125 protein-coding genes, 5 tRNA genes, 2 pseudogenes and 1 CRISPR repeat array (2 of these 133 running past the window's edge) are annotated in these 112,749 nt (G+C 43.7%); of the genes and pseudogenes, 83 read left to right on the forward strand and 49 right to left on the reverse strand.

The features are described 5' to 3' along the window. On the reverse strand, positions 1 to 473 hold the start of the coding sequence (locus J2128_RS01485) for a transglutaminase domain-containing protein (protein WP_209689050.1). The gene continues 1,048 nt to the left of window position 1, outside the view; 473 of the gene's 1,521 nt are visible here — the first part of the coding sequence; it begins with the start codon at positions 471 to 473; its stop codon lies off the left edge, out of view. A gap of 219 nt (positions 474 to 692) precedes the next feature. Here J2128_RS01485 and J2128_RS01490 point away from each other — a divergent pair, with 219 nt between their 5' ends. Next, positions 693 to 1,910: a peptidase U32 family protein gene (locus J2128_RS01490; RefSeq protein ID WP_209689051.1), complete on the forward strand. Its 1,218-nt coding sequence runs from the start codon at positions 693 to 695 to the stop codon at positions 1,908 to 1,910. An 18-nt stretch (positions 1,911 to 1,928) separates the two neighbouring features. Here J2128_RS01490 and J2128_RS01495 read toward each other — a convergent pair whose 3' ends face one another. Both J2128_RS01495 and J2128_RS01500 read right to left on the reverse strand, forming a co-directional pair. Further along, positions 1,929 to 2,537, reverse strand: coding sequence for a winged helix-turn-helix transcriptional regulator (locus J2128_RS01495; protein WP_209689052.1), 609 nt, complete (start codon positions 2,535 to 2,537; stop codon positions 1,929 to 1,931). A 162-nt stretch (positions 2,538 to 2,699) separates the two neighbouring features. Continuing rightward, positions 2,700 to 3,167 carry a peptidase domain-containing protein gene (locus tag J2128_RS01500; RefSeq protein WP_209689053.1) on the reverse strand — a complete coding sequence of 156 codons (468 nt, stop codon included), beginning with the start codon at positions 3,165 to 3,167 and terminating at the stop codon, positions 2,700 to 2,702. A gap of 320 nt (positions 3,168 to 3,487) precedes the next feature. On the opposite strand from J2128_RS01500, the gene J2128_RS01505 reads away from it, so the two are divergent. From J2128_RS01505 to J2128_RS12655, 7 genes are all read left to right on the forward strand, one after another. Beyond that, complete coding sequence (locus tag J2128_RS01505) at positions 3,488 to 4,672, forward strand: hypothetical protein (RefSeq protein WP_209689055.1); 1,185 nt, start codon at positions 3,488 to 3,490, stop codon at positions 4,670 to 4,672. A gap of 13 nt (positions 4,673 to 4,685) precedes the next feature. Then, complete coding sequence (locus J2128_RS01510; protein WP_209689056.1) at positions 4,686 to 5,276, forward strand: hypothetical protein; 591 nt, start codon at positions 4,686 to 4,688, stop codon at positions 5,274 to 5,276. A gap of 441 nt (positions 5,277 to 5,717) precedes the next feature. After that, positions 5,718 to 6,758 (forward strand): hypothetical protein, encoded by a 1,041-nt coding sequence (locus J2128_RS01515; protein ID WP_209689058.1) that lies wholly within the window; start codon positions 5,718 to 5,720, stop codon positions 6,756 to 6,758. Positions 6,759 to 6,945: 187 nt separating this feature from the next. After that, positions 6,946 to 7,551 (forward strand): hypothetical protein, encoded by a 606-nt coding sequence (locus J2128_RS01520; protein WP_209689060.1) that lies wholly within the window; start codon positions 6,946 to 6,948, stop codon positions 7,549 to 7,551. Between the two features lie 115 nt (positions 7,552 to 7,666). Beyond that, positions 7,667 to 8,224, forward strand: coding sequence for a hypothetical protein (locus J2128_RS01525; RefSeq protein ID WP_209689061.1), 558 nt, complete (start codon positions 7,667 to 7,669; stop codon positions 8,222 to 8,224). 5 nt (positions 8,225 to 8,229) lie between these two features. Continuing rightward, on the forward strand, positions 8,230 to 8,679 hold the full coding sequence (locus J2128_RS01530; RefSeq protein ID WP_209689062.1) for a hypothetical protein: 450 nt from the start codon (positions 8,230 to 8,232) through the stop codon (positions 8,677 to 8,679). Between the two features lie 240 nt (positions 8,680 to 8,919). Next, a complete protein-coding gene (locus J2128_RS12655; RefSeq protein WP_245323261.1) occupies positions 8,920 to 9,240 on the forward strand; it encodes a hypothetical protein in 321 nt (106 codons plus the stop codon). A gap of 188 nt (positions 9,241 to 9,428) precedes the next feature. Here J2128_RS12655 and J2128_RS01540 read toward each other — a convergent pair whose 3' ends face one another. Beyond that, complete coding sequence (locus tag J2128_RS01540) at positions 9,429 to 10,919, reverse strand: MDR family MFS transporter (protein ID WP_209689063.1); 1,491 nt, start codon at positions 10,917 to 10,919, stop codon at positions 9,429 to 9,431. A gap of 76 nt (positions 10,920 to 10,995) precedes the next feature. Between J2128_RS01540 and J2128_RS01545 the strand changes: the two genes are divergently transcribed. The 3 genes from J2128_RS01545 (at position 10,996) to J2128_RS01555 (ending at position 13,607) form a co-directional block, all read left to right on the forward strand. Further along, a complete protein-coding gene (locus tag J2128_RS01545) occupies positions 10,996 to 11,586 on the forward strand; it encodes a TetR/AcrR family transcriptional regulator (protein WP_209689064.1) in 591 nt (196 codons plus the stop codon). Between the two features lie 103 nt (positions 11,587 to 11,689). Then, positions 11,690 to 12,691: a hypothetical protein gene (locus J2128_RS01550; protein ID WP_209689065.1), complete on the forward strand. Its 1,002-nt coding sequence runs from the start codon at positions 11,690 to 11,692 to the stop codon at positions 12,689 to 12,691. Between the two features lie 277 nt (positions 12,692 to 12,968). Continuing rightward, positions 12,969 to 13,607 (forward strand): type 1 glutamine amidotransferase family protein, encoded by a 639-nt coding sequence (locus J2128_RS01555; protein ID WP_209689066.1) that lies wholly within the window; start codon positions 12,969 to 12,971, stop codon positions 13,605 to 13,607. A gap of 233 nt (positions 13,608 to 13,840) precedes the next feature. Here J2128_RS01555 and J2128_RS12935 read toward each other — a convergent pair whose 3' ends face one another. Both J2128_RS12935 and J2128_RS12940 read right to left on the reverse strand, forming a co-directional pair. Next, positions 13,841 to 14,206 (reverse strand): hypothetical protein, encoded by a 366-nt coding sequence (locus J2128_RS12935; protein WP_348632348.1) that lies wholly within the window; start codon positions 14,204 to 14,206, stop codon positions 13,841 to 13,843. Continuing rightward, the gene (locus J2128_RS12940; protein WP_348632349.1) at positions 14,100 to 14,459 is read right to left on the reverse strand and encodes an HD domain-containing protein; all 360 of its coding nucleotides are present in this window, start codon (positions 14,457 to 14,459) and stop codon (positions 14,100 to 14,102) included. Before J2128_RS12940 ends, J2128_RS12935 begins: the two co-directional genes overlap by 107 nt. A 531-nt stretch (positions 14,460 to 14,990) precedes the next feature. On the opposite strand from J2128_RS12940, the gene J2128_RS01565 reads away from it, so the two are divergent. The 13 genes from J2128_RS01565 (at position 14,991) to J2128_RS01625 (ending at position 27,895) form a co-directional block, all read left to right on the forward strand. Further along, positions 14,991 to 16,292, forward strand: a complete 1,302-nt coding sequence (locus J2128_RS01565) for an ATP-binding protein (RefSeq protein WP_209689067.1) — start codon at positions 14,991 to 14,993, stop codon at positions 16,290 to 16,292. Between the two features lie 182 nt (positions 16,293 to 16,474). Then, complete coding sequence (locus J2128_RS01570) at positions 16,475 to 16,864, forward strand: hypothetical protein (RefSeq protein ID WP_209689068.1); 390 nt, start codon at positions 16,475 to 16,477, stop codon at positions 16,862 to 16,864. An 843-nt stretch (positions 16,865 to 17,707) separates the two neighbouring features. Beyond that, the gene (locus tag J2128_RS01575) at positions 17,708 to 18,832 is read left to right on the forward strand and encodes a hypothetical protein (RefSeq protein ID WP_209689069.1); all 1,125 of its coding nucleotides are present in this window, start codon (positions 17,708 to 17,710) and stop codon (positions 18,830 to 18,832) included. A 15-nt stretch (positions 18,833 to 18,847) separates the two neighbouring features. Then, positions 18,848 to 20,428 (forward strand): hypothetical protein, encoded by a 1,581-nt coding sequence (locus J2128_RS01580; RefSeq protein ID WP_209689071.1) that lies wholly within the window; start codon positions 18,848 to 18,850, stop codon positions 20,426 to 20,428. 62 nt (positions 20,429 to 20,490) lie between these two features. Then, positions 20,491 to 20,682, forward strand: coding sequence for a hypothetical protein (locus J2128_RS01585; protein WP_209689073.1), 192 nt, complete (start codon positions 20,491 to 20,493; stop codon positions 20,680 to 20,682). A 202-nt stretch (positions 20,683 to 20,884) separates the two neighbouring features. Then, on the forward strand, positions 20,885 to 21,469 hold the full coding sequence (locus tag J2128_RS01590) for a YIP1 family protein (RefSeq protein WP_209689075.1): 585 nt from the start codon (positions 20,885 to 20,887) through the stop codon (positions 21,467 to 21,469). A gap of 77 nt (positions 21,470 to 21,546) precedes the next feature. Further along, positions 21,547 to 22,794 carry a hypothetical protein gene (locus tag J2128_RS01595; protein WP_209689077.1) on the forward strand — a complete coding sequence of 416 codons (1,248 nt, stop codon included), beginning with the start codon at positions 21,547 to 21,549 and terminating at the stop codon, positions 22,792 to 22,794. A 63-nt stretch (positions 22,795 to 22,857) separates the two neighbouring features. Then, positions 22,858 to 23,808 carry a calcium-dependent protein kinase gene (locus J2128_RS01600; protein WP_209689079.1) on the forward strand — a complete coding sequence of 317 codons (951 nt, stop codon included), beginning with the start codon at positions 22,858 to 22,860 and terminating at the stop codon, positions 23,806 to 23,808. Between the two features lie 168 nt (positions 23,809 to 23,976). Continuing rightward, positions 23,977 to 24,471 carry a hypothetical protein gene (locus J2128_RS01605; RefSeq protein WP_209689081.1) on the forward strand — a complete coding sequence of 165 codons (495 nt, stop codon included), beginning with the start codon at positions 23,977 to 23,979 and terminating at the stop codon, positions 24,469 to 24,471. Between the two features lie 258 nt (positions 24,472 to 24,729). Further along, positions 24,730 to 24,993, forward strand: a complete 264-nt coding sequence (locus J2128_RS01610) for a hypothetical protein (protein WP_209689083.1) — start codon at positions 24,730 to 24,732, stop codon at positions 24,991 to 24,993. 168 nt (positions 24,994 to 25,161) lie between these two features. Then, positions 25,162 to 26,034, forward strand: coding sequence for a hypothetical protein (locus tag J2128_RS01615; RefSeq protein ID WP_209689085.1), 873 nt, complete (start codon positions 25,162 to 25,164; stop codon positions 26,032 to 26,034). Positions 26,035 to 26,052: 18 nt separating this feature from the next. Further along, entirely contained in the window at positions 26,053 to 26,277 is a 225-nt protein-coding gene (locus J2128_RS01620) for a hypothetical protein (RefSeq protein ID WP_209689088.1), read from the forward strand. 343 nt (positions 26,278 to 26,620) lie between these two features. Beyond that, on the forward strand, positions 26,621 to 27,895 hold the full coding sequence (locus J2128_RS01625) for a hypothetical protein (RefSeq protein ID WP_209689090.1): 1,275 nt from the start codon (positions 26,621 to 26,623) through the stop codon (positions 27,893 to 27,895). A 49-nt stretch (positions 27,896 to 27,944) separates the two neighbouring features. Here the strand turns inward: J2128_RS01625 and J2128_RS01630 are convergent, their stop codons facing one another. From J2128_RS01630 to J2128_RS01645, 4 genes are all read right to left on the reverse strand, one after another. Continuing rightward, the gene (locus J2128_RS01630) at positions 27,945 to 29,486 is read right to left on the reverse strand and encodes a PAS domain S-box protein (protein WP_209689092.1); all 1,542 of its coding nucleotides are present in this window, start codon (positions 29,484 to 29,486) and stop codon (positions 27,945 to 27,947) included. A 241-nt stretch (positions 29,487 to 29,727) separates the two neighbouring features. After that, positions 29,728 to 29,889 (reverse strand): hypothetical protein, encoded by a 162-nt coding sequence (locus J2128_RS01635; RefSeq protein WP_209689093.1) that lies wholly within the window; start codon positions 29,887 to 29,889, stop codon positions 29,728 to 29,730. 246 nt (positions 29,890 to 30,135) lie between these two features. Next, a complete protein-coding gene (gene csx2, locus J2128_RS01640; protein WP_209689095.1) occupies positions 30,136 to 31,392 on the reverse strand; it encodes a TIGR02221 family CRISPR-associated protein in 1,257 nt (418 codons plus the stop codon). Beyond that, entirely contained in the window at positions 31,389 to 32,132 is a 744-nt protein-coding gene (locus tag J2128_RS01645) for a CRISPR-associated protein Csx14 (protein ID WP_209689097.1), read from the reverse strand. The genes csx2 and J2128_RS01645 overlap by 4 nt, the downstream gene beginning before the upstream one ends. 81 nt (positions 32,133 to 32,213) lie before the next feature. Between J2128_RS01645 and cas1 the strand changes: the two genes are divergently transcribed. The 12 genes from cas1 (at position 32,214) to J2128_RS01705 (ending at position 43,978) form a co-directional block, all read left to right on the forward strand. Further along, positions 32,214 to 33,200, forward strand: coding sequence for a CRISPR-associated endonuclease Cas1 (cas1, locus tag J2128_RS01650; RefSeq protein ID WP_209689099.1), 987 nt, complete (start codon positions 32,214 to 32,216; stop codon positions 33,198 to 33,200). Between the two features lie 13 nt (positions 33,201 to 33,213). Next, positions 33,214 to 33,519 carry a CRISPR-associated endonuclease Cas2 gene (gene cas2, locus J2128_RS01655; RefSeq protein WP_209689101.1) on the forward strand — a complete coding sequence of 102 codons (306 nt, stop codon included), beginning with the start codon at positions 33,214 to 33,216 and terminating at the stop codon, positions 33,517 to 33,519. 257 nt (positions 33,520 to 33,776) lie between these two features. Continuing rightward, positions 33,777 to 34,195: direct repeats of the CRISPR family, unit length 37 nt; unit sequence GTTGCAGAATGTATTCCAACAAAACAAGGATTGCAAC. A 578-nt stretch (positions 34,196 to 34,773) separates the two neighbouring features. Beyond that, positions 34,774 to 35,535: a hypothetical protein gene (locus tag J2128_RS01660; RefSeq protein ID WP_209689103.1), complete on the forward strand. Its 762-nt coding sequence runs from the start codon at positions 34,774 to 34,776 to the stop codon at positions 35,533 to 35,535. Positions 35,536 to 35,704: 169 nt separating this feature from the next. Continuing rightward, positions 35,705 to 38,197 carry a type III-A CRISPR-associated protein Cas10/Csm1 gene (cas10, locus tag J2128_RS01665; RefSeq protein WP_209689105.1) on the forward strand — a complete coding sequence of 831 codons (2,493 nt, stop codon included), beginning with the start codon at positions 35,705 to 35,707 and terminating at the stop codon, positions 38,195 to 38,197. Positions 38,198 to 38,201: 4 nt separating this feature from the next. Then, positions 38,202 to 38,690 (forward strand): type III-A CRISPR-associated protein Csm2, encoded by a 489-nt coding sequence (gene csm2 / locus J2128_RS01670; protein ID WP_209689107.1) that lies wholly within the window; start codon positions 38,202 to 38,204, stop codon positions 38,688 to 38,690. A gap of 5 nt (positions 38,691 to 38,695) precedes the next feature. Next, positions 38,696 to 39,424 carry a type III-A CRISPR-associated RAMP protein Csm3 gene (gene csm3, locus J2128_RS01675; protein WP_209689110.1) on the forward strand — a complete coding sequence of 243 codons (729 nt, stop codon included), beginning with the start codon at positions 38,696 to 38,698 and terminating at the stop codon, positions 39,422 to 39,424. A gap of 26 nt (positions 39,425 to 39,450) precedes the next feature. Beyond that, complete coding sequence (gene csm4, locus J2128_RS01680) at positions 39,451 to 40,386, forward strand: type III-A CRISPR-associated RAMP protein Csm4 (protein ID WP_209689112.1); 936 nt, start codon at positions 39,451 to 39,453, stop codon at positions 40,384 to 40,386. Beyond that, on the forward strand, positions 40,386 to 41,564 hold the full coding sequence (gene csm5, locus J2128_RS01685; protein ID WP_209689113.1) for a type III-A CRISPR-associated RAMP protein Csm5: 1,179 nt from the start codon (positions 40,386 to 40,388) through the stop codon (positions 41,562 to 41,564). Before csm4 ends, csm5 begins: the two co-directional genes overlap by 1 nt. 18 nt (positions 41,565 to 41,582) lie before the next feature. Beyond that, positions 41,583 to 42,251 carry a CRISPR-associated endonuclease Cas6 gene (locus J2128_RS01690; RefSeq protein ID WP_209689114.1) on the forward strand — a complete coding sequence of 223 codons (669 nt, stop codon included), beginning with the start codon at positions 41,583 to 41,585 and terminating at the stop codon, positions 42,249 to 42,251. A 269-nt stretch (positions 42,252 to 42,520) separates the two neighbouring features. After that, positions 42,521 to 43,150, forward strand: a complete 630-nt coding sequence (locus J2128_RS01695) for a response regulator (protein WP_209689115.1) — start codon at positions 42,521 to 42,523, stop codon at positions 43,148 to 43,150. Between the two features lie 387 nt (positions 43,151 to 43,537). After that, the gene (locus J2128_RS01700; RefSeq protein WP_013329109.1) at positions 43,538 to 43,750 is read left to right on the forward strand and encodes a type II toxin-antitoxin system HicB family antitoxin; all 213 of its coding nucleotides are present in this window, start codon (positions 43,538 to 43,540) and stop codon (positions 43,748 to 43,750) included. 3 nt (positions 43,751 to 43,753) lie between these two features. Next, entirely contained in the window at positions 43,754 to 43,978 is a 225-nt protein-coding gene (locus tag J2128_RS01705; protein WP_209689116.1) for a type II toxin-antitoxin system HicA family toxin, read from the forward strand. A 161-nt stretch (positions 43,979 to 44,139) separates the two neighbouring features. On the opposite strand, the gene J2128_RS12995 is transcribed toward J2128_RS01705, so the two are convergent. The 9 genes from J2128_RS12995 to J2128_RS01745 form a co-directional block, all read right to left on the reverse strand. Next, positions 44,140 to 44,226, reverse strand: a complete 87-nt coding sequence (locus tag J2128_RS12995) for a hypothetical protein (protein ID WP_394357554.1) — start codon at positions 44,224 to 44,226, stop codon at positions 44,140 to 44,142. 198 nt (positions 44,227 to 44,424) lie between these two features. Beyond that, positions 44,425 to 44,498: transfer RNA gene (locus tag J2128_RS01710), tRNA-Glu, on the reverse strand. Between the two features lie 427 nt (positions 44,499 to 44,925). Next, positions 44,926 to 45,816, reverse strand: a complete 891-nt coding sequence (gene trpA / locus J2128_RS01715; protein WP_209689117.1) for a tryptophan synthase subunit alpha — start codon at positions 45,814 to 45,816, stop codon at positions 44,926 to 44,928. Continuing rightward, positions 45,813 to 46,991, reverse strand: coding sequence for a tryptophan synthase subunit beta (trpB, locus tag J2128_RS01720; protein WP_209689118.1), 1,179 nt, complete (start codon positions 46,989 to 46,991; stop codon positions 45,813 to 45,815). The genes trpA and trpB overlap by 4 nt, the downstream gene beginning before the upstream one ends. A gap of 3 nt (positions 46,992 to 46,994) precedes the next feature. Then, a complete protein-coding gene (locus tag J2128_RS01725; protein WP_348632350.1) occupies positions 46,995 to 47,555 on the reverse strand; it encodes a phosphoribosylanthranilate isomerase in 561 nt (186 codons plus the stop codon). Between the two features lie 2 nt (positions 47,556 to 47,557). Continuing rightward, on the reverse strand, positions 47,558 to 48,325 hold the full coding sequence (locus J2128_RS01730) for an indole-3-glycerol-phosphate synthase (RefSeq protein WP_209689120.1): 768 nt from the start codon (positions 48,323 to 48,325) through the stop codon (positions 47,558 to 47,560). Next, positions 48,322 to 49,341 (reverse strand): anthranilate phosphoribosyltransferase, encoded by a 1,020-nt coding sequence (trpD, locus tag J2128_RS01735; protein WP_209689122.1) that lies wholly within the window; start codon positions 49,339 to 49,341, stop codon positions 48,322 to 48,324. The genes J2128_RS01730 and trpD overlap by 4 nt, the downstream gene beginning before the upstream one ends. Then, on the reverse strand, positions 49,341 to 49,916 hold the full coding sequence (locus tag J2128_RS01740) for an aminodeoxychorismate/anthranilate synthase component II (protein WP_209689124.1): 576 nt from the start codon (positions 49,914 to 49,916) through the stop codon (positions 49,341 to 49,343). Before J2128_RS01740 ends, trpD begins: the two co-directional genes overlap by 1 nt. After that, positions 49,913 to 51,532, reverse strand: a complete 1,620-nt coding sequence (locus J2128_RS01745) for an anthranilate synthase component I family protein (protein ID WP_209689125.1) — start codon at positions 51,530 to 51,532, stop codon at positions 49,913 to 49,915. The genes J2128_RS01740 and J2128_RS01745 overlap by 4 nt, the downstream gene beginning before the upstream one ends. 307 nt (positions 51,533 to 51,839) lie before the next feature. Between J2128_RS01745 and J2128_RS01750 the strand changes: the two genes are divergently transcribed. Further along, complete coding sequence (locus tag J2128_RS01750; RefSeq protein ID WP_209689126.1) at positions 51,840 to 52,952, forward strand: GTP-binding protein; 1,113 nt, start codon at positions 51,840 to 51,842, stop codon at positions 52,950 to 52,952. Positions 52,953 to 53,028: 76 nt separating this feature from the next. On the opposite strand, the gene J2128_RS01755 is transcribed toward J2128_RS01750, so the two are convergent. Continuing rightward, the gene (locus J2128_RS01755; RefSeq protein ID WP_348632351.1) at positions 53,029 to 54,177 is read right to left on the reverse strand and encodes a tRNA (guanine(10)-N(2))-dimethyltransferase; all 1,149 of its coding nucleotides are present in this window, start codon (positions 54,175 to 54,177) and stop codon (positions 53,029 to 53,031) included. Between the two features lie 114 nt (positions 54,178 to 54,291). Between J2128_RS01755 and J2128_RS01760 the strand changes: the two genes are divergently transcribed. The 3 genes from J2128_RS01760 to J2128_RS01770 all read left to right on the forward strand — a co-directional run bounded on the left by J2128_RS01760 (position 54,292) and on the right by J2128_RS01770 (position 56,010). Beyond that, positions 54,292 to 54,366 (forward strand) — tRNA-Arg (locus J2128_RS01760). A gap of 343 nt (positions 54,367 to 54,709) precedes the next feature. Next, positions 54,710 to 55,552 (forward strand): geranylgeranylglycerol-phosphate geranylgeranyltransferase, encoded by an 843-nt coding sequence (locus J2128_RS01765; protein WP_209689127.1) that lies wholly within the window; start codon positions 54,710 to 54,712, stop codon positions 55,550 to 55,552. A gap of 35 nt (positions 55,553 to 55,587) precedes the next feature. Next, a complete protein-coding gene (locus tag J2128_RS01770) occupies positions 55,588 to 56,010 on the forward strand; it encodes a polymer-forming cytoskeletal protein (protein ID WP_209689128.1) in 423 nt (140 codons plus the stop codon). Positions 56,011 to 56,016: 6 nt separating this feature from the next. On the opposite strand, the gene J2128_RS01775 is transcribed toward J2128_RS01770, so the two are convergent. The 5 genes from J2128_RS01775 to J2128_RS01795 form a co-directional block, all read right to left on the reverse strand. Continuing rightward, positions 56,017 to 56,685 carry a DUF116 domain-containing protein gene (locus J2128_RS01775; RefSeq protein ID WP_209689129.1) on the reverse strand — a complete coding sequence of 223 codons (669 nt, stop codon included), beginning with the start codon at positions 56,683 to 56,685 and terminating at the stop codon, positions 56,017 to 56,019. 46 nt (positions 56,686 to 56,731) lie between these two features. Further along, positions 56,732 to 57,766 carry an S-methyl-5-thioribose-1-phosphate isomerase gene (gene mtnA / locus J2128_RS01780; RefSeq protein ID WP_209689130.1) on the reverse strand — a complete coding sequence of 345 codons (1,035 nt, stop codon included), beginning with the start codon at positions 57,764 to 57,766 and terminating at the stop codon, positions 56,732 to 56,734. 35 nt (positions 57,767 to 57,801) lie between these two features. Next, positions 57,802 to 59,082: a CoB--CoM heterodisulfide reductase iron-sulfur subunit A family protein gene (locus tag J2128_RS01785; protein WP_209689131.1), complete on the reverse strand. Its 1,281-nt coding sequence runs from the start codon at positions 59,080 to 59,082 to the stop codon at positions 57,802 to 57,804. After that, entirely contained in the window at positions 59,075 to 59,566 is a 492-nt protein-coding gene (locus J2128_RS01790) for a gamma carbonic anhydrase family protein (RefSeq protein ID WP_209689132.1), read from the reverse strand. The genes J2128_RS01785 and J2128_RS01790 overlap by 8 nt, the downstream gene beginning before the upstream one ends. 303 nt (positions 59,567 to 59,869) lie before the next feature. Then, the gene (locus tag J2128_RS01795) at positions 59,870 to 61,093 is read right to left on the reverse strand and encodes a helix-turn-helix domain-containing protein (RefSeq protein WP_209689133.1); all 1,224 of its coding nucleotides are present in this window, start codon (positions 61,091 to 61,093) and stop codon (positions 59,870 to 59,872) included. Positions 61,094 to 61,313: 220 nt separating this feature from the next. Here J2128_RS01795 and J2128_RS01800 point away from each other — a divergent pair, with 220 nt between their 5' ends. From J2128_RS01800 to J2128_RS01815, 3 genes are all read left to right on the forward strand, one after another. Further along, on the forward strand, positions 61,314 to 61,595 hold the full coding sequence (locus tag J2128_RS01800) for a hypothetical protein (protein WP_209689135.1): 282 nt from the start codon (positions 61,314 to 61,316) through the stop codon (positions 61,593 to 61,595). 718 nt (positions 61,596 to 62,313) lie between these two features. Then, positions 62,314 to 62,523, forward strand: coding sequence for a hypothetical protein (locus J2128_RS01810; protein WP_209689137.1), 210 nt, complete (start codon positions 62,314 to 62,316; stop codon positions 62,521 to 62,523). A gap of 144 nt (positions 62,524 to 62,667) precedes the next feature. Then, positions 62,668 to 63,066 (forward strand): hypothetical protein, encoded by a 399-nt coding sequence (locus tag J2128_RS01815; RefSeq protein ID WP_209689138.1) that lies wholly within the window; start codon positions 62,668 to 62,670, stop codon positions 63,064 to 63,066. A 235-nt stretch (positions 63,067 to 63,301) separates the two neighbouring features. Here J2128_RS01815 and J2128_RS01820 read toward each other — a convergent pair whose 3' ends face one another. Then, complete coding sequence (locus tag J2128_RS01820) at positions 63,302 to 63,901, reverse strand: hypothetical protein (RefSeq protein WP_209689140.1); 600 nt, start codon at positions 63,899 to 63,901, stop codon at positions 63,302 to 63,304. Positions 63,902 to 63,989: 88 nt separating this feature from the next. After that, the gene (locus tag J2128_RS12845; protein WP_281069274.1) at positions 63,990 to 64,124 is read right to left on the reverse strand and encodes a hypothetical protein; all 135 of its coding nucleotides are present in this window, start codon (positions 64,122 to 64,124) and stop codon (positions 63,990 to 63,992) included. A gap of 284 nt (positions 64,125 to 64,408) precedes the next feature. On the opposite strand from J2128_RS12845, the gene J2128_RS01825 reads away from it, so the two are divergent. After that, complete coding sequence (locus tag J2128_RS01825; protein WP_209689142.1) at positions 64,409 to 64,882, forward strand: phosphopantetheine adenylyltransferase; 474 nt, start codon at positions 64,409 to 64,411, stop codon at positions 64,880 to 64,882. Positions 64,883 to 65,105: 223 nt separating this feature from the next. On the opposite strand, the gene pyrI is transcribed toward J2128_RS01825, so the two are convergent. Together pyrI and pyrB are read right to left on the reverse strand one after the other, a co-directional pair. Then, the gene (gene pyrI, locus J2128_RS01830; RefSeq protein WP_209689145.1) at positions 65,106 to 65,582 is read right to left on the reverse strand and encodes an aspartate carbamoyltransferase regulatory subunit; all 477 of its coding nucleotides are present in this window, start codon (positions 65,580 to 65,582) and stop codon (positions 65,106 to 65,108) included. Then, a complete protein-coding gene (gene pyrB / locus J2128_RS01835) occupies positions 65,579 to 66,475 on the reverse strand; it encodes an aspartate carbamoyltransferase (protein WP_209690182.1) in 897 nt (298 codons plus the stop codon). Before pyrB ends, pyrI begins: the two co-directional genes overlap by 4 nt. Positions 66,476 to 66,666: 191 nt before the next feature. Between pyrB and J2128_RS01840 the strand changes: the two genes are divergently transcribed. Continuing rightward, a complete protein-coding gene (locus J2128_RS01840) occupies positions 66,667 to 67,311 on the forward strand; it encodes a TMEM175 family protein (protein ID WP_209689146.1) in 645 nt (214 codons plus the stop codon). A gap of 199 nt (positions 67,312 to 67,510) precedes the next feature. Here J2128_RS01840 and J2128_RS01845 read toward each other — a convergent pair whose 3' ends face one another. Genes J2128_RS01845 through J2128_RS01860 form a run of 4 tightly spaced genes read right to left on the reverse strand, consistent with a single transcriptional unit; the run spans position 67,511 to position 70,420 of the window. Continuing rightward, a complete protein-coding gene (locus J2128_RS01845) occupies positions 67,511 to 68,236 on the reverse strand; it encodes a methyltransferase domain-containing protein (RefSeq protein ID WP_209689148.1) in 726 nt (241 codons plus the stop codon). Between the two features lie 21 nt (positions 68,237 to 68,257). Next, a complete protein-coding gene (locus J2128_RS01850; protein WP_209689150.1) occupies positions 68,258 to 68,593 on the reverse strand; it encodes a nascent polypeptide-associated complex protein in 336 nt (111 codons plus the stop codon). Between the two features lie 8 nt (positions 68,594 to 68,601). Then, positions 68,602 to 69,075, reverse strand: coding sequence for a PUA domain-containing protein (locus J2128_RS01855; protein WP_209689152.1), 474 nt, complete (start codon positions 69,073 to 69,075; stop codon positions 68,602 to 68,604). After that, positions 69,020 to 70,420 (reverse strand): DHHA1 domain-containing protein, encoded by a 1,401-nt coding sequence (locus J2128_RS01860; RefSeq protein ID WP_209689154.1) that lies wholly within the window; start codon positions 70,418 to 70,420, stop codon positions 69,020 to 69,022. Before J2128_RS01860 ends, J2128_RS01855 begins: the two co-directional genes overlap by 56 nt. Positions 70,421 to 70,522: 102 nt before the next feature. Here J2128_RS01860 and J2128_RS01865 point away from each other — a divergent pair, with 102 nt between their 5' ends. The 18 genes from J2128_RS01865 (at position 70,523) to J2128_RS01950 (ending at position 83,582) form a co-directional block, all read left to right on the forward strand. Continuing rightward, complete coding sequence (locus J2128_RS01865) at positions 70,523 to 71,362, forward strand: EFR1 family ferrodoxin (protein WP_209689156.1); 840 nt, start codon at positions 70,523 to 70,525, stop codon at positions 71,360 to 71,362. Next, entirely contained in the window at positions 71,340 to 72,740 is a 1,401-nt protein-coding gene (locus J2128_RS01870; protein WP_209689158.1) for an NAD(P)H-hydrate dehydratase, read from the forward strand. The genes J2128_RS01865 and J2128_RS01870 overlap by 23 nt, the downstream gene beginning before the upstream one ends. Positions 72,741 to 72,742: 2 nt before the next feature. Beyond that, positions 72,743 to 73,216, forward strand: a complete 474-nt coding sequence (moaC, locus tag J2128_RS01875) for a cyclic pyranopterin monophosphate synthase MoaC (RefSeq protein ID WP_209689160.1) — start codon at positions 72,743 to 72,745, stop codon at positions 73,214 to 73,216. Between the two features lie 194 nt (positions 73,217 to 73,410). Next, the gene (locus J2128_RS01880) at positions 73,411 to 74,001 is read left to right on the forward strand and encodes a 50S ribosomal protein L15e (RefSeq protein ID WP_209689161.1); all 591 of its coding nucleotides are present in this window, start codon (positions 73,411 to 73,413) and stop codon (positions 73,999 to 74,001) included. 30 nt (positions 74,002 to 74,031) lie between these two features. Then, entirely contained in the window at positions 74,032 to 74,670 is a 639-nt protein-coding gene (locus J2128_RS01885; protein WP_209689163.1) for an RNase P subunit p30 family protein, read from the forward strand. 1 nt (position 74,671) lies between these two features. Beyond that, positions 74,672 to 75,154, forward strand: a complete 483-nt coding sequence (locus J2128_RS01890) for an Rpp14/Pop5 family protein (RefSeq protein WP_209689165.1) — start codon at positions 74,672 to 74,674, stop codon at positions 75,152 to 75,154. Beyond that, complete coding sequence (psmA, locus tag J2128_RS01895; protein ID WP_209689167.1) at positions 75,154 to 75,924, forward strand: archaeal proteasome endopeptidase complex subunit alpha; 771 nt, start codon at positions 75,154 to 75,156, stop codon at positions 75,922 to 75,924. Before J2128_RS01890 ends, psmA begins: the two co-directional genes overlap by 1 nt. Before the next feature lie 18 nt (positions 75,925 to 75,942). Next, positions 75,943 to 76,644, forward strand: coding sequence for a ribosome assembly factor SBDS (locus J2128_RS01900; RefSeq protein ID WP_209689169.1), 702 nt, complete (start codon positions 75,943 to 75,945; stop codon positions 76,642 to 76,644). 61 nt (positions 76,645 to 76,705) lie between these two features. Continuing rightward, a complete protein-coding gene (locus J2128_RS01905; protein WP_209689172.1) occupies positions 76,706 to 76,996 on the forward strand; it encodes a 50S ribosomal protein L37ae in 291 nt (96 codons plus the stop codon). A gap of 15 nt (positions 76,997 to 77,011) precedes the next feature. Further along, the gene (locus tag J2128_RS01910; RefSeq protein WP_209689175.1) at positions 77,012 to 77,143 is read left to right on the forward strand and encodes a DNA-directed RNA polymerase subunit P; all 132 of its coding nucleotides are present in this window, start codon (positions 77,012 to 77,014) and stop codon (positions 77,141 to 77,143) included. Beyond that, positions 77,140 to 77,544 (forward strand): hypothetical protein, encoded by a 405-nt coding sequence (locus J2128_RS01915; protein WP_209689177.1) that lies wholly within the window; start codon positions 77,140 to 77,142, stop codon positions 77,542 to 77,544. Before J2128_RS01910 ends, J2128_RS01915 begins: the two co-directional genes overlap by 4 nt. Then, positions 77,516 to 77,773 carry a KEOPS complex subunit Pcc1 gene (locus tag J2128_RS01920; RefSeq protein ID WP_209689180.1) on the forward strand — a complete coding sequence of 86 codons (258 nt, stop codon included), beginning with the start codon at positions 77,516 to 77,518 and terminating at the stop codon, positions 77,771 to 77,773. Before J2128_RS01915 ends, J2128_RS01920 begins: the two co-directional genes overlap by 29 nt. Next, a complete protein-coding gene (locus J2128_RS01925; protein ID WP_209689182.1) occupies positions 77,766 to 78,140 on the forward strand; it encodes a prefoldin subunit beta in 375 nt (124 codons plus the stop codon). Before J2128_RS01920 ends, J2128_RS01925 begins: the two co-directional genes overlap by 8 nt. Before the next feature lie 345 nt (positions 78,141 to 78,485). Next, positions 78,486 to 78,598 (forward strand) — tRNA-Tyr (locus tag J2128_RS01930). A gap of 42 nt (positions 78,599 to 78,640) precedes the next feature. Further along, positions 78,641 to 78,713, forward strand: a tRNA-Asp gene (locus J2128_RS01935). A gap of 316 nt (positions 78,714 to 79,029) precedes the next feature. Then, entirely contained in the window at positions 79,030 to 81,471 is a 2,442-nt protein-coding gene (locus J2128_RS01940; protein WP_209689184.1) for an excinuclease ABC subunit UvrA, read from the forward strand. Further along, a complete protein-coding gene (locus tag J2128_RS01945) occupies positions 81,459 to 82,511 on the forward strand; it encodes a serine hydrolase (protein WP_209689186.1) in 1,053 nt (350 codons plus the stop codon). The genes J2128_RS01940 and J2128_RS01945 overlap by 13 nt, the downstream gene beginning before the upstream one ends. Before the next feature lie 114 nt (positions 82,512 to 82,625). After that, positions 82,626 to 83,582: a radical SAM protein gene (locus J2128_RS01950; protein WP_209689188.1), complete on the forward strand. Its 957-nt coding sequence runs from the start codon at positions 82,626 to 82,628 to the stop codon at positions 83,580 to 83,582. A gap of 322 nt (positions 83,583 to 83,904) precedes the next feature. On the opposite strand, the gene J2128_RS01955 is transcribed toward J2128_RS01950, so the two are convergent. Further along, positions 83,905 to 84,180, reverse strand: coding sequence for a 2TM domain-containing protein (locus J2128_RS01955; RefSeq protein WP_209689190.1), 276 nt, complete (start codon positions 84,178 to 84,180; stop codon positions 83,905 to 83,907). A gap of 271 nt (positions 84,181 to 84,451) precedes the next feature. Between J2128_RS01955 and J2128_RS01960 the strand changes: the two genes are divergently transcribed. The 8 genes from J2128_RS01960 to J2128_RS12660 all read left to right on the forward strand — a co-directional run bounded on the left by J2128_RS01960 (position 84,452) and on the right by J2128_RS12660 (position 92,163). Then, on the forward strand, positions 84,452 to 84,613 hold the full coding sequence (locus J2128_RS01960; RefSeq protein WP_209689192.1) for a hypothetical protein: 162 nt from the start codon (positions 84,452 to 84,454) through the stop codon (positions 84,611 to 84,613). A 3-nt stretch (positions 84,614 to 84,616) separates the two neighbouring features. Beyond that, positions 84,617 to 85,018, forward strand: coding sequence for an HNH endonuclease (locus J2128_RS01965; RefSeq protein WP_209689194.1), 402 nt, complete (start codon positions 84,617 to 84,619; stop codon positions 85,016 to 85,018). Positions 85,019 to 85,905: 887 nt separating this feature from the next. Then, positions 85,906 to 87,189, forward strand: coding sequence for a PKD domain-containing protein (locus J2128_RS01970; protein WP_209689196.1), 1,284 nt, complete (start codon positions 85,906 to 85,908; stop codon positions 87,187 to 87,189). Positions 87,190 to 87,194: 5 nt separating this feature from the next. Continuing rightward, positions 87,195 to 88,163 carry a hypothetical protein gene (locus J2128_RS01975; protein WP_209689198.1) on the forward strand — a complete coding sequence of 323 codons (969 nt, stop codon included), beginning with the start codon at positions 87,195 to 87,197 and terminating at the stop codon, positions 88,161 to 88,163. A 16-nt stretch (positions 88,164 to 88,179) separates the two neighbouring features. Continuing rightward, entirely contained in the window at positions 88,180 to 89,157 is a 978-nt protein-coding gene (locus tag J2128_RS01980; RefSeq protein WP_209689199.1) for a hypothetical protein, read from the forward strand. Positions 89,158 to 89,173: 16 nt separating this feature from the next. Beyond that, positions 89,174 to 90,157, forward strand: coding sequence for a hypothetical protein (locus J2128_RS01985; protein WP_209689200.1), 984 nt, complete (start codon positions 89,174 to 89,176; stop codon positions 90,155 to 90,157). Between the two features lie 34 nt (positions 90,158 to 90,191). Continuing rightward, on the forward strand, positions 90,192 to 91,160 hold the full coding sequence (locus J2128_RS01990; protein ID WP_209689201.1) for a hypothetical protein: 969 nt from the start codon (positions 90,192 to 90,194) through the stop codon (positions 91,158 to 91,160). Positions 91,161 to 91,176: 16 nt separating this feature from the next. Then, positions 91,177 to 92,163, forward strand: a complete 987-nt coding sequence (locus J2128_RS12660; protein ID WP_245323264.1) for a hypothetical protein — start codon at positions 91,177 to 91,179, stop codon at positions 92,161 to 92,163. Positions 92,164 to 92,309: 146 nt separating this feature from the next. Here J2128_RS12660 and J2128_RS12665 read toward each other — a convergent pair. Further along, a pseudogene (locus J2128_RS12665) lies at positions 92,310 to 92,417 on the reverse strand (2TM domain-containing protein); the annotation flags it as partial. 237 nt (positions 92,418 to 92,654) lie between these two features. Here J2128_RS12665 and J2128_RS02000 point away from each other — a divergent pair. From J2128_RS02000 to pscS, 3 genes are all read left to right on the forward strand, one after another. Beyond that, positions 92,655 to 92,727: transfer RNA gene (locus J2128_RS02000), tRNA-Asp, on the forward strand. Positions 92,728 to 92,845: 118 nt separating this feature from the next. Then, positions 92,846 to 93,025 carry a hypothetical protein gene (locus J2128_RS02005; RefSeq protein WP_209689202.1) on the forward strand — a complete coding sequence of 60 codons (180 nt, stop codon included), beginning with the start codon at positions 92,846 to 92,848 and terminating at the stop codon, positions 93,023 to 93,025. Further along, positions 93,026 to 94,207, forward strand: a complete 1,182-nt coding sequence (gene pscS / locus J2128_RS02010; protein WP_209689203.1) for an O-phospho-L-seryl-tRNA:Cys-tRNA synthase — start codon at positions 93,026 to 93,028, stop codon at positions 94,205 to 94,207. 5 nt (positions 94,208 to 94,212) lie between these two features. On the opposite strand, the gene thiI is transcribed toward pscS, so the two are convergent. After that, positions 94,213 to 95,394 (reverse strand): tRNA uracil 4-sulfurtransferase ThiI, encoded by a 1,182-nt coding sequence (gene thiI, locus J2128_RS02015; RefSeq protein WP_209689204.1) that lies wholly within the window; start codon positions 95,392 to 95,394, stop codon positions 94,213 to 94,215. A 144-nt stretch (positions 95,395 to 95,538) separates the two neighbouring features. Here thiI and J2128_RS02020 point away from each other — a divergent pair, with 144 nt between their 5' ends. Together J2128_RS02020 and J2128_RS02025 are read left to right on the forward strand one after the other, a co-directional pair. Further along, entirely contained in the window at positions 95,539 to 96,180 is a 642-nt protein-coding gene (locus J2128_RS02020) for a DUF2150 family protein (protein ID WP_209689206.1), read from the forward strand. Continuing rightward, positions 96,177 to 96,629, forward strand: a complete 453-nt coding sequence (locus J2128_RS02025; RefSeq protein ID WP_209689208.1) for a DUF5814 domain-containing protein — start codon at positions 96,177 to 96,179, stop codon at positions 96,627 to 96,629. The genes J2128_RS02020 and J2128_RS02025 overlap by 4 nt, the downstream gene beginning before the upstream one ends. A gap of 119 nt (positions 96,630 to 96,748) precedes the next feature. On the opposite strand, the gene J2128_RS02030 is transcribed toward J2128_RS02025, so the two are convergent. Together J2128_RS02030 and J2128_RS02035 are read right to left on the reverse strand one after the other, a co-directional pair. Further along, entirely contained in the window at positions 96,749 to 98,071 is a 1,323-nt protein-coding gene (locus tag J2128_RS02030; protein WP_209689210.1) for an endonuclease/exonuclease/phosphatase family protein, read from the reverse strand. 117 nt (positions 98,072 to 98,188) lie between these two features. Then, positions 98,189 to 98,935 (reverse strand): YkgJ family cysteine cluster protein, encoded by a 747-nt coding sequence (locus J2128_RS02035; protein ID WP_348632352.1) that lies wholly within the window; start codon positions 98,933 to 98,935, stop codon positions 98,189 to 98,191. Between the two features lie 128 nt (positions 98,936 to 99,063). On the opposite strand from J2128_RS02035, the gene J2128_RS02040 reads away from it, so the two are divergent. The 3 genes from J2128_RS02040 to J2128_RS02050 all read left to right on the forward strand — a co-directional run bounded on the left by J2128_RS02040 (position 99,064) and on the right by J2128_RS02050 (position 101,285). Then, on the forward strand, positions 99,064 to 99,399 hold the full coding sequence (locus J2128_RS02040) for an STAS domain-containing protein (protein WP_209689212.1): 336 nt from the start codon (positions 99,064 to 99,066) through the stop codon (positions 99,397 to 99,399). Positions 99,400 to 99,495: 96 nt separating this feature from the next. Then, positions 99,496 to 100,848: a SpoIIE family protein phosphatase gene (locus J2128_RS02045; RefSeq protein ID WP_209689214.1), complete on the forward strand. Its 1,353-nt coding sequence runs from the start codon at positions 99,496 to 99,498 to the stop codon at positions 100,846 to 100,848. Between the two features lie 2 nt (positions 100,849 to 100,850). After that, the gene (locus J2128_RS02050) at positions 100,851 to 101,285 is read left to right on the forward strand and encodes an ATP-binding protein (protein WP_209689216.1); all 435 of its coding nucleotides are present in this window, start codon (positions 100,851 to 100,853) and stop codon (positions 101,283 to 101,285) included. 83 nt (positions 101,286 to 101,368) lie between these two features. Here J2128_RS02050 and J2128_RS02055 read toward each other — a convergent pair whose 3' ends face one another. The 5 genes from J2128_RS02055 to J2128_RS02075 all read right to left on the reverse strand — a co-directional run bounded on the left by J2128_RS02055 (position 101,369) and on the right by J2128_RS02075 (position 105,537). After that, a complete protein-coding gene (locus J2128_RS02055) occupies positions 101,369 to 101,866 on the reverse strand; it encodes a hypothetical protein (RefSeq protein WP_209689218.1) in 498 nt (165 codons plus the stop codon). A 76-nt stretch (positions 101,867 to 101,942) separates the two neighbouring features. After that, positions 101,943 to 103,697 carry a hypothetical protein gene (locus J2128_RS02060; RefSeq protein ID WP_209689220.1) on the reverse strand — a complete coding sequence of 585 codons (1,755 nt, stop codon included), beginning with the start codon at positions 103,695 to 103,697 and terminating at the stop codon, positions 101,943 to 101,945. After that, on the reverse strand, positions 103,697 to 104,506 hold the full coding sequence (locus J2128_RS02065; RefSeq protein ID WP_209689222.1) for a PP2C family serine/threonine-protein phosphatase: 810 nt from the start codon (positions 104,504 to 104,506) through the stop codon (positions 103,697 to 103,699). Before J2128_RS02065 ends, J2128_RS02060 begins: the two co-directional genes overlap by 1 nt. A 62-nt stretch (positions 104,507 to 104,568) precedes the next feature. Then, positions 104,569 to 105,267 (reverse strand): VWA domain-containing protein, encoded by a 699-nt coding sequence (locus J2128_RS02070; protein ID WP_209689224.1) that lies wholly within the window; start codon positions 105,265 to 105,267, stop codon positions 104,569 to 104,571. A 90-nt stretch (positions 105,268 to 105,357) separates the two neighbouring features. Then, the gene (locus J2128_RS02075) at positions 105,358 to 105,537 is read right to left on the reverse strand and encodes a hypothetical protein (protein WP_209689226.1); all 180 of its coding nucleotides are present in this window, start codon (positions 105,535 to 105,537) and stop codon (positions 105,358 to 105,360) included. Positions 105,538 to 105,692: 155 nt separating this feature from the next. Here J2128_RS02075 and J2128_RS02080 point away from each other — a divergent pair, with 155 nt between their 5' ends. From J2128_RS02080 to J2128_RS02090, 3 genes are all read left to right on the forward strand, one after another. Next, positions 105,693 to 106,964, forward strand: coding sequence for a UDP-glucose/GDP-mannose dehydrogenase family protein (locus J2128_RS02080; protein WP_209689228.1), 1,272 nt, complete (start codon positions 105,693 to 105,695; stop codon positions 106,962 to 106,964). After that, a complete protein-coding gene (locus J2128_RS02085; protein WP_209689230.1) occupies positions 106,955 to 107,713 on the forward strand; it encodes a sugar phosphate nucleotidyltransferase in 759 nt (252 codons plus the stop codon). Before J2128_RS02080 ends, J2128_RS02085 begins: the two co-directional genes overlap by 10 nt. A 189-nt stretch (positions 107,714 to 107,902) precedes the next feature. Next, positions 107,903 to 108,505 carry a hypothetical protein gene (locus J2128_RS02090; RefSeq protein ID WP_209689232.1) on the forward strand — a complete coding sequence of 201 codons (603 nt, stop codon included), beginning with the start codon at positions 107,903 to 107,905 and terminating at the stop codon, positions 108,503 to 108,505. Here the strand turns inward: J2128_RS02090 and J2128_RS02095 are convergent. The 3 genes and pseudogenes from J2128_RS02095 to J2128_RS12945 all read right to left on the reverse strand — a co-directional run bounded on the left by J2128_RS02095 (position 108,502) and on the right by J2128_RS12945 (position 110,633). Further along, on the reverse strand, positions 108,502 to 109,677 hold the full coding sequence (locus tag J2128_RS02095) for a class I SAM-dependent methyltransferase (protein ID WP_209689233.1): 1,176 nt from the start codon (positions 109,675 to 109,677) through the stop codon (positions 108,502 to 108,504). The genes J2128_RS02090 and J2128_RS02095 overlap by 4 nt on opposite strands. Before the next feature lie 170 nt (positions 109,678 to 109,847). Next, positions 109,848 to 110,198, reverse strand: a pseudogene (locus J2128_RS12670) (MMPL family transporter); the annotation flags it as partial. Positions 110,199 to 110,231: 33 nt separating this feature from the next. Continuing rightward, complete coding sequence (locus J2128_RS12945) at positions 110,232 to 110,633, reverse strand: hypothetical protein (RefSeq protein ID WP_348632353.1); 402 nt, start codon at positions 110,631 to 110,633, stop codon at positions 110,232 to 110,234. Between the two features lie 27 nt (positions 110,634 to 110,660). Here J2128_RS12945 and J2128_RS02105 point away from each other — a divergent pair, with 27 nt between their 5' ends. Next, complete coding sequence (locus J2128_RS02105) at positions 110,661 to 110,816, forward strand: hypothetical protein (RefSeq protein WP_209689235.1); 156 nt, start codon at positions 110,661 to 110,663, stop codon at positions 110,814 to 110,816. Between the two features lie 65 nt (positions 110,817 to 110,881). On the opposite strand, the gene J2128_RS12850 is transcribed toward J2128_RS02105, so the two are convergent. The 3 genes from J2128_RS12850 to J2128_RS02115 form a co-directional block, all read right to left on the reverse strand. After that, positions 110,882 to 111,013, reverse strand: coding sequence for a hypothetical protein (locus tag J2128_RS12850; RefSeq protein ID WP_281069275.1), 132 nt, complete (start codon positions 111,011 to 111,013; stop codon positions 110,882 to 110,884). Positions 111,014 to 111,035: 22 nt separating this feature from the next. Beyond that, entirely contained in the window at positions 111,036 to 111,440 is a 405-nt protein-coding gene (locus tag J2128_RS02110; protein WP_209689237.1) for a methyltransferase domain-containing protein, read from the reverse strand. Between the two features lie 177 nt (positions 111,441 to 111,617). Then, positions 111,618 to 112,749, reverse strand: the 3' portion of a protein-coding gene (locus J2128_RS02115) for an MFS transporter (RefSeq protein ID WP_209689239.1). 350 nt of this gene lie beyond the right edge of the window; 1,132 of the gene's 1,482 nt are visible here — the last part of the coding sequence; its start codon lies beyond the right edge, outside the window; the stop codon is at positions 111,618 to 111,620.

Genomic DNA, 112,749 nt, shown 5'->3' on the forward strand with positions numbered 1-112,749 from the left:
TCCAGAATGTCCATGTTCTGAAGGATTTTGAAGTTTTTATACAGGTAGTACTGTGATATCCCGGCGAAGTATAGTGTTTCACCACCGGATTTTATTTTTTGGGCGGAATTTTCAAGCCAGTCGCCAATTTCGGAATCGGTTATGCCGGGGATTTTACTCTTCATATTTTCAGCGGCCTCCGTTCTGTTGAACGGGAATTCTACTGCCGCCCTTTCGGCCAGAAACATCCCGTTTCGTGCGGCAAGAGCTTTTTTTGAATCGTTATGTTTTTTATAGGCGTTCCATGCCTCTTCATAGAGTGAGGACGCCGTTTTGTAATTGTCATTCTTCATCTCATACTGTGCCTGTGAGTATAAGTTGTCCGCATTACCCGTGGAAGCTTTTGAATCATATTCTGTTCCAGTGCACCCGGCAGTGAGGATGAGTGCGGCAATTGCTAAAAAAAGAAGGACTCCGTGAACCTGTATTTTCATTTTCTTTTTTTTATGGTATTAGTATAAATTATGATAGGACCTGTGTGTTCCCGTTTGACCACTAAAACGGTCTGTATGTTTCTTTTTGTCTTTAAAATAAGTTTAATGCCCAAAAAAGTCAGGGAATAGATAAAAATGTATGATTTCCTTTTTTTGAAACCGGGATCTGCCGTGCAGTAAACAGGTTTAAACTGCCTGAAGGCAAAATAATGACAGTCAATGAAGATGCCTGAACTCCTGGCCCCCGCCGGCAACTGGTCCTGCCTTAAAACTGCCGTAATTAACGGTGCAGATGCTGTTTACTTTGGCGTCAAGGGCATGAATATGCGGGACAGTGCCGACAATTTTGAGGTGAGCGAAATTCCCGTCGTCATGCGTTATCTTCATGAAAACGGCAGAAAAGGCTACCTGACCCTTAATACCGTCTATTACAACAGGGAACTGAAAAAACTGGAAAAGGTGGTATCGGCGGCGAAAAATGCAGGTGTCGATGCTGTAATCTGCTGGGATATGGCTGTTATGAATCTGGCGGAAAAGGCCGGTCTCTGCGTCCATATTTCAACGCAGGCCGGAGTCTCAAACTACGGGGCGTTCAAATTCTATGCAAAACTCGGAGCAAAGAGGATAATTCTTGCGAGGGAATGCTCTTTGTCCGACATTAATGAAATTCATCTGATGGCTGGGGCTGACGGCCTTGACTGCGAGATTGAAGCTTTTATACACGGTGCCATGTGCGTAAGCGTTTCCGGAAGGTGTTTTCTTTCGGCTTCAACTTTTAAAAAGTCCGCAAACCGGGGCCAATGCGTCCAGCCGTGCAGGAGGCTTTACAGGATAACCGATGTCGAGGACGACGAAAATTCGTATGTCCTCGGAAAAGACTTCGTCCTAAGCCCTAAGGACTTATGCACGATAGAAATTCTTCCCGAACTTGTCGGCGCCGGAATAAATTCATTCAAGATTGAGGGGAGGAGCAGGCCGCCTGAATACGTGAAGACGGCGGTTTCGTGCTACAGGTCGGCACTTAATGCAATAAAAGACGGAAGTTTCACTCCCGAGTATGCAAAAAAGCTTAAGTCTGAGCTTTCAAAAGCCTACAACCGCGGGTTTTCGACAGGGTTTTACGAAGGTATGGACGACGACTGGATAAGCACGGGGCCAAAGTCAAAGGAGTTGAAGGTCTACTGCGGGGACGTCGTAAACTACTACAAAAAAATAAATGTGGCCGAATTTTTTATCAGATCGGAAAAAATTTGTGTCGGAGACAAAATTCTTGTCTATGGGAAAACGACTCCTGCCGGGTACAGCGCTGTGGAAGAAATTCAAATTGAGCACAACCCGGTTGACTTTGCAGACAAAGGGCAGAGGTGCGGCATAAAGCTCCCGTTTTTTGCAAGGCCGGGGGACAAACTGTTTCTGGTCAGGGATTCAGGAAGATAATTTTTTTTATCGATATTTTTATGAATTTTCGTTTTTCAGGAATTCCGCAAGTTCTTCTTTAATATCGGGGTTTATGGACCATTTTTTGTACCTTCCGTCCGTAAGGGATGTAGCAATGTCAAAACGCTGAAATCTGTCAAGGTACCAGTGGACTGTACTTCTGCTCATGTTGAATTTGTCTGAAATTTCACCGTTTGTCGTTCCCGGATTGTCCAGAATATTCTTGAGCAGCATTCTGTTGGTCTCATTCCTTGCGATGGAGGCAATCGTTTTTTCATTTTCGCTGTATGTGTTTGAGTTGACAAAAAGACGTGTGAACTTGCCGTTTTTGAACAGTACTATTTTATTGTCCGAACAGAGTCTGTGAATATAATATTTTGCTGTTCCTCTGTTGAGACCGAGATTTTTTGATATTTCGGTTAGGTTGCTGCCGGGATTTTTCAGGATGTATTGATATATGTTGTTTATAGTGCCATTTTCATGGTTTCCTTTAATTTTCCCGAAAACAAACGGCAGTATTTTAAAAATTCCAAAGGCAGCCGTACATAAACCTGCGATATAAAATACCTGGATTTTCAAAGGCAGTTCCCAGAATGTAATCGTCGAATCCGCACCGTCTGAGTCCATGAGCCCCTGTTCTGTTAGTTCAGGGTCGTCTGTATGTGGTAATATTGTATAGTCTGTTTGTGCAGCCGAAACATTTGTTCCGGTAAATATCAGAAAAAAAAGAATCAGTAAAAAAATAATTTTTTTAGGGTTCATAGTCCGAATTTTAAAAGGAATTATAAATTATATGGTGTAATCTTCAGCTCCGTCCACCCTGTAGCCGTAAACCTCATAATGCCAGGTACCCGTTTCTATTCCTGTTGACCTTTTTATGTCAATGTTTATTCTGCCGTCCGTTTTTTCGTCTGCATTGTCATAATATTCACCGAGGCACTGCCAGTCGGGAGTGTATATTTTCAGTCTCAGTGAATCGGATTTGTCGCCCCAGTTAAGGTCTACGTTTAGGACAGTTGTATGAGAATTCACGTTTTTGGTATGCCAGTTTGTTTCACCCTGTGAAATTGTATCCGAGACATATTTTGGATTATAATAGTTGTTCCCCGGATTTTCGGCAGGTGTTATAGAGTAATTTTCGTAATTGAGTGCGGATGATGCAAAATTGATGCCTGCTTTGTCTTCGTTTGCCGCGCCGGATACAAAAGATACGCAAAACAGTAGTATAACTGCCAATAATGCAATATTTTTCAGCATATGTCCTCATCAGATCTAATATAATTATACAATATATATTTGCCATATTTACAGTTTATGTCCAAATCGTCGAAATGTAAAATTTTTCAGTTTCATGATTTGGACATAATGTACTAATAAAAACAGTTACAAAAGGCATCATTGTGACATCGAAAATATGAATGATGTTGCAGGGGATTTTTGCCCGGACCTTATCGAAATACGTGCAATAATCCCTGCATGCCCGGGGGCATAACTGAAAGTTATAGGCTTGCAACTACTTGAAACCTTTGTCAATTTTGTCTTCTGAGGCATGAGCATGAAATGTGGAGACGAAATTTATGAAAACGAAAAAAGGAATGTGGGCTTTGAGCCTGCTGTTTGTTTTAGCATTGATTGGAACAATGTTTGTCCCTGTCGTCAGTGCTGAGGAAGTCAAAAATTCTAAGGTTATAAATACAACTATTTTGGATCTTAATAAGATTGAACTGCCTGTTTTGCAATTTGATACTCAACAAGAGAAAAAAATTATAACCAACGAATTAAGTCTGACTGAATCTAATGGTGTTTCTTCCAAAGGTATTTCTTCCATTCCGAGTGGTTCAATTATTTATCATTCAAAAGATGGAATAACTACTGTTTTTAGTTCATCTGGAAAACAAATTCTTGCAGCGGAGGATAAACAGTCAGGCATTATTCAGACGCCTGCAGGAATTGATAAACCTGCAACATATATCTGTCAGGTTCCTGGTGAATCTCATGTATATTCCAAAGAAAATGTCATATATGTAGCAAATCAAAAAAATGAGCTCATTTTGACTATAATAAATAATAATGTAAACACTAATTTATCTAATGAAATTAATTCAAAAAGTGTTCGGTCATTATATAGAGGCTGGTTAGAATATGCTGAAGATGTTGTATCTGGGGGTTTAACTCAATTTGATGCTTACTGGCATGTACCTTCAAAACCTCCAGATATGGATTATGGGAAGGCAATTTTTATATTTAATGGTGTAGAACCTCCAGATGAAACATATGGACTTCTTCAACCGGTTTTGGCTTTTTACCCTTATGAAAACGGTCAGGAATGGTATGGAGAGGCATGGTGCTATGCAATGAACCCCTATGATCCTGATAATGATTGTATAGTAGGGCCTCGTATCAGTGTAAATGAAGGAGACAGGATTAAAGGAAGGATTCTGTGGAGTAGCACATATAATCAGTGGTATGTCCAGTTCACCGATCTGACTACAGGGGATCTAAGTACTATTTGGTCTTCTCTGGTTCATCGTCATAACAATCTTGATGTATCAGTTGTTTTAGAGGGAAAGGTTGTTGATGACAATAATGACATGCCAGGAGATATTGAGTTCTATAATATGGAATTTAAGAACAACGGTGCTGCTGTAAACGGAGTCTACTTTGAAGGTTACGTTGATTCAAACAAACCTTCTGGAATAACTGGTCTTTGGCCTCAAATAATTTCAAATCCTTCGGATGTTAAGCTGAATACCTATAATTAAATAGAGAAGATCCATGATGAAAAAAAATAAAAAATTTATTTTTTTAGTCGTTCTGGCTATAGTTGCCGTATCAGGATGCGTTAGCGATAGAACTAACAGTTTTTTAAACCAGAGCAATGACATCACCAATAACACTCAAGAATTATCGTTATCCATAGAGGAGCAGTATGGAATTAATCTGTCGGATATACCTGTTGATACCCCTGATCTTCTGAAGACAAACGGATCATATATCGCGGGTATTGCCTTAAAGGACGAACGTGCGCAGGAATTGCTCAGGAGTGGAGCAAAACCTGTATCAATTGCAGTAGTTTTTCATTCCTGTCCTTTAAATGATCCATATTGCGATGAGAACCCTAAATTAATCCTGGATTACTATGGTATAAGGTTTGCATTTACTGTTGATGAAGATACAGGAAAACTGCTCGGCGGTACCGCAATGGTGCCTTCTGTCCAGGATTCCGCAACCAGAACTGAAATACCATACTCCAAGGAAAGAGACCTCTCAAATCATCTGGACTACGTATATAACGGCAGTAACCTGATGATGATATACAATGACACTTCATTCATGTATTTCAATGAATCCTGGAATTCAAAATAGTTATAGGGGGTTTTAGGACAGAGATAATGACCTCAAAAAAATTGTGAAGATCAGTTAATGAGTGACGTATAAACTAAGTTGTGGACTGGTAGCGTTACGGTTTCATGCTAAATTTTATCATTTTGCAGGGAGTTGCACTGATTGTTTTACCGGGTGTGAAATTAATTTATCTGGGGCTCTCTTTTTTAGATTAATAATCTAAAATTTTTCAGTTTCATGATTTGGACAGAAGGCACTAATAAAAACAGTTACAAAAGGCATCATTGTGACATCGAAAATATGAATGATATTGCAGGGGGTTTTGCCCGGAACTTATCGAAATACGTGCAATAATCCCTGCATGCCCGGGGGCATAACTGAAAGTTATAGGCTTGCAACTACTTGAAACCTTTGTCAATTTTGTCTCCTGCGGCATGAGCATGAAATGTGGAGACGAAATTTATGAAAACGAAAAAAGGAATGCGGGCGATTTACCTTATTTTTATGGTAATTATGTTATGTATTATCTTTATACAATCTGTAAATGCGACCTCTGTTGCAAATAACGAGAAAGCATTATCTACGTATAAAGTTACTGATTTGTCAAATCCGATCTCTATACAGGATTTAGAAGAAATGAGAGCCAGCGTTGTTGAAAATTACCAAAGTGAAAAAAACAGTCAGACCTCATTTGCATATGCAGATCCTGAAGTGCCAGATGGTGCAGAAATTGTTGCCTATGGTTTTGCTATAGATTCTCAGGGAGTTCCTATACAGTATGTTGGAATAGCAGGTGATGAAAAATCTGTTGAGATTATCCATAAAAAAGCGCAAGAATGGAGAGACAAAAGCACCCTTGAGGAAAATAGTGAATCGTCTAATAAGCAGAATACCTTAAGTTCAAATTGGATAGTAGTTGGCCGTAATACTGGAGATTGCTATCAGGACCCTTATGGAGGAGTAACTAATAATTTTGAACTTCGAAAGTTATCAAATGACAGAGATTCAACAAAAGACTGGTTTGCAATCAGACAAGTTTTCTCTATGGAACCAGGAATAAGAGCTTATCAATCGTCTTATTTAAATCATGTTGGATCTATGACAAACAATTGGTCGGCAAGTACTGCAGGAAATCCACAGTTATATGAGTGGGATCCACTTGGAACTATTACTGGGACTCATACAGTTTCAGTCTCAATTACAGGCGGAACAGGGGGTGCCTCCACATCTTGGAGTTGGAGTTATACCCAACCGGATGTTAAAACAGTTGATCTAAGCAGTTCTAACACTGAAAGAGCAAAATGGAGTATGTCGTTTAACAGCGATGATTCTAAAGAAACTACTGGAGGAATGAAACCTGGAAGTACTTGTTCAATGAATCAACTTAGTAGTGGAAGTGGTATTTGTAAAATATTAGACCTTAAAGCTGAAGGGAAATTTTACGATCAATTGATTCTCTATCATACATTAAGTGATGTATGGAATATATACTACACATATTAAACATAGTGAATATACTAATATAAATATTTTATAGTATATATAATTGAAGAATATGAGGCAAACTGAAATGTCTGATGAAGATAAATCTAACATTAAAATCTGTTTTATTACGCTGGTTGCAGTGGGAACTTTTTTATTGGGATGCATTTTTTACTTATATAATGACTCCTCCTTAGAATCAGGAAATTTGTATGACCGCCTTAGTGTTTTTTCCACAGATTCAGCATGGAATACCATCCTGAATCTGACAGGAACTGATAATTCATCAGCTGTTCTTGATCAGGTATACATCAAAACCTTCAGTAACGGGACTATTGACTCGTTTAACCTGTATTTCTATGGACAAAACGGAACCCAGAATAAGTGGTACAGAATTGAAGGCGGCTGCGGCAGAAGTCTGGATTGGGATTCTGCAAATATAAGTGATAGTCCCGAAGGTGTTCATCCGCTTACTTTGCTTAATGAGATAGGCAGGATTCATGAGATAGGCAGGATTCCGTATGACCGGCTGGCATGTAAAGATAAAGGAATTGTAATCTCTGTTGACTCACAGTCAGGAAATATGGAGTATGATTCGGCATATGAAAGAATTTTTCTTGTTGATGAAGGGAATCTTACACCTGTTAAAAAAGTAATATTTCATACCGCTGAACCTGTCTACGTGATCTCGGTATGCTGCAGGTATAACAGTTCAAGTCCAGAACGTTCCGAGATTTTACCGGATATAGAGAATTCATGCATTGCACTATTCACAAATACTGATCTTGGCAAAGCGGAAGTTGTGGAATATTAATTATTTTCAGTTTTATTATTTGTGTCAGGGGAAGAAGAATGAAAAAAAGGCTGAGTGTTTTATTAATAAAATCACCAGATTTTTAAAAATTCGGTAGGAAGTGAAAAATATGTCAATGCCTGAAAGAAAAAGATTTTTCCTGAGAATCCCGGACCCGCTCTTTCTAAAAGCTGGGAAAAATAAAATATCCTATGAAAAAAGATTTTTGACCGTATCACTGCTAATCTGTTGCAGTCTATTTATACTTTCAGGTCAGGGCTTTGCATCCGCACTTTCTTTTACGGATGAGGACATCAATGAGAACATAAATAACCCGGATACGGATTACTTTCTGTCCTGTACAAATTTTTCATCAGACGAAATCACCGACTGGAGAAACACAGAGCCCAGCGTTTATTTTGGATCTGAGATTCACGTCAGCCGTTATAATTACAGTGTCGTTTTTTTCCCCGACATCTCCGGTGACGAAAAACTCGCCGGGTATTATATGAAAGTCCTCCCGGACGGGGTTTCGACGTCATACGCCGAAATTATAGATGCCAGTGCAGCGCCTCCCTCACCTGAAGCTTTTCTCTCACGTGCAGAAGTGCGGGCGGACAACATGTCGGATTCTCTTACAAAAGCCATGAATTCTCTGCTAACTATAATTTTGCCGCAGGGTATGACTCGCTGAAATCTTTGGACGCTCCTGCCGCACGTTCACACCCGCAGACATCGTCGAAGTACATGCAGTCGGGAGATCCGTTAGGGGGGTTTCTGAATGCATTTGATAAGTTCGGTCTTTTTGCAGGGCTTTTCGGTCATTCCGTAAGACTTCATTCAGAGAATTTCAATAACCTCACATGGACTGCCCGGTGCGGTTATTTCACCGAAAGTGCATCCGGTTCACTTGACCTCAGCCCGGTAATAGAGACTATGCCGAAGCAGACTTCTGTGGACGATTCCGACTGGCATGTCCTTGCAGGAGTAGGAATTGGTGCTGATTCGGGGTGGTCACGCCTTGGAGGATTAGTCCGTGAGCCTTCGGATTCCCCGGAATGCATAAGTTATATCCTTGTACATAAAGTGCCCGACGGGAATTATTCCGGCAACAAGTTGAAAGGGAGAGAGAATTCTGATTTTTCCTGAGCTGAGTATGATAAAAAAACAACTGTGAACTGATAATTATGAAAATCGTTTTCATTTTTTTACTTCTGGTGATGCTTCTGACAGTTAATGCTTCATGTTGTGTCAGCCACGACGCTGATGCACAAAAACAGCTGCCTTCTGAGATAAATAACACAACAAAATGCAATTTTTCTGATGAACGGATTTTTGGGATTAACGTTTCAGATGTACCATATCCTGGTTCTGAATCGATTCAGACAAATGAATCTTTTTGTAGCACGAATTGCCTTATGCAATAAAAACGTTGGGGAGATTCTTCGTCACGGGGGCGGCGTAAAAGGAGTTATTGATTTCACGCCGTCAAGACCAAAAGGATGGAATCTCAGCACCGGACCAACGCTTTGGGTTGTCTACCAGGGCATAGATGTCTATTTCTACGTTAATGAAACGAAAAAAATTGTTGTACCCGGGTATCTTTACGGAAAGAAAAAAATGGAAAATGGCACCTTTATTGTTGACGGTAACGGCACATGTGTCATTGCATTTAATGGAAGTGACATCTGGTTTTCAGGGGGCATGTGAATATATTGCCGGTTATGGTGTTAGTTTATCAGTGACTTACTTTTTTTTATATCAATAGCCCAGACAATTTTAGTAATAATGTTACGCCAGCTCTGATAGTACTTGGGAATTGTCTTATCTGTTCTATGCTCTTTATCCCCCTTTCAGCGTTTTCTGGTTGTCGCCCGGCTGCTCCCGGTGTCAGGTCTTCAGCATCCTTTTGATTTAAGCGGGACGTCTTCCAGCCTGAGCATCAGGACCATCGCTGCCGCCGCGAGCAGGATACAGGATATGAAAACCAGCTGTATCGCGTGGGACATGATCTCCGGCGGCAGGAGCGACAGGCTGTTTTTGTCCGGCTGTGGCCCCAGTCCTTCATACATTATGAACCCGAATACCGGAGTGAGAAGGGTTGACCCCATATTCCTGAAGAACTGCTGTAAGGATATGACGGCGCCGATATCCGTTACGGAGACGGTAGTCTGGGCGGCGATTACAAGGGCCGGATACATTGTGCCGATACCTAAACCAAGGAGAATCGAGGCGGCGACGATGAAGGCGAGGGGCGAAGCCGGGTTAAGGGTTGAAAGCATCAGGGCGCCGGCCCCTACAGTCGCAAAACCGCCGACTGCAACAGGCTTGTAGCGCCTGGTCGAGGAGATTAACCTTCCCGCCGCAGTCGATGCTGCGACAAGGGCGAGGACCATCGGTGTGATGACAAGGCCGCTTGCCCCTGCACCAATCTTCTGAACGTCCTGCATAAACAGCGGGAGATAGATGGTTCCGGCGCTCATAATTGCACTGACCGTGAAGGCTGCTGCGGCGGTATAGGTGAATACGGATTTCCTAAAAAAATGCAGCGGGATTATCGGGTTTGCTGCACGCCGTTCTATACGGATAAAGAGGGCAATCAGGATCAATGAAATTGCCAGCATCCCGGTGACCTGAACGGAAGTCCAGTCGAAGACCGTCCCCCCGCATGATACGGCGATGAAAAGAGGGACCATTCCCCCGGTAAAGCATGCAATACCTTTGCAGTCTACCTCATGACTGCTTTTGGCGTCAGTCGTTTCAGGAAGCGCTGAATGGATGATTAGTGCGGCAGCCAGCCCCAAAGGCAGGTTGATGAAGAAAGTCCAGCGCCATCCCAGGGCTTCCGCGATAAATCCTCCCATTACAGGTCCGGCGACACTCGCGACACCGAATACGGATGCAAGAATTCCCATGTACTTCCCGCGTTCGTAAATCGGGAACAACCCCGCAACTATAATAAAAGCAAGGGATGTGAGGATACCGCCGCCGATTCCCTGAAGGCCGCGGGCAAGTATGAGCCATATAATTCCCGTTGAAATTCCGCAGAGAACTGATCCTGCAATGAATACCCCTATGCCGAAGATGAAGATTCCTTTTCTTCCGAACTGGTCCGAGCATTTCCCGAAGATGACGACTGAGACGGTCGAGGTCAGCATGTATACGGCGAAAGGCCAGGTATAATACTGCATCCCGTTTAGGTCTGATGCGATTATCGGCATTACCGTGCTTACGATAGTCCCGTCAAGTGCGGCCAGAAAGAGGCCCAGCATGACGCCGGCCATTATGATCATAATCTGTTTTGAGTTTTTAATCGTCTGGTTTTTACCGTCCATGATATGTCCTTCGGTTTTTCCTGTTGGTGTGAATATAAAATACGCATCGGTCATTATTAAAACTGTCTGGTCAGCCAGTTTTATTACCTGAAGGTCAATCTTATTGGTGAAGAGGTTCAATAATTTCTTTATGCCGAAAGTAGTGCCGGAGTACAAGGAAGAGGCCAGAAAAAAAATAATCGATGCAGGTCTTGAAGTGATGAGTAAAAAGGGTTATTGCAGTACTACTATGGATGACATCGCTTCTCATCTCGGTGTGAGCAAGGGGGCTTTATACCTGTATTTTAAAAATAAGGACGAGCTCGTGGCCGCCATCGTGGAAAATTTTCATATAAAAAACCATGATCTGGCCAGGGAGACCTTCCCCACCGAAAAACCGCTGAAGGCATGGTATGATTTCTTCGATCGCATAGTGACCTTCGACCCTGAGTATAGTGCATTCATCTTTGAAATTGCTGCGATGGCCGTAAGAAACGACGTCATCAGGGAGAGTTATTCGGACGATCTGAAGCAGAGTCTTGAAATGGCTTCGAACGGGATTGCCTGCCAGCAGCGCAATGGTCTTGTCAGGTCGGATATTGAACCGCGTACTCTTGCAGTCGCTATTATTGCAATATTTTCCGGAATCAGGACTCTTGCCATAGCGGGAGTCGAGCCGGATGAACTGCGTGAACGCTGGATTACTATAGGAAAGGTAATTTTGGGGATCTCTGAAGAATGATTATCCGGTTGCAGGTATTACAGCAATTTGTTACAACAATGTGGTCTGACCTGAATGCAGCTGAATAAATCCGGCCGTTCTTATTTGCGGGGGGATGTCAACATTGAAAGAAATGAATTTAATAAAAATCCTGTGGGCACTGATTCTTTTTAATGCACTGTTCTCTGTAGTCTCGGCGGACCCGTCCGTTTATCTCGGCATGACCTGCGTCCCGGATGAATACGCAACGCACCTTCCAGTATATCCGTACAAAGAGGAGGTTATGGTAAATGTCACGCTTTTTAATGACGGCCCCGGACCTGTAACCATAATGGGTGCACCACCGTTAATGAAGATAATAAAAAACGATGACGGGTCTGATGTCCGCAGGTACCAGCGTTCGGATGAAGTTTTGGTCCTTTCGGAGGGAAAGTCCTATGAAACGCTGTTGACATGGGACCAGAAAAATGATTCAGGAAATCAGGTCGGACCGGGTGTTTATACCATCGGTGTCTATTTCCTTTATTCTCCAGAAGACAACGGGGGAATATGGGATACGTCTAATCTTCGCCGTAAAAACGGGATAAAAGAGATCATCGTCAGTTCTCCCGAAGGTGTCCTGACGGGTAATTTCACGTTTGATGACGTGAAAAAAGACAGCGGGGTAACTTCCTCTCTTGTATCACTTAACTGCACCCAGAAAAGAGGGGTAGTGTCCTTTAACGTTGAAATTCCCGAGAAAAAAGTTGATGCTACACCAAGGCCCGAAGGCCTGGTGCCCTGTGACGTCAGTGCATACCCGGAAGGTATGTACAGGATAAACGGCGGGGAATGGAAAAATTTTCTGGATATTAACTGGTTCTGTGACACCGGTCCTTCACAGGTGCACCGAATCCATATGATATCAGGGCCGGTTTTTGCAGATACGGAAACGATGGATATCAAAATTACGCAGTTCGGACACCACAAGGGAAAATGGGATTATCATATCAGGTTTTCATCCGAAAACGGTTCAACGACCGCCGTATCCGCCCCGTCCGAGCCTGCACCTCTGCCAGCTGCGGTTTCCTTAACGGGAATTTTCATATCGGGAATAATTGTTGTTCTGAGACGCAGGGGTCTTTAGGTCTTCTTTAAAGCACCGGCTTTTTGCGTGCCGCAAACTCTAGAGAAATTTTTAAAAACTGTATAATATTTATTCAGAGATTTTCAAAACCCCGTCTCTGAGATCTTCAGGTTTATTCTGAAGATATCCCTGAGGATATAATTATCAGTTCTAAAACAGGCATGGATGAGAACATCACTGATTCCTGCAAGATTCTTCCGGCCGCCTGCAGGGACGAGAATATAAATGCATTGAAAATTAACGGGTGTATTATTAAAAAATCAAGTGGAGGAAACTTATGTTTACAGTCTATGTTTACGTTCTTGACACTTTAGCCGACTGGGAACCGGGGCATGTCATTTCGGAGCTGAATTCCGGCCGGTTTTTCAAAAAGGGCGAGCCACGTGTTACGCTTAAAACGGTCAGTTATTCTAAAGAGCCGGTCAGTACAATGGGCGGGATGACAATATTGCCCGATTGCTTAATTGATGATATTGTTGTTAGTGAAACAAGCGTGTTGATATTACCTGGCGCAGATACATGGAACGACCAGAAGCACGGCGCGATTGTTGAAAAAGCAGGCGAATTTCTCTCTTCAGGCGCTACGGTGTGTGCAATCTGCGGGGCTACCGTTGCGCTTGCCGGCTCTGGGCTTTTGGATAATCGTTTCCATACCAGTAACGGACCGGGATTTCTTGAAATGTTTTCTCCTGAATATAAAGGGCAGAGTTTTTATGTAGACAAGCCGTCTGTAGCGGATAACAACCTTATTACTGCAGGTTCCACCGGGGCTTTGTTGTGGGCGAAACAAATTATTGAGCATCTGGGTGTTTTTCAGTCAGACACGCTGGAATCCTGGTATGAATTTTTTAGGACCGGTGAGCCAGAACATTTCTTTGCCCTCATGCAGACTTTGCCGTCCGGCAATGAAAGCTGATTCCACTTTTGTCATAAACAAAAAGGGGACATCGCACACAGGAAGGCAGAACCCTCCACCGTCCCGTTTACTGTTCACCCTGAAAATGGAACAGTAAATTCCTGTGGACGTAATACAAACCAACTCAAACGGAGAAGACAAACAAGGTACTTCCGACATTAAGTTAGAGAAATGTGTTCATCATCCACAAAATAAGTTGCAATAATGTGTTACTGGACATACATAATTGAGATTTAAAGTTGCAAAGGCCACTCCAACGATTCTCGCCCGGCACTTTTAATCTCATCCTCCAGTGCGTCGGCAAACTTTTGCAGTAGTTCATGCCTTTCTTCGGCGAACCCTTTCGCGGTATCAGTGTACATCAGTTCTTTGAGTTTTAGCAGTTTTTCATGGAAATGAGCACCGGTATCTTCAATACCGTTCCCGTGTTCTCCGGCCTGCATAAAAGCCCGTGCAATCCCGATTGCTCCCATAGAATCGAGTTTGTCGGCGTCAGACAGGACCTTTGCCTCCAGAGTTTCGGGTTTTGTATCCCCTGCTGAAACGGTGGGAACGTATTGCATGAACGATTGCCTGGATTTGACTTTCATCGCAGCCATTCGACCTGAGATATTCCTCTGCAATCCGTGCTCCTTCCTCCTCGTGTGGAATTCCGGTTTCTTTCTCCAGCGGACGGGCAACATCCTGAAAGAGAGCCGCAGGAATGAGGATCTGCATATCTGCAGCTTCTGCTTTTCCGATCTCTGCACAGAGACGAGTAACACGGAGTGTGTGATCAAGACCATGTGCTCCTGACTGTCTGAAGAAGGTTTCGACAAAGACCAGTATCCTCTCAATCCCGGTGTTTTCCATGTTAAGAGAGATTGTCGCTGAGCGGAAATAAGGGGTTTGTCATTTACAGGCGACAGTTGCAGGACAAATACAACCACAAGGGAATGAATATTTATCATTTTACATAAGCTCCTCTCCAAAACAGTTCCCTCAAAACCACATCTCTTTCAACGTTAAGTTAGAATAAAGTGTACATCTCCCACAAAATAAGTTGTAAAAATGTGTGCCTGGTACACATAATACAAATTTAAGGCTATTTTATGAAGCTATTTCATAAATAGAAGATTTCTCAGAAAAAATAGGTTTCACAGATGAATTAAAAAGTCACCCGCCTGAAATGGGGCACAGGGGACCCCCCCCTTCCCCCCATATTTAATTCATCAATGCAGTTACTGTCCCGGCAAAGACAGTGAATTACTATCACCGTATGAAACAGATGAAATGATCCTTATCCTACATGCACCGTTCTTCATAAGTGAACCACCCAATATAAAGAACCGTTCTGTGTGAGAGAACAGTTATATAAAGTGAGACCTAATAGGAACTTACGACATGGACAAAGACCAGTTATTGGATGTAATCTTACAGCAGCAGGAGATCTTCAGAACAATACCTGGAGATATTATCGAGCGTGAGATTGATCCAGAAAAATACATGCACGGAAAAGAGATAGTAGTCATAACCGGAATAAGAAGGTCGGGTAAAAGTACTGTCTTAAAACTCATCGCAGAAAAGTACCTGAATACGGGCGAAAATATCCTGTTCATAAATTTCGAGGATATAAGGCTTGCAGATATTAATATAGAAAATTACAATGATATTGAAAATATTGCAATAGAACTGTTCTCTGCCGAAAAAAAGACAGTATTTTTCTTTGATGAGATCCAGTACGCCCCGTCATGGGAAAGATGGCTCAACAACCTTCATTTCAAAGGGCACAAAGTCTTTGTTACAGGTTCGAATGCGAAAATACTTGGCAGTGAGATTGCAACAGCACTTACGGGAAGAAATGTCGTACTTGATCTCTATCCATTTAATTTCAGGGAATATCTCAAATTAAAGGGAGTTGAAATTCCGCCGGAAAATATGCTCACCTCAAAAAAATCAGCAGAGATTCTGCATTTCTTTAAATCATATCTTGAAAAAGGAGGATTTCCCGAAGTTCTAAAAGAAGACAACATTGAACTTTCAGGCTACTACTTCAACGATATTCTGAAGAGAGATATCGAGAACCGCAACAACATTAAGGACAGCACGGGCTTATCGAGGCTTGCTACTTACCTCGCAACAAATTCCTCTTCGATATTTACATATTCAACACTCCGGCAGATTACAGGAATAAAGAGCAATAATACTATCAGCCAATATATAGATTATTTCAGGGATTCATACCTGTTCTATACCCTGCCGGCTTTTTACTATTCTCTTAAAAAACAGGTTCAGGCATCATCGAAGATCTACTCGGGAGACAACAGTTTCCTGAGAACTGTATCATTCAGCTTTTCAGAAAATACCGGGCAGAAACTTGAAAATCTTGTGTTCTTATATCTACTTCAATCAAAAACCGACAATAAATTATTCTATCATTCCGACAGGAGAAACAGTAATGAATGTGATTTCATAATAATGAAAGGTACATTCATCGTATCTGCCATTCAGGTTTCATCCGACATCAGGAACAATAAAACAAGGAAAAGAGAGACAGACGGATTAATCGATGCTTTAAATGAATATAATTTGAAAAAGGGTTTCATACTGACTATGGGAACCGAAGCCAAAGAAGAAATTTCAGGAAAAGAGATCATAATACTTCCTGCATGGAAATATATGCTCTATCCTGATTCATATTACTAATACATCTTCGAAAGGACGACAGCCTTTCTGTTGCTCCCGGCCGGCCAAAAAGTAAGACAATAACATTAATGCTTATTATGCAGATAAAAGGAGTTTACAATAGGAGACGGGTTGAAGGGTTTCGGGTTAATTTATATCCCGTGTGCATTTTAATCCGCTTAAACGGGGTGTGAAGGAATACAATGGAAAAAACAGTCAGAAATATCTTAACCGCCGTCATTCTCATTTTTGTTGTACTTGGCTGCGTTTACGTGGCGCCATACGTCCTCAGTCTGTTTGTAGGCGATCCGTACCAGCTGGACTTGGTGGAGATGAACAGCAACCTGACTGATGTGGAGAACAGGACGCTGGTTTATTTGTCTGAAGCTGATTTCGGCAAATACCCTGAACTGAGAGAGCTTTTCAAAGACGTTGCTCCGATATCTGAAGAGACTTTTGCAGGGAGCAATATGAAAATCGTCAGTCATGCGAATACAAATGGCAAAAGGGCCGGTGAAATACGAAATGAGTACTCAAATAAACTCATCTGCCGGAATGGGGGTTATTACGGAATCCTGGTTCAGCAGCCGTAAGGTCCGGGTAACACACAAAAGGCATGGGTCGCAGGTTCTGGTTCTGTTTTAAAGACCTGTTCAAATTTTTTTTGAGTATAAAGAACTTTATTGAAGGGCAGGGACTGTGTCTATACAGACTGAATTTTTTTTTAGGAAAAGTCCGGGGAGTCGAATCGGAAATTACGTAAAATCTCCTTATTAGCTATCTTAAAAAAAATGTACATACGAGTGACATTTTTATGAATACATAAATTTTTATACAATTTAAAGAATTTCATTAGTATTTGCTTTTACTATCTCTGGTACGAATATAAAAATATAAAACAAGTCTTTTTCTATCTCTGCTATGAATCTATTAATTATGTGCAACTAATATAAACAGTCTTTGGATATTTTTAATTTTGGTATAAAATCAATGGAAAAGGATTTTTAAGCATGACATATATCCGCGCATAGAAAAATACATAAAAGATCGGCAGATCATCATGCATATATTAAGTATAACGCCGGATTTCTATATAATTCCTGAATTAATTGGTTTTATTTGTATTTATGAAAGATTTTTTCTTATTTTTTAAGTATTAGTTCAAGTACATGGTGAGAAGACGTATAAAGTATTTTTTTCAAATTACAAATTGGGGAGATCTAAGTATAAACTGCTTTGATTGAACCTATAAAAAAGCCAAAGGTAATTCAGGGGGAAGAAAAGGAAATGAATTGTATGTCATCTTTCCTTTTTATCCCCGGTCATTTACCGGCTTAGAATACCGGTAATTAAATTACTGCACTTAAGTAGTATATTAATATTTGCAAGTTTAATATTTGCAATCCGGTACTCCATGAAATGTGGAGACGAAATTTATGAAAACGAAAAAAGGAATGTGGGCTTTGAGCCTGCTGTTTGTTTTGGCACTGATTGGAACAATGTTTGTCCCTGTCGTTAGTGCTGAAAACAATACATTACAGCCTGATCAAGAAAACCAATATAACGAAGAAAAATACACGGTACGCCTTGTTGGTTCAGGGATCTCTCAAGATCAAATTGATGCTCAGGATCAGGAAGTACTAAATTCTTTTGAAAAAGAATTTAAATCGCTTCCATCACAGTATATTGGTTTTGCTGAACCTGATATTTCTAAAGATGAAAAAATCGTTGGATATGCATTTAGGGTACTCCCCAGTGGGGAAAGTTTATCCTATGCTGAGGTGGTTCCATCCAATGAAACTTATTCATCTAAGAAAGCATCAACAAACATAGATAATTGGATTAACGGTCCATTAAATGTTAAAACGCTTGAGTCTTTTAAGGAGTTAAAAACTAGTTCTAGTTCTGGACCCCATCAAATTCATACATCTAGGATCTCCCGTAATTATCCTGGTGTTGGAAATGCGCAACTTATATCCTCATGGTATTGGGATAATCTAGAAACAAATTCCGATCAGGATTATTTCTTTACAAAGACTATTTTGAGAACCGATCCAGGTATCATAGTTTCAGGGTATGAACCGTACAAAAATTTTCAATTTAATGTAGAAATAAACTCTGATTATTCGTTGGGTTCATATCAGCATTTGCCAAGTGTGTTTGTAAGTCAGAATAATCCGCAAACAACAACAGGGTATACTAATATGGGTCTATCTCTTAATTCTGGAGGCTGTAGCCTTGAATGGACAACAGAAATTCCAGATAGATGTGTTGAATTCAACCATTTATCCGGAAATAAATTTAGTTGGGATGAAGAATTTAGATCAGGAACGGATTGTGCAGAACATTCATTTGAATTTTCACCAGGTCAGGAGTCTGTGTGTTCACAAGCACCTGCGCGTGATGGTAATACTTACATAATCTCACGGGTAAAAGCCGATGTTTCAAATGGATGGACAATATTTAAAAATGGAGTTCCAGGTTATGCACCTTCAGGAACAAATGCATGGGGGCATTATTGTAAAGTCCGTTGGACCGGAAATGGTTATGTCCACGTCTGAAAGGAGACAACTGCATTGAAAACCATAAATCCATTTTTTTTTGAGGTGAATAAAATATTCCTTGCGAAAAGATTTTTGTCCGTATCACTGCTCATCTTTTTCAGTCTTTTCATACTTTCAGGTCAGGTTTGTGCATCCGCCATTCCCCTGCCGGATGAAAACATAAATAACCCGGATACGGATTACTTTTTGTCCTGTACAAATTTCTCATCAGACGAAATCACCGACTGGAGAAACACAGAGCCCAACGTTTATTTTGGATCTGAGATTCACGTCAGCCGTTATAATTACAGTGTCGTTTTTTTCCCCGGCATCTCCGGTGACGAAAAACTCGCCGGTTATTATATGAAAGTCCTTCCTAACGGAGTTTCGACGTCATACGCCGAAATTATTGATGCCGGTGCAGCGCCCCCTTCACCTGACACTTTTCTTTCACGTGCAGAAGTGCAGGCGGACAATATGTCGGATTCTCTTACAGAAGCCATGAATTCTCTGTTCGGGCATGAAATTTTGTTTTTTGACGGGTATTCCGAAATTGCCCGGCACACAACTGTCAGGGACTATCTCGATATCGGAAAGGTGACCGTTACGACCGTCCTTTATCAGTACCTAAATGACGGAGACCCTGACAGGGATTATTTCTGCATAGGTTCCCACGTCGAAATGAAAGCCGAAAACGAATCAGGGAACATGACAGGCTGGAAGAATTCGGAATTCTCCGCAAACTATAATTTTGCCACAGGTTATGACTCGCTGAAATCTTTGGACGCTCCTGCCGCATGGTCACACCCGCAGACATCGTCGAAGTATATGCAGTCACGTGGAGATCCGTTAGGGGGGTTTCTGAATGCATTTGATAGGCTGGGTCTTTTTGCAGGGCTTTTCGGTCATTCTGTGGTTTTCAATGCAGAGAATTTCAATAACCTCACATGGACTGCCCGGTGCGGTTATTTCACCGAAAGTGCATCCGGTTCACTTGGCCTCAGCCCGGTAATAGAGACTATGCCGAAGCAGACTTATGTGGACGATTCCGACTGGCATGTCCTTGCAGGAGTAGGAATTGGTGCTGATTCAGGATGGTCACGCCTTGGAGGATTAGTCCGTGAGCCTTCGGATTCCCCGGAATGCATAAGTTATATCCTTGTACATAAAGTGCCCGACGGGAATTATTCCGGCAACAAAGTCACGCCGACTCTTATAGTCCCCGGAAAGTCTCATTTCGGTGCCTCTGAGGAGTACCTGAACCCGAATTCCGGTGAAATAAGAGCCGGAGAAAACATGACTTTCGTATTGAGGATTGAGAAAAACAAGGAACTGACCGGAAATGAGACAATTAATGTTACCGGAGTGAGTGAGTACTATTCAGAAAATCAGGTGCCGTTGCCTCAGGGTATCAATGTTACATGCATTCCGTCAGAATTTGTTTCATATCCAAAAAATAATTACAGCGTTAATGTCAATATCACGACAACAAAGGACGTTCCTGAAAACTTATATCATTTTCTGCTTAAAAGGTATTTCAGGCTCAGGCATCCCAATTCCAGTGCAGGTATTACAACAATGTGGTTTGACCTGAATGTAACCAAATCAAAATGATTATTCTCATTTTAATGGAAAAATAGTGCTGAATAAATTAAGTCCTCTAAAATTTTTCATTATTGTCCGGCACTCTCAAAAAAAGTTATGAAACAGCGCCCGACGATATAAATTTCAGTATCCTTTTAAGAGTGTCCACTGGAAAGACCGGATTTATGACGACTTCAAACGACTACAGGTTTACGGTTGAAAAGTCGTTGAGCATAAACAGTTCAGGCTTCACGCCTGTAAACGTGAGTGTTCACGTTTCGTGATTTTCGCAGTTTTTTCGCTAAGAAAAAAATCAGGCAAAAAAAATTTTGAAAACTTTTTTTTAAACGAAATCATTTAGTGATTTTGAAACGTCTGAGTCCTGACCGCTTTTCTGACAGTTCGATGATTCAAAGAGAATTTATTTAAATCATAACCATAATATTATTCTTTGAAAATCCGGGGTTTGATAAAGGGGTAAAACAGTTGCACGAAATCATCAAAAACGCATTTTATGTTTTGGCCAGTCCTTCTCATGCAATACAAAAAGTTAGAAAAAGTGACTACAGGGAAGACCTTCTCTTTTTTGTTTTCATTACACTGGCCGGGTCTGTACTTTACCTGCTTGCGTCTCTTCTTTACAGGTACAGTTCTGTAGGTACCTCCGGGAACTGGGGCATTGCCTGGCTTTTTGTCGTATTCGTGGTCAATTATATTTCATTTATTGCATCCGGCATATTTCTTGTCCTTGCCATAAGTCTGATAATTCATTTTTTCCTTCTCTTTACAAAAGGCGGGGCGGGAAAATATAATGAGACATTTAAGGGAGTCATCTATTCCGGGACGCCGGTAGTGTTGTTTTTGTGGTTAACAAAATTTTTCGGAGCATTTTATGTTTTACTGCCTCTTTTGGTCTGGTTTGGTGTAATTACTTACATAAGCATCAGAATACTGAAAGAAAAAACCAATATGCAGTCAACACTTGTAACGCTTTTTATTTCTGCCGTTCTTTTGGCAATTATTTATTTTAATTACGGGACCGGGGCGGTGCCGGTATTGTCTGGAGCCTGAATAAAAAAAACTGTTGAGCATGTTATCTGAAAAATACTTTAAAATTAAAAATCCGGTGGGAAGTGAAAAATATGCGGGTGCCTGAAAGAAAAAGAATTTTTCTGAAAATTCCAAACCCATTCTTCTTAAAATCTGAAAAGAATAAATTATCCAGTACGAAAATATTTTTTTCCGCATCACTGCTTCTCTTTTGTAGTGTTGCTATACTTTCAGGTCAGGTATGTGCATCCGCACTCTCTCTTCCGGGTGAAAACACAAGCGGGAGCAACGGGAGCATCAGCAGTGCAGGTGCGGATTACTTTTTGTCATATACAAATTTCACTTCAGATGAAATTCTGGGCTGGAGAAATACAAAACCGAATGTTTCCTATGAATTTGAATACCCCGGCACCCGCTGCAATTACCGTGCGGTGTTTTTCCCCGACATCTCCGGTGATGAAAAACTCGCCGGTTATTATATGAAAGTCCTTTCAAACGGAGTTTCTACTTCATACACCGAAATTGTAGATGCCGACGCAACTCCCCCTTCACCGGAAGATTTTCTTTCGCGTGCAGAAGACTGGGGGAAATTCAGGACGGATTCGGTTATAGTCTCGGGGGATAACCCTCCACAGTGCAGACCGCTGTTATACGACGACTATTATCAGATAGCCCGGCATACGACAGTCAGGGAATATCAGGGAAAAGGAAAGGTGACAGCCACGACGGTCTTCTCCCAGAGTCCGGGCGACCTTGACCCCGAAAGGGATTATTTCTGCATAGGCTCCCATGTCGAGATGAAAGCCGAAAACGAATCAGGTAATCCGACAGGCTGGAAGAATTCCGAATTCTATGTGAACTATAATTTTGCCGCAGGGTATGACTCAATGAAGTCCTGGGACGCTCCTGCCATGCGGTCACATCCGCAGACATCGTCAAAGTACATGCAGTCGTGTGAAGATACATCCGGGGGTTTTCTGAATACATTTGATAAGCTTGGTCTCTTTTCAGGACTTTTCGGTCATTCCGTGAGACTTCATTCAGATAATTTCAGTAACCTCACGTGGACTGCACGGTGCGGTTATTTCACCGAAAGTGCATCGGTTTCGCTCAGTCTTAACCCGGTATCGGAGACTGCGCCGAAGCAGTATTATCTGGACGATTACGACTGGCATGTCCTTGCCGGAGTGGGAACAAATGCCAATTCGGGGTGGTCACGCCTTGGAGGATTAATCCGCGAACCTTCAGATTCCCCGGAATGCACCGGTTATATCCTTGTACAGAAAGTGCCCGACGGAAACTATTCCGGTGACGGGTCAGTCGGAAGATATATATTTGTACCGTAAAGCCGTATAAATAAACCTTAAACCGCCCGTTACCTGCGGGACTGCCCGGACAAGGATGATAAAATGGAAGAAAGAAAGAGAAGAAGGATAATTCTTGGGATAATACTGGTGATTGCTGTATCTGCATGTATTGCGTTCTCTGCCGAAATAATCGGAAATATTTCCGGGCAGGCATACATTTCGGAAAATCCGGGAAATAGTTCCGGGAAGTACCTGATTATATTGAACACACAGTTGCCGGATGAAAAAGATGCTGTGACGCTATACAAAATAAATAACACAAAAGCGGACCCGGAGGAAATAGATGACATCGCCGCATTTTTTGGTCTTAAAGGAGAACTAAAGGATTATATTGAAAATACCGGCGAGTTCATAATGACTGACGGTTCCGACCAGAAAAGACAGGTGTCGTATTATTCACGGTCGGGTGCGGTGGTCTATTCCGTTCCGGACCTGGAATTTCCGAATACGGTTGAAGAGCAGCCGAATCTCCCTTATGGCGATGAAGCGGTTGATATTGCGGATTCGTTTCTGAAGAAGACAGGGATGTACGAAGAGGAAAGTTTCGTCAAAACCGCCGGAGTGAACCAGAAGCAGCAGGTCTGGAGTGGCGGCTCATGCCCGAAAGAGTCATACAATGTAACTGTCGCCGTTTCATATGCCAGAGAACTTGACGGAATGCCGGTTTACGGGGACGAATTTTCGGTCGTCATAGGTGACGGCGGCGAAGTTGTCGGGATGACAAAAAACTGGAGAGAGGCTGAGCCTTTTGGAGATGTGGCCATTAAAACCGCTGAAGACGCATACGATGACCTGTGCAGCCGCAGGACTGTCAGTAATTTAAGCATCGCCGGGTATGACAAAATCATAGTGGACAACATTTCCCTCGGATACCTGATGGAACCGAGGATTTATCAGCAGGACGAGCTGAAGCCCGTATATTTATTCAGCGGGACAGCCTTTTCGAAAGGAGAGGAAAGACCCTATGCCGAATATGTGTATGCTTCAAAGTGAAACCCAAAATTTTTGGAAGAGGGCAAAATTTTTCAGTTGCCGGGTCTTAAAGAGACCTGTCCCTGAAAGTTTTTCAAAATTTCATGCAGTTTCACATGTACCTGTTAAACTGTTGACTTTCGGTGTTAGTCCAAAACAGTAAAATAAATTTCTGTGGATGTGTCCGATATGATGTTATCAAAGACTCAGAAAGGCCGTCTGGCACTTGTTTTATGTATTGTAATCGCGGCAGCTGTATCGTACTTTTTTTGTTCTTCTTTCATTCAGCCTGAAAAATCACCGCAGGACTCTTATTTGTCCGGGGACGCCAATAAGACCGCCGGCTATTGCACGGTTCAGGAAGTGCACCCGGATTATATCACAAATGAAACTATTGTTCACTTAAAAGACGACGACTTTATCAGTTTTCCCAGGGTCGGGGAAGGTTTAAAAAACCGTACGGATGATTTGGGGAAATGGTATAACGGCCACAGGTTTGTCTATGACTTCAAGGGCCCGGTAGATAACATTACAAAGTTGCGCAATTTATCGTGCAGAGATACGGCCGGTCAGAAATGCACACCGTTCGAATTCCCGGTAGTCTATGAATATAACGGACGGTATTTTGAAATAGGGTGCCTTGCGGGTTTCGGTCACCCCTCACATTTGCTGTCGGCGGAATAATTCCCTGGTTTTCTGTGTAATTTGCGATTAGTGGCGGACTGAACGAGTTTAGTTTAGATTATAATCAGTACAAACCTGAATATTCATTGGATTATAATCCTGAGAAAATGACTTTAACGGGAAGATGAAAAAAATTATTCAGGTTTTGTACTGAAGGACCACCTCGCTGGTATTGCTTTAAAAGACGAACGTGCACAGGAACTGCTCAGGCACGGGGGAAAACCTGTTTCGGTTGCGGTGGTCTTTCATTCCTGCCCTTTGAACAGACCATACTGCGACGAAGACCCGGAATTAATTATGGACTATAAAGGCATCAGGTTCGCATTCACCGTTGACGAGGGTGCAGGTGAACTGCTCGGAGGCAACGCAAAGTTCCCTTTTGTTCAGGACTCAGGGACAAGAGCCGGAATACCGTACTCCAGGGAAAGAGACTTTTCAAATCATCTGGACTACGTATATAACGGCAGCAGCCTGGTGATGATATACAATGAAACTTCATTCCTGTACTTCAATGAGTCCTGAAATGAAAAAAACGGCAATAATATTTTTGCGGTCGGCATTCAGGAAAAAAAGTCAGTTACTCCGATGATTTTTTTTAACCGGAGTCTGGCGTTTTATGGCTGGCAGGCAGGATTCAATACAGCAGTTGTTTATATTTTAAAATCAATATACCCCGTTGCCGGAGAAAAAATGAATTATACAAATATATTTATTGACGGGTCACTGGACTGTATACTAGACTCTCTCATACTTACCTGCATTGTCTTTGCAGCGTTTTCAGTCCTGGTTTACCTGGTCCTGACAAGGATAAAAGATGAAAAAATACAGCTTGTCTCAGGGGTTGTCGCCGGATTCGTTCTTATTGCACTGTCCGCATTTACAGGCCGTGGGATTTTAGGCCCGGCGCTTGCTGCGGTCGGAACTTCCCTTGTAATGGTCTCGCCTGTTGTCGCCTTCCGGGACTACCTGAACAAAAAATTTGTTCTGCCTGCGGTATTTCTGGTTGCCCTGACTTATCCGGTCTACTTCATAACAACACAGTACCTGTGTGACTTTTATTACCCGTATCTCCGTGTCCTGGGAGATTTTATCGGGCCGTTAATCCTTTCGACTTCGGCGACGTCACTATTAGTGTTCGTTCAGAGGTTCTATGACAGTTTCAAAACGGATAAGCGGGCCCTTTTTCTCCTGCTCCTTTTAATCCCCGGAATCATCCTGTTTCTTCTTCCCGTTGCAGCGGCGTCGCTTTCGGTGATGGTCCTTATGACAGTGAATGAAATAAATAAAGGCGCCCGGAAAATTTCAGGCCCGAAGGTTTTTGCAGTCATGATAGCTGCGGCTTTTTTTGTTTTTCTGCCCCTGCCTTTTCTTGCAGCCATCCCCTGCATCACGAGTCTTTTTCCGCTGTGGATTCTTACGGCTATCGCGGTCTCTCTGGTTTCGGCAGCAGTTATATACATCCTGAAACCAAAAATATCAGAAAAGTATGCCGAAGGAAGTGTGTTCGTTTTGGGCTTTTTCATTTCGGCGGCGCTTGTGTATTTGACTATGGTTCTTTCATAAAAGGGGTGAATGGAAAAAATGCATCAGAATATATCGGCAGACAATATCCTGACCGGAATTTTTCTTTTGATGTTGTTCCTTCTGGTCTTTTACAGCAATATTATCGGGATGTATCCCGGACTTGAACCTGTACTGATGCTCTTCGGCCAGTTTACCGGATTTATTTTCTATGTACTGTCTTTGTTCTGCTTTGCCGGGGTTGTTCTTATGGGCCTCAGGCGTATGTCCAGAATGCAAAGGTAGACAACTGTAGTATTACGAAATCATTTTGCACATATTAAATTCCCTAACTTTCCGCATCCATCCATAACCGGGCAACAGCCCGGAATCTTTTCCGGAAGATAACCTGTTTTCTATGTGGCTTATCACAAAAAGAGGCCCAAGGACGGGGCCGGCGGCGGGTTTTTGTCAAATATGTTACCCAAAGATAATCTGTTTCAGGACAGCAAATTTGAAAAATCCGGGAGTGGTGAAGGGCAAAAAGAATATAGGGGCTCAGGCTGATATAGTCAGATTGTGTGAGCATAATATGCCTGACAATTATAATTCATATAAAATTCGGAGAACTATCTTCGCCCTTTTAATTTTGTTTTTTGTATTCTGTTTCGTCTCGGGGTGTACTGATAATCAAAAAATCGTTGCAGCAGGTGGTGCCGCAGATAACGGTCATGAAGTCCTAAGTTATGAAAATTTTTCTGTCACGGTTATAAATGCATCCGAAATGCCGAAAGCTGGTGATTTCGTAAGAGAGCACCAAAATGTTTTACGCGGCGGACCGCTCTTTGTTTCAGGAAACGTCAGTGGTCATGATATAAACATTGTCAGGGTGTGGTTTTTCAACGACAGCATCACTTTCTATGATGTTCCGGTGGGTTCAGACGGTTTATTTTCTATAAACTTCAGCCCAGAGTGGACTGACCTGCTGCCTGACAACCTGTCGACAGTCATCCTGATAGAATACCCTGTGTCTCAGAAAGGTTTTTCGTTTGAAAAAGACCCCGTTTCCGGGAATGTCACAGGTGCAGGCGAAAAAATTTCCCGGAATCTCGTTGATAAAATCAACGGCGGCAGATATTCCCCGCTTAGTCTTACGGACTTCTTTGAGGACGGAATAAAGTCTTACGGCAACCTGTGCAGGGTGTATATTTTAAGTGGGGTCGACAACCGGATTTGGCTGGACCCGGTTGAGATAACAGGCTCGAAGACAGCGGTCGTATCAGGAATTACAGACCTTCCTCTGGGAGCGAATTTGTCCATTACGTTTCTTACGGTAAGTTCGCACCCTACGCCACGCATTTATAATTTTTCACATGAGATTGCAGACGGAAACGCTGTAGTCGTCAGGGGTGAGGACGGCATCAACAGTTTTTCAGGCACTGTCGACATCTCGCTTCTGAACTCCGGAAAGTACATTGTGTCTGTTGATTCGGCTGACGGTCAATTCAATGCCAATGCCGCGACTTCTACAACGGTCCTGAACCTTCGGGAAAATACATCAGAAGAAAACAGTTTTATCGACACTGATGCCCTTTCACTCCCAAAACTGGTTGCAAACGAAAGCATAAAACCTGAGATCCCGGACGGATATGAAATTCAGATTGTCCCGCCGGGAAATTCCACTCTGAACAGTGATCTTGAGTACGGCTGGATAATGGACTTTGGCGCCGACGGGATAGTAAGGGTTTACGACAGTTCAGGCATTCAGGTCCGCTCCCTTTATTATTCAAACGAGGTCCGCCTGATTCAGGTGCCTAACGGCGCTTCGGTTGACCACGGAAGTTGTGGCAATGTCACGCTTATAAAACTTAACGGAGAAGTGATTTTAACGAAAATTGACAGGATGAACCAGCAGAATCATTAATTTTTTCAGAGTTAAACCATGAAAAATCAAAGGTAATTTTTTTTTACGGTTAAGTATCTCCGGAATTTTTTCTGTCGGTTATGTCCCTTGCGAAGCCGCATTCATAGTCCTGCCCTTCAAAATTCAGAAATACTATGTTTAGTTCAACGGTTCTGACTGTCCTGTCCTCTTTTAAAACGTCTGCCTCAAATTTGAGGCAGCCGTTGTCCTTTGCCTTTTCCCAGAACTCACTGAAGCGGTCTTCCGGGAAATCCGGGGCGAAATCCGTGATTTTCAACCCAGTCAGCTCTTCTTCGGGATAGCCGTACATCCTGACCGCACTCTGGTTTGCCGCGAAAATCCTCCCGTTTTCATCGGCCCATAATATGCCGTCCGGGGCATTGTCAACGCTGAACTTTGTAAACCTCAGCAGTTTTTCCGCTTTTTTTTGTTCGGTAATATCTATAAGGGAGATTATGGTTTTGTTTGTCCCCGGAATAATTGCTCCGTTTAAAAGAGTCGTTTTGATGCTGCCGTCTTTATGGACTACCCTGCATTCATAGTTTTCCGGGACCTTTTCAGGTTCGTTTTTTAAAAGACTGTGGTACTTAAGAAGTTTTTCCCTGTCTTCTTCTGTGATGCATGGTTGCAGGTCATCGGGTTTTTTGCTTTCGTTCTTTGAAAGTCCCAAAAGATGTCTCATTTTTTCATTGGCGTTGAGGATTTGAATGTTGTCGTCGACGATCATCATTGCGGTGCCGGTATCTTCAAAGATTGTAGTGTAAAGACCTTCGGTCATTTTGAATTCTGTGACGTCACGTATTGATTCTATCGCCCCTGAGACGTTTCCTTCGGTGTCATAAAGAGGTGACGCCGTGAACCAGAAATATGTTCCGTCTCCTCCTTTGAAGTCCGGCAGAAATATTTCCGCACTTATCCTGTCTTCGCCTTCAAATTTCAGTGAGTCGTAAGAGACTTCTTTTGCGAGTTCCCTGTTGAGGACGATATCGATTAGTAAAGGGCGTTGTTTTTTGTAAAACGGAACTGAATACCTATATTCGTTTTTGCCAGTTATGTCGGATGCCATAATTCCGGTCAGGTTCTCAAGTGCTTTGTTCCATGCAATCACTTTCCCGTCTGTGTCTATTGCAAATGTTGCGTCAGGCAGAAAATCGATGATTTCAGCCATCCTTCTTTCATGTTCGAGGATGGCTTTTTCCGCCCTTCTTTTTTTGACGGCGTGGGTGATGAAATTCTGGAGTTCTCCGAACTGGACTTTCGGCATCCCGCCTTTCTGCAGGTAATAGTCGGCGCCTGCGTTTAGTGCTTCGATTGCCACCTCTTCTCTTCCTTTGCCGGTAAAGATGATGAACGGGATGTTGTTTCCTGTACTGCGCAGGCTTCTCAGAAATTCCAGGCCGTCTGTTTCGGGCATCTGGTAATCGGATATGACTGCGTCATATTTGTTGCCGCTGATGAGTTTAAGCGCTTCTTTTGCGGATGTTACGGTATCTATGATAAAATCCCCGGTCCGTTCGAGATATGCTTTCGCCAAATCCAGAAGCAGCTGTTCGTCGTCGACGTATAAAAGAAAAATTTTGCTCTCTGACATGTTAATCCGGTGTGACTGGCAAGGCTGTTATTCTGATAATTGACTTTAAGACAGATAAAATTTTAGTTTCGTTTAATTTATTTTATAACTGAATTTCTGCTGCAACTGTTTATCTCATATTTACCCGTTGATATTTTTCATGATTTTGCATAAAATTTATCATAACCCTGGGAAAGGATGTGGAGGTCTGGTTTGAGAGGAACAAAACGAAAATGCCCTGCATAAATCATGTTCACGTCTATCACCTCCCCCACCCGCCAAGTGCGAATATGGCGTCGTGGTCTCCCAAGGACGAAAAGAAAAGAGAGGCTTTGGAGGAGACGATAACGGATTTGGTTTTGGAATGCTTGGCCTTGTAGAGAGACTCTGAAAAAGTAGTGATTAAAGGATTTCTTGTACACAAGTTACTGCAAAAATGGGACTGACAGATCTACTCAGGTGAATGCAGGTTTAAGATGAATAAGAACATTAGCAAAAATATGACCCGTAGAATTTTGTAAACTGCGTTTTTATAAATAATTAAATAAAAATTTGAGAATCTATTGAGTCTGAAAAAATATTCTTATCCGGTTAAGGAAATTAAAGTCAGAATTATTCTTTACAATCCGGTTTTTGAAAAAAATAATCGTTTTTTATAGATCACTTTTTTTTAAGTGACAGGTCTGATTGAAAAAAAGAAAGCCCTGAGATCGGAATAGATTTTTAAACTTCTTACAGGAATTTTTTCTATGGGGGAAGGCTGAATTTTCATCCCACAATGGGCAATATTGTTCCTGAGATCCGTAATTGTGCCCCAAAGTCTGCAGAATGACTCTTTTTCATTATGGTGCATATTCAGAAACTCTGAAAATTCAGGAATGCTGTCAAAATTTCCATTCCTTTTTTCACGTATCAATGCACCCATTGCTCTCTCCGAATTCCTGCGGATACCTTCATCAAGCCATTCTTTGCAGTATTTACCGTGCCAAAGAATAAGGAGAGTGACCATGAATTCACGTGCAAGGGTCATGGACTGCATAAAAAGGTTCTTTTCGTTCATCAGTCCGATTAGTTCCAGTTGTTTTTCTGCATAATCCCATGTGATATTTCCATCAGGCGGTTTTTCTGTTATATATTTCTGCAACCCTGAGATCCTGTTTTCTATCGGGTCTATAAACGGGACAAAGAATTCCAGTTCAGCTTTGACCTGATCATAATCCCGGAATACTGCATTAGCTCTTTCAAGAGAGTCGGCCGGTCTTGAAAGCCGCACGGCGATTGTGAACTTATTCAGGTTATCAGACCATTTCTGGAGTTTTTTAGGGCCCTCATTGGGATTTGCCATTTCAAGGTGTACATTTTTGTTAATTTCCTGTATAAGACCTGAAATTTTACCGGCATCAAGAGACTCGGTAAAACTGTAAGCACCTGCTATCCAGTCTGATATCGAGACAAACAAGGTAAGATCCAGAATCGGACTTGACTTGACTCCTTTCTGGTAAGTACCATAAAGCACTTTTTCTATTTCCACTTTCCCGGTTGACCGGAGGTACGATGCGATTAGGTAACTTACAAATGGAATGGACCTGAATCCGTGAGTTATATCGAAAATTATCTTATCTTCGTCATTGACTTCACCTGAAATTATTCTGAATATTTCCCAGAGTTCTTCCTCGTTCATGCAATTTGGTATCATTACATTATTTGCAATGAACTTTTTTTCAGAGCATGAAGACTCAAGATTCTCTTTTATCTGGGGGTATGCACATTTATATGCCTCTTCAGTGGTGAATAGAACAGCCTCGTCAATTCCGGGGAAAAAATTGCATATTGCTTCTTGAATGCAGTCTGTGTTACAGGATTTGCCGTTTAATGTATATTCCGTTTTTTCATAATTCCCTGATCCGATAAATGAAAAAAGTTTCATTTTCCAATAAGCACCTCCAGAAGAGCCTGCCCGTGAGGAGTTACCTCATAATTATTTCCGATTTTATCAAAGATTCCATGACTTACCATCAGTTCAAGGTCGGATTTTTCCATACCTGCCCCGGAATTTGAGATTGAATGAATGAGGTAAACCAGATAATCGTCGGGAAACGGAAGAGTGGGTATACGGATTATCTCATATCCTGAACGGAGGGGAAAAAGTAGTGCATCATATTCAGATTTTTTCTTTTCATAAAGACGGTCACGTGCTTCTTCATTGAGACCGAAAAATTCAAGTATGTCCTTTCTAAGGTATTCTAACCGCTCGTTTAATACACTGACGTTTTTATTCACAATATGGAATACGCCGTCAACCTGTAGTATCTGACCGAGCAGAGCAAGGGTAACGCATTCATTTTTTCTTCCTCCGGCACAGTTCAGGAAGATTCTGTCGCAGTTGAAGTCTTCCCGCTCCCTGCGTATATTATGGGCTGCAAGAGACATGAAGGTAAAATTTTCTTCATTGTTTGATATATCATCAAATGAAAGTACCTCAGTATGGATTCTAAGCCAGGGATACTTTGAGGAAAGGCCTGCCGAGAGAAAATCTGCACCTGCAAGTACCATGTTGTTGTCGGTGGCTATTATGACCAGATCTGATACTGGAGCCCCGATACCGTCTATGAATGACGTTATCGCAGGCGGACTTAGTCCTAGTGGTGCTATCACTGCTGTTTTCATAGAATATTCATTCACCTGTATTGTGAATTGTAGGGTTTTTTAATTGATAAATTTATATTGCTGATCAAAACAGGTGACAGAATGGACTTAGTTATCAACGGTTACGGGGCTGTTCTCATGAAAAAAAGCAACAGATTTGTTGTAGAATGCAATGGAGAGAAAGAAGAGATTTCAACAGAGGATGTGGATCAGATTGTTATCTGCGATAGCGCAGTGGTGAGTACAGCGGCCCTTGCATGTGCTTCAGAAAGAGGTATAGATCTGGTTGTTATGAAAAAATCCGGACTTCCTGAATGCAGAGTTATTCCTGCGGATTTTGGAAAAATCGCCCGAATAAGGCGTTGTCAACTTCTGGCGTCTGAATCGGAGAATGGGTTTCTGATTATGAGGTCTATCATCAGTGCAAAGATCGTTAATATGTCAAATCTTATCCTGACCCTCTCTAAAACGAGGGATAATGTGAAACTCAGACGCCAGAAACTGAAACTGGACTCTTTTGCAGCCAAGGCAGAGAAAATTTCATTCGAGGACGGTTATAATGCGTTGAGAGGAGCGGAAGGCGCGGCATCATCGCTTTATTTTTCAGTTCTTGGTGAAGTGATTCCAAAGACCTTTTATTCCGGGAAGAGAAGTCAGCATCCTGCGGCTGATATCTTTAATTCGTATCTCAATTACTGTTACGGTGTTCTCTATAATGAAGTCGAAAGGGCCTGCATTTATTCCGGACTTGATCCCTGGACCGGCTTTATGCATGCTGACCGGTCCAAAAACAAGTCCTTTATATATGATTGCGTTGAGCAGTTCAGGCAACCGGTCGCAGACAGGCTTATCATCACGATGGCAGTCAGAAACCGCTTTTCTGCCGGAGATGTAGACAATTCATTTTTCCTTACCAACATTGGGAGAAGAAAGGCTATCGGTGAAATTATTGCCCGTCTTGACGATGAAAGAACAATTCTGGGTAAAAAAACAACTTTTCGAAAAGTTATAAGGGAGAACATCAGGTTACTTGCGGGTTGCCTTGCAGAAGGTACGGAATATGTGCCTTTTACTTATAAATGGAATTAAAGGAGCAGTTATAATGTTTATCTGGGTTATGTATGATATTGGCGATACTCATGTGAGGACAAAAATTAGCGAAGATTGCAGGGATTTTGGTCTTGAGCGTTTTCAGAAAAGTGTGTTTTTCGGTGAGGCGACGGACGGATTAATGCAAAGACTTGCAGAAACACTGAAATCCAGAATGAAGGAAAGGGATGAGGAAAGAAAATCAGACAGTATTCTTGTATTTACTATGTGTAAATCCTGCCTTGAGAAGAAGATCGTTATCGGAAAGAGGTTCAACGAGGACGATTACAGAAAGAAAAACTGCCTTATCATTGGGTAATTGCCGCAAAAACCCTCAGGTAGATTTGGACGAAGAAATAGTTGGTGAAATATTTCCGGTTACTAAAGGAAATACAGAAAAATACAATGGACTGGTTCATAAATCGGTTTTTTTGTATCTCTCAAAGACGATATATTGAAATATGAAAAGTATGTCTTTAAATACCCGGTTCTGAAAAACCAACATGCCTTTTATATATGTCTGAGTTGATCTCTTAACTGCAAAGGTATTTGCCAGATCAGGACAGATTTGATGCCGTTGCAGAATGTATTCCAACAAAACAAGGATTGCAACTACATAATAACCGTTGTGTGTATTTGTATCGTTATGCTCCCAGTTGCAGAATGTATTCCAACAAAACAAGGATTGCAACGGCACTATTGCAGCCTTTCCATCCCGGATTGATTCAGTTGCAGAATGTATTCCAACAAAACAAGGATTGCAACAACTCATTTTTCCGGGGATCATAACGTACAGGGATATAGTCGTGTTGCAGAATGTATTCCAACAAAACAAGGATTGCAACTTTATGTTCTGATTGTTATTCCGGATAGTATAATCAGGAAGTTGCAGAATGTATTCCAACAAAACAAGGATTGCAACAATATCCTCTCTGTTTCAGCCATGTGCAAATTTCAAGTTGCAGAATGTATTCCAACAAAACAAGGATTGCAACAACTTGGCCTCGTTAGCCTTGAATGCCTGACTGAACGTTAAATAAGTATAGAATATATCCCAATGAAAATAAAAATTGAAATCCCCTGGGCTACATCTTTAATTATTCATTTTCTGTGGTATGATAGATTCTACTAAACTAAGGTTCTATGAATAATGCAGTCAGGAGAATGGGGTGCAGAAAAATTATGAAGCGGACTCCTGGCGCCGTGCAGGTATTCCTGTTTCGGTTATAATACTGAATTGCTGTTCTTTTGTATGGCCCGCATGGTATTATCCAAAATCTTTATATCTTCAAAAATCAAAACAGATTTTATACCATAGCTTGTGCTGTGGGACTATGCTTTTTACAGACTGTTTTCTGACCGTATAACCGACAATTCTGATATTTTTTCAGGACACGGCAGAGGATTAAAATGTTTACTTTAGTTACGCTTTTCAATAAAGTGTAACTGCAAAATTCTGACTGCATAGCCGGAAAAATATTAAATCCGCATTTTTATTCTGACTAGATTCTGAAAATCAATTATTCAGATTTCTTCGTTTTATGGCGGAAATTAGGGTATAACAGGTGAGACCATGGAAAAATTTGTAAATTGTGATATTGAAAAAAAGGGACCTGTTAAAAAAGCAGGCAGAATATTAAAAAAACGTCTGTTTGTTTTTGCTATGGCAGCAGTCCTTCTGATGACTGTTATTATGACATCAGGCTGCGTTCAAATGACTGAAAATGTCAGAGTATCATCAGATGCAACGATAAATTACATAAAACTGACAATAACAACAAATCCGGCAATATATAGTCTGATTTCCGAGAATTGCAAAAAAGAGGGCTATTCAAATCTTCAGGAATATATTAAAGCGAAGAACCCCGACATATCGTATTCTGAAGACTGGAGCGGCGATGAAGTGACAATAACAACGGAACTAAAGAACGGAACGTGGACTCCTTTACCCGACAGTAAACGCATTATTACTGATGACGGAAGTACTATCACGTACATTGACAATACTTTCGTAAGTGAAAACAATGAGTTGGAAAAATACAGCTCTTCACAGTATTTCTTACTATACAATGCCATGATGGATTCAGTCAAAATTGATTTATATCTTGAAATGCCCGCCGAAATAATAGATTCAAATGCTCAGTACGTCGACGACAACAAGGCGGAGTGGCACCTTGGCGGAACGACATTCTCAAGTACGCCGATATATGCTAAAAGCAAAAAAGGCTTTGTACTGTCGCCTGAGACAATAATTATCGCAGGATGCATTATCTTCATCATTGCAGTGGCGGCGGTTGTGTTGAGGAGAAGGTATAGAAAAAGAGAATATTATTAAAATCAGGTCGATAAGACCACTTGAAATTTTTTTCCGGTTGTATGAAAAAGCCAAAAACCGGAGTAAGAATACAAATTAAAAAAATCTCTTAAAATTACTTTTGATAGCTCGTAAAATGATGGAATTATGTACATTTTCATAAAAAAAGACAAATAGTTAGGTTTAAGGTATGAAAAAAAGATTATCAACTGTGGACGAGACAGAGATTAACAGGATAGTAACTGCAGCTCTGTTCCATGATATTGGTAAGTTCAGCCAGCGGGCCGGAGAAGGACTGACCGGCAAATACGAAGCCTTTAACGAGGAAAAGTATGGCAAAAACGGGGCGCACGCCAAATGGAGCGCTCAGTTCATTAATCAATACTTCCCTGATGTTATAGTTGAAGACCTCGTCCTTTGTCATCATAATCCTGCCGCATCTGCTTCAAAGAACTATGCAAAGATCATTCAGGATGCAGACCGTCTCTCTTCGGCAATGGACCGAAGAGAGAGGAAAGATAAAGAAAAGGGCGATGTCAGGAAAGAACCGTTAAAAAGCATTTTTCCATCCATCGGAAAAAAGAATGAGACTGGGACTGACAATGCGATGTACTACCCGGTTTCAGAACTTGATCTTAGTGAGAATATATTTCCAAAAAGTCTGGATGAAATTAAAAGGTATAACTATACATTCAGAGAACAGTATAAAAGGCTCTGGAAAGGATTTACGGAACAATGCAGAAATCTGGACAAAAAACCCGATGTCGGGACAACCCTTGCTCTTCTGAAGAGATATACTTCCAAGATTCCATCCGCAGTATATGTCAATGATCCGGATATCCCGTTGTTTGACCATTCAAAGACAACCGCCGCTATTGCACATGCACTTGCAGCGTCCAGCGATAAAACCCGGCCGTACCTCCTTATTCAGGGGGACATCTCCGGGATTCAGGACTTCATATTTAATGTGGTCACACCCGAGGATGCACGGAAAAAAATGGCGAAAAGGCTTAGGGGAAGATCCTTCTGGCTTGTATTGTTTTCAGATGCCATAGTCACAGAAATTTGCAGAGAACTGACACTGACGCCGGTATCGGTGCTATGGGACACTGGCGGAAAATTTGTAATCCTAGCACCGAACACCCCTGAAAATCGTGACATGGTTGAAAAGCTTGCGGCAAAAGTCAACAGGGAGCTCCTTCAGAAATTCGGAGGAAGGATATATCTTGCAACAGGACTTGTCGATGCCGGAAAGGACGATATACGTGAATTCCAAACAACACTTAGAAGACTTACTGAAGAAGTGGCAAAAAAGAAGTCACAAAAATTTCTTGACTGCGGAATAAGATTTGAACCTGTCGGGCAGAACGCGTCAATTAAAAAGTTTTGTCCTGTCTGCGGAAGCTTACTTGACGATCAAGATCACTGCCGGTCCTGTCTGGTTCATGATTATATCGGGACAAAAATTGCAGGGTCTGAATATCTAGTCAGGAGAAGGGATGCATCTCTGCCGGTTTCATATAGAGACTACGGTCTGAATGTTTCTTATGATCTCATAAAAGCAGAAAAAAAAGTTTATGACAGCAATACAGATGTTTTTTCGTTAAACAGTACTGATTTCACAGTGAAAGGTAAAGGAGAGAGAGGATTCAGGTTTATCGGAAATACTGTCCCGAAGTACAATAAGGAGATCCTTACTTTCAGTGATATAGCAAAGCTTTCAAAAGGGGCACCAAAACTGGGAATTCTGAAAGCAGATGTAGACAACCTGGGGAAACTTTTTGCATTTGGAATTCCTGAAAATGACAGAAGTATTTCAAGAATTCATACATTCAGCGATCAGCTCCAGCTTTTCTTTGCAGGATACCTGAACAGAATCTGTGAAGAGTTCTGTGTTTATCATGATCTTTGTTCCGAATGCGCTGAAAAGTTCAGAAACGATATTATAAAGATAACCCGTGAGAGAGAAGACGGCGGAAAACCCCAGAAATTTGAATTTTACAGGCTTTCAAAAGATGAAAAACCCTGTGAGAAATGTTTGGGTAAAAAGATTCCTGCCGTATATATCACATATTCTGGCGGGGACGATCTCCTGATAATTGCACCGTGGGACATCGCATTAGAGCTTGCCGGAAAAATATATTCTGAATTCAGGCGTTTTACATGTGAAAATCCTGTGATTACACTTTCTGCGGGAGTTGAGATAACTTCTCCCAGACTGCCGATCTCCCGTGGGGTTGCATATGCCGACATGCGTCTTGAGAATGCTAAAGAGAATGGAAAAAACAGGATTTCAGTCTTCGACGAATGCCTGATCTGGAAAGATGAAGAACTGACTTCCCATGAAAAGAGCTATTTCAGGGTTATTGAGACTGCAAGAGATCTTGAAGATGCAGTTTGCCTAAATAAGGTGTCCAGAGGGATGATCTATTCCTTCCTGAGGCTGTGGAATCAGACATGGGGTGATACTACTAAAACCGGGTGCACCTTTGAGAATGCGATGAATGCAAGAGTGAACAGGAAACGGTTCGTGCCTCACCTGAAGTATATGATGAAACGCAATATCAGGGACACTGCGGTAAGAAGTGAAGTCGAAAAATTGATCTCGCCTGATATGTTTGGGTGGATCAAACTGCCTGTCTACTGGACAAGCCTTAGAATGAGAAAGAGAGAGGAGATGTGAAGAGATGAGTTATGAAAGATCGAGATATAAAAATGAGTATGAACCAAAACAAAATTCCAGACGTGGGAATAGTGAATTTGAGGATATTCTTAAGCCGCTTAAAGAAGCTCCTGATCTGGGTTCCATCTCGATTGAGGATATTGCAAAGCCGGACGGGATTGCTGAAAAAGTTGCAAAACAGCTTAAATCCAACAGATCAGAGCTGAATCCAACGCAGCTCCGAAAATATTTTGACAGTATCATTAAGATTCAGGAAAAGATCTCAGAATCCGGCTGGGAGTCTGCAAAATCCGGCTACTATATGCTCTATCCCACACTTGCGTATGCAAAAGGAAGAAAGACGATTCCCGGAGATTTCTATAATTTCTGTACTTTATGTCTCGATAAAATCCCTTCTAAAACTGGAGATCAGGCTTCTGCAGAAAATTTCAAAAAATTCGTATCGGTTATGGAATCGCTGGTTGCATACTCCAAGTATTATGAGAAGGAGTGAATGAAATGGATTTTAAGAGAAACTATCTGATAAAAGGAAAGATTAACTGCAAAACAGGCATTCATATCGGAGGGATAGCCGAATCCATAAAGATCGGCGGTACTGATTCTCCGGTTGTAATTGACAGGATATCAGGACTGCCCTATATTCCCGGTTCATCCATAAAAGGAAAGATGAGATCTCTTCTTGAACAGAGAAACATGGATAAATGGGGAGGAAAAAACGGAGGGGTTCATAATTGTGATAAGGAAGACTGTGACCTCTGTGTAACCTTCGGGCGTGGAGCAAAGGACGGGTTTTTGTCAGGTCCGACCAGGCTTATAGTGAGGGATTCTTTCCCTGACGTTGCCACTAAGGATCTATGGGAATCCAAAGAGGATATCATGCACGGGACAGAAGTGAAAGGAGAAAATTTCCTGAATCGGATTTCTTCAGCGGCAACTCCAAGATTTATCGAGCGTGTGCCCGCCGGTTCAAAATTTGATTTTGAAATGATCTTTTCAGAGTATGAAGAGAAGGATAAGGAAAGACTGAAGATCATCTTTGAAGCGATGGACATGCTTGAGGACAACTATCTGGGAGCGTCCGGTTCAAGGGGGTATGGGAAGATAAGTTTTGAAGATGTGGAACTTCTCGAAAAGACTAAGGACTCATATATAGAAGGCAGGGACTGGACAACAGTCAAGTCAGCAGAAGGAAAGAGCAGAGTGCGTGAGATCAGGCAGGCGCTTTAAATTCCGATAATTTTGGAAGTGGCGCAATGTATGCAGTATACATATATCCTGAATCGCTTTTTCCGTCAAGCATCCCGTCTAATACAATATTCGGAGCACTATGCAGTGCATTTTCAGAGTTAGGCTTTGATGTGGATGGATTGCTGAGTTGTTATCCTGACAATCCGCCGTTTCTTATGTCTTCTGGCATACCGTGTGAGAAGAGAGACAACGGGTCAGTTGTGCACTTCTTCCCTATGCCGAAAATTCCATCTGCGAAGATACCTGATGAAAGTAATTTCGACGCATTCAAAAAGTTCAAAAAAGTGAGGTTCCTCCACGAGGATATTTTTCTGAAGCTTTCGAAAGGCGAACTGAAGTCCGCCGGAATCATGAACTTTGAAAAGGAATACTGTATTAAATCCTCAGGGATTCTTATCCCTAAAGGTGATGATTTCCATCGGGAGCAGTTAGCGGCAGATGTGCCGCATAATCAGATCAACAGGATGTCTTCTGAATCTGAACAGTTCTTCTATTCAGAGGGCTGTTTTTACAAAGAAGGAAGCGGCTTTTGTATATTGGTTGATCTCATTGATGATTCATGGAAGGATAAAATAAATGCCGGGTTTTCTTTCCTGAAAGACAGGGGAATAGGAAAAGAGATCTCAGTTGGAGGAGGATCTTTTGAGATTGAATTCGGTGAATACACACTCCCTGAGGTTGAAACAGAGTATCTGACATCAATATCACGTTATCTGCCCGAGGATATTGAACAGTTCAATGGCGGGATATGGTATGATCCTGTAACTATTCATGGCAGAAGTACGGACGGTTTTATGAAAAAACAGGTTATAATGCTAAAAGAAGGTTCTGTATTCAGGAATACAGGGAAAAAGTATTATGGATCTGTTGCAATGGTAAGGGAAAACCCACCGGTTGTTGAATACGGTATGGCCTTTACAGTTCCATGGGGAGGGATTTAATGACGGAACTAATGGTCAGGACATTAACACCTGTACACATCGGGACAGGACAGGTTTATACGCCTTACGAATTTGTCTTTCATAAAGGTACAAAATCAGGTAAAAATTTTGTTGCAAGGGTTGATATGGATAAGTTTTACCGCTCGCTCAGTGAAGATAAAAAATCCGTATATATCAACAGGGTGAGATCAGATAATGATTTCACCCTTGAAAGATTTTTCAGGGACGAGCGGATAGATAATCTAAAAGATGTTTTCAGGTATCTTGCCGAGAGAACGGGTGCAATACTGCCGAACAATATTAAAGATATTCGTGAATGTATAAAAACAGCAGATATTGCATATATTCCCGGATCCAGCATCAAAGGTGCGGTCAGGACGGCACTTCTGTGGAAGTATTTCTCCAGAAGATCTGATGAATTGGTTCAAAAACTCAGTTCTGAAATTAGTGACCGGACTAATAGGAAACGAATCGGAAAGAATCTGACTGATAATGTATTTTCGTATCAACACGAAAGGAGATACGACCCTAGAAATGATATAATGAAATTTTTGCTGGTGTCGGATTTTATGCCCGAAAAAAATAATCGCATCTCAGTTCAGAGTATCAAAACGTGGTCGCTTGGTAGGCAGGGTATGGCTCAAAAAGATTTTCCTGTTTATGCTGAATGCATAAAAAAAGGTTCCGCTTTCAGTGGAAGTATATCCGTTTCGGACCAGTTCAATGCTGTAAAAGCTGATGATAGAAAACAAATTGAAGAGAAATTTGAATCTTTCGGGCTTCAGGATTTTTATGATGGGGAAAATCTGGTTTCAGAAATAAAAAATGTTGTATCTGAGTTCAACAGGGCCGCTTTTGAAAAGGAGTCTCACCTGCTGGAAAAGATTCGGATAAAAGAATCAGAGTATGATATGATCCTCAGAAAAAATCTGAATACTATCAAAAGCCGGATGGATAATGGAAATCTGATCCGGGTCGGTTTTGGGACAGGTACTCTTTATCAGACAATAATGGGGATTGTGGAGGATAATGACCCTGATCTGTTTGCAAAAATTGTAACTGATCTGAAACTTGGAAAATATCCCCGGCAATATGATGGTTTGGAAATTTCCCCTCCTTATCCCAAGAGTGTAGAGATTACAATGTCATACACACCTGCGGGGTGGATGGAATGGTAAACAGAACCCGGAGATCCGATGAAATATAAGACGCTTTATCTGGTCCTTAAAACCGACAGACCTGTGAAGGAGGAGGCTACTCAGCTTAGAGGTTATATAGGGAATGTCTTCTCCGAATACCCGGTACTTCATAACCATATGGGTTCTCCTGTCCTGACCTACCCGCGTGTGCAGTATAAGATGGTAGGAAAAACTCCTTCCATTTTTGGTATAGAAGAAGGTGCGGATGTCATAAAGAAAATATCCGGGGAGATAAATGAGCTTGATCTGCTGGGGAGCAGATATGAGGTTACTAAAAGAACAATTCATGAAAGATCGGTTGATATAGATATCACCCCCAAGCCTGTCAGCTACAGGTTTCTTTCTCCATGGCTTGCACTTAACTCAAAGAATTATGAGAGTTATAATAAGATTTCCGACTGGAAGAAGAGAAAGGAATTTCTAAACAAAATCCTGACGGGCAATATACTCTCGATGGCAAAAGGGCTTGGCATTGTTGTCGAGAACCGACTGTATGTTCATTCGAAAATCGATTCTGTTCAGACACGCTACAAAAGTGTAGGTATGACTGGATTTACGGGGGAGTTCAGAGTAAATTTCTCCCTTCCTGAATACTGTGGTCTTGGAAAAGGAGTATCACAGGGTTTTGGTGCTCTCCGCGTGGAAAATCACAACCTTTTGGAATGAGGAAAGGAGCAACTTTTTTATACAGAAAGTATGCCCTTATAAACAGAGATCTGAGATCCTGTCATTCCCTTTATATATCACTGAAAAAAGCACGAAGGTAAATGACCATTTGTCTTATTCAGGCAAATTTGATGCGGTTGCAGAATTAATTCCATTAAAACAAGGATTTCAACGGAACCCCCCCCAAGAAATGGTAGATCAATCTGATGGAGTTGCAGAATTAATTCCATTAAAACAAGGATTTCAACAACAAATGGAATTACTGATAGATGGTCGAGATTACTATACTTCTTGGAGTAATTGGTATACTACTTACCATAATTGTCACATTTACCTTTTATGAGATACAGAGACGACAGAGTATAAAACAACTCAACTATCAAAAAGAACAATTTGAGGCAATTCTTTTAATAATCAGAGCGACGTTAGAAAAAATGAGCATTGTGGAAATGAATTCACAAAGAACCGAATATATTGAAAAAAGTGTTGCAGGAGTCTCTGAAACGTTCAGAAGCTTAAATCAGATCGACCAGTTGACTGGAAAAAAAGTATTATGGGTCGATGATCATCCCGAATGGAATCATTATGAAAGAATTGCATTCGAGGTTCTAGGCATTGGGATCACGTGTAGTTTAAGTACAGATGACGCCTTAGCCCAATTAAAAACAGGAAACATTGATTTAATAATCTCAGATGTCTTTTCAGATGTAGGAATAGCAAAAGGTTTTGAATTATTGCATAAAGTAAAAGCGATTAATTCACAAATACCAGTTGTGTTTTATACAGGACATGTCACCGACGAATTGGCGGACGAAGCAAAAAAATTAGGTGCGTATGGAATCGAGGATATACCTGCCAGATTATCCGGTACCGTTCTTAAAGTTCTACTAAAAATTTAATTTATGAGGGAATCGATGAAATTGAGTCTTCTCGTGGGATTTAAATGAGAAATATCGCACGACGGGGTCGATAGCAACCGCGAGAGCTACACAGTAAAGATCGTCTTCGAAGACGATACGGCAGAACAGGCCGGAATGCTTTCCGTCAAGTGCTCCAGTGTTTCTTCAATGAGCAGTGCTGCCGTCGCAATCCTGGCCGCTTTTGAGACTTGGGCCGACACCGTGACTGACCCCCCAACTGAAAAAAACGGGCCAGTCAGAAATTTAACACAGACCCTTTGTGCCCGCATAACAGATTTATTATTGCAGAAATCGTAATAGTACATTACCGGAAAAAAGTTTAACATATAATAAGTTATAACCTCAAAAGAGGTGAAATCAGGTTTTATGAAATTCAGAGTCATCATAGAAATGGACGAAGACGGAATTTTTGTCGCCGAATGCCCGTCCCTTCCGGGCTGCATATCCCAAGGAAAAACCAGGGCCGAAGCACTTGAAAACATAAAAGACGCTGCAAAAGGGTACCTGGAAAGCCTGAAGAAACACAATGAACCTATTCCCCCGTCAATATATGAAGAAACCGTAGAAATAAGCGCCTGATATATGCCAAAATTACCTGTACTATCCTACATTGAAGTAATAAAGGCACTAAATAAAATCGGTTACGAAATCGACCATCAGACCGGCAGCCATATAATTCTGAGGCAGGATACAGAACCTTATCGAAGGCTTACCATTCCAAACCACAAGGAAATTTCAAAAGGAACGATAAACAGCATCATCAGACAGGCAGGGCTAACAAGAGACGAATTTATAAAACTATTATAGCCTTCATAAGATATTTCGAGCCTTGTATATTCGTTGCAAAAACTGGTATGATTGGCGCAGCCAATCATGCCTGGTTCCTGAAAATTCCAACGTGATTTTCATGGTAAGAACCTGGGAAAAAAGTTATTTCACTATTCATCCCGGGATACGCCCTGTCTTTTTCAGTCAGGCGGTACTTTTGTTTCGGGCCGCTGGGCTTTTTCCGGAATTGTCATCTCAATCAGACCTTCTTCAAGAGCGGGATGCATATAATTGTCCCTGAATGTCTTTCAGTGCTTAATATCCGGGACTATTTTGTAAATTCAAGTGTAATTATTTAGTAAAAATCAATCATGAAATCTTAATTTTTTATGATTAAATAGAGAAAAATTATTCCCTTGACAGGAACAATAGCAGAGTATAGTTTTTAAGAAAACTCAAAAGAGAACAGATACCATCTGTAAATATGCTGATATGGGGATTCGAACCCCAGTCGCAGGAGTGAGAGTCCTGCATGATTGGCCGACTACACTATATCAGCTTAAAATTGTGTATATTAAGTTGTCAGAATTACTACTTAAAGTTTGATAATCGGGTTTAATAGTCCCTCAGTTTAAAAATCCGAAAAATATTCTCTTTTTTAGCATTTCTTTTGGCATCTTTGCATGCTTACATCTTTTTGGCAAATGTAACCTTCATAAATCTATATCATCCCGCCGCCGTAAAAGACCTTTAAAAAAAGTGGAAAAAGTGAACCTAAAAAGAAGTAAAAAAAGTGAACCCTTTATTTTTTATTTTTACCGGCATAATTTCCAGTTAATTCCCGGTATTACCTGCCTGACTTTGCCGGGGCACACAAATCATAAATTAATCATATATTAATCATAAACAGTTGCCAGGATACCCCGCATACCAGTTGTCTGTCCGCGTCCGCCGGTTCACTATTGTTCACTGAATGTTGTTCACTGTCATCTCATTACGTTTTTCATTGCGTCCTTCATCGATTTTACGTACTCCGAAAGCTCATTGCACATTTCTTCCGTCTCTTTGTCTTTTTCCTTCCCGTCTGTGACTGTCATTTCGTTGCCGTTTGCACCGTCTTTGGATTCCCCGTTGCATTTCCCGCTGAACTTCTCTATTATTGAAACGATTGCACTCCCTACGATGACTCCGTCCGCACCGTGTCCGACAATCTCCTCTGCATGCTCAGGCTTTGATATACCGAAACCGACGGCTACAGGGACACTCGTCTTCGCTTCGACTTTTTCAAGAAGCGGGAAAGCCTTCTCTGACACTTCCGCCCTCTGGCCCGTAACGCCGAGAGTGGACACAAGGTACACAAAACCCGACGCCATTTCAACGATTTTGTCAAGCCTCTCATCAGAAGTCGTCTGCGTCACAAGAAATATCTGGGCAATCCCCGTCCTTTTCGAAGCCTTCAGAGCAGGCCCCGATTCCTCCGGAGGCATGTCGACGATAAGTATCCCGTCAACACCCGCCTCCTTTGCCTCGTCGTAGAACCTGTCGACACCTCTCCTGAAGACAATGTTGCAGTAGACCAGAAACACCAGCGGGACATCGGAAAACTTTCTTATCTCCCTTACGACCTCGAAAACTCCGTCAACTGTAATTCCCGCATCAAGGGCCCTTTTGTCGGCCTTCTGTATTACCGGTCCGTCCGCGACCGGGTCTGAAAAGGGGACGCCAAGTTCAAGGACATCGCAGCCGCCTCTGACCAAGGCCTTCGCGGCAATAACCGACTCCTTTACAGACGGGTCTCCCGCAACGGTGTACGCAACAAAGCCCTTATTTTCAAAAGCCTTCGCAAGTCTTGTTTTTCCGCACAGATCAGCCTTCATAGGTTTCCTCCCGTCATCTCTGAGACCTGGGATACGTCCTTGTCCCCTCTTCCCGAAAGGCATATCACCACGATATCGTCTTTGTCGAACTCGTCCCTGTTCTTGAGGACATAGGACACAGCATGCGAAGACTCAAGAGCGGGGATAATCCCTTCTGTCCTTGAAAGATACGAAAACGCCTCCAGGACTTCCGGGTCCATCGCGTATGAGTACTCCACCCTTTTCAGCTCTTTCAACATACTGTGCTCAGGCCCGACTCCGGGGTAGTCAAGCCCCGCCGAAACAGAGTGCGTCCCCTGGACCTGACCGTCATTGTCCTGGATTAAGTAAGACAGGGCGCCGTGCAGAACACCCGGGGCTCCAGTGTTGAGCGTTGCACCGTTTTCCCCCGGCTTCATACTTTTTCCTCCCGCCTCGACGCCTATCATCCTGACGTCGTCGTTTATCATCGGGTAGAACATCCCGATTGCATTTGAGCCGCCGCCGACGCATGCGACAAGTGCGTCAGGAAGTCTTCCCTCCTTTTCAAGACACTGCCTCCTCGTCTCCTTTCCGATTACAGACTGAAAGTCCCTGACGATTTCGGGGAACGGGTGCGGGCCGACTACTGATCCTATCAGGTAGTGGGTGTATTCGACAGTCTTTGACCATTCCCTCAAAGCCTCGTTCGTCGCGTCCTTGAGAGTCTTCGTCCCCGACGACACAGGGTGCACCTTTGCGCCCATAAGCTCCATCCTGAAAACGTTGAGTTTCTGCCTCTCGCAGTCCTCCTCGCCCATGAACACTTCAACGGGAAGACCGAGGACGGCGCCCGCGATTGCTGTTGCAACACCGTGCTGCCCTGCGCCGGTCTCAGCGATAAGGCGCTTTTTTCCCATAGCCTTTGCAAGAATCGCCTGGCCCAGAGTGTTGTTCAGCTTGTGGGCGCCTCCGTGGACAAGGTCTTCACGTTTCAGGTAGACTTTGCATCCACAGTCGTCCGACATGTTTTTGCAGAAAGTAAGAGGTGTCTCTCTTCCCGCGTAGTCAGTAAGATAATAATTAAGTTCGGACTTGAATTTCTCATCGTCTTTCAGCCGTCCGTATTCCGATTCAAGTTCGTATAAAGCCGCCATTAAAGTTTCGGGGACGAACCTCCCGCCGAACTTTCCGTAGTAACCTGTTTTTTCCGCCAAGGTTCAGACCTCCCTGCATATTTTGATAAATTGTCTTATTTTTTCCCTGTCCTTGATGCCCTTTGACTTCTCGACGCCTGAAGAGACGTCGACCGCACACGGCGAGACGTCTTTTATCGCCTCTCTCACGTTTTCAGGCGTAAGTCCGCCTGCAAGGATGACCGGCACCTGTGAATTCCTGGATACTTCCGCCGCGAAATTTTTGTCGTAGGCTATCCCCTTACCGCTGCTCTTATCGATTACGACCGCATCGCAGGGCATGTCCCTGAAGCTTTCATCCGACACCGCCCTGTAGACCTTCGTTTTAATGTCTTTGGAAACTTTGAGCCCTTCCGGGACCTGGACCGCCGAAGGCTTGAGTGAGAGTATGATGCCGATGTCTTCGGGGTTTTTTGTATCAGTGACACAAATCTTTTCGGTGTTCGGGCCAAGTGCATCGAATATTTCCCTTGCATGCTTTATGGAGACGTTTCTGGGGGATTCGGAGCAGACGATGACTCCAACGGCATCGGCCCCTTCCTCCTCGGCGATAAGAGCGTCTCTGACCGTCGTTATTCCGCACACCTTTACGCGAATACAACCCCCTCCAGTGTTTTCTGCGGGTCCTTTGATTTCATAAGGGCTGTCCCGATGAGAAACCCGTCGCAGAAACTTTTCAGCTCCCCGATGTCGGCGGGTGTTTTTATTCCGCTCTCTGAAATTACGGTTACGCCCGCGTTTTGAAGCGTCTCCGAAATCTTTTTTGTCGCGTCTGTGTCGACTGTCATATCCTTCAGGTTGCGGTTGTTTATCCCGCAGAGTTCTGCACCGCACCGCAGTGCGAATTCAGCCTCGTCAGTTGTTCTCGTCTCGACCAGGGGCTCGACTGAAAGCGTTTTGCAGACCTCGATAAAGTCCGCAAGTTTATTTTTGAGGACACCTGATATCAGGAGGACCGAGTCGGCCTTAAGGGAGTACGCCTCGTAGATCTGCTTTTCGTCGACGATGAAGTCCTTTCTCAATACCGGAAGACCTGTTTTTGATTTGACCAGCGCAATGTTTTCGTTTCCGCCTTTGAAGAAGAACGGCTCGGTCAGGACAGAGACTGCACATGCACCGCCTTTTTCGTAGGCTGCGGCAATTTCTGCGGGTGTTTTGGCTGAGCCCAGCGAATCGTCCGAAGGTGTCCTGTACTTTATTTCGGCGATTACTGCGTTTTTTATGCCTTTGCAGTTTCTGACTGCATCACACAGGTTTTTCGCCGAGTATTTCTCCTCCTGCGAGGATTTGATTATATCAGCAGGAATTTCAGCCGCCCTTTTTCTGGAAAGTGCACAGATATCGTCGAGGATCATTTCCTGCCTCCTGAAAGAAGGATGAGGTTGTCAAGTTTTTCAAGTGCGTTGCCTGAGTCGATGGACTTCTCTGCCAGTTTTATGCCTGCCTCTATATTTCCGGCCTTTTCGCCGAGGTAGACCGCTGCACCTGCGTTTAAAATTACGATGTCCCTTTTCGGCCCGTCGTCCTCACCTTTGAGGACGGACTTTATTATTTCCGCGTTTTTGGCAGGGTCTGCTCCTTTAATCTGTTCCGGTGAAGCCGGACTGAAGCCAAAGGATTCCGGGTCAAGCTGATATGTTTTTATCTCTCCGTTTCTTAGTTCCGAGACAGTAGTATGCCCTGTCGTCGTTATCTCGTCGTAGCCGTCGCCGTTGACAACCATCGCCCTTTTTGTACCGAGGATGTTCAGAACTTCAGCGATTTTTCCGGTGAGAGTTTCGTCGTAGACTCCAAGGAGCTGTGCGTCTGCACCGGCGGGGTTTGAAAGGGGGCCGATTACGTTGAAAAAACTTCTTATCCCGATTTCCTTTCTTGCCCTGCCTGCGTATTTCATCGCAGGATGGTGTGCCTGTGCGAACAGAAATCCAATCCCGTTCTTCTCGAGAATTTCCGGGACTTTTGAGGGGGCGATGTCAATTCTGACGCCCAGAGCCTCCAGAACGTCGGCCGAGCCGCATTTGCTGCTGACACCCCTGTTACCGTGCTTTACGACGGTGGCACCTGCACCTGCTGCAACGAAGGCTGTGGCAGTGCTGATGTTGAAAGTGTCTTTTCCGTCTCCGCCGGTCCCGCATGTGTCGACAAGCGCTCCCTTGACATTCGGTTTTATATTGACAGCGTTGTCTCTCATAACGTGCGCAAACGCCGCAATTTCGGTGCTTGTCTCGCCCTTCATTCTGAGTGCTGTAAGAAACGCTCCTATCTGACTGTCTGATGCGTTTCCGGTCATTATTTCAGTCATGGCCTCTTCAGCCTCTTCGAAGCTGAGGTCATTTCTGAAGACGGCCTTTCTGATGTATTCTGATATCATCAGAACGCCTCCGGTTCAAGAAAATTTTTCATGATTTTGTCCCCTGATTTCGTCATGACGCTTTCAGGGTGAAACTGAAGCCCTAATACCGGGTATTTCGTGTGCGATACCGCCATTATCATGTTGTCGTCGCAGCTCCTCGCCGTAACGCGGAGGCAGTCGGGAAGTGAACTTTCGTCCGCTGCAAGGGAATGGTATCTCGTTGCGGTAAACGGCCCTGTTATCCCTTTGAAGATTCCTGCATCCTCGTGTTTTATCTCCGACGTCATCCCGTGAACGGGTCTTCCCGTCCTCACGACCTTTCCGCCGAAGAAATGACATATCGCCTGGTGCCCCAGGCATATCCCAAGTGTCGGGATGTCCTTTGAATATTCCTTAAGCACTTCAAGACACAGCTTAGAATTTTCAGGCTTTCCCGGTCCGGGCGAAAGGACAATCCTTTCGAATTCGTAAATGTCGGGCAAATCCTCTCTGCGGTCGTTTTTGACGACAAAAGGTTCTGCACCAAGGTGTCCTATCTGCTGGCAGAGGTTGTACGTGAAGCTGTCGTAGCAGTCGACTACAAGGACTTTCATAAGAGGTCTCCTGCCGACTCGATTGCGCTTCTCATGCTTGCGGCCTTGTTTTCGGCCTCCTGAAATTCCGATTCGGGCACCGAGCCTGCGACGATTCCTGCCCCTGACTGGAAGTACGCTTTTTTGTCTTTTACCACGACCGTCCTTATCGTGATTGCAAAGTCTATGTTCTCGTTGAGCCCGATGTAGCCTGCCGCACCTGCGTAAAGACCTCTTCTTTTGTGTTCGAGTTCCTCTATTATCTGCATGGCACGGATTTTCGGAGCGCCTGAGACCGTCCCTGCCGGAAAGCATGACATGAAAGCGTCTATCGAGTTTTTTTTGTCCAACAGGACGCCTTCGACTGTTGAAACCATATGCTGGACGTGGGAGAACTTTTCGACCGACATAAAGTCCGTGACCCTGACACTCCCGTATTTTGAGACTCTCCCGATGTCGTTTCTTGAGAGGTCGACTAACATCAGGTGTTCGGCACGCTCTTTTTTGTCGGTTACAAGGTCTTTTTCAAGCTGGATGTCCTCTTCTTCTGTCCTGCCGCGTTTTCTTGTGCCGGCGATGGGGACTGACGAGATGTTTCTGCCCTTGACTCTTACAAGCATCTCCGGGCTTGCCCCTACGACCTGCCTTTCGGAAAAGTCCATGAAGTACATGTAAGGGCTGGGGTTGATTCTTCTCATCTGCCTGTAGATAAGGTACGGGTCGCCGGGAAAGTCACATTCGCACCCTCTTGACACGACCACCTGAAATATGTCGCCGTCGAGGATGTACTCGCGGGCCTTTCTGACCATCTCCTCATACTGCTTTTCTGATACATCCGAGCTGTAGGTGATTTTTTTCTGCCCCCCTCCACCTAAAAGACCATTTTCATTTTCTTTTTTTGATAAACCCAAAGCCGCACCGAGAATTTTTTTCTCTGTCGACTCAATCACAGCGACTGCTTTTTCGTACTCCGGGTCCGGGTCTTTTTTGCCGTCACCGGTAACGAATGTGAGAAATGTCAGGTTTTTCCTGATGTGGTCGAAGATGACGAAGACCTTCGGCATCATGAATTCTGCAAGAGGAAAGCCGGCTTGTGTGTCCGGGTTCACCGGGATATCGTTTGCCTTCAGTGCAAAGTCGTACGAAAAATATCCGGTGAAACCTCCCGAATATCCGGGGATGTCAGGGACTTCGTATTCAAACGATTTTAAAATCCCGTATATTGAATCTGCACAGAGTTTTGAGCCCTCAAATTTGTCTGCCGGGTTGAACTCTCCTGTCATTTTTATTTCCGGGCCGGCTGTTATATGAAGCAGAACGCCTGTCCCTATGACCGAGTATCCGGCATTTTTATGTGTCCCTTCAATCGACTCAAGAAGAAATCCATATTTCTCCCTGACCGCTTCATACGCAGAAGCGGGGTCCGTTCCGGGGTCTTTGATTGTCCTGTAGACCGGGACCAGGGAATTTTCTTTGAGGTTTTTCTTTATAGTCCGGAACTTTTCAAAGGAAGGTTTTGCGTAAGAACATCTCTTATGGTCTATGCCAGTCTCCATTCCACCGGCATCACCGTCCGTTTTTTTGTAATAATTATCATAGTATACAATACTTGTTGCATTTTGTACATATATATACATTATTGTACAAGATTAATTAAAATGGCTGGCCGGACCTGAACCGGCTTGTTCTTTAGCGCCCGCCTGCATGTTTTTGTACTGTGTTTTTACGGGGCAGAATACCACAGCGGGCAGGTTGCACTTTTTAAATAAAAGTCGCTCATACGCGCATATTTTGGCTGGTCTCTGGTGCCCAAAGACTGGCATATGCAGTTTTTACCCTGCCAAATCACTATTTTTTCCGGATTTCATGTGTTTTTTTTACGTTTGCATAAAATTTCTGCATTACCAATAAGTACCAGTTAAACTCCATCTATAACAGCACAATATGACTTCCATTGAAGAAGAAATTAAAGCAATTGAAGACGAGATCTCGAAAACAAAATACAATAAAGCCACTTCACATCATATTGGAAGACTTAAGGCCAAACTTGCGAAGATAAAGGATGATGCGGTAGCAAGGGCCATGGCCTCAGCCGGGGGAGGAGAAGGATATTCGGTCAAAAAGTCCGGCGACGGGACTGTCGTCCTTGTAGGATTCCCGTCTGTCGGTAAGTCAACACTTTTAAACAGGCTTACGGGAGCCGAGAGCGAGACCGCAGGATATGCATTTACGACCCTGACCGTAGTCCCCGGTGCTATGGAGCATAAGGGTGCAAACATCCAGATCCTCGATATACCCGGTCTTATTGCAGGAGCCGCCATGGGCAAGGGGCGTGGAAAGGAGGTAATAGGTGTCGTCAGAAATGCAGACCTCATTCTTCTTCTCGGAGACGTCTACAACGAGAAGCATATAAATGTCCTTATACACGAGCTTTACGACGCCGGAATAAGGCTCAACAAAGAAAAACCTGATATAACGATAAAAAAATCATCAAACGGCGGGATAAGGTTTAACACTGTAGGCAAAGCAGGGCTTGACCTTGAGGAAATCCGTGCGATACTTGGTGAAAACAGAATCGTAAACGCCGACGTCCTGACACGCGGTGAAGTTACACAGGACGACTTTATAGACGCGATGCTTGGAAACAGGGTGTATATCCCTGCATTCTTCGCAGTCAACAAAGTGGACCTTGTAGACGAGGAGAGAAGGCAGGAAATAATTGTAAGTGTCACCGAAAGGTTCGGGAACCCTCCGATTATGCTTTCTGCACACAGCGGCTACAATATAGAACTTTTAAAGGACGAAATCTACGACGAACTCGGCTTCATCAGAATTTATCTGAAACCTTTCGGCGGAAAGGCCGACATGGAAGAGCCTCTCATCATAAGGAAACCTGCAACTGTCGAGTCCGTGTGCAACAAGCTCCACCGTGACTTTGTCGAAAAATTCAGGTATGCCAAAGTGTGGGGTGACTCCGTAAAGCATGACGCACAGCGTGTAGGTCTTTCGCACACTCTTGAAGACGAGGACATCCTGACGATTGTTACTAGAGCATGATTTTATCTAAACAGGGATCGGAAATTCTGTTCTCTGGTTAAAGATTAAAAAATGTTTTTTTCGATAATTTTATTTTTCAGGTGAGGACTTTTCTTATCTCTTTTAAGGGTGCGTCGGTTTTTAGTCCTGTCCCCGCGTAGTGGACTCTCGACGCCTTATAGCCGGCATCTTTCAGGCGTTGTATGACGGTTTCTATTGCTACAGGGGAAACGCCCCAGAACTTGCTTAACACATGGTAATCATAGAATGTCGGTGTTGAAAGCTCGTTTTTGCAGGTATCGAGAAGTTTTTCTATTTTTTTTTCTGTCCCAAGCTCAGAGTCCTTAATTTTTTCCTGCATGGACTCAATTGTCTCTCTACTGCTTACGGGCCCAAGCCACATGGGTCCTGCGGCCGTCATTCTTGCACCGCATTCAGGGCATATGTGTGTTTTTGGGACAAGGCCCGCCTCTTCAGTCCTGAAGGGGCACTTCGGACACTGGTGAATAAATCCTATGTTTTCCATAGTTTTGTCGGCTTTTCCTGCACCGTAGGAAAGTTTCAGGTAAAGCCTTACGAAGTGTTCCCGTGCAAATGAAAAGAGTGGTTCAACTCCCCTGTCGTATTTTACTATCTCTCTTACTGCATAGCCGAGAAGTATCCTCAGTCCCGTCTCGCTGTGGTACTCGTTGTTAAGTGGCCTTGCAAAGTATCTTCTCATGCCCGCCTTTAAGTGCGAACCACAAAGAGGAGCCGTGTCGGTTGCGGTTATAAAAAGATATTTTTTTGCACACCCTGCTGCAGCATTCAGAAAAGGCGCCGGTGAACCGAAGGGGTCGATGTCGACCGCGTCGAACCTCCTTTCGTGCATGATTACGTTGGCGTCGCAGTTCGTGACTTCTATGTCCGGAGCATAGGTCTCTTTGTTGTATTCCAGAAGAGGTATTGCATCGGGGCTTTTATCGTTTACCGTCGCGTGTATCCCGCATTCGTTTGACACCCTGACGCCGCGTGAACCGGTTGCGCTCATTGCGTCAAGATAGGTCTGCGCATCCAGACATTTTAACACCAGAATAGTCGTATCCCTGTTTATTTCCATTCTTTTGTTGAAGAACACAGGAGCACTTGCCGGAGGAAAATTCTGTTTTTCATCAAGTACCGGAACCAGAAACCTGGTTTTGCCTTCTTTTACTTCGACAAGTTCCATCAATACAATTGTGCTTTCCATTAAAATGATATTTGTCATTTTTAAGCGGACACCCACCGTCCGCGTTAAAAATTGTCGCAGTTATCTCAGGCATTTTTAGGAAATATTATAGCTTATACTGCACAACTCATATAGGCGCAAAACCGCACCCGTGGGCTTGTGGCCTAGCCTGGATATGGCGTTAGCCTCCTAAGCTAAAAGTCGGGGGTCCGAATCCCCCCAAGCCCGTTTTTCGTTTTTTAAAATGATTTTTTTCTGAATAAGTTCCTAAAAGATTGCAGTATCCCGATTCATTTGAAGCATTATATGCCCGGAGAGCTTTATTAAATGGACCGGAACAGTTCTGTATGGGATAACACATTTGACAACCCCCCGCCGCCGGGCGGTGAGGCCCCGGCCTGGGGGGCTTCTTATTGTGATAAGCCGCTCAGGGGATAGTTTATCTTCCGGAACAGATTCTGAACTGTTGCCCGGTTATGGATGGATGCAGAAAGTTAATCTGTGCAAAATAATTTTGGGATAGCACACTTAAAAGATTATTTCCCATTTAAGAGAGAAAACTGTTGCAGGAATGCTGAAAGGGTATATTGACATAACACGTCCGGGAAACTCTGTAGTTGCCGGTTTTGCGGTTTTACTCGGAGTAATTATTGCAACGGGGACAATCTCTTATAAATCTCTAATTCTTATTCCCATAGTTGCCCTGATAACCGCAGCTGGAAATACCATAAACGATTACTGCGACAGGGATATCGATGCTGTCAACAGGCCGAAGAGACCTATCCCTTCGGGAACTGTTTCGCCTCACGGAGCACTTGTTTTCAGTGCTGTACTGTTTCTGGCTGGGATTTTCATCTCATTTTTTGCAAACCTTATCTGTTTTTTGATTGCGGTCTTCAACTCGTTTCTCCTAGTGGTATATGCGAAGAAACTTAAATCTCTCCCGCTTGTCGGAAACGTTGCGGTGTCCTACCTTTCAGCGAGCATATTTCTTTTCGGCGGTGCTATTTTTGGTATCGCAGGTCTTTTGCAGAATGCTGTGGTCTTTTCGATAACGTTTTTTGCAATGCTTTCGCGTGAACTCCTAAAGGACGCAGAGGACATAGAAGGGGACAAAAAGGGAGGTGCAAAGACACTTCCTATGTATATCGGCGTCAAAAAAACCGGAGGATTAAGTCTTATACTTGTTCTGACTGGAGTTTGTATTAGTCTTCTTCCGCTTTTCAGGTTCTGGGGGCCGTACTACCTTGTGATGATAATAATAGCGGATGCGGTTATCGTTGCAGCAGCATTCAAAGGTTTCATGTCTGATGATTCGGTCTCACTGGTGCGCTCAGGTTCGACGTCCCTTCTGAAGAAAGGTATGTTTCTTGCACTGCTCATATTTCTGGTTTCAGCTGTACTATTTGGATAAAAATTATATTCTATTGGCCAGAATCTCATTTAGCAATGAAAATCTACAGGGATGGGGACACATTCATCGCCCCCAAGGGTTCCTACTTTGATGGTAATGTTAAGATATGCGGCAATTTTATTGTCCCGCCCCGCACTCATTTCTGGGGCCAGCTTGCAGTCGACGGAATGCTTGAGTTGGGTCCGTATTCTTCGGTCAGGTCGAAAGTCACATGCAGGAGTGCCGTCATTGGCTCAAATGTAAACATAGGTGGTCCGGTAAACGTTGAAGGGGACATAACGGTGTGTGATAATGCGGTTCTTCCCCTGATAAATGCAGGTGGTGACGTAATGATACGCCCCGGCGTTGAAACGGGTGACGTGAAAAGCGGAGGGACCATCTATATTTACGGCAAAGTGAAGTCAGGCAAACTTCTGGGAAAACAGGTCAAAGTTTTAAGAGACCCGAATATGGAGTAAGACTGACTAATTTTCTGAGCCGCAGCCAAGGGTTGCAACGTCCATCAGGTCGTTCCAGTTGAGTATTGTCTCGACACACCCGTCTTTTAGTGTAACAACACCCATACCTGTCAGATTTATTTTATCAAGAAGTTCCAGGCCTTCTCTTACTTCTATTATGCAACCTACTCCTATAACCGCCTCCGGCCTGTACTTTTTAACCATCCGCTTAATCAGGGTGGAACCCGGAGCAATCCATACTTTATACCCCATTCTCTCAAGAATGTCGATATGTGCACCGATTTCGCACCTCCCGCACCTCCTGCAGATAAGACCTTCGGGGGTGAGGTTTGCAGGGCATGATGCACTCCTGAGGCACTGGGGGAGAAAAACTGCTCTTTTTTCAGGAGGGATTTCCGAAAAGGCTGTCAGGTTCATCGCATTATGAAGCCTTATCGAAAACGCCGTAAGTTCCTTGTCATCAAGTCCGAAGAACTTGCACAGTCCTTTTGCCATACCCTCGCTTATGGTAATGCCGGATTTTACAAGTCGCGGGAAATAGAAATGCCCCTTTTTAATTGAATAGAATGAGAGTGCCACGACAATCGTGGAAAAAATTAAAAAGCCTGCAATCAGGATTACAGCTATCTCTCCTATTGTAAACATCAGCTGTTCCCAGAGTGTTGCAGATATCATTTTGTTTGACGTTATCCTATGAACTCAATATTTAAAAATCTCTTGGTTACGGCACCAACTCCCCTTTTAGAAAAGGGGGAGTCAATACCCCTTTTTCCGTGAATAAAGCCGTTACAAGACTCATGGGTGTCGGGTCAAACGCATAGTTGACTGCATCTACAGAGTCGGGCATAAGCTGTTTTTTGCCGCAGAAAGCAAGCTCATCCCTGTCTCTTTTTTCTATTACGATGTCTGAAGCTGAATGGACGTTGTCAAACGTCGAAGACGGTGCTGCGACATAAAAAGGAATTTCATGATATTTCGCGCAGACGGCATGCATGTAAGTCCCGATTTTGTTGAATACGGCATCGTGCGTTATCCTGTCGGCGCCGACTATAACCGCGTCAATCTCTCCTCTCTGCATGAGGTATGCGGCCGTTGAATCGGTGATTGTCTTAACCGGGATTTTATCCCTTGAAAGCTCCCATGCCGTGAGGCGTGACCCCTGGAAGAGAGGTCTTGTCTCGCAGGATACAACGGAGATATCCTTTCCGGCGGCTACAGCCGACCTTATCACACCGAGAGCCGTCCCCCAGGTGTAGCACGCAAGTGCTCCGGCGTTGCAGTGGGTTAATACGGTGCATTTGTCAGGCAGGTATTTTGCTCCGAATTCACCAATGGCCCTGCACATCTTCTCGTCCTCTTCGGCGATGCCAACAGCCTCGCTGAGTGCCTTCACCCTTGCCTCTTCCGGCGTCTGTGCGTCTGAAACTGCATTCAGAACACGTTTTATTCCCCACGACAGGTTGACCGCTGTAGGTCTTGTAGCCATGAGGTAGTATGCGTCGTCTGTTACGAGCTTTAGGTAGCCGTCCATATTCTCATCGTCATGGCAGTATGTCGAAAGAGCGACACCGAATCCTCCCGCAATGCCAAGCGCCGGAGCCCCGCGTATTTCCAGGTTTTTTATGGCTTTTGCAAGCCTTTCAACGTTTTCGCATGGTATCAGCCTGTAATCGGCGGGAAGCAGAGTTTGCTCTACAAACATTATGCAGTTGTTTTCAAAGTCCCAGTATACCGTTTTGCCGTCTTTGTCGTTCATAGTCATGGAATTCTCAAAAATTTTCCTGATTTTCCTTAGTATTTAATAGCGTCCGTGAATGCCTTCATTGCGGCCGCCTCTCCCTGCGTGACGCTGTCAGGAATGTCTTTGGGTGAAACCGCCGTTCCTGCAATGTATATTCCGGGCTTAACCGTACCCACAGGGTTTCCCTTCATATTCTCCTGGCTGAAAAAGCCTGAGTCATCCTTTGGTATACCAAGAGCATATGCGATATCGGACGACCCCTTCGCAGGTTCCATTCCTACGGATAATACGACAATATCAGGTTTAAGTGCCAGGACTTCCGAAGTTTCCGTATTTTCGACAACTATTTCTGGTCTTTTGTCAGGGGTTTCGGATATCTCTCCCGGAATTCCGCGGATGAACTTTATACCAAGCTCCTTTGCTCTCTGGTAGTATTCCTCGTATCCTTTGCCGTATGAGCGTATATCCATGTAAAGAATGGAAATATCAATGTCTTTGTTTTTCTCCTTTAACAGAATCGCGTTTTTTATCGCGTACATGCAGCAGACACACGAACAGTATGGCTTCTGGAGCCTCATGTCACGCGAACCTACACACTGGATAAAAACAATGGACTTTGGATTTTTGCCGCCGGATATCGTCTTCAGTGTCCCTTCAGTTGGCCCGCTTGCACAGATAAGCCTTTCAAATTCAAGACTTGTGATTACGTCAGGCATTTTCAGGTACCTGTATACGTTTTTTTTCCTGGCGTCAAAAATATCGAACCCGGTTGCAACAACGATACTTGCAACTTTGAGCGTGAAATCACGTTCAAAGTCTTCTTCGTTGTGAAGGACAGCCTTAGGGCCGCAGGCGTCATAGCAAAGTCCGCAGTCTATGCAGTGTTCACTGTCGCGTATTGCAACGTTTGGGACGACCTGGGGATGCGGCTTGTATATCGCTTTTCTTACACCGACCCCTGCATCGTATTTGTTGTAGACTTCAACCGGGCAGACATCCGAGCAGTCCCCGCACCCGTTGCATTTAAACTCGCTTACGTATCTCGGGTGCCTTGTCAGCCTGAGTTCAAAATTTCCAAGTTCTCCTGATACATCGGTAACCTCGGTCAGGGTGTACAGGGTTATATTGGGATTTCTTTGTGCGTCCACCATTTTAGGGGACAGTATACACATGGAGCAGTCATTTGTCGGGAAGGTTTTGTCAAGCTGCGACATATGACCGCCCACCGAAGGCTCCCTTTCGATAAGATGGACTTTGACACCGTGATTCGCGATGTCAAGTGCTGCCTGGATTCCTGCAACCCCGGCACCTATTACTGCGACTTCACCCATTTGAATTCTCCTTTGCAAGGTCTATGTAGACTTCGGCATTTTTTACAATGCTTTTTTTCTGGTCCCCGTCAAGTTCACGCACTACTTTTCCGGGGACTCCCATTACAAGAGACCCCGGAGGAATGGTTTTGTTTTCAGTTACAACCGCTCCTGCCGCAATTATTGTGTCTTCTCCTATAACAGCACCGTTGAGGATAATTGCACCCATTCCAACAAGGACCCTGTCTTTGATTGTACACCCGTGAACAATCGCCCCATGCCCTATTGTTACGTATCTTCCTATATTTACAGGTCTTTGTTTTGAAACGTGGATGACGCAGTTGTCCTGTACATTTGACCCGTCACCCACAGTTATTGAGTCTTTGTCAGCCCTTAATACCGCGCCGTACCAGATTCCTGTATTTTTCCCCAGATTTACATTGCCGACAATCGTTGCATTTTCGGCTATGAATGGAGTGTTGCCGGCAGAGGTATCATTACTCATAATACTTTACATATTGCACTTATTCTTCAAAAGAACTTTGTGAACCTTTATTTATTCTGTAGTTTTCCGGCTTTTTAGTGAATCCTCTTGTAAAATAGTGACAGAGAGATCGATTATTCTGGAGTTATAACGTTATTTAGCTACAAATGAGCGAGAAACTCAAAATAAATGTTACAGAACACATCTATCAATCACGTGAAAGTATTTCAGGAGATTAAAAAAAGTCAGGGGGTGTCATGAATATAGCGGGCATCAAAAAAAGCAGAGAATTTTATCCGGGAAGACGTCGGTGACTAAAAAAAGTTAATATCTGCCTGTGTAATTTCCTGTATCATCATAACTTTCAGACCTTGGCAGCCCTACCATATTTGCGAGCACGTCAAAGCAAGGCTTAAGAGCTTTTTTTATATCCTGCGAATAATCCCCGATGTAGATTTCCGGCAACTGAGCGATTTCTTTGTGTATTTTGACACGCCGGATAAGTTCGGGATTTCCGTTAAGGTCTTCCCATCCTGACCTGATGCTTAAACAGTAACCTTTCACGTCGATTAATGAAATAAATATAATAAAAGGGGAATTTACGCCAACGGTCTCCAAATCATTTTTATATCCGTTTATGCCTTCCAGGATATACTTTTCAATAGCACCGGGATATAGCAGTTTTTCTGTTCCGTCTATACCTGAAATCTTTGTGCAGGCAGTTTCTATAATTCCGTTCCTGAAGTATTGAAGATAAGACGATGAATATACATTTTGAGGATATTTCAGATATTTCAAAAGTCCGTCTATATTATATGTGGGATCATAGCTGTTAGAGCCTAACGGAAAACTTGCAGGCCTGATATTCTCCAGCAGTGAGAGGTCATAATTCGAGTTGACGTCAAAAGCGGATATCGGTATTATATGAAGGCAAAGCTTTGGTGAATCCCCCATCGGAAATTGTATATTATCAGAGAAAATATCAGATATCCTTTCCTGGACAAAAGATCTTATCTTTTCAGTTCTCGTCTCTGAAAGATTAAACGCGGTCCTCAGTTCATTTATGTCCATCAAATATTTCCCGTTCGGAGACCTCGTGTAAAATCTGTGGGACTCTCTGTATTTTATCCGGTACGGGCCGTCCCATCCTTTTTTGATCCTTATTATTACTGCATATTCATCCCTTGAGGTTTCGGAAATATATACGGCCTTAATTTCTACCGGAAGCCGCGGCTCTATTCCGTTGTAAATACAGTTGGTCAGTCTCTGGATGTCTTTGTCTTCACCTTCCTGAGATACGCTATATAGTGATTTCGGAAATTTTGTCCGGGAATCGCATTCGATGCCGATAATGAGGTCTCCGCCGTTTGAATTTGCGAAGGATGAAACGTCAGCCAGAAATTCTTTTTTTTCGCCCTGGGTGTTGAGGTGGACTTCTCTTTTATACTCCAGTGATCTGTTTTCAGCAATTTTTTCGTCAATCAAAGACTGAAGGTCCTCTCTTGTTACTTCTTCCAAAGGGATTTCGGAGATGAGGCGTGTTGGCATTGTGAGTAGATATGATTAAGATACGATAAAATTTTGTAAGAGCCAAAACCATTATCTCAGAAATGAAAAAATCCGTAGGACTGAGATGTTTTTCTGTCAGGTCTCTTCTGCATTATGTTTTTTTTCGAATGAAGTCATCCTTTATCTAAACCTGATTCATGTATTGTGTTGCATGTGCTACTAAAGAATTATATAATGTTATATAATAAAGTGTATGCCAATGCCTGCTGAAGCTGAGAAGAGGACCGGATACCATTCCCCGACACTGGACAGCATAAAAATGGTGGAAAATTTTATCAGAGAAAACAGCGGTGAGTTCAAAAAAACCGCTCTCTGCAAAGAACTTCCAAAACAGATGATGTACCAGACATTCATGCAGATTATTGATTACCTTCATGAATCAGACAAAATTGCGTTTGACAGCGAAGACCATGTATGCTGGATCTATAATCCTGAGGTTGTTAAGTATTACAACAACCGTGAGGACCTCAGAATAAAATGACAGTACGTATTTTTTTTTAATGATGCAGATGTATCAGAAAAATACAAAAAGCTTCAATGTTCATCAAATGCTGAGGATATCCGGATTTTAAAGGATCTAAATAAAGCAATTGATATTCTTGAAAAAAACCCGTTTTCCGGAATTCAAATTCCAAAACGCCTTATACCAAAAGAGTATACCAAAATATTCAGACCGGATAATCTCTGGAAATATAACATTAACAAAGCGTGGCGACTCATATACCGGGTCTCATCTGACGATGAAGGACAGATTACTCTTTTAATAGACTGGATGAATCACAAACGGTACAATAAATTATTTGGGTACAGTACATCATGAAAGTCGTAAAACTGTTGTCTGTTTTTTTCAGTGGCAGACCTGAAAAGTAATCCCGTGCTGTTTGGATATGGGGGAACAGAAAAACGGTTTTAAAAAGATAAAGAATAATTTCAAAAAAAGAGGGAGTCAGTCGTCACCTGCAATGAAATTCGTGGAAGACATCATTTTGTTGACCATCGTCTTAAGGTTCTCCAGCTCCTTTTGATTTTCGCTGTCGGCCGGTGTTTATGTTTATCTTCCCTTTCAGTTTTTTTCAGTCTGTTTTGTCACTTTCTAACTGGAAGTTAGGACAACCGGGTATGGCTAGTCAAAAGAACAATCGTGCATAAGGAAAAAGAATTTTAGAATTATAAAAAATCAATTCAGTAGGATTTTAATTATGAGAATATATGCACAGGTTTCTGGGGAAGAAAGTTGTTTGGTCTGGTTGGCTGACATTTTAAAAGATAAGGACCCCAAAATTGTCAGAGAATATGATGGAAGCTATGGATTTCGTTCATCATTACTCGATAAATTTGAAAAAGATACCGATATTGCTGATGCAGCTTACGAATTAGTAAGCCGAATTAATGTTCTTCTCTCTCTATAAAAAAGATTTAATAGAGGAATTAAATTTGAAACTCTTTATTTTTTTGATGAACATCATGTCAAGCATAACATTGTATTACTCGCTGCAACAATAGATTCAACAGGATCAGTTTCTGCAACACTCTCTGGAGGAAAAAGTATTGATTTGGAAGCTGAAAAAATAAGAAAATATTGGCATCTCATAAATTCAGATGACGAATTTGTTCTGAAAGCATTTTACTATTATAATTTAGATCACAAATCACCATTTGGGTTGTATAATATATATGAGATAATCAAAGACGATCTTAAAGACAAAGGTTATGCCGAACTCTACGATAAGAAATTAAATCTGAGATATTGTACTAAAAGAGAATGTAAGAGTTTTACAAACTCAGTAAACAGTCCCGAAGGAGTAGGTCTAGGAAATTCAAGACATGCTTCCAAGTCTAAAAAAATGTCACCCAAACTTAAAAAAATGACCGTAGAGGAGGCCGGATCTTTTCTAAACAAAATCTTTTGGAAATGGCTTGAGGATAAATCTGAAAGTATAAAAGAAAATTAAAACCCTAAAAGCCCATAAATAATAACGTCTGCGGGACTGAGATGTTTTTCTGTCAGGTCTCTTCTGCATTATGTTTTTTATCGGACAAAGTCGTGGCATTTTTTTGGATTTTTTTGTGTTGGCAGTAGTGTCAGTCCGTTTTTTTGTTTTGGGAAAATACATAATAAAATCTATACGGGTTAAAAAAGGGAAAATAAAATAACCGGCGTTTATCATTACTTCAAAAACAGAAATGTTATTGTTTATTTGTCTGCAAATCAAGAATCTCTTTCGGGACTTTTGCTTCTTTTAATAAAAGCAGTGCTTTATCCAGTCTTTTAATGTCTTCCATCTCAAAAGGCTTCTCAGGGCCTCTTTTATCCGGAGGACTTTCCGCCACGCTCATAGAAAATAGCTTTATCTTTTCACTTACTTTCTCTATTAAATCAGAGGACTCATTAATTTTTTTCTGGGCATCATTTACGTAAGTGCTTAGAACTTTGTTTTCAGAATTCAGTAATTCCGCTCTGCCTTTATCTATAGCACTAAAGCTTTTTTGGGATATCAGTTCGTCCACAGTTCTGGATAACTTATTTTCAGTGTCTGCCTTACCTGATGAGCCTGATTTTTCACCAAAGAAATAACCCGTAAGAGTCATTGTAAGTCCTGTAAAAACTGCAATAACCGACACCAGATCGCTTGCTGCTCTGATGTCTGCCAGTATCATGGCTATAGCGACAACACCTGAGATCAGCAGGCCGGTCATTGCAATATACAGACCGTAAACAGCTTTAATTCCACACTCAGAGTCATTAACCGAGTTCTGGCCCTGACCCGGATCTTTACCGTCTGTCATTCATTAATCCCCCGGAATACGTATTGCAGAGGATTTGTTTGTATAAATACCTTTTTGCAGATAAATTTCAGGACGTAGTATCCCGGATTCATTTTACACATATTAACTTCCCGCATCCATTCATAATCTGGCACAGCTCAGAATATTTTCCAAAGTAACCTGTCACCTGAAGCGGGCTTATCACAATAAGAGGCCCCGAGGCCGGGGCCGGTGTGGTTGCCAAAGATGTTACCTGGAGATTTCCGCTTAATAAAGCCATCCTGGTATAGAATGATGATGTCAAATGATTTTGGGACAGCACAAAAGAAACCTCAGGCGTAAATTTTATCCCGGCAAATCCCTGGGTCCGAAAGAATTAAGCATCACAAAGTCTCCTTTCAGCCTAAAGAAAAGTTTTTTGTAAATCTTTTTCACAGTGAATTTTTGCATCAGACAGCTGCCTTTGCAGTAAATCAGTGAAAAAGAAACAAAACCAATAATAGCAGTCCTGAAAAGAGGTATACTCGAATGAAAGTTATGGTCGGCGGGACGTTTGATCCCCTGCATGACGGTCACAAAAAGCTTATTGACAGGTCATTTGATATAGCGGGAGAAAAAGGATGTGTAATAATAGGTCTTTCCGGCGACGAATTTGCGCACAGGAAGTCGCATCCAATAAGGCCTTTTGAGGAGAGGAAAAAAGACCTTCTTGATTTCTTATATTCTAAAAATTATCCTGCTAAATGGAGCATAGAGGGGTTGGAGGACAGGTTCGGTTCGACTCTCAATGCTGATTTTGATGCAATAGTCGTAAGCGAGGAGACGTTTCCGACCGCTGTTGAGATAAATAAACTCAGGAAAGAGAAAAAGATGAAAAAGGTAGATATTCACCAGATTACATGTGTTCTTGCAGAAGATGGCAGGTGGATTTCAAGCACAAGAATCTGGAAAGGTGAGATAGACTCGCACGGAAGCCTTATAGGTAGCTCCGGGGAAGATTAAATTTCTGAGCCTGCGGTCTTTTTTTGTTGCCGGCTTTTTTAAATCGCAATTGTCAGGCAGAAATACCAAAAAAAGACTCTACAGATACATTTTTCCCGTATATTTCTCTTATGGCCTCAAAAGAATAACGTTATATATAATTTATCCTGTAAATCAGGTCACATACTTTTTGCGGCAGGCGTTTCTGGGATAAAAACCTGAAAAATGTTTAGATTATTTTAGATTATATAATGTAGTCTGCGATGTCTGACGTGATTATGTTGTCACAGTACACGCAGTGAAGTGTCCCGTTGACGACTTCAAACTTCGTTTCTATAGGCTCGTCCGAGTTTGTGATGCAACCAGGGTTGGGGCACTTCACAACACCAACAAGCACCTTCGGTACTTCTACACCTACCTTTTCGACAACTTTGTAGTCCCTGATTATGTTTATCGTAGCGTTTGGAGAAATAAGCGCAATCCTGTTTACTTCTTCTTTTGATAGCTCCCGGTCAGAAATTTTAACAATGTCCTTTTTCTTAAGTGAAAGGTTTGACCTGACATTTGTCGCTATAGAGAGGGCTTCCTTCGTAAACCCGGTGACACCCAGAATTCTGAGGACTTTGAGTGCCTCTCCAGCATTTATATGATCGATTACAGTTCCGTTCTCTATCGGGCTTATAAGAAGCCCTTTTTCAGGCTTCTGTTCGTTTTTTGTCATAGCATAACCTCCTCAAGCATAGCCATCCTGACAGGAATTCCGTTTTCGGCCTGCCTGAAGTATTTTGCATAGGGAAGACTGTCGACACGCGGGTCTATTTCTCCTGCACGGGGGAGCGGGTGAAGGAGGATAAGATTTTCACGAACGCCGTCTAGCGTTTTGGGAGTTATCCTGTATGAATGGGCAATCCTTGAGTAACTTGCGGAATCGGGAAATCTTTCGCGCTGAATCCTTGTCGCGTACAGCACGTCAAGGTCTTTTATTGCGTCTTCAACACTATGGTGCTCAATTATTTTCATTCCTCTTTCACTGAGCTCTTTTGAAAGCCACTGCGGAATTTCAAGTCCTTTCGGGGCTATAGTGTGAAGCCTTACGTCGTAGTTTGAAAGGGCGTATGACAGAGAGTGTGCCGTTCTGCCGTACCTCAAATCCCCTAAAAGACCTACATCGATATTGTCAAGTGGCATATTCTCCTTTATTGTATAGAGGTCAAGAAGCGTCTGCGAGGGGTGCTGTCCCGCGCCGTCTCCGGCGTTAATTACCGGAACAGAGGAAAATTCCGACGCAAGCCTTGCCGCTCCCTCTTTAGGGTGCCTTAAGACAATCGCGTCCACATAGCTGCTTACTACGCGCACCGTATCAGCAAGGGTCTCACCTTTTGAGATGGAGCTTCCCTCGATGCTGTCAACGGTTATGGCGTCTCCTCCAAGGCGTGAAAGGGCTGAGGCAAAAGACATTCTTGTTCTGGTACTTGGTTCAAAAAAGAGAAGTGCAACGAGTTTTCCGGTCAGGGTGCGTTTGTAGCTGCCCATACTTTGGATATTATGAGCTTTTTTGAGCAAAGCGTCAATCTCATCACGTCCAAAGTCTTTGATGGATATTATATGATGCATATGACTGTCTAAACTTATCTGTGTTCTTCCGTGAAAAAACTGATCTGAAAAATTCATTTTTGTAAAATCTTACAGAATAATCAAATTATATTTAACTGAAAAAAGAGCATACATTCTCATCCGGTGGGGGTATTTGCTGAAAATATACATTCCAATCATATATTAAAGAATTAAAGGGATTTATGTAGAAAATGTTTATGCCAGGCCAGGGAGTACTCGGGAAAAACAGAATTGAGGCTTTAACGGACGGAGTATATGCTATAGCTCTGACTCTTGGAGTCCTTACGATAGACATATCGGAAATTCCTTCACCTGATACCCTGGACAACGGAATCTACGGTTCGCTTTCAGTCGTGTTCCCGCAGGTCTTTTACTACGCCATAGCATTTTTTGTTCTTGTCTCGTTCTGGATGGCCCACCACAGGATGATGGATTCGATAAAATATGTGGACAATATCTTTAACTGGATGAATATGATTGTGCTGTTTTTTGTGGCACTTGTGCCCTTTACGACTGATTTTATGGGTTATTATGATGATTATGCTCTTGCAGTCGAGGTCTATGCCCTCAACCTTCTTATAATCGGACTTATCCAGACAGCTTCCTGGCATTACATCTCTTCAAAAAAAGATTATCTCAAAGACAACATTTCCTGTGATTCTCTCCTCGGCTTTAAGCTGCGTGGACTTGTATGCCCGGCGGCGTCTCTGGTTGTCATTGCGTATGCATGGCTTTTTTCACCGCAGTATGCTACATTGCTGTTTCTCCTGATACCTGTCTTTGATGTCTTTGTAAGCAGGCACATAAAATCAGTGTGTTTTGAAAACAATGCCTGAATATTGTTTTTGGGCGTTATGATAAACCGGGTAATTTTTTGGTTTCGGGTTAAATTCAGGAAAGTTCATTTACTTAAATTCATTTAATCTCTGCAAGTCCTGTGGAATTATAACTGTTCTAAATTAGTATAATTTATGAAGAAACATTTAAAAAAGAATTGATACGAAAATCCGCAGGTTTTGTTTTTAAAAAAATATTCTATTTCCTGCACACAGTTATGTATCCGGTATGGCACACGCGGGTTGACGGGCGTGTCCCCCTTTCCGTGCGCGAAAGCTCTCTTCCGATGAGTTCGTGGCAGACGACCTCGGAAAAAACCGGCTTCGCCGCGTCCATGACGTTGAAAGTCTGTTCCAGAAAAGGCGTGTAGGTTGCGAGATATCCGCCGTTTTTAAGAAGTTTATGGGCGTGCTCCACATGCTCTTTTTCGATCTGCATGTCCAGGTGAACGATGTCGTATTCGCCGTCCGATAAAAGCACGTCTTCGGCCCTTACCTTGACATTGTCAAGTCCTGCGTCGTCAATGTTTTTCCTGCACACTTCCGCAAACTCAGGGCGTTTTTCGTATGTCACGACCATTTTCGCGATTCCACCGAAAAATATCGCCGCAACACCGCTACCCGTCCCGGCGTCAAGGACAGTGTCCTTCTTGTTCATCCCGGTATACGCGATGACTGTTCCGATGTCTTTTGGCAACATCGGTGCCCCTGTTCTTTTGGCGTATGAAAAATAGTCAACCGGTCTTGGAACAATCACCTTAAACGGCTTTTGAAGGTGCGTATATATTAAGTCCCCTGAATTAAGGCCTATCAGGTCTGAAAGATTTAAAATCCCCTTGTCGGTCGAAAATTCCTTGTCGCATGCACGGACAAAAAACTCCCGTTTCTGCCCTGACAAAAGCACCCTGTCGTTTTCCTGTATCATAAAAGGTTTTATTTGATATTTTTATTCCGACAGTTTCAGAATTGCTTCTGCAATATCGCCTTTCGTCTCTTTAAGAGCATTAAGGGCCTCTTCGTCGGAGACGTTCGCCTGCTCCGAGACCATTTTTACATCGTCATCAGGGATTTCCGGTTCGGCCTCGACAAACTCAGGCGTCCCCTGAATCTGGTATGTGGTTGCTCCCTGCATCGTAGTTGTAACTACCTCGGCACCTTCGAAGACGTAGTTGCCCTTTTTGGTATAGACTACGACACGCTCGACATCCTCAAGCTCTTCCATCTTCATGCCGAGCTTTTTCATCATCTGTTTCATCTGTTTTGGGTTAACTCCCGGAATCATTGCTTGTTTCAACTCCCTTTTCTAATTTGTACCGCTACACCATAATTAAATGCAGCCATTTCTTCTCCGCTCAGAAGAGCGTTTCCTGTTGCAAGAAGAAGGCCCTCTTCGTCACACACGATGACTTCGTCGCCCGACCTTATCTGTCCGTCTGCACTGACGACATGCTTTGCCATAGCGTTTTTTCCCTGTGCGATGAATTCACGTACCTCGTCTTTTATTATTACCCTGTAGTCCGGTGCCCCGAGACAGTCAAAAAGCCTCTTTGCCCCGTTCAGACTGAGGGTAAGGCGTCCGTCGCCCGCCCGAAGCGTTGCAAGCCTGTCTTCCCCCAAAAGGACGTACCTTATTCTTTTCGTAGATGACAGTTTGAAATCGCATTCTTCGGGAAAAAGGCCTTCTCCGACACCTTTCCCGAACTGGTAGTCAGCAATTGTCCTGACGCGCTTCAGATAACTGCTCTTTAAGGATTCTGTTGACACTTTCTGCAAACCCCTCTTCTGCACTCCTGGATATATATGCACCCGCAGCTATTTTATGTCCTCCGCCTGCGCCGCCTATTTTCTCTGATGCTTCTATAAGTGCGGCCTGAAGGTCGATACCCGCCGCGATCATTCTTTCGTTTGTGCGCATGGAAATTTTGACGAGTTCGGGGTCGTCGGGAAGGTAGCACATAATCATTATCGGAAGTCTCCAGTTCAGTTTTGATAAAGCCATCCCCGCACCGATACCTACGATTGTGTCAGGGAACCTGTCTCCTACATGAAGATACTGGAGATTTGAAAGCTCAGTAACCCCCGTGTCAAGGATGTACTCCATCATCTCTCTTATTACTGACCTGTGGTGCCTGAGCATATCGCCGGCCTCCCTGTATGCTTCTCCCCTGTCTCCGCAGCAGACAAGGCTTCCTGTCTTTGGTTTTACCCATCTGCCACATGCGTTGAGCATTGTTGCGTATTCGGATGCATTTCTCAGGGGAGTGTACTGGATTTCGTCAGGGAATATGTAGTGCTCTGCTTTCAGTCTTTCCGTGGGTTCCCCCGCGTCATGGAGGCGCAGGGCGAGTCTTCCTATAATGCTTCTCTTCTCCTCGGGCGATAAGTCCTCCCAGACACGCCATTTTCCGTTTACCTTTTTCAGGCTTATTCCTGCGTCGCACTCTATAAGTTTTCTGGCATTGTACTGGTTGTTTGTAATTCCGGGGATGTAGGGGTCGTCTGAGTACGAGAGGCAGAGGTGAAGCGGTCTCGTCGAAATTCCGTAGCAGTTGAGGTCGTCTTTTATGACCTCGATATTTCCGTATTTTACACCGTCTTCGACAATGTCCCTTGCAGGGCCTGTCAGGGCTCGGTTCTCCCTTGCCATCATATCCCCGACGTTTCCTATTACCGCAAGCTTTGCAAGGTCGGTATTGTAGTCGTCCGTCTCTTTTGCGACAAGATATCCTGTACCTGCGGCCGAGAGTTTTTCGTATCCGTATTTCAGGCCGTTGACCTGCATATATGGAGTACCGGTGTCCTGCGATACGTGGTGATCGATTATCAGGACGTCTTTTTCCGGGATTTTTTTCTCATCCAGCAGGTTCTGCTGTCCTGCGCCGAGGTCGATAAAAATTTTCAGGCTGTCGTCGTCGGGAACGTTCTTCATCGTGAGAGGTTCTAGCTGCCTTACGAAAACCGATTTAAGACTTATTGCGCACCGTGAGACCGCCTGGCGCATAATGGCCTCACTAGTTATGCCGTCAGCATCAATATGGGAAATTATTGTAACCGATTCGGCATCCTTTATAATCTCTGCGGCTTCTTTTATGTCGCTTTCAAAAGACATCGGTATAAATGTTGGACTTGTTTGCAGATAGTAGCATCCCTAAAACCCGGTACAGTCCTGCGGCAAACATCTTAATCCCTTAAGAGCAGAATTAAGTCTCATATGGAATCCGATGAAAAGACTGTCCTTTATTATTTCACGGGAACCGGAAATTCCCTGTGGGCGGCAAGGGAGCTTTCCAAAAATATGGATGACTGTGAAATAATCTCAATTGCGAATATCATGAAAAACAGTCCGGAATCAATAAAGCCAGATGCGACAAGGGTAGGAATCGTATGCCCCGTATATGCAGGAGGTTTTCCGGAAATAGTTGCGGGATTTGCCGAAAAACTTGATCTTTCCGACAGCAGGTACACCTTTCTTCTGGCGACGTTTGCGGGTGCGGGCGAGAGCATATTTGCGCAGTACAGCAAAATTCTGAAGAAAAAATCGAAAAAACTTGATGGCGGTTTTTACGTTGTTATGCCGAACAACTACGTCTGCCTGTTCGATGTCCTTCCTGAAGACAAGGAAACAGGAACGATTGAGGCTGCCAAATCGAAAATCGAGTCTGTGGCTTCTGCGGTCCTTCTTGAAAAGAAGGAAATCCAGAAAGGGCATTATATAACCAATTTTTTCAACCATAAATTCTATAAGAGGATGATAAAAAACCTGCACAGCATGGACTCCTCATTTTTTGCAGATGAAAGGTGCAACGGGTGCAGGACCTGCGAGGCGGTATGCCCCGTCGGAAACATCACCGTTGAAAACGGCAATCCGGTATGGCACCACAACTGCCAGTACTGTTACGGCTGCATAAATTTCTGTCCGCGTGAGGCTATCCAGGCAGGTAAAGGTACGCAGAAAAAAGGAAGGTATCATAATCGGGAAATAACCGTCCAGGATATGATAGACCAGAGAGAAACGGCAGTGGCTGATAATGGAAGACGAGGACCTGAGTAAATTCCCGAAGACCGGCATTATCAGCCCTGAAAGGATGAGGGCTGTTGACAAGAACGCAGCGGACCTGGGAGTGTCCGCACTTCAGCTTATGGAAAGCGCCGGAAAATCACTTGCGGGATGTGCCGGAGAAGGCGGACCGTCATCTGTTCTTGTACTGTGCGGCGGCGGGAACAACGGGGGAGACGGGTTTGTTGCCGCAAGGTACCTTTCGAAGATTACAGACGTCCATGTAATCTATCCGCGTGATGCGGGTTACAGCGATGAAAGTGCAAAAAATCTGAATGTCCTTGACTACTGCAAAGTGGTTATGCATCCTGTCCGCTGCCGTTCCTGGGTCCTGGAGCTGTCGCACCTGTTCAGTTCCGCCGACTGTATCGTCGACGCGATACTCGGGACGGGAGGTCACGGTGATTTAAGAGAGCCCTTTAAGACGATGGTATATCTTGCGAACTCATCGGGAGCAAAAATAATCTCGGCTGATATGCCTACACCCGGTATTCATGCCGATACCGTCTGTGCATTTCACCGCCCCAAGCAGGCAGGAAGCAAAATCTGCGATATAGGAATCCCTGTTGAAGCCGAGATTTACACCGGTTCCGGTGACCTGACTTTAATCCCTAAAAAGAAGAGCGGTTCGCACAAGGGTGAAGGAGGGAGTGTCCTTGTAATCGGCGGAGGGCCGTACCAGGGTGCGCCTTATCTTGCTGCACTTGCGGCTTTAAGGGGCGGTGCCGATATTGTGCGGGTCGCAACTCCGAACCTTCTCCAGTACCCTGACCTGATTGTCGAAAAACTCGAAGGGGAATATATCTCCGGAAAAAGTACTGAAAAACTCATAAAACTTGCGGAAACTTCGGATTCTGTTGTGCTTGGAAACGGTCTCGGAGATAAAAGCCATAATGTTGTGCAGGAGGTATCAGGATACTGCAAAAAGGCCGTTTTTGATGCCGATTCACTGCGGCTTCCGCTTCCGTTTGCGGGTGAATCCATATACACTCCGCATTCCGGTGAGTTTGAAAGAATATCGGGTGTTAAGCCGCCTGCAAAAATTTTGGAAAGAGCAGATGCCCTGAGAACATTTGCGCTTGACAATGGCGGTGTTTTTCTTCTTAAGGGTAAGACAGATATCGTAACAGACGGGGATAATGTGCGCTTCAACAGGAGCGGGTGCAGTGCGATGACAAAAGGAGGGACCGGGGATGTCCTTGCAGGTCTTTGCGGGGCATTATTGTGCCGGCTCGGTGCTTTTGACTCCGCATGTATTGCTGCGTATGTCAACGGGTGTGCAGGCGAGAAAGCGGCAGAAATTTATGGTGACGGTCTTAAGGCGTTAGACATAATTGATAAAATTCCGGGGATAATGTATAGTGAGGATTGAGTATGGCTGAATTCACACACATCAGGGACGATAAAGCGTATATGGTTGACGTCACAGGAAAACCTGACGTCGGAAGAAGTGCTGTTGCAAGCGGAAGGATATACCTTCGCGAGGAGACCATGGATGCTATAAGAAAAGGCGAAGTAATAAAGGGCAATGTCCTTGCAACGGCAAGGGTTGCAGGAATTATGGGCGTTAAAAGGACATCTGATCTTATTCCTATGTGTCACCCTCTTCCAATCGGGGGTATCTCAATAGATTTCGAAGACGGCGGTGACGAAAACTTCATCGAAGCCATATGCACGGTGAAGACATACGGCAAAACAGGAGTCGAAATGGAGGCCCTGACCGGAATCTCTGTAGCGCTTCTTGCAGTGTGGGACATGGTGAAGTCCGCGGAAAAGGATGAAAACGGCCAGTATCCCGAGACCGCAATAGAAGATATACATGTTGTAAAAAAGGAAAAAACTGCCTAAAACACAAATTAACCCTGACCTTTCGCAAATATTGTGTTTGTGTGCGGCCTGCCGGGCGCATCCATAAAAACCTTTTTTTCCAGTGACAGCCAATAGATAAAGAACCTTAGTGGTAATGCTTTCGGGTATGCCCTGTGGTTATAAAAGGAATGTGGCCCCAAGAAACCGGGCTGAACCTTTCAGGTGAAAAACCAATGTCAAAATCAATGTACAGCTATGTCCGCGACGCATGGAAATGCCCGGACAAAAGTGATGTTAAAGTCCTTCTCTGGCACCGTATGCAGGAATGGCGCAAGGAAGGAAGCGTTGTACGCGTAGAAAGACCGACAAGAATTGACCGTGCAAGAAACCTCGGTTACCGTGCGAAGCAGGGTATAATCGTTGTGCGTGTGAAGGTCCGCCGCGGAGGACGCAGAAAGTCGCGTTATATAAGAGGACGCCGTACAGCCCGCATGGGGATGCGCCGCGCCACAATGGGCAAGAGCATCCAGAGAATTGCAGAAGAGCGTGCGACACGCAGATATGTGAACATGGAAGTCCTGAACTCCTACTGGGTAGGTGAAGACGGAAGATCGAAGTGGTATGAGGTAATTCTCGTTGACGGGAACCACCCCGTAATCAAAAACGATTCACATCTCTGCTGGATGTCAGACAGCAAACACCGCGGCCGTGCAGAACGCGGACTTACAAGTGCCGGTGTAAAAGGCCGTGGTATGAGCAAAAAGGGCAAGGGAACAGAACATACCCGTCCAAGCATACGCTCAAACCAGAACAGAGGAAAATAATTTTCTTCTTTTTTTATAGATATTATTACAATGGTATTATCCGACGCCTGCGTATTTGTATATCCTGACGGCGATACTTCAGTCAGGAGAATGGCTCTTGAATCCAGGTACCTTGGCATAGAGAGAATTTTATGCGCAGGTTACAGTGGCTGTAACAGCTATTCCGGGGTTTTTGTTGTCGGAGCAGTATGTCTGCGCCCGAAGGACTTCAGAAATTTTATGAGTTCTTTGAAAAAAACCGGAAGTTATGATATCATAACGGTTGCCGCAGGAGATGCCGGGCTAAACCGTTCACTTATCTCATCAGGAAGAATACATATTCTGCGCGGAATAGAGTATGCGCCAAAAAAGGCTTTTGATGATGTATGTGCCCTTAACGCAGCCGAAAAAGGTACTGCGATAGACATCAACCTGTCGTCACTTACCCGGAAAAAAGGTATTTTAAGGCAAAAGGCACTGGATTCCTTCTCTGAAATCCTTAAATTCCAAAGAAAGTTCGGGTTTTCACTGACTCTCTCTTCAGGTGCACGTTCATGCACTGAGCTCCTTTCAGTCCGTGATATGGAAAATCTCTGTGGCCTTTTCGGGATGACGGATGATGAGGTGAAGTCCGCGCTGAATTCGGTTGACAGTCTTCTTTCTCCATGCGGTCCTGTGGAGGTTATCTGAAATGAAGCCGCTTCCGCCGACTCTCAGGGTTTCGAAGAGGTATGTCCTTGGCCTGTTGGTCCCTTTCGGGACCCGTCCCAACGGAAAAGACCTTTATTATGCTTTGTATGACGCTGTTGCGTCTCTTTACGGGGATAAAGGGGCATATGAAATAAGCATGAGCGTAGTCTTTACTGATGGTGACTGGTTTGTCATGAGGTGCAGGCGGGGTCAGGAGAGAAGGCTTGAAACAGCCGCTGCAACCGTTACACGTGTTGGATCTGCAGACTGCAAAATCCGCTGTACTGCAACTTCGGGAACCATTGCAACGCTAAAAAAGAAAATTCCCAAAAAATCAGCTTTTGATGCGATGCCTGATGTAAGAATTAATGAATCTGTGTATTCTGTGTGCCGGTTATCGCAGGAAAAGGTTGATTTATATAGAGAGGGAATAAAACACCAAGATATATTGTATTTTACAAGAGAAGATATTGAGGAACTATAATGCAGCCAATGAATGCTCAAATGGGTGGATATGACAGGGCTATTACTGTTTTCAGTCCTGATGGCCGTCTTTACCAGGTCGAATATGCACGAGAGGCGGTGAAAAGAGGAACGACTGCTGTAGGTATAAAATGTACTGACGGGGTTGTCCTGATAGTTGACAAGCGTGTAAATTCAAGACTTCTTGAGCAGTCTTCGATAGAGAAGATCTTCAAGATAGACGACCATATAGCAGTTGCGTCATCGGGTCTTGTAGGCGATGCACGTGCTCTTGTCGACAGGGCAAGAGTTGAATGCCAGGTAAACCGTGTGTCCTACAATGAAGCTATTGATATTGAGACTCTCTCCAAAAAGCTCTGCGACCATATGCAGACCCTGACCCAGTACGGCGGTGCAAGGCCATACGGGACCGCACTTCTGATAGCCGGGATAAGCGACGACCAGCCGCGTCTTTTTGAAACAGATCCTTCAGGGACTCTTCTTGAGTATAAGGCGACTTCAATCGGGACAGGACGTCCTGCTGTCATGAAGGTCTTTGAAGAGGATTACAAGGAGGATATGAAGGTTTCAGACGCAATCCCTATGGGACTCAAGGCGCTTCATGCCGCAACTGAAGGCAAGTTTGACGTGAATACCGTTGAAATCGGAATTGTATCTCTTGAAAATGCAGTTTTCAGCAGAATGAAACAGGAAGACGTCAGGGAATACGTCGACAAATTTGAAGCAGAATATTCTTCCGAAAAAACGGAAGAAAAGAATGAAGAAGAGTAAATTAAAGGTGACATATCAATGATATCTCTTGAGCAGGCAGTGGTTGCAAGGCTTGAGAGCCATGGCGAAAGGTTCGAAATCCTTGTTGACCCGGATAAGGCTGCTCTTATACGCCAGGGAGAAAATGTAAATCTCGAAGACGCTGTAGCAGCACTTTTTGTGTTTGAAAATGCCTCCAAAACTGACAAGGCATCAGATGAATCCCTGAAAAAAGCTTTTGAGACTACCGACTTTGCGACTATTGCGGAGAAGATAATAAAAAAAGGAGAGATTCACCTTACTTCCGAGCAAAGAAAGGAAATGATTGAGAAAAAGCGCAGCCAGGTGATTACGTTTATCTCAAGAAATTCCATAAACCCGCAGACAAAACTCCCGCACCCGCCGAAAAGAATCGAGATGGCTATGGAAGAGGCCAGGGTGAGCATAGACCCGTTCAAGCATGTAGATGAACAGGTTAAGGATGTTATAAAGGCTTTAAGGCCTATTCTGCCTATAAAATTTGCCGAAATGAGGTTTGCAGTCAGAATCCCTGCAAATTATGCGCCAAAGGCATACGGTGAAATTGCCTCCTCCACAACCCTTGAGAAGGAAGAGTGGCAGAGAGACGGGTCTTGGATATGCGTGTGCAGAATCCCTGCCGGAATTCAGGAGGAGTTCTACGATATGATAAACCGTCTTAGCAAAGGTGACGGAGAAGTGAAAATCCTCGGTCAGGATTAGTCATCATTAATAAGGTAGTAGAAATAATATATACAGACCTAAATTTTGGGGCTTAGCAATTATGGCAAATTCCAGTAAACAGAGAGCAAAAGGAAGAACAGTCGGCAGCGCAGGAAGATTTGGTCCAAGATACGGACGTTTCCTCAGAAAGCGTGTCAACGAAGTTGAAACGGTAGCAAAAGCAAAACACGTATGTCCTAACTGCGCAACAGAAGCGGTTACAAGAAAGGGCACAGGCATATGGGAATGCAAGAAATGCGGATACAAGTATGCAGGCGGTGCGTATGTCCCGCAGACGCCAAATCTTAAAGTTGCCCTTCGTACAATTGAGCGCTCGTTAATCAAAGAGTAACTGAGGTTTTAATCTATGTCAGGTTATAAGTGCGCAAGGTGTAAACAGAAGGTGGATATAGACATAAATGTCCGCTGTCCATATTGCGGCCACCGTATCCTTTTCAAGGAGCGCGGCGCAGGTATAAAAACTGTTAAAGCCAGATGATGGAAGTCACAACTTCGCGCAAACCTGCACCACCCCTGAGAACTTTTTCAAAGGATCTCGCCTTTTCTTTTGGGGGTCATTATTTTCCAAGAGGCAAGGCCGGAATAGAGGAAATTACGGGTGTACATGAGGATGTTCTGATAGTGTCCCGTGAAGGCCGGGATTACTCTGTTGAAATCTACCGGAACAGCTGCCCTGTTTACAGATTCCTGTTTTCTTCATATTCCGTAAAGAAAAGGGATGATAATATTCTCAGGGGTCTTGTAACCGGCAGTCAGGACGTTTTTGAAGATCTTAAAGATTATCTTAACATTTCAAAGGCTGACTGTGAGAGTTGCCTTATGAAATTTGACGGGGCGCAGGGGCGAAGATATGTCCTCAGACTTAAAAAGGAAGGATAAGGCTGTTTTTGAATTTGAAACGCCTTATGCAAAACAGATTTACAATTCCGTGAAACCTGAAGACGACGATATGGGCCGTTCGTCATCAGGTGTTTTTCTGACAGAAAAAAACACTCTTGTCCTTTGTATTGATGCAGAGGACCTGTCTGCACTTCGTGCAGCATTAAATACATGGTTAAGACTTATTATTATTGCAGAAGAGATGCAGGAGGTAATAATAAATGAATAATATTCCACCGAAAGTTCAGAATCAGCTGGCAATGCTTCAGCAGGTACAGCAGCAGCTGCAGACTATTATGCAGCAGAAGGCAAGTTTCGAGATGGCGGCAAAAGAGGCAAAAAGGGCCCAGGAAGAGCTTGCCAATGCAAAGGAAGACTCAGAGGTGTACGTTACCATAGGTTCTGTTATGATGCAGAAAGACAAGGAAAGCGTTTCTACAGACCTGACTGAAAAAATCGAGACACTTGAGCTCCGTGTAAAGTCGCTTGAAAAACAGGAAAAGGCTCTTCAGACAAAGTTTGAACAGCTCCAGCAGCAGATACAGAGTGCAATGCAGGGCCAGCAGGGTGCAGGAGCACCCCCGTCTGCTAATTGAACCTTTGTCAACATTTTTTTATTAAATTCATTTTCTGTTGGGAGAATTAATATATAAGCTAAGGCTCTATGTTTTTTCATAGTGTTTCTTTGACGTTTCAAATGGCGCCGCATGACGTTTTTTTCTGGTTTATTATATGTTTTTGAAAAGAATGTGCCTGAATAAATATGCGATGTCCTGAAAAACAGGCAAAAACATCAGTTATGGTTTCAAAGTATGTCTGAAGGATATTTGCCGACAAATCATTGATTAAAACCATAATATCTGTTTGAATTTAATATTATCTCTCCCGTCTCAAAAGAAAATCTTTAAAAGATTGTCCGTCCAATATAGTAGAGCACCAGACCCGCCTTAACTCAGACTGGTAGAGTGCGCGGCTGTAGTTTGGTTTGCCCGGCAATCTGTCGAGTAACTGCGCGGCTACCGCGATGTCCCCGGTTCGAATCCGGGAGGCGGGATCTGTTTGAAACAGCTGCGGGCTGGTGTAACCAACTGTAATTGCCCAGTTAGTGTAGTGGCCTATCATGCAGCCCTGTCACGGCTGCGACACGGATTCGAATTCCGTACTGGGCGTATCTTTTTGTTTTTTCTTTGTAATTTTTCAGTATTTTTTGTGAATTATTAATCCTTACAGTATTCTGGATCGGTTCCGGGGTACCGGTGCACGGGTTTCGAACATGAATAACGATTCATTGAAAACAGGATGATCTGTTTCTATGGCCGGTTTTCCTGTGCGGACGTCAATTATATCTAGAATAATTTTATAAAAAATTTTAATTAGCGAATATTTTTTAATTCCTGGCTGTAAAACCCGTTATACGGAATAAATAATTATTCAGGCCGGTGAAAAATCCATGAAAAAATTATTATCCTGCAATTTCGGGGGAATATGAAGAATATAACGATAAAGGGTGCACGCTTACACAACCTCCGCGATGTGGACATATCCATTCCTAAGAACATGTTTGTAGTTGCGACCGGAGTCAGCGGGTCCGGAAAGTCCAGTCTTATGTTCGATATCATATTCGAGGAAGGGAGAAAGCAATATCTCCGGTCTCTGGGCATCCTTACAGGAATCGACGAAGAGGACAAGTTCGACAACATATTGGGCATCGGACCGGCGATAGCGGTTCAGCAGAATATAATCCGCCAGAGCAATCCCCGTTCGACCGTGGGCACAAGAACCGGCATTTTGAATTTGCTCGGTGTCCTTTTTGCAGGCGAAGGCAGGATCATGTGTTCTTTCTGCGGGAAACCTGTCGGAGGGGATCTGATCTGTGGAAATTGCGGCAACAGGGAAGAACGCATTCCGGCAGGCTATTTTTCATATAACGCTCCCGAAGGAATGTGCACGAGATGCTCGGGCAGGGGAGCGTATCATGAGATAAATATGGAAAAACTGGTCCCGGACAACTCGACAACACTCCTGGAGGTTTTCGATGCGGCAGGAGTGACACCCGGTTATGCAAAAATCCTGCATAAGAAATTCGGTCCTTACCTGGAAGTCCCGTTTTCACAACTTCCCGATGAAGTGAAGGCGGAAGTGATCTACGGCCATCACGTAAGCGGGAACTCCGAAAAACGGAGTTATTGCCTGACAAGACTTTTCCAGGGCCGTCTCTACCGTGAAGGTGACGATTCGGGCGGAATTTATACGTTTTCTGAATGTCCTGAATGTCACGGGTTCCGTGTAGGAGAAGAGGCCCGGAGGGTGCTTTTAAATGGCAGGCATATAGGAGAGCTCGGTAAGATGACGATATCCGAACTGCACGAATTCCTCGAAATCCTTTCGAACGGGAATTTTTTGACGCCGTTCGGGAAGAAAATCGTTAAGGAAATACTGGGTAAAACGGATAGTCTCATCAAATCCCGCCTCGGCCATCTTTCTCTTTACAGGGAAATGCCTACACTTTCAGGGGGGGAGATACAGCGGCTCTTCCTTAACCTGCATCTTGACTCGGGGATGGATTCGCTGATCTATATTCTCGACGAACCGACGGCGGGACTGCATGAATGCGAAAAGGCCTGGCTCCTTGAGTCGATAAATTCTCTTAAGGAACTGGGGAACTCGGTTATTGTAGTGGAACATGACAGAAATACCATCGAAATGGCCGAACATATCATCGATATGGGACCAAAGGCGGGTACGGAAGGGGGCCGGGTCGTATACCAGGGCGATCCGGCGGGTCTGCTCCGGTGCACGGAATCCATAACTGGCCGTTATCTTTCCGGTGAAATCGCAATGCCCGCCAGAAAATCCGGCCGGAATATTCATGACGGCGAACCGGTGCCCTGCCTGACAGTAAGTCATGCCGGAACAAATAATCTTAAGGATGTGACCGTTTCGTTTCCCCTGGGAGTTCTTGTCGGAATTGCAGGCTTATCGGGAAGCGGGAAGAGTTCGCTTGTCTCCGACACCCTGATCTCTCTACTGAAAGATTATTTCCATGATGAAAGGGATAACGTGGAAATCTGCATCGATGGGGATGAAAGGGACGATGACGAATTGCCTGCTGTTGAAACGATTGCTGAAAGAATAGGAGGTGCGGGGCAGATCTCCGGGTATGCAGAGGTCTCGCAGGCCCCGATCGGCAGGAACACGAATTCGAATCCCGCATCATATACGGGCATATGGGATAAAATTCGCAGGCTGTTTGCCGAACAGCCGGAAGCTAAAAGGCAAAATCTCACAGCGGGCCATTTTTCGTTCAATTCCAAAGGCGCCTGTCCCGTCTGTGGAGGGAGCGGCCGCGAGAAGATCTGGCTGGGGGGCGATTTTTTTATCTACAAAACATGCAGCGGCTGCCACGGGAAAAGGTACAATGATGATGCCCTTTCCGTTAAATACAGGAATAAAAACATCTCGGACGTTCTCGATTTGACCGTTTCGGAAGCTACGGGCATCTTTGAAGATCAGAAAGGGATCGTCTCCATCCTGAAGTTAATGGAGCGGATCGGCATGGGGTACATAAAACTGGGCCAGCCCACTCCCACTCTCAGCGGCGGTGAAGCCCAGAGGATCAAGCTTGCGAAAGAGATCGGCAGGCGAAGAAAGGGCAATATCCTTTATGTGCTTGATGAACCTACTACAGGCCTTAGTTCTTACGATACCGCAGGACTCATCCGGCTACTGGACGAACTTGTGGCGAAGGGGAATTCCGTCATTGTTATCGAGCACGATCCTGCGATTCTATCCGTCTGTGACTGGATTATCGAACTCGGGCCGGGGGGAGGAGCGGAAGGGGGAAAGATTATCGCTGAGGGTTCACCTGTGTCATTGAAGAAGAATCCGGGCTCGGTGACAGGCAGGTATCTCTTATGCGACGGGTGAGGATGGAGGACCTGAAAAGAGATTACTGGCCGACTGAAGAATGGCGGACGGCGGACCCGGAGTCCGCAGGGATGGATCCCGGCAAACTTTTCAAACTGGATAAGGAACTGAGCTCACGTTATTCGGGCATCAAAGGGATGGTTGTGGTCAGTAAAGGCTGCATCGTCTTTGAGAGGTATAATAGAGATTTTGGCCCCGGCGATTCTCATAATGTAGCCTCGGTGACCAAAAGCGTGATCTCGGCCCTGATCGGTATAGCTATAGACCTGGGTTATATTGAAAGCGTGAACCAGAAAGTGCTGGACTTTTTCCCTGATTACATTCCGGCGAAGAACGATTTTTTAAAACGCACGGTTACAATAAAAGACCTCCTCACCATGACGGCCCCGTTTGCATGGAAAACGAGGAATATGAGGTATGAGCCGCTGGACAAACTTCGAAGGCAAAGGGACTGGGTCACGTTCATCCTTGACCTGATGGGCCGGGGCGGGCAGCCGGGGGAATTTCAGTATTGTATGGCAGGCCCTCATCTGCTTTCGGCAATAATTTCAGGTGCTACGGGTAAATGTGCCCGGGAGTTTGCAAACGAATATTTATTCCGGCCGGCCGGCATGAGAGAGATCCCGGATCGTTCAATGAAATCATTCGGACCGGATGATGTTTTCGGGAAGAATGTGGAGGGCTGGATTAAAGATCCGAACGGTATCACAACAGGGGGATGGGGGCTGACACTGACTCCACGTGATATGGCCCGTTTCGGATTTTTGTACCTGAATGGCGGTTTTTGGAATGATAAACAGGTTATTTCGAAGGAGTGGGTCGATGAGTCGACGGCTATGAATTCCAACGGGTACGGCTACCTGTGGTGGCTTGGTGAAGAGAACGATCTGTTTTCATTCTCGGCTCTGGGCGCCGGCGGCAATGTTATCAGCTGTATCCCGGAAAAAGATCTCGTGGTGGCAATCGCATCCGAAATAGTAAGAAAACCGCGTGATCCCCGGTGGCTTATTGAGAACTATATTTTGTCCGCTGTTCAGTAATGCCGACTCCGGCGACTAAATTTTGTACCTTTGGCATTCGCGTCGACGTCTCCTGTATGAATCCCTACGCTTTAATTATCCCGGCGGTGCATAATTATCCCAACGGTGTGAATAGTGGCGTGCGGAAAAAGAATATACAAACATCTCTTCGGTCCCGTTCCTTCGAGGAGGCTCGGGGTCTCACTCGGGATCGATCTCATTCCTCATAAGACGTGCAGCTACAACTGCATATACTGCGAGTGCGGGAGGACGACGAATCTCACCGTTGAACGCCGCGAGTATGTTCCGACTGCGGAGGTCATCGAAGAGCTGGATTCTTTCCTTTCGGAGTCTCCGCGGCTCGATTATATCACGTTCTCCGGTTCGGGCGAGCCGACACTTCACAATGGAATCGGGGAGATCACCCGTTTTATCAAGAGTAATTACCCGGGATACAGGGTCGCACTTCTCACGAACGGGAGCCTCTTTTTTGACAAGGGCGTCCGTGATGAGATGAAGGATATCGATGTGATTATCCCATCGCTGGATTCAGCCACCGAAAGTGGGTTCATGAAGATCGATCGCCCGTGCAGCTCGCTGAAGGCCGGAGACATGATCTCAGGTCTCGTGGAGCTGAAAAAGGAGTTCCCCGGCGAATTCTGGCTCGAAATCTTCGTGGTTCCGGGCCTGAACGATACGGAGGAGGAGCTTGCTGCCCTATTGGAAGCGGTGCACAGGATTTCGCCCGACAAGGTTCAGCTGAATACGCTCGACCGTCCTGGTGTCGTCGAATGGATCAGGGCGGCGACTCACGAGGAACTGGAGAGGTTCGCAGAAGGTCTTGGTTATGAGGCGACGGAGATCACCGGGAAGCCGTCGTCGAGATCGGAGATCGAGAGTTTTTCAGGTGATGCAATGGAGTGCATTATTCAGACTATATCCCGCCGGCCCTGCACTGTCGAGGACCTCTCGTCTATTCTCGGGATGCACCAAAACGAGATCAACAAATATATCCAGCTTTTGATCGAGGAAGGACGGGTCGCGGAGAAGAGGGAGGAGCGGGGAATCTTTTTCGTTAGTGTTGAGGAATAAGATCCCTAAAGATCTGTTTCAGTTCATTGACTCTCTATTAAACAATATCAGAGAAGGGAGAGGGATTCTCCCCCTCCCTTCAACCCTCCCCCTGTGGCGATAGGTCGCCTTCGGGATGGGCAAGCATCCCTCCGGCTCCGGTTCAACAACTTATTTTTGTCTTCCCGGCTGAGGCTACCCGGGAGGGTAGCGTCCAAGCCGGGCTATCGTAATTGCGAAGGTTTGCGAAGCGAAGAAAACCTGAGCTAGGGCTGCCTCGTAGGGGCTTATGCCCATCTTCGAATCTCTGGAGAGTCTTAATAAAAAAAAGGAAAACCAAATTTTATTTCTTGTCTTTTTCCATGTATTCCCTGATCTTCTTCTCTTCCCATTCGTCATCCATTATTTTGGAGTGCCCGAAGACATGCCATGCATGCATCAGGACAGCAAATCCCCACAAGATAGTTACCCAGAAGAACCAGTAGTCTCCGGGAGATGTTATGTAGTTGATTACAGCAAGTATTACATTTACAAAAATATACGCGGAAAGGTGAGAGTAAAACCCTTTCAGTTCTTTGACTCTTCTCTTTGCTTTCCTGTATGATTTATCATCGTCCATCGTTTGAAATCACTCCTTCCCTTTTTATTCCCTGTACCATGTAGATGAAACTGTTAATTATTAGATTTTTCCATGAACCAGACAGCTTTTTCCGGTTAAAATCGAAGTATTAAAAAGTTAGTGATTACAATACTGTATGTTAATTTTACAGCATGCCCAGTTAGTGTAGTGGTGTATCTTTTTGTTTTTGCTGACTTTTGTCAACTGTTTTGCATTGATTTTTCGTTTAAAATAAAATTTTTTTCGGCTGTAAAGTTTTATCAGAGCTATTATGGCGAAAAATACAGGAAAGAGTTTCAGAAGCGGCCCTGTTAAGAGTAGGTCGCAGGTCGAAAACCCGAAGACCGGGCTGTACACCAAGAGGGGGCCTGACGGCAGGTTTCAGAGCGTTAAGAAGAGCGGCGGGAAATACAAGGGTGTCAGGAGAGAATAAAGGTTGGCGTATGATTTTTTCGGGTTTGACCAGCGTACAAAGGCTAAAAAAACCCGACAGTCGCTGACTTACGCCATGAAGAAAGCCCTTAAAGAGGCCGTCGGCTACAGGTGCGAAATCTGTAAGAAGAAATATCCTGAGAGAAATTTAAAAGTTCATCATATTAATGAGACCCATAATGCGGATAATTCCAAAAACGATCTGAATACTCCGGGAAATTTACTGATAATCTGTTTGAATTGTCATGACGATGTCCGTCATAAGCTTTTCACAAAAACGGATCAGAAGAAGGTTGTCCAAAAGAGGTCAGCAGGTGCAAAAAAGAAGATTTTCAGTGCATTGAGAAAAATGACAAAGGTATACTCAGGCCCAAATGATGATAACTTATTTGACTTTGGATTTTAGGAAAAGTCCTTCTTTTTCCATAATCAATGAAAGTCAAACCGGATTTCTGTTTTACATTGAGGAGACATGAAAAATGTCCCCGGGTAAACATTCACCCCTTATGAACACAAGTTTTGTATTAATTTTTCACAACCAAATTAAAAATAGTAATATTTATCTGATCTCCTGTGAAGTTTAATTTATTAATCTCATCTGTTAACGGCCGTTATCTGCGGTCCTGATAATGTGTATGATATTATTCGTGAAGTCTTGTTTTCCTTAACCGGAGCATGCAAATCTTTTTCGGGGCAGACCTGTTATCCTGATAATTTTTCCCGGAAGTCTTTTGCGGTCTTTTGCAGGTGGGGGGAGAAAAGTTTGTCACGATAAATACCTGTCTCTTTGAAGACCAAAGCTGTGGCCTGATGATAGTAATTGGAGGGGTTATTATCTGTAAGAAATGGAAGAAAATTTTTATTTTGTGTCTGGTCCTGAGTTTTTTCTTGGTCGGTGTAGTTTCGGCTGCTCGCGGGGACGGTAACGGTTCTGGATTCGGTCAGAAATTTATATCTCAAGTGATGAATGCTAATACTAATACTAAATTAGTTTCTCCTACAGGCACCGGCACCGCTGAAGATCCATATGTTTTTCATACTGGTGTTACCTATCGTGCTCCGGGTGGCTGGGCGGATGCGGCATTTGAGTTAGATGATTATGAAAGAGAAGAAATCTCTTTCCTTTTCGATTGTCCAATGGCGAGTTGGTCTAAAGTTCAGACAACTATTTCACCATATTATATTCATAAATGTGATTGTGTAGAACAAGAAACACATTGGTGGGGTGGGTATTATGAAGGTTCATTTAATTCTTCTATGCCGTTGTCAACGGGTAAATGTTATATTTGTCCATTGATAGGTGATACTACTTTTTATTACGTCGTAACCGGACAAAGCAGCCCTGAAGCTTCTTTCACCGCAGCACCGACAAGCGGCCCCTGTCCGCTTACCGTTCAGTTTACCGACACTTCAACAGGTTCTCCTACATCGTGGCTATGGGATTTTGGTGACGGTAATACATCGACAGAACAGAACCCCGTGCATGTGTATACGTCACCCGGAACATTTTATGTGAGCCTTACCGTGTCAAACGACGGCGGTAGCGATACAGTGACCAAAAACGATTTTATCACGGGAACAGCCTCTGCACCGGTTGCAGACTTTACCGGGACACCGATGTCAGGATATGCCCCGCTGACTGTTCAGTTCACCGATACTTCCACCGGTTTTCCTACATCGTGGTCGTGGTCATTCGGTGACGGATATACGTCTACCGGGCAGAACCCTTTGCATGTGTATGATACGCCGGGCATATACACGGTAAGTCTTACAGTGGAAAACAATTCCACAAGTGATACAGAGACAAAAGATGGGTATATTACAGTCTTGTCCCGGACGGTTAACTACTATGTCTTTGCCGATGGTGTAGGTGAATATCACGGTTACCAGAATAACACAAATCTGGGGACTGACCCGGTTGCAAGTTCACAGGAATTATACAGGCGTATGACAGACGAGGACTGCTGTCATGAATATGACGGAATAAATTACTGCTGGAATGAAAGGAGCAACCCTGTCGACGACAGCACTGGTTCGGTTTACTGGAGCAGCACAGAGTCGGCCGACACAATAGGCGCGAACAGCGCGGAATTCGCGTATCACTCAGGTCACGGCTGGAATGACGGCATACTTTTCGGGACTGCAAACCAGTATCATGAGGTATTTAGTTCAAACATGAGTTTCAGCACAGCAAAATGGGTTGTACTGGACTCATGCAGTGTATTAAACGAGCCAACGCATGGCAACTGGGAATCGGTATTTAACGGGCTTCATATTCTTATGTCATATGATACGACGGGGTTGATAAATAGTAATACGGGTCCGCAGTTTGTCGAAAGAATGAGAGGCGGAACGTATGGAGGAAACCCATATTTAGTAACAAAAATAAAAGAAGCATGGGAACTCACACTGAAAGATATTGTCCACAACTCAACTTATAATGGAGCATATATGTGGGCCGACCCCTGCGGGGAGGATTATCTTCCGGGATACGGACCTTTTGAAGAGCCGGTGAAAAATAACGGAAACTATATCATTCACTGGGAGGATTTTCCATGCAACTCTGAGGGGGTGTAAGGTAAATGAGAGCTAAATTAACTGCTGTTTTAATAATTTTTGCAATAGTAATTATCGGAAGTTTTGTCTTCTTATATTCTAACGGATCTGATATAAATCCTGATGAGAATGTTAGCCCTTTACAGAACACAACAATACCTACTTCCGAATCCAGCAACGTAGCAGGCAGAGTCTCGCATAACCTTGTCCTTACTTCACCTGCAAAGGAATCTGTTGAAACCGTTATGGTTTACAAAACAGTTCCTCCTGTTGTTAACAAAGAAGTAACACTGGAATATGCAAAAAAATTCAATGTAACTGGGAAACTACGAGACAATGCTGTAGTACAATCTGAAGATCTGAGGTTCGGTGTGGAAATCTCTAAAAATTCAGGAAGAGTAATATACATAGATCAGGACAGACCAAATGAAAATCAGGACGCTCCACAGTATCTCCCTTCGGATGAAGAGGCAATAGAAATTGCGACAAAATTCCTGAAAGAAAAAGACCTTTATCCTGATGGTGCAGTTAACCCGTCAGTTGAGCGTGAAAATGCATACACTGTCGGAAAAGGCGATGAGGTTTACTTTAGTCAAATCGGCGTGTGGTATCACCGTTATCTCAACGGTCTGAAGGTAAAAGGAACGCAGCTTGTGGTCTACGTCGGCGGTGGCGGAGATGTCATAGGGTATTACGCCAACTGGCGTGACTATGAACCATACAAGGAGTACCCCGTTGTATCCTCCGGCAAAGCTTTTGAAAGTCTGAAGTCCAGGGGAGTCTCTGTTGGTATGAACAGCCAGGATTCCCTGGTCTCTTTTGATGAAGTGTATCTTGCGTACCAGACGACAGCCGGCGCCTATTCTGAGGACTACCTTGAACCTGTCTGGGTATTTAAAGGAAATGTGATGAATGAGGATAATAAGGCGGTAACGGATGTTGTCCAGTACATTCCTGCACTGGCAAAGGAGCCAACTGAGTTGATCTCAAAGTAATTTTTGGAGCTGATTCATGGATATCTCAGGGGGGAATGGAAAAGAAATAATAATAGGAATCCTGCTTTTTGCAGTGATACTTGCAGGATTTGCATGTTTACAGTTTGTCCAATCTGACAAAGCACAAAGCTCGAACAATGATACCGTTGAACCGACAGATACGCAAGTTTCAGAATCAAGCAATGTAGGAGGATGGGTCTCGCATAACCTCGTCCTGAATGCACCATCCTCTAAAGAATCGCAGGACAGTGTTATGGTGTACAGGACACTGCCTCCTGTCATAAATAAGGAGACTACTCTGGAACTCGCAAAAAAATTCAACGTTGTTGGAACAATACGGGATGATACTGTAGTTCAGTCTGATGATTTGAGATACGGTGTTGAAATATCAAAAAAATCAGGACTTGTGATATATATTGATCAGGATCGTCCAAATATAGATCAAGATGCACCTGAGTATCTCCCTTCAGATGAAGAGGCGATTGAGACTGCAACAAAGTTTCTGAAGGAAAAAGGTCTCTATCCTGAGGGTGCAACAGAGCCTGTTGCCCAGCCCGAATATTCTTACTCCGGAGGAAAAATCGTTTTTGGTCAGATAGGAGTATGGTATAACCGTTATCTTGATGGTTTGGAAGTAAAGGGCACCCAGCTCGATGTAGGTGTGGGGGGTAACGGTGATATTATCGAATATTTTGCAAACTGGCGAGAATACGAACCGTATAAGGAGTACCCTGTAATCACGTTGGATAAGGCATTTGAAAACCTGAAGTCCGAAGGTGTCTATGTTGGAAAGGACAACAAGGATGCTCAGGTCTCTATTGATGATGCTTATCTTGCGTACCATACCAAAGCCGGAGCATATACCGAGAATTATCTCGAACCTGTGTGGGTATTTAAAGGAAATGTGATGAATGAGGATAATAAGTTGGTAACGGATGTTGTCCAGTATGTTCCGGCACTGGCTGAAGAGCCAACCGAACTGATCTCAAAGTAATTTTTGGAGTTTATTCATGGATATTTCAGGGGGGAATGGAAAAGAAATAATAATAGGAATCCTGCTGCTTGCAGTGATCCTTGCAGGATTTGCATGTATAAGTCTATGCCAATCGGATCAAACACAGTATGCAAAAAATGACAGCAATAAAACAACAACTGAAGTCGTTTCAGGATCCGTCAATGTAGGAGGGTGGGTCTCGCATAACCTCGTCCTGAATGCACCGCCCTCTAAAGAATCGCAGGATAGCGTTATGGTGTACAGGACATTGCCTCCTGTCGTCAACGAGGAAACTACACTGGAACTCGCTAAGAAATTTAATGTCACCGGTAATATGGTTGGTGATCAGGGTGTTCAATCGAAAGATCTAAGGTTTTTCATCTGGACAAGTAAAAACTCAGGTGCTACAAGATACAGTGATCAAAATCGTCCAAATGTCAACCAGGACGCACCTGAGTATCTCCCTTCAGATGAAGAGTCAATAGAAATTGCGACAAAATTTCTGAAGGAAAATAATCTGTATCCTGATGGTGTCGCGAGTACAGTTGTTCAGCGGGAGAACGCCTACACTGTCGGAAAAGGTGACGAGGTGTACTTCGGTGAAATCGGTGTCTGGTACCGTCGTAGTCTCAATGATATGAAAATCGAAGGTACCCAGCTTGTTGTCTATGTCGGCGGTGGGGGAGATGTCATAGGCTATTACGTCAACTGGCGTGAATACGAACCATATGAGGAATACCCTGTAATCACAGTGGATAAGGCATTTGAAAATCTGAAGTCCGAAGGTGTCTATGTCGGAATGGACAACAAGGATGCTCTGGTCTCTATTGATGAAGCATATCTTGCATACCAGACAAAGGCTGAGGCATATACGGAAAATTATCTCGAACCCGTCTGGGTCTTTAAAGGAAATGTGATGGACGATAATAAGGCGGTAACAGATGTTGTCCAGTACGTTCCTGCACTGGCTGAAGAACCAACTGAGTTGATCTCAAAGTAATTTTTGGAGCTGATTCATGGATCTTTCAGGGGTGATGGGAGAAAAATTGATAATCGGAATCCTGCTGCTTGCAGTGATCCTTGCAGGATTTGCATGTATAAGTCTATGCCAATCGGATCAAACACAGTACGCAAAAAATGACAGCAATAAAACAACAACTGAAATCGTTTCAGAATCGAGCAATGTAGGAGGATGGATCTCGCATAAACTCGTCCTGAATGTGCTCTCTAAAGAGTCACAGGATAGCGTTATGATTTACAAAACAGTTTCCCCTGTTGTTAACAAAGAAGTAACACTTGAATATGCGAAAATATTCAATGTAAACGGTACATTCCTTTCAGGAACAGCAGGAACTGTAATTCAATCCGATGATTTAAGATACGCAATAGAGATCTCGAAAGAATCAGGACTTGTGATATACTCAGATTTCAGACGTCCTAATGTAAAACAGGACGCACCTGAGTATTTCCCTTCAGATGAAGAGGCGATTGAGGCTGCAACAAGGTTTCTGAAGGAAAAAGGTCTCTACCCTGAGGGCGCAACAGAGCCGATTGCCCAACCTGAATATACTTATTCATCTGGTAAAAATATTACTTATGGTCAAATCGGAGTATGGTATAACCGTTATCTTGATGGTCTGGAAGTAAAGGGCACCCAGCTTGATGTAGGTGTGGGAGGTAACGGTGACATTATCGAATATTTTGCAAACTGGCGTGAATACGAACCATATAAGAAATATCCTGTAATCACAGTGGATAAGGCATTTGAAAACCTGAAGTCCGAAGGTGTCTATGTCGGAAAGGACAGTCAGGATGCTCTGGTCTCTATTGATGAAGTGTATCTTGCATACCATACCAAAGCCGGAGCATATACCGAGAATTATCTCGAACCTGTGTGGGTATTTAAAGGAAATGTGATGAATGAGGATAATAAGGCGGTAACGGATGTTGAGGAATATATCCCGGCACTGGCAAAGGAGCCAACTGAGTTGATCTCAAAGTAATTTTTGGAGCTGATTCATGGATATTTCAGGGGGGAATGGAAAAGAAATAATAATAGGAATCCTGCTTTTTGCAGTGATACTTGCAGGATTTGCATGTTTACAGTTTGTCCAATCTGACAAAGCACAAAGCTCGAACAATGATACCGTTGAACCGACAGATACGCAAGTTTCAGAATCAAGCAATGTAGGAGGATGGGTCTCGCATAACCTCGTCCTGAATGCACCACCCTCTAAAGAATCGCAGGATAGCGTTATGGTTTACAGGACATTGTCTCCAGTTGTAACTGATGATATCACACTTGGATATGCGAAAATATTCAATGTAACAGGGATATTAAAAAATGATGTAGTAATACAATCTGAAAATAACCGATATGCAATAGAGATATCAAGAATAAGTGGTTCTGTAACTTATTCTGATTATAAACGTCCTAATGAAAAACAGGACGCACCTGAATTTCTCCCTTCAGATGAAGAGGCGATTGAGATTGCAACGAAATTCCTGAAGGAAAATGATTTGTATCCTGATGGTGTCGCGAATACTGTCGTTCAGCGTGAGAATGCGTACACTGTCGGAAAAGGTGACGAGGTGTACTTCGGTGAAATCGGTGTCTGGTACCGCCGTAGTCTCAATGATATTAAAGTCGAAGGTACCCAGCTTGTCGTGTATGTTGGAGGAGGAGGCGACATTATCGGTTATTATGCAAACTGGCGTGAATACGAACCATATAAGGAATATACTGTAATCACTTTGGATAAGGCATTTGAAAACCTGAAGTCCGAAGGTGTCTATGTTGGAAAGGACAACAAGGATGCTCAGGTCTATATTGATGATGCTTATCTTGCATACCATACCAAAGCCGGAGCATATACCGAGAATTATCTCGAACCTGTCTGGGTGTTTAAAGGAAATGTGATGAATGAGGATAATAAGTTGGTAACGGATGTTGTCCAGTATGTTCCGGCACTGGCTGAAGAGCCAACCAAACTTGTTTCAGCATAAAAGTATGATTTTGTGAATAATTCCTTATAATCTGAAAATATCGTGATATACAGGAATAAACAATAAATCTGCCAAAAAAAATTATTTTTTGTCTTTTTCCCCTCCCATTCGTCACCCATTATTTTGGAGTGCCCGAACACCTGCCAGGCATGCATCAGGACAGCAAATCCCCACAAGATAGTTACCCAGAAGAACCAGTAGTCTCCGGGAGATGTTATGTAGTTGATTGCAGCAAGTATTACATTTACAAAAATATACGCGGAAAGGTTGAGAGTAAAACCCTTTCAGTTCTTTGACTCTTCTCTTTGCTTTCCTGTATGATTTATCATCGTCCATCGTCTGAAATCACTCCTTCCCTTTTTATTCCCTGTACCATGTAGATGAAACTGTTAATTATTAGATTTTTCCATGAACCAGACAGCCTTTTTACGGTTAAAATCGAAGTATTAAAAAGTTAGTGATTACAATACTGTATGTTAATTTTACAGCATGCCCAGTTAGTGTAGTGGCCTATCATGCAGCCCTGTCACGGCTGCGACACGGATTCGAATTCCGTACTGGGCGCTTAATAAAAGTTTTGGACTTTTATTCCGGTTTTTATGCCCTCTTTATGTTCTGCTTCTAAAAATCCATTCTTTAATAGTGATTAATTTGATATATTATATCATCAAAGGTGATTAAAATGTCCCAGAGAGGAGTTGACGCTGTATTTCAGGCAATGTTTCTGCTTACTGATATGAGGGAGCTTTTCAGGAAAAATGCGCCTTTTCATGATTTTGAAGGAGAAGACAAAGAAGAAGCCTCAAAGATAATCGAAAAACTTAAGAAACAGGTCTCTGTTCTTGAACAGGAGGTGCTCTGAATGCTTTGCGCAGATAAAATCGAGGCACGCTCGGTCGAGGAGATGTACATAAACATCGACCCGATTCAGGCAGGGGGAAGACTGACCCCGGAAGCCCAGAAGGCTGTTATTGCATATTCCGACGGCTACTCCGTATGCGACAACTGCATGAAGCCTTTCCGTCTTGACTACATAAAAAAACCACCTCTTGCTGATTTTCATGAGGACTGTGCAAAATGGCTTAACATGGGTGCCGTAAGGGTTGTTCCCGGAGCAAGGCGCGGGTTTCAGGCGGTCGCAAACACTCTTGTAGATAAGGGAGACCCGGTAATTCTCACCGCCCTGTCCCACTATACCGAGTTCGTGTCGGTGGAGCAGTCCGGCGGAGTTCCATTTGAAATCCCGAAGGACGACAATAACCACATTACAGGAGAGAACGCCGCCCAAAAAATTGATGAAGTGATAAAAGAGCAGAAGAAGACCCCTTCTCTGTTGTACCTTGACCATGCGGATTACCAGTTCGGAAACATCCACGACGTAGAAGGCATAGTGAAAGCCGCACATTCGTATGATATACCTGTTCTTTTGAACGGTGCATATACGGTCGGAGTGATGCCGGTAGACGGGAAAAAGCTTGGAGTCGATTTTATTGTAGGGTCGGGGCACAAGAGCATGGCTGCACCTGCACCTTCGGGAATCGTTGCGTCAACAGATGAATACGCCGGCCGTGTATTCCGGACGACTCAGGCTAAGGGAGACGTTACAGGCCGCACATTCGGAATAAAAGAGGTCGAGATGATGGGGTGCACCCTTATGGGAGTCACTATGGCAGGGCTTGTCGCCTCTTTTCCGTCAGTGAAGAAACGTGTTGAAAACTGGGACACCGAGGTTTCCCACAGCAGAATGGTAGCTGATGCGCTCTGCTCAATAGATGGCACGGAATGCTTAAGTGACATGCCCCGTGAGCATACACTTACAAGAGTAAATACCGTAGGCTCCTTTGACAAGGTTGCACAGACGCATAAAAAAAGAGGATACTTCTTCTCAGGTGAGCTTAAAAAGAAGGGTGTCTGCGGTGTCATAGCAGGCTCGACGAGGGTCTGGAAGTACAATACCTTTGGTCTTTCGGAGAGACAGATTAACTACCTTTGCGACACCTTCAGGGAAATAGCGGAAAACAACGGTTTAACCGTTAACCGCTGATTATTTCACTCTTTTATTTTTCCGTTTATAGCCCTGTATTTTACGGTATCAAAAAGACATTCCTTAACCAGACCGGGGATATCAATCTCTTCTTCATCATTCAGAACCGATTCTATATCGGCAGACACCGCCGGGTGTTTCGGGACGACGCTGCACCCGACGTCACCTGCGAATTCCCTGAATGTGCCTATTTTTCTTGCGATTTTTACGGTTTCGTCTTTGTCGTAAGTAATGAGGGGCTGGATAACGGGAATATCATGCGGGAGGACGGACTCAACAATACCGAGATTTACAAGGGTCTGCGATGCAACCTGACCTATATTGTTTCCCATGACAATTGCGTAGTAGCCTTCTCTTCTGACGATCTCTGCTGCGGCTTTCAGCATAAATCTTTTGCAGACAAGGCAGCGGTTTCTGATGTTTTCAATTCCTGTCAGGGCGTCATAGAATCTTTCCGTATTAACAGAATACATCTCAAGGTACTGCCCGCGTGTCCACAGGGATAAGGATGCCATATTTTCAAGTGCGGCTTTGAGAGTGTCTTTTCCCATGTACCTGCCGCCGTTGAAGTGAATGAATGAAACCGTGCACCCACGCTTCATTGCAAGCCATGATGCGACAGGCGAATCGATTCCCGCTGATATCAGGGACAATACTTTTCCCTGCGTGCCCATTGGAAGGCCGCCGGGGCCTTTTATTGAGCAGTCATATATAAGGCCGCCTTCCTTTCTCGCCTCGACGAATATTTCGTAGTCAGGTTTTGTAAGGTCGACAGAAAGTCCTGTAATCCTGTCGTAAATTCTGCTTCCTGCCGATGCTCCAAGTTCCTGGCTGGTAAACCCTTTGAGGTTTGACCTTTTGGCCCTGACCGCAAATGACATGCCGGGCTTTAATTTTCCGGATGCATATTCCGCAGCCTTCTTTTCAATTTCATCCCTGTCGTTTGATGTCCGAAGTGCTATACTTACTCCGACTATCCCGAATATCTTTGAGACAACTTCAGCTATTTCTTCCGGCCTTTCCCCGTTTATCAGCATTCTTCCCCTGTGAATTTCAATATCGCCTTTAAGCCCTGCTGCATTCAGTGCGGTTTTGATGTTTTTTGCAAGAAGTTTTGTATAGTAGTGCATAACGGAATCGCTCTTCAAAAAAAGCTCCCCGTATTTTGCCATAACTGTGGTTGTCATCTGTTTCCTTATTTTTATAAGTCCTTTCAGGTATTATCTTATTGGCAGGGGTGTTCCTTAAGTATCCGGGCGGCCGTAATGCAGGCTTCATCTGTTAATAATAGAAACTTCTTTTAATTGTCCGGGGAGAAACTATCAGTAACTATGGCAAGGAAAAAAGCGGAAAAAGTAGAGCCGACTTCAGTATTATATTACTTTTATACACAGGAAAGATGGGACAACTGGCTTAAAACGCTTCTTGAGATGAATTTCGACGAAGACCCGGAATCGGACGAGATGCCGGAAGGTCTTGCTTCTCTTGACAACTTCTCAAAGGATGTCAATGTGTCAGTGATGAAGATAATAAAAGTCTTTCAGAACGGAAGTTACGAGTCAAAGACGGCCCTTGATAAACTCAATGAAGTTGAAGAGATAATTATGGGCGAAGTCCCGGAGTGCGAAATATCTGACATCATACAGGGCCTTCAGATGCGTTTTCTGGTGCTCTTCATGTCGTGCAAGAGGTATCTTAACGGTGACACCGGTGAAGGAGAGATAAAAGACCTTGTTAAGGAAGGCAGGAAAATCTGCGGGGACGATGTTGAAAAGGCCCTTGATACGGCAGCCGTGATAGGCTCCAAAGTCCTCAACGGAGAGTCCTGCTGCGGGAAATATCTCAGAAGCGGTTCAGATGACCCGGACGAGGAGCCTTCCATGTTTGACGAATGGCTTGTCGAGATAGACGATATGGGAGAGGCGCTGAAATCTCTTAAGAAATTTGACGAGGAATTCGGAGTAGGGATTTGATCTCGGATAAGGCACGTTTTAAAGCCGCGAAAAAGCTTGAAAAAATTGTAGGCTACCGTGTACCTGGATTTGCTTTCAAGGGGCAGTTTCTGGAAGCAGTATGCGCCAGCCTGGATTACCAGCGTCTTGACAGGCGCTTAAAGCAGCAGCTTATGAATTTCATGAAAGCTTTTCTTAACTGCAAATGCAAGACAAATCCACTTTGCGGCTGCGCCGAGAGAAAATTTGCATCTGAAATTCTCGAGTTAAGAATTTCCGGGATGAACCACAGGCAGATATCAGAATTTCTTCTTGACGAATACGGCCTGTCGGTTTTTCCGGCCGACATCCTCAGCTACCTGGAGGAGTCGGTGCATGTTCTGGAAGCTGTAAAGGACGTCTCATTGATTGAGGGGAAAAATGACCTTGCGGAACTTTCTGCCGGAACGATTCTCAGTATTGAAGGATAATTGAAGGATAAATCCAAAAAGCAGAATAAGTAGTAAATTAAAAAATATTTTTTTCTCTGATTTTTTTATTGTCATTTTCTAATTATAAAGCATTTATATCCTCTAAGTTCAGGTCATAACTATGAAGTGGATGTTATCGTATCGATAAGAACTCCGGACGGACTGTAAAGTTCTGCCGAATCTTTTGTGTCATTCCACACGTCTTCTTCCGCGTTCCAGTAGAGTGTGTAGCCCTGGTTTTCGTCTGTACTGCTGTAAAGTGTAATCATTCCGAAAGGCGGAAGGTTCAGACCTTCGGGAAATACGTATGAATTGCCTGTACTTACACTTGTAATCCTGTAATTTCCAAGGTCAATTGTCCCTGACCCCGTGTTTGATATTACAACCGTATTTTCACGCAGGCTGAGTCTGCTCAATTCAGGATAATTTTTGCCGGATTTATTGTCATTTTGATGTCCATCCTGTGATGGTTCTGAACTGTCATTTCCGGTTATATAGGGAATGTCTATCCCGAATATTCCTGAATCATTCCGGGTCAGTCCCTTTGAAAACATCGCATATACGGGATAGTGGTCTGACACCTGTTTTGTGAGGTCTTCCGAGAGTGAATAACTCTGGTCAAACCTGAATACGCCCGCTGTACCTGTATAGAAATCACCGCTTCCGGTAAGGACTATCCTGTCATATGTGCAGTTGGTATTTCCGGTTGTCGTGTCTTCTGAATTGTCTGTAACCCAGTTGTAGCCGCCTGACTTCATCGGTGTGTAAGAGTCCTCGTCAAAGTATGAACCGTCAGCGTTGAAGTCTCCCATAACGACTACTGTCTCGTCTGCCGAAAGAACACCTTTTGCATATTCTGCGACATTATACAGCCCGTCGATTTCCTCCCTGGCATCGTCAGGGTCGGTATGTATTACGACAAAAGTTGCGTTGAAGACTCCTTCGGTCGATTTGAATGAGCCTATATACGGGTCACGGTGGAATATGTCCTGTGTGTCATAAGGGTAAACGAACGGGGGCACAAGAGGCTCGACCGTTTTTGTGTTGTATATGTAGGCGTACTGTTCTTTGCTTGAGGTTCTCCCGAGTCTTTCGCTCACGAAATACGAGTATTCTGAGCCGTCCGAATTTACGAGGTTTACGAGTTTCGGAAGAGATGTGTTTGAAATGTCCCTGATTTCCTCGATTGCAATTATATCATAGTCCCTTATGATTTTTGCAAGTACATTCATCACATCGTCTTTGTCAGCCTTTGATGTCCCGAAGACCTGAATGTTGAATGCACCGACCTTAAGAAGTTTTGAGTCGCCTGGGCTGATGTCTTTTACCACGTCGTCGACCGAGTTTATTATGACGCTTCTCTGCGAAAATGCGACAACAAAGATAACCGCAACAACCGCAAATTTCAAAAAAATATGTGATTTCTTTTTTCTGGCAGCCATACTATCATTAAGTCTTATTCTTTAGGTTTAATTAGTTTTCAGGTATAATTAACCCGAACATGGAGCAGTTTTGTTAATCAGGCCTGAATATAAAATAGGCGTAAATATTGATTCGGTTCATTTCTCATAACCCGCAGATATGAAATCCGTTTTTTTCATGACGACCTTGTCAAAGGATGTGCCGTTGAACGCAAAAACCACAACCTCTTCACCTTTTTCAAACCTGCGCATCATCTCATCGTATTTCTTTCTTACAGGACGAAGGTTACTGCCCAGGAATAATTCCATAAGTTTTTCATAAAATTTCTTTGACTGCATGAGATATTTCATCTCATAATTTATCGTTTCCCTGGCAGAACTCCTGCATTCGTCCTCAGGAACGGAATAGTTGTATTCACCGTGTTCATTCAGACCTGAAATCTGTCGCCAGTCGTACCTTCCTGATTCATCTTTTTCCCTGTGGAGCATATACGGGTAAATTCTGCAGATAAGAAACCTTTCATTGTATATTCTGCACCTGTTGTCGTTATCAAGAAACACGCAGTCCCCGTTCTCTTTCACTTTAAGTGCATATCCTGATACGTAGAAACAGCCGTTTTGGTCACATATCTCAAAGTAGGGTGCCGGGACTACCATACCGGGAAACTTTGACTTCCCTCTTTCAATGTCTTCTGCAAGCAGGAATACATGGTCGTTGAATTCTCTCGTGCAGCATTTCCCGCAAAGGGTGCATTTGAAACCGACTTCGCTGATTATACCGCACAGTTTTTCTTCCGGGTAATCCCGGAGTTCTTTAAGCTCGTTTTCAATATAAGATACTGCTTTTTTAACAGAGTCTATCGAATTTACTGATATATGCCTCACCTGGAAAAGCTGAATATAAAAAGTGTTTTTCCTGTAAATTAATTGCCTTTAGGATTTAATTTATTTTATTAATCATTATTCTCTGCACAAGATATAACCCTTATAAAATACAACCCTTGAAAAGATTTATGCAGGTTGAATATTCGGACAAAAACTCTGTAACAATTGTAAGAATTTCAGGAAGGTTTGACGGAGGAAGTTCGCCTCAGGCTGAAGCTGACTTAAATAATATTATCAGTGAAGGTAAAAACCGTATTCTCGTTGATTTATCCGGGGTGGATTATATCAGCAGTTCCGGTCTTCGTGTTTTGTTATCTGCAATGAAAAAGATCAAACCGCTTGGAGGAAAAATAAAGTGTTTTGCTCTCACGTCTTTTGTGTCTGAAATTTTTGAGATGACCGGATTTTCGCAGATATTTGAGGTATATGAAGATGAGGAGAAGGCCCTGTCATCATTTTCATAAAAAAGTTGTTTTCTTGTCCCGGGTAAAATAAAATATCGTTTCTGAAGTTGAAAAATCAGTCCGGACACTGGTGGTGTTACTATAAACAGTACTGAAATGCTATTCTCTCTCCTGGGGATAATCTGCGTAATAATTGTTTTTGCTATTTTTATAACCCGTTCAAAATACTTCATTTCCGTTCTCGATGGAAAATTTATTTTAAAATACCAGATTATTTTAGCAGTTCTTTTCAGTTTCCTTTCAGTATACGGAAGCATCGGTCGCATAGAGTTTATGGGAGCAATAGTGAATGTACGTGACCTCGGGCCAATGGCCGGAGGACTCTTCTGCGGTCCTTTCGTAGGAATAATCTCCGGAGTTACGGGTGGTCTTTACAGGTTCTCCCTTGGTGGTGTGTCATATGTCCCGTGTTCTCTCGCAACGGTTTTAAGCGGCATTCTGGGTGGTGCAGTATATATCTACTGCAGAAAAAACTGCAGTGAAAAATATGTAGGAATATTTCCGGCTGTCGTATTTGCGGTACTTGTTGAAATTTTTCATATGGTGCTGGTATATTTTCTTGTAATTCCCGGTGAAACAGCCGTTGAAATAATAAAAGCGATTGCAATGCCGGTAATAGTTGCAAATGCGGTGGGTATGTTTGTTTTTTCATACCTGATTTCAAACGTTGTCAGTGAGAGGAAGGCCTGTCGCGAGAGGGATATCTACCAGTCTGAACTTCACAGAAAAAAAGCTGAGCTTGAAATTGCCGCACAGATCCAGAAAGAAATTCTGCCTAAACAAATACCCACTGTAAATGGGTTTTCGGTCTGCGCAAAAAGCATTCCTGCTCTTGAGGTTGGAGGTGATTTTTATGACATAATCACTCTTTCAGGCGGCAGGACCGGTTTTGTTGTTGCCGATGTTTCCGGGAAAAGTGTTCCCGCAGCTCTTTTCATGGTATTGTCAAAGATGATAATGCATACAAATGCCGAAATACATACGGGAGCTGCAGGTAGCGTTTTTGAGGCAAACCGGATAATCTGTGATGAATCAGAATCCGGGATGTTTGTAACTCTGTTTTATGCAATACTTGATGAGGACAAAAAAATTGAATATGCAAGTGCAGGTCATGACCCGGCTTTTATCCTTGGTTTGGGTTCAGACGTTTTTGAAACACTTCCTCCTACGGGACCGGCTATGGGACTGAAGAAAGATGCAAAATATGAGTCGGGGTGCCGGACTATCAGTAAAGGGGACATCCTGGTAATGTATACGGACGGTATAACGGATGCAGTCAACTCTTCCAAAGAATTTTACGGTACTGAAAGGTTTAAAAGAGCGGTTATCTTAAACAGAAACAAAAGTCCCGGAGAAATTGTGGGCGCAGTGACTGAAGATTTAAAAAAATTCTGTGGTGACGAGCCCCGTTCGGATGATATCACTATTATGATTTTGAAAAGGGAGTGATTTTGTTTACGGAAACAAATAAGTTTGAGTATAGTGGAAATCTCCGGAATCCTGCAGAACTTATAAAACTTCTGGACGAAACGGGGGCTTTTTTTGTGAGCCTGGATATTTCAGAAAGGATAGTTTATGGAGTAAGGCTTGTCCTGGAAGAGGTTTTGTCAAACATAATCGTTCACGGGTATCATGGTAATGGCGGTTATGTTTACGTTTCTGCATCTGTAGAAGAAGGCCGCATAAGACTTCAGGTTAAAGACCGTGCACAAAGGTTTAACCCCAAAGTTTTTATTCCGCACTCCTTAAGTTCAAATCTTTCCTGTGAATGGAAAGTAGGAGGTGTCGGGATACGAATAATAAAAGAAATTTCTGACAAACTGGAATACATATATGAAAACGGTGAGAACTGTCTTCTTATTACAAAAAGATTGCCGGAAAAGTAAAACAGTTTTTTTGAATTTTTTAGAGTTTTTATTTAGTACTTTAAAAATATAGGAGGTTTTTAAAAAATGAAAGCAGGAAAGTATTATCCCTGCACCGTATGAACTGTCTGCGGAATATCGGCTTCATTGTCATATTCCTGTATATACCCGTCAGGGAATGTTATGGTCGTTACCTCCGGCGAGAGATCGAATGAGGTAATCTTTGATATCCAGTGGTCTTTAAGCACTTCTTCCGCTTTCGAAAAGTTCAGGGAGGGCACGGTGTATGTAACGCTTCCGTTGTTGTCTTTCGTATCTGCAAAACTGTAGATCTTGAATTCAGCTCCTTTGTCACTGACATCCACTACGTCTACCTGCTGTGACGTTCTGCTGCTTATTTCCTTTTTAACCTCTTCTGCCGGGTTTGCTATATGCGTATAATACCCTATGTATTCTATGAAGTTCATACTGTAGTCAAATACAGCTGTGCAGTCCCCGTTTTCTCCTACATCTATGGAAAGAGTGCTTATTGTGAATGCAGATGCAGGATATGCGCACAGAGCCAGAAATAATGTGCATATAATAAACTTTGGAAGTCTCATGTTTTTTCGTCCCTCTTATTGTTTAATGGAGATGTGTATAGGATGCATGAAATATATATATTGCTCTGGCAGGTATTTATGGGACAAGTGTTAATGCAACGGGAATTTTAAAATTTCCCCCGTTTGTAAAGACATCTATTTTCCCGGCGATAAAAAGGCTGTTGTCTGCATTTTTGGTGTCGATTTCAATCTTTACTGTTGCAGCAGAACCCGTGCGGAACACTTTCGGTGATACCGTAAGCCATCTCCTGTTTGATTCAGTACTTCCTGAAAGTATTCCGTCTCCTTTGTTTTTGATGACAAGATTTTTTGTTAACATATCTCCTCTTTTGATTTTTTTCATTATTATTTTTTCAAGGGAAACTTCAGCACACGGGTTTTTTCCGGCGGCAACAGTGACCGGTATTTTTGTGTTCCCGCCGTTTGTTGAGACTATTATATTTCCTGCGTACTTTATTCCCGGTGATCCAAGAAATACCATTGAACTGTCTGTTATAATCTCTTTGACCGTTTTTTTTGCGGTTGATATAACGGAGTCTTTTACAGTTATCCATTTTCTGTCTGAAGAGACGCTTCCTGAAAGTATTCCGTCCCCTGTATTTTCCAGGACTATACTGAATTTTATCAGACCGCTTTTAAGGGGCCTCAATTCAACTTTTTCGGGACTTGCCCTTAGGACTGGTGTAAATATCTTTGCAGGTTTGAATCTGTTACCGAAAGGAACCGACCTGTATGCAAAAGTTTTTTTATTTTTGTCGGGGGGGGGAAACAGGTCTTTTTTCAGCCTGCCGTCTTTAATCATTTTGCACCACGGGCATTCCTGAAGGTGGCCGGAATACCAGTGGTTGGGGTTATTTTTGCATTGTTTTACCCCGGACAATTCGGTTTTAAGCTTTTCGGCCCATTCGGATGCCTTGGGGCGTCTATGTAAATTTCCGTGACCTTCTATGAAACAGCACCTGAAAAGGTCTCTTATTCCCTGCGGTATTATTTCATACGGCAGGGAATTTTTTGGCGGGAGCAGATCAGCGTTTTCTCTTCCGTAAGGGTAGTTTCCGGCAAGAATTTTCTGTTCAATTGTCGGGAGGCCGGATACTTTTTTTCCCCTGGCCTGGTAAGGGTGAAAACCGTTCATTAAGAGTCTGAATACTATAACTCCCAGCCCGAACAGGTCGGAGTAATACCTGTCTATATTTTCATCGCGAAAATTTCTGCCCATAAGTTCAGGAGGCAGAAAATCTCCGGTTGCAACCTTTGTGTAGTATGTTTTTTTTGTGTTCTTGTCCTGAATCTGAAACGAGTCGCAGTCAATTATTGATATTGCAGCAGTCCTTGCTATAAGAATATTGCTTGCACTCATATCACCTATTTTGTGGCCTTTTTCGTGCAAAGCCGCAGTAACGTATGATATATTGAATGCGGCCGTCAGAAGGTACAGCCATGAAAAAGAGCCGCCGAGGTATTTTATTCTGTCGTCAGGGTCATAATACCTGTGTGCCTCCCTGAAAAGAGAAGTGTCTACAAGAGGCATAGTAAAGCCTAAGAATTCTGCATCGTCTTTGCACGAGTCATAAAGTGACTCCACAGGCCATGAGACCGAACTTGACCGAAGGCTTCCACTCCGGCCGGCCAGGTTTTCCCCGGGAGGGTTTTTTATCATTGCCTCTATTTTGTTTTTGATTTCCGGGTTTAATTTGTCCCTGTGGTAAATCTTTGCGCAGAGAAACGGCTCTTCCTTTACCTTGTATATGGAGCCTTCACCGCCTGTTTTGCCCGGTCCTGTAAGAACAACCTTTCTTCTGTTGCCTGAATACAGGATTTTTTCAGGCATCAGTTCCTCTTTTTCTGATTATTCCCAAGTGAGATAGCAACAAGAGTTTTGTCATCATCCGAGACTTCATTGATTTTACCGGAAAGAAGAAATTCCCCGATATCATCCGAGAGTTCTTTTTTGTCATGAGACTTCTCCGCGTATTCAAAAAAAGGCCTGAAAAACGGGACGTAAGGTTTGTAGAAATCGTTTTCCTTTATAAGAACGGCTCTCTGGCAGCCGTCCGTAAATGCAGCAATATTTTTTATATCCGGTATATTCTGTGATATCCTGAGGCTTTCCCTCCACTTATCGGAGGTTACGGGAGTCACCTCATTGATGTATTCTGATTCTGCAGGTTCTGACAATAATTTTATTTTCCCGGAATAAGACTGTCCGACAACTCCGCCGTCTCCTACCTGTCCTATGGAAACGCTTTTTTTGTAGACTAATATGACTATAAGAGTGCAGGCAAGCTCTTTTTTTGGAACTTTGTTCTCTATGGAGTATTTCTCGATTGCGCTTACAGATGACAGAAACGCCTCTTCTATTATGGACACGTTGGACGTAATGTCAGCAGAAGTGATATTCTCATCGTAAACGGTCATGAAATGTTTTTTTATGGACTCTGTGGCTGTTCTTACTGCAATCTCAGCACCCTTTTCAGAATACCGTGCACTCCCGAGGCCGTCTGCAACAGCAATTGCCGCCGAGTCTTCTCTTGGTATTTCAGACGTCCATGCATCCTGGCATGAAAGGCCCTTTTTTATATGCGAAGCTCCCGTCGTTTTTGCCCCGGATATTGAAATATTCATGCTGAGTTTATTCATAATATGAACTGCCCCGTTAAAATAGTGCAAATCTGAATAAATAATGGTAAAAATTTATAGTATCAGATTGTCGGGATTTCTCCCCATCCAGTTTCCCCTACAGGGTCTTCGAGGACAACCTGCTCACCCATATTTGATGCGGAGACTTTCGCCTGGCTTCTTGATAGCCATACAAACATCTCTTTAAAGTGATTTTCTTTCAGTTTTATTGGTTTTCTCTCGGGAGGGGATATCTTTTTGAGTGTCTCCATATCAGCCGAATCGACACCTACTGCAAAAAAGAGGAATCTGCTTTCTTCTTCTCCCCGGTGGACTTTTGATATAATCTCATTCCACTTGTCATCTCCTTCCTGCATGTCTGTCGGCTCTCCGTCTGTTATCATGAATATCCACGGACGGTAATAATCTATACCTTCCTTTTTGTATTCATCCTTCCTTTTTTCCAGGATTTCAAGGGTTTTATCTATTGCATCCCCCATCGGTGTAAGCCCGTCTGCTGAGAGTTCGACCGGGTTGAAGTCCTCTATTGCAGTAAACTCCTGTACAACCTCTACTTTTTTGCCGAATGACACAACGCACAGGTCCACTCTTTTTCTTGCAAGTTCATCTTTTTCTATTTCTTCTTTGAAGGTTTGAATTCCGCTGTTTAACTGTGATATTTTATCCCCGACAACCATCGACCCTGATATATCGAGGAGGAGAATTGTCGGACAGTGCGGCTGCTGGGGGTAGGCAATTTCAACCATGTCTTCAAGTGTCATATTTATCCTCTTAATATCTGTTTAAATCAAGCACTAATGCTTTGATATTAGGATGAATGATATAAAAAGATGATTGATTTTAAAAGTCTTTCAGTCCTTTACGGTCAGAATTCCGACAACGAGAAGTGCAAGGCCGGCAAGCGCCACAACAAGGCCCAAAAGGCCCTTAATTACATAGATCAGTTCATCAATGAAATAATATGCTCCGTAAATACCTGCCAGCAGGAGTATGATTCCTGCAATTATCATTCCAAATGCAACTTTATCCATTAATTATCACATCTTATAGCAGTATCTGATTAAATTTCTCTCATATAAAAACTTTCATTCAAATGTGTTGTTAATTATTGATGTCTCTTTTTTGGTGCAGGTTATATTTTTACATCAGCATGCGGTATAATATACTATAATTTCCGGGGAATTATATGAAAATAACAATTGTCGGCGGAGGATATGTCGGTCTTGTATCAGGTGCATGCTTTGCAAAGACTGGTCACGACGTCACCATAGTTGATGTTGACTCTTCAAAGGTTGGTATGATAAATTCAAAGAAGCCTCCTATATATGAAAAGGGTCTTGAGGAGATTCTTAACGAAACAGCCGGAAAGAACCTTTGTGCCTCGACAGGATATGATAGTGTTGCTGATTCCGATGTTTCTATGATCTGTGTCGGGACGCCCCAGGGAGAGGACGGGTCAGCGAATCTTGCCTATATAAAACAGGCTGCATCTTCAATAGGAAAGGAGCTTAAAAAAAGCTTAGGTTACAGGGTAGTTGCCGTAAAAAGCACTGTTCCCCCCGGAACCACAGAAAATTTCGTAAGACCTGAAGTTTTGCGGGCTTCTGGAAAGAGCGTGGACGATATAGGTTTTGCTATGAACCCGGAATTTTTAAGAGAGGGAATTGCGGTTTTTGATTTCATGAACCCTGACCGTATCGTCGTTGGAAGTGACACTGAGAAAGCCGGTGAAATAATAGAGAAGCTGTACTCCTGTATAAATGGTGATGTGATTCATACAAAAACGACCGCAGCCGAGATGATAAAATATACGTCCAATGCGTTTCTTGCAACAAAGATCTCTTTTTCAAACGAAATCGGCAATATCTGCAAGGCTCTTGGCGTTGATGTGTACGAAGTGATGAAAGGAGTTGGTATGGATCACAGGATATCGCCGTATTTTCTGAATGCGGGTGCAGGGTTTGGAGGAAGCTGCTTTCCGAAGGACGTCTCCGCGATTGCGTCTATTGCAGAAGGTATGGGTCTTGATCCTGTTCTTTTAAAGTCAGTCTTAAAAATCAACGATGCGCAGCCCCTAAGGATTGTAGAAATTCTTGAGAATCGGGCAGGCTCACTGAAAAACAAAAAAATTACCGTTTTGGGGCTGGCATTCAAGGACAACACCGACGACATACGCGACTCGCGTTCAACACCTGTAATTGGTGCGCTGCTTTCCAGGGGAGCACATGTATCGGCATATGATCCTATGGCCTCAGGCAGCATGAAAAAAATATATCCTGAAATTGAATATTGCAATAGTCCTTCTGATGCTCTGAGGGACTCTGACGGATGTCTTGTTATGACCGAATGGCCTGAATTTTCAGAACTGGATAAGGAATTTAGTCTTATGAAATCGCAGATTGTCATAGAAGGAAGACGTATACTTTCGGTTGAGGACAGGGAGGGCATATGCTGGTAAAACAGGGGCTTATTCCCGCAGCAGGTTCGGGAACAAGACTGGGACCTTTTACAAAAGCCATCCCCAAGGAGCTTTTGCCTGTCGGAGACAAGGCTGTCATCGAACACGTTGTCTGTGCAATGCAGATTGCAGGCATTGAAGAGGTTGTCATTGTAGTGAGCCCGCATAAGCATGGTCTCTCGGATTATTTCGGTTCGGGAAAAAGGTTCGGGCTGAACATTACGTATGTCGTCCAGGACGAGAGAAAAGGTCTTGGTGATGCGGTTCTTGCAGGGGAGCATGTAATCGACGGGCCTTTCACTGTCGTTTTAGGGGACAATTATTTTGCCCCGAAAACATTTTTGAAGGACCTTATTGACTTTCATATCCAAAATTCCGGTGAAACAACGGTGGGCGTTGCCGAAGTAGAGGATGTGACAAGGCATGGTATAATAACACCTTCGGGAGACAGGATTCTTGGTATGGTTGAAAAACCCTCGCCTGAACAAGCCAAAAGCAGACTCGGCGCACTTGGTGCGTATGTTTTTAAAAGAGATATTTTTGATGCCATTAAAAGAACCAGACCCGGATTTAAAGGTGAAATTCAGCTCACAGACTCCATAAATATTCAGATAAATGACGGCAGGAAAGTCCTTTACAAAAAGATTGACGGAATTCATATTGATGTCGGAACGCCCCGTGACCTTATGAAGGCAAACGACTGGTATCTTAACCACAACATAAACGGGGACTGCAAGGAAGACCTTTAGGTCCGAATACCTCTTTTCTGATACCGGAAATGTATTTTGGAAATAATTTTTTTATTTTATATCTCTGCATACAAATCTTTATTCTGTATCAAAAATTTTTCATCTGTACTTTATTCTTTTATTAATCAAAGACCAATCAAAATTATTATCTCGTTTACACTTTAAAATGTGGCATGTAATTAGATGGGTATGAACAAAAAAACCGGATATGTCCTGATTTTAATATTTATTGCAGTAATTGCGGCTGGGATTATTGTTTCGGCAGTAATCAGCAATGAAAATTCTTCTGAAATTTTAGCAGTCAACCACGACGTTATCAGGTCAGCGGGTTTTAGTGTAAACTCAGGATCGATAGGTCAGAACACGTCGGCGGCGGGAACAGTTTTTGTCTGCGGGCCGGGTGAAACTGCGGAAAATATACGTATTGCCGCAAGAGTTGAGGTCGACCCCGGCGATTGGGGGGGTGTTGCCTTTTATGTACCGGCCGGCTGGAAGGTCTCAGGTGTTTTGAGCAGTTATCCTGAAGGTGATGACCGGTCACGGCCTTCTGATTATGCTGCGACATGGACAACCACGGACGAAAAGTCCGAATGGAGTTCATGGGTGGAAATCGGAAGAATTCGCGGCGGTCTGCCGGCAGCAGGAGGAAATGGCACAGTCGTAATCGACCTTGTCCCCGATAAGGCGTCAGCCCGCAACATAAGTGAACCTGCAATTATGGTCGGGGCCGGTTCGGAAGAAAAGGACGGGATAAAAATAATGGAGACAGGTTTAATCAAAGTCCCTGTCTAAACCTCTTTTCTTGCGGTGTCCACCATGACTTCGCCGACCGGAGTCATCACCGCTCTGCTGTGTACAGATTTGAATCCCTCTTTTAGCATGGCGCCGGCAATAACTCCTTCATTCAGCCCCATGTCGTTTCCGTAAAGTGCCGGCATCAGGGTTCCGAGGACCATCTCTTTAGGCTTTGTCCCACCGTTTGTCTTCCCGTCCGAAAAGCTGACGAAGACTCCGCCGGGGTTAAGGGAGTCGCAGACCTTTTTTATTACGTCATTGAGACTGTCCCCGGCGAAGTTAAGTGTCATCGAAGCCCAGACGAGGTCGTAGTTTTTTCCTAAGGGGTCGTTTATGTAGTCTCCTCCGACTGCTTTTACTCTGTCCTCCATCCCGTATTCGCCGATTAGTCTTTCGGCGACTTTTGAGACGGCAGGTCTGTCGAAGAGGACGGCATTCATGGAAGGGTGTCCCATTGCGATTGATATGCCGAAGAGTCCGGGGCCGCATCCCAGGTCGAGCATTTTTCTGAATGAACCGAACTCCGGAAGCGACGACACAATTCGCGACGCCAGCTGCACCATCCCCGCACGCTGGTAATTTACGGACAGTTCCGCCTGTTCCGCCCAGATGCCCTCCGATTCCGTTTTGTTTTTGTGCATGCATTTGTCAGGGCCGTATTTTACAAGGCTGCATATGTCGTCAGAGGACAGGTTGTACCACCGAAAGGACGACAAAAAGAATTCCCCAAGGTATGTGTCGTCATTTGAGGCGAGAAACTCCTCTGCGGCCGGCAGGTTTCTGAACAGTCCTTTCTTTTTTTCAATCAGGTCAAGTGAAGCTAGGGAGTTCATAATGACTGCCGTATTTTCGGGGTCGAAGTTATGTTTTTCAGCCAGCTCTTCACTGCTTTTCCAGTAGGACAGTTCCCTGAAGATTCCGAGCTTTATTGCCGCAATAAAAATATTCGTCTCCTGGTTTGTGAGCAGTTTTTTGTACAGCTCTTTGAAACTGTTCTTTATCTTAGGCATTTTCCTTGTACGCATGCCTTCCCGTAAGCGACCCGTATGCCCGTGTGAGTGCATACGGCTGTACATGCTGTGCCCTGAAGAAAACGGCCTTCTCGTCCCGCAGTCCGTCATAATCCTCTTATTTGAAAAGTCAGTCTGATCTTTTTCAGTACCTGTCATTTTTTGTTGTCCTGCTTTTTTGGCAGTTCTCCTTTCTTTATTGGTCAAAATAATTATTGCCCGAAACTGATTGGTATATTTTCAAAAAACCAAAAAAAAGTTTTGACGAATTTTAGCGGCTGCATAAGTGAAAAAAATTATTCTGAGGCAAAAAGATATAAACGGCCCGTTTAGTCCTGAACAGCGCTTATGGGGCTGTCGGCCACGAAAGTTTTTTGGTTTTTGCTGTTCGTGACTGCGATTACGGCGGGCATCACGAGAACTGCGCCTGCAAGCGAAAAGCCGACTGCCTCAACTGTCACCAGTCCAAAGTTCAAAATTATCGGAAACGAGGAGAGGAGCAGTGCCGAAAAACCGAAAAATGTTGTCATCCCGGAAATCGTCACGGCAGTACCGATTTTTTGGACGCTCATTCTGATTGCTGTCTGGGTATCGTATCCCTTCCTGTGCTCCTCTCTGAAACGCTCCATTATGAGTACTGTATATTCTGACGCCACACCTATCGTCATCGCCCCAAGGGTTGCGGTAAGAAGTGTATAGTCTAGACTGAAGGTTTACATGACAAGGCCGTTGTACCCGACGGCCATAAAAACAGGTATGACGGCGGATATCGCGGAGAGCTTTCTGTAGACAGCAAGGAGAAACAAAATGATGAGGCGGCAGAAGATGTCTTCTGCGACTGACGTCTCTGTTTTTCTTTTTCCTCTTGAAACGCCGCACTGGTCGGCAAAATTGTTCAAATGCCTTGTGCTTGTAACGGTGTACTTCTTTTTTTTGTTTCTGAGACTGCCGCATATTTTACGGCAGAGTTCTTTTGGGATTTCGTAGCCTGTGTTCAGGAGGTGGAGATATTCTATTATGTCCTGATATTCCGCCGGTGGGATGAACCCGGCCTCCTCCCATATCTGCCGGGTCTTCAGAGGGGCGGATGATATATTTTCTGTTCCGCAGACCATTTGTTTTGCCTTCACATTTTTGTTGAAATGTCTGGCCTCTCCTCGTCCATCCCCGAAAGCCGGGAGAGCCGGCCCGAAGGAAGAGGAGAAGAATTCGGCGGACCGGAAAGCGTTGGAGGACGCGGCCGCACTGACAGCCTGTTTTCAGAATATCTCCTGTACAGTATGAAAATATATTCCTGAAAGTTTTGGACTTTATTTTTGGTGTTGTACCGGACAGAAAAGCAATCATCAAAAAAAGTTGTTTTTTAGTGCGAATTGTATTTGAGCCGGCATCTCGGAAAATTTTGTGTCTCATCTTCTACCGACCAGACATCTGACTGCTGTATCTCGTTTAGAGTCTCTTCTCTTTTCCGGCGGCCGTTGCTTGTTATCAGCACGCCGTCCGGATTTGTTATCCGTTCAAGCTCTTTTAAAAACCGGCCAGTGTCCCCTTATCATGTGGACCATGCCAAGTGCGAAGACGAAGTCGGCTTTATCGTCTTTGAGACATGAACTAGACTTCTCAGAAAGGACAGAGGTTACGTTCGTGAGTTTTTCGTCCCTGATAAGACGGGAGACGGATTCAACGGCGAGGGTGTTTGCGTCGACCCCATAGACCTGTCCTTTGTCCCCTGTCAGTCCTGAAGCCGCTTTTGAGTGACTTCCGGGTCCGCAGCCGCAATCGACGACCGTCATGCCGGGTTTAATCCCAAAAGACTCAGGAAGGCGTACAGGCGGGCAAAGTTTGTCTCTTTCATCAAAAAATGAGAACCTCATTATTTTAAATGAGAAATCCGATCTCTCTTCACGTTTTACTTCTTTCATATCTTATCACCTCCGTTGGGTTTATTCTCTGGTTGCAGCAGCTGTTTTTTTTTGGTTACGATTCTTTTCCGTGACCGGGGCGGCTGTCCGCATTTCTTTTGGAGATTTCTGCTATTCTTTATTTTTCTCCATTTGATGTTTCCGGGCCTGCAGAAATTTGCTCTTCATATTTTCACATCAGGTCTGATTTTTTTGAAAGTCCCGAGTTTTGACCATTTTTTCTGCACATCCTGTGGCCTTTGCATTTTTCTTCAGGGCCAAAAGTGCGACTCCTATAAAGCAGAGCAGTGCTGCGAACGCAGTTGCAGCCGAAGCGGCGTCAGTGACAAGTGCTGCCCCGGCTTTAGTCACGACACCTGTGTAGCCTTCCTGCCGCAGCTGAAATGCAAATATTATCGAGGCCAGTGATGACCCCAAAGCCATTGCAAACTGCCTTGCGGCACTGTTCATTCCTGAGGCGACTGCGGACTTCTCTTTTGGCAGACCGTGCATAATTTCGGCGTTTACCGGCCCCTGAAAAAGTGTAAAGCCGACTGCAAATACCACCAGAGCACCCAGAATAAGTGTCAGGTCGTAAGTCTTTAAAGAACAGGCGAAGGCCAAAAGCCCTAGTGCTCCTGCGAAGAGTCCCGCTCCGGTGAAATATTTCCGGGGGTGTCTGTCGTATATCCTGCCTGTTACAGGGGCTCCGAACGTCAGAATAACGGCTATTCCTATGAAAACCATCCCCACCTGAAGTGGCGAAAAGTTCATGACGCCTTCAAGGTAGAAAGGCATTGCGATACTCAGGATCATATAGGCGGTGAACATAAGGGCCATACATACCAGTGGAACAGTGAACATGCGTTCTGAAAATATCGAAAGGTCAATAAGGGGGCTTATGCGACGGCGCTCTGTTGTGACGAAGGCAACAAGCGAAAGAACACATGCACATAACGCCACAGTGGCATACACCTCTTTTCCTCCGTCTGCAATATATCCCAAAAAAAGCATGGACGATACAATTGCGGCTCCGAGACTTGCTGCCCCGGGCCAGTCGGTTCTGACTTTTTCGGACTTTTCGGGTTTTTTCAGGTCCATCGAATAAGCGCCGAAGGCGACGAGTGCAATTCCCACCGGGACGTTTATCATGAAGATGGCATGCCAGCTGAAGAAACTGAGAAGGAAACCGCCGAGGACGGGACCACTCAGACTTGCAACTGCAATTGTTGACCCGAGAAGTCCCATCGCCTTTCCGTGCTCTGAGAACGGATAAAGTTCAAAGATTATCGCCATTACGATTGAGACCGACATCGCGGCGCCGAGGCCC

The organism is Methanomicrobium sp. W14, assembly GCF_017875315.1.
Taxonomy (GTDB): Archaea; Halobacteriota; Methanomicrobia; order Methanomicrobiales; family Methanomicrobiaceae; genus Methanomicrobium.

Bases quoted from the DNA above. Each gene is read 5' to 3' on its own strand.
- J2128_RS01825 (WP_209689142.1), top strand. From the start codon at position 64,409: ATGAAAGTTATGGTCGGCGGGACGTTTGATCCCCTGCATGACGGTCAC.
- J2128_RS01605 (WP_209689081.1), top strand. From the start codon at position 23,977: ATGATGTTATCAAAGACTCAGAAAGGCCGTCTGGCACTTGTTTTATGT.
- J2128_RS01765 (WP_209689127.1), top strand. From the start codon at position 54,710: ATGCTGAAAGGGTATATTGACATAACACGTCCGGGAAACTCTGTAGTT.
- csm4 (WP_209689112.1), top strand. From the start codon at position 39,451: ATGTATGCAGTATACATATATCCTGAATCGCTTTTTCCGTCAAGCATC.
- csm3 (WP_209689110.1), top strand. From the start codon at position 38,696: ATGGATTTTAAGAGAAACTATCTGATAAAAGGAAAGATTAACTGCAAA.
- J2128_RS01690 (WP_209689114.1), top strand. From the start codon at position 41,583: ATGAAATATAAGACGCTTTATCTGGTCCTTAAAACCGACAGACCTGTG.
- J2128_RS01695 (WP_209689115.1), top strand. From the start codon at position 42,521: ATGGTCGAGATTACTATACTTCTTGGAGTAATTGGTATACTACTTACC.
- J2128_RS01975 (WP_209689198.1), top strand. From the start codon at position 87,195: ATGAGAGCTAAATTAACTGCTGTTTTAATAATTTTTGCAATAGTAATT.
- trpA (WP_209689117.1), bottom strand. From the start codon at position 45,816: ATGAAGGCTGATCTGTGCGGAAAAACAAGACTTGCGAAGGCTTTTGAA.
- csm5 (WP_209689113.1), top strand. From the start codon at position 40,386: ATGACGGAACTAATGGTCAGGACATTAACACCTGTACACATCGGGACA.
- J2128_RS02055 (WP_209689218.1), bottom strand. From the start codon at position 101,866: ATGAGACTTCCAAAGTTTATTATATGCACATTATTTCTGGCTCTGTGC.
- J2128_RS01840 (WP_209689146.1), top strand. From the start codon at position 66,667: ATGTTTATGCCAGGCCAGGGAGTACTCGGGAAAAACAGAATTGAGGCT.
- J2128_RS12940 (WP_348632349.1), bottom strand. From the start codon at position 14,459: ATGGAAAACACCGGGATTGAGAGGATACTGGTCTTTGTCGAAACCTTC.
- J2128_RS01990 (WP_209689201.1), top strand. From the start codon at position 90,192: ATGGGAGAAAAATTGATAATCGGAATCCTGCTGCTTGCAGTGATCCTT.
- psmA (WP_209689167.1), top strand. From the start codon at position 75,154: ATGCAGCCAATGAATGCTCAAATGGGTGGATATGACAGGGCTATTACT.
- cas2 (WP_209689101.1), top strand. From the start codon at position 33,214: ATGTTTATCTGGGTTATGTATGATATTGGCGATACTCATGTGAGGACA.
- J2128_RS12655 (WP_245323261.1), top strand. From the start codon at position 8,920: ATGAATCTTTTTGTAGCACGAATTGCCTTATGCAATAAAAACGTTGGG.
- J2128_RS02065 (WP_209689222.1), bottom strand. From the start codon at position 104,506: ATGAATAAACTCAGCATGAATATTTCAATATCCGGGGCAAAAACGACG.
- J2128_RS01515 (WP_209689058.1), top strand. From the start codon at position 5,718: ATGAAAACGAAAAAAGGAATGCGGGCGATTTACCTTATTTTTATGGTA.
- J2128_RS12660 (WP_245323264.1), top strand. From the start codon at position 91,177: ATGGATATTTCAGGGGGGAATGGAAAAGAAATAATAATAGGAATCCTG.
- J2128_RS01755 (WP_348632351.1), bottom strand. From the start codon at position 54,177: ATGACAAATATCATTTTAATGGAAAGCACAATTGTATTGATGGAACTT.
- J2128_RS01910 (WP_209689175.1), top strand. From the start codon at position 77,012: ATGTCAGGTTATAAGTGCGCAAGGTGTAAACAGAAGGTGGATATAGAC.
- J2128_RS02080 (WP_209689228.1), top strand. From the start codon at position 105,693: ATGAAAATAACAATTGTCGGCGGAGGATATGTCGGTCTTGTATCAGGT.
- J2128_RS01750 (WP_209689126.1), top strand. From the start codon at position 51,840: ATGACTTCCATTGAAGAAGAAATTAAAGCAATTGAAGACGAGATCTCG.
- pyrB (WP_209690182.1), bottom strand. From the start codon at position 66,475: ATGCATCATATAATATCCATCAAAGACTTTGGACGTGATGAGATTGAC.
- csx2 (WP_209689095.1), bottom strand. From the start codon at position 31,392: ATGAAACTTTTTTCATTTATCGGATCAGGGAATTATGAAAAAACGGAA.
- J2128_RS02020 (WP_209689206.1), top strand. From the start codon at position 95,539: ATGGCAAGGAAAAAAGCGGAAAAAGTAGAGCCGACTTCAGTATTATAT.
- J2128_RS01865 (WP_209689156.1), top strand. From the start codon at position 70,523: ATGGAATCCGATGAAAAGACTGTCCTTTATTATTTCACGGGAACCGGA.
- cas10 (WP_209689105.1), top strand. From the start codon at position 35,705: ATGAAAAAAAGATTATCAACTGTGGACGAGACAGAGATTAACAGGATA.
- J2128_RS01705 (WP_209689116.1), top strand. From the start codon at position 43,754: ATGCCAAAATTACCTGTACTATCCTACATTGAAGTAATAAAGGCACTA.
- J2128_RS01900 (WP_209689169.1), top strand. From the start codon at position 75,943: ATGATATCTCTTGAGCAGGCAGTGGTTGCAAGGCTTGAGAGCCATGGC.
- J2128_RS12945 (WP_348632353.1), bottom strand. From the start codon at position 110,633: ATGGTCTGCGGAACAGAAAATATATCATCCGCCCCTCTGAAGACCCGG.
- J2128_RS01645 (WP_209689097.1), bottom strand. From the start codon at position 32,132: ATGAAAACAGCAGTGATAGCACCACTAGGACTAAGTCCGCCTGCGATA.
- J2128_RS02070 (WP_209689224.1), bottom strand. From the start codon at position 105,267: ATGACACTTGAAGACATGGTTGAAATTGCCTACCCCCAGCAGCCGCAC.
- J2128_RS01545 (WP_209689064.1), top strand. From the start codon at position 10,996: ATGCCGAAAGTAGTGCCGGAGTACAAGGAAGAGGCCAGAAAAAAAATA.
- J2128_RS12935 (WP_348632348.1), bottom strand. From the start codon at position 14,206: ATGGCTGCGATGAAAGTCAAATCCAGGCAATCGTTCATGCAATACGTT.
- moaC (WP_209689160.1), top strand. From the start codon at position 72,743: ATGGCTGAATTCACACACATCAGGGACGATAAAGCGTATATGGTTGAC.
- J2128_RS01620 (WP_209689088.1), top strand. From the start codon at position 26,053: ATGCATCAGAATATATCGGCAGACAATATCCTGACCGGAATTTTTCTT.
- J2128_RS01565 (WP_209689067.1), top strand. From the start codon at position 14,991: ATGGACAAAGACCAGTTATTGGATGTAATCTTACAGCAGCAGGAGATC.
- pyrI (WP_209689145.1), bottom strand. From the start codon at position 65,582: ATGACAAAAAACGAACAGAAGCCTGAAAAAGGGCTTCTTATAAGCCCG.
- J2128_RS02045 (WP_209689214.1), top strand. From the start codon at position 99,496: ATGCTATTCTCTCTCCTGGGGATAATCTGCGTAATAATTGTTTTTGCT.
- J2128_RS01525 (WP_209689061.1), top strand. From the start codon at position 7,667: ATGCCTGAAAGAAAAAGATTTTTCCTGAGAATCCCGGACCCGCTCTTT.
- J2128_RS01740 (WP_209689124.1), bottom strand. From the start codon at position 49,916: ATGAAAGTCCTTGTAGTCGACTGCTACGACAGCTTCACGTACAACCTC.
- J2128_RS01660 (WP_209689103.1), top strand. From the start codon at position 34,774: ATGGAAAAATTTGTAAATTGTGATATTGAAAAAAAGGGACCTGTTAAA.
- J2128_RS01730 (WP_209689120.1), bottom strand. From the start codon at position 48,325: ATGATCCTCGACGATATCTGTGCACTTTCCAGAAAAAGGGCGGCTGAA.
- J2128_RS01795 (WP_209689133.1), bottom strand. From the start codon at position 61,093: ATGCCAACACGCCTCATCTCCGAAATCCCTTTGGAAGAAGTAACAAGA.
- J2128_RS01925 (WP_209689182.1), top strand. From the start codon at position 77,766: ATGAATAATATTCCACCGAAAGTTCAGAATCAGCTGGCAATGCTTCAG.
- J2128_RS01505 (WP_209689055.1), top strand. From the start codon at position 3,488: ATGAAAACGAAAAAAGGAATGTGGGCTTTGAGCCTGCTGTTTGTTTTA.
- J2128_RS01600 (WP_209689079.1), top strand. From the start codon at position 22,858: ATGGAAGAAAGAAAGAGAAGAAGGATAATTCTTGGGATAATACTGGTG.
- J2128_RS01575 (WP_209689069.1), top strand. From the start codon at position 17,708: ATGAAAACGAAAAAAGGAATGTGGGCTTTGAGCCTGCTGTTTGTTTTG.
- J2128_RS01905 (WP_209689172.1), top strand. From the start codon at position 76,706: ATGGCAAATTCCAGTAAACAGAGAGCAAAAGGAAGAACAGTCGGCAGC.
- J2128_RS01800 (WP_209689135.1), top strand. From the start codon at position 61,314: ATGCCTGCTGAAGCTGAGAAGAGGACCGGATACCATTCCCCGACACTG.
- J2128_RS01850 (WP_209689150.1), bottom strand. From the start codon at position 68,593: ATGATTCCGGGAGTTAACCCAAAACAGATGAAACAGATGATGAAAAAG.
- J2128_RS02075 (WP_209689226.1), bottom strand. From the start codon at position 105,537: ATGGATAAAGTTGCATTTGGAATGATAATTGCAGGAATCATACTCCTG.
- J2128_RS01820 (WP_209689140.1), bottom strand. From the start codon at position 63,901: ATGACAGACGGTAAAGATCCGGGTCAGGGCCAGAACTCGGTTAATGAC.
- J2128_RS01570 (WP_209689068.1), top strand. From the start codon at position 16,475: ATGGAAAAAACAGTCAGAAATATCTTAACCGCCGTCATTCTCATTTTT.
- J2128_RS01500 (WP_209689053.1), bottom strand. From the start codon at position 3,167: ATGCTGAAAAATATTGCATTATTGGCAGTTATACTACTGTTTTGCGTA.
- J2128_RS02110 (WP_209689237.1), bottom strand. From the start codon at position 111,440: ATGAAAGAAGTAAAACGTGAAGAGAGATCGGATTTCTCATTTAAAATA.
- J2128_RS01555 (WP_209689066.1), top strand. From the start codon at position 12,969: ATGTTTACAGTCTATGTTTACGTTCTTGACACTTTAGCCGACTGGGAA.
- J2128_RS02105 (WP_209689235.1), top strand. From the start codon at position 110,661: ATGTCTGGCCTCTCCTCGTCCATCCCCGAAAGCCGGGAGAGCCGGCCC.
- J2128_RS02040 (WP_209689212.1), top strand. From the start codon at position 99,064: ATGCAGGTTGAATATTCGGACAAAAACTCTGTAACAATTGTAAGAATT.
- J2128_RS01915 (WP_209689177.1), top strand. From the start codon at position 77,140: ATGATGGAAGTCACAACTTCGCGCAAACCTGCACCACCCCTGAGAACT.
- J2128_RS02060 (WP_209689220.1), bottom strand. From the start codon at position 103,697: ATGCCTGAAAAAATCCTGTATTCAGGCAACAGAAGAAAGGTTGTTCTT.
- J2128_RS01890 (WP_209689165.1), top strand. From the start codon at position 74,672: ATGAAGCCGCTTCCGCCGACTCTCAGGGTTTCGAAGAGGTATGTCCTT.
- J2128_RS01980 (WP_209689199.1), top strand. From the start codon at position 88,180: ATGGATATCTCAGGGGGGAATGGAAAAGAAATAATAATAGGAATCCTG.
- J2128_RS02085 (WP_209689230.1), top strand. From the start codon at position 106,955: ATGCTGGTAAAACAGGGGCTTATTCCCGCAGCAGGTTCGGGAACAAGA.
- J2128_RS01810 (WP_209689137.1), top strand. From the start codon at position 62,314: ATGAGAATATATGCACAGGTTTCTGGGGAAGAAAGTTGTTTGGTCTGG.
- J2128_RS01540 (WP_209689063.1), bottom strand. From the start codon at position 10,919: ATGACCGATGCGTATTTTATATTCACACCAACAGGAAAAACCGAAGGA.
- J2128_RS01615 (WP_209689085.1), top strand. From the start codon at position 25,162: ATGAATTATACAAATATATTTATTGACGGGTCACTGGACTGTATACTA.
- J2128_RS01785 (WP_209689131.1), bottom strand. From the start codon at position 59,082: ATGGGTGAAGTCGCAGTAATAGGTGCCGGGGTTGCAGGAATCCAGGCA.
- J2128_RS12995 (WP_394357554.1), bottom strand. From the start codon at position 44,226: ATGCATCCCGCTCTTGAAGAAGGTCTGATTGAGATGACAATTCCGGAA.
- J2128_RS02005 (WP_209689202.1), top strand. From the start codon at position 92,846: ATGTCCCAGAGAGGAGTTGACGCTGTATTTCAGGCAATGTTTCTGCTT.
- J2128_RS01630 (WP_209689092.1), bottom strand. From the start codon at position 29,486: ATGTCAGAGAGCAAAATTTTTCTTTTATACGTCGACGACGAACAGCTG.
- J2128_RS02090 (WP_209689232.1), top strand. From the start codon at position 107,903: ATGAACAAAAAAACCGGATATGTCCTGATTTTAATATTTATTGCAGTA.
- J2128_RS01510 (WP_209689056.1), top strand. From the start codon at position 4,686: ATGATGAAAAAAAATAAAAAATTTATTTTTTTAGTCGTTCTGGCTATA.
- J2128_RS01960 (WP_209689192.1), top strand. From the start codon at position 84,452: ATGGCGAAAAATACAGGAAAGAGTTTCAGAAGCGGCCCTGTTAAGAGT.
- cas1 (WP_209689099.1), top strand. From the start codon at position 32,214: ATGGACTTAGTTATCAACGGTTACGGGGCTGTTCTCATGAAAAAAAGC.
- J2128_RS01885 (WP_209689163.1), top strand. From the start codon at position 74,032: ATGGTATTATCCGACGCCTGCGTATTTGTATATCCTGACGGCGATACT.
- J2128_RS01880 (WP_209689161.1), top strand. From the start codon at position 73,411: ATGTCAAAATCAATGTACAGCTATGTCCGCGACGCATGGAAATGCCCG.
- J2128_RS01790 (WP_209689132.1), bottom strand. From the start codon at position 59,566: ATGAGTAATGATACCTCTGCCGGCAACACTCCATTCATAGCCGAAAAT.
- J2128_RS01860 (WP_209689154.1), bottom strand. From the start codon at position 70,420: ATGTCTTTTGAAAGCGACATAAAAGAAGCCGCAGAGATTATAAAGGAT.
- J2128_RS02030 (WP_209689210.1), bottom strand. From the start codon at position 98,071: ATGGCTGCCAGAAAAAAGAAATCACATATTTTTTTGAAATTTGCGGTT.
- thiI (WP_209689204.1), bottom strand. From the start codon at position 95,394: ATGACAACCACAGTTATGGCAAAATACGGGGAGCTTTTTTTGAAGAGC.
- trpD (WP_209689122.1), bottom strand. From the start codon at position 49,341: ATGATATCAGAATACATCAGAAAGGCCGTCTTCAGAAATGACCTCAGC.
- J2128_RS01770 (WP_209689128.1), top strand. From the start codon at position 55,588: ATGAAAATCTACAGGGATGGGGACACATTCATCGCCCCCAAGGGTTCC.
- J2128_RS01920 (WP_209689180.1), top strand. From the start codon at position 77,516: ATGTCCTCAGACTTAAAAAGGAAGGATAAGGCTGTTTTTGAATTTGAA.
- J2128_RS01945 (WP_209689186.1), top strand. From the start codon at position 81,459: ATGCGACGGGTGAGGATGGAGGACCTGAAAAGAGATTACTGGCCGACT.
- mtnA (WP_209689130.1), bottom strand. From the start codon at position 57,766: ATGAACGACAAAGACGGCAAAACGGTATACTGGGACTTTGAAAACAAC.
- J2128_RS01985 (WP_209689200.1), top strand. From the start codon at position 89,174: ATGGATATTTCAGGGGGGAATGGAAAAGAAATAATAATAGGAATCCTG.
- csm2 (WP_209689107.1), top strand. From the start codon at position 38,202: ATGAGTTATGAAAGATCGAGATATAAAAATGAGTATGAACCAAAACAA.
- J2128_RS01940 (WP_209689184.1), top strand. From the start codon at position 79,030: ATGAAGAATATAACGATAAAGGGTGCACGCTTACACAACCTCCGCGAT.
- J2128_RS01775 (WP_209689129.1), bottom strand. From the start codon at position 56,685: ATGATATCTGCAACACTCTGGGAACAGCTGATGTTTACAATAGGAGAG.
- J2128_RS01870 (WP_209689158.1), top strand. From the start codon at position 71,340: ATGGAAGACGAGGACCTGAGTAAATTCCCGAAGACCGGCATTATCAGC.
- J2128_RS01955 (WP_209689190.1), bottom strand. From the start codon at position 84,180: ATGGACGATGATAAATCATACAGGAAAGCAAAGAGAAGAGTCAAAGAA.
- J2128_RS02095 (WP_209689233.1), bottom strand. From the start codon at position 109,677: ATGACAGGTACTGAAAAAGATCAGACTGACTTTTCAAATAAGAGGATT.
- J2128_RS01845 (WP_209689148.1), bottom strand. From the start codon at position 68,236: ATGATACAGGAAAACGACAGGGTGCTTTTGTCAGGGCAGAAACGGGAG.
- pscS (WP_209689203.1), top strand. From the start codon at position 93,026: ATGCTTTGCGCAGATAAAATCGAGGCACGCTCGGTCGAGGAGATGTAC.
- J2128_RS01700 (WP_013329109.1), top strand. From the start codon at position 43,538: ATGAAATTCAGAGTCATCATAGAAATGGACGAAGACGGAATTTTTGTC.
- J2128_RS01495 (WP_209689052.1), bottom strand. From the start codon at position 2,537: ATGGACTCAGACGGTGCGGATTCGACGATTACATTCTGGGAACTGCCT.
- J2128_RS01490 (WP_209689051.1), top strand. From the start codon at position 693: ATGAAGATGCCTGAACTCCTGGCCCCCGCCGGCAACTGGTCCTGCCTT.
- J2128_RS01745 (WP_209689125.1), bottom strand. From the start codon at position 51,532: ATGTATATATATGTACAAAATGCAACAAGTATTGTATACTATGATAAT.